General features: G+C 66.5%; 112 protein-coding genes, 1 tRNA gene, 2 rRNA genes and 2 pseudogenes (1 of these 117 cut by a window edge). 34 read left to right on the top strand and 83 right to left on the bottom strand.

The features are described 5' to 3' along the window. From Q8T13_01925 to Q8T13_01870, 12 genes are all read right to left on the bottom strand, one after another. Positions 1–444, bottom strand: the 5' portion of a protein-coding gene (locus Q8T13_01925) for a S8 family serine peptidase (GenBank protein MDP3716506.1). Its footprint begins 240 nt before the window's first position; only the first 444 of its 684 coding nucleotides appear in the window; it begins with the start codon at positions 442–444; its stop codon lies beyond the left edge, outside the window. Continuing rightward, positions 441–2,168 (bottom strand): ABC transporter ATP-binding protein, encoded by a 1,728-nt coding sequence (locus Q8T13_01920; GenBank protein MDP3716505.1) that lies wholly within the window; start codon positions 2,166–2,168, stop codon positions 441–443. The genes Q8T13_01925 and Q8T13_01920 overlap by 4 nt, the downstream gene beginning before the upstream one ends. A 3-nt stretch (positions 2,169–2,171) precedes the next feature. Then, positions 2,172–3,284 carry a hypothetical protein gene (locus Q8T13_01915; GenBank protein ID MDP3716504.1) on the bottom strand — a complete coding sequence of 371 codons (1,113 nt, stop codon included), beginning with the start codon at positions 3,282–3,284 and terminating at the stop codon, positions 2,172–2,174. A gap of 5 nt (positions 3,285–3,289) precedes the next feature. Further along, positions 3,290–3,646: a quinohemoprotein amine dehydrogenase subunit gamma gene (gene qhpC, locus Q8T13_01910; GenBank protein MDP3716503.1), complete on the bottom strand. Its 357-nt coding sequence runs from the start codon at positions 3,644–3,646 to the stop codon at positions 3,290–3,292. Beyond that, a complete protein-coding gene (gene peaB / locus Q8T13_01905) occupies positions 3,643–5,091 on the bottom strand; it encodes a quinohemoprotein amine dehydrogenase maturation protein (protein ID MDP3716502.1) in 1,449 nt (482 codons plus the stop codon). Before peaB ends, qhpC begins: the two co-directional genes overlap by 4 nt. Next, complete coding sequence (gene peaA, locus Q8T13_01900) at positions 5,088–6,776, bottom strand: quinohemoprotein amine dehydrogenase subunit alpha (GenBank protein ID MDP3716501.1); 1,689 nt, start codon at positions 6,774–6,776, stop codon at positions 5,088–5,090. The genes peaB and peaA overlap by 4 nt, the downstream gene beginning before the upstream one ends. Before the next feature lie 69 nt (positions 6,777–6,845). Next, the gene (locus tag Q8T13_01895; protein MDP3716500.1) at positions 6,846–8,246 is read right to left on the bottom strand and encodes an FAD-dependent monooxygenase; all 1,401 of its coding nucleotides are present in this window, start codon (positions 8,244–8,246) and stop codon (positions 6,846–6,848) included. After that, positions 8,227–8,409 (bottom strand): type II toxin-antitoxin system VapC family toxin, encoded by a 183-nt coding sequence (locus Q8T13_01890; GenBank protein ID MDP3716499.1) that lies wholly within the window; start codon positions 8,407–8,409, stop codon positions 8,227–8,229. Before Q8T13_01890 ends, Q8T13_01895 begins: the two co-directional genes overlap by 20 nt. Positions 8,410–8,609: 200 nt before the next feature. Further along, positions 8,610–8,858: an antitoxin VapB family protein gene (locus Q8T13_01885; protein MDP3716498.1), complete on the bottom strand. Its 249-nt coding sequence runs from the start codon at positions 8,856–8,858 to the stop codon at positions 8,610–8,612. A 55-nt stretch (positions 8,859–8,913) separates the two neighbouring features. Continuing rightward, positions 8,914–9,756: a TIGR02757 family protein gene (locus tag Q8T13_01880; GenBank protein MDP3716497.1), complete on the bottom strand. Its 843-nt coding sequence runs from the start codon at positions 9,754–9,756 to the stop codon at positions 8,914–8,916. A 5-nt stretch (positions 9,757–9,761) separates the two neighbouring features. After that, positions 9,762–10,388, bottom strand: a complete 627-nt coding sequence (locus Q8T13_01875; protein MDP3716496.1) for a phosphoribosyltransferase family protein — start codon at positions 10,386–10,388, stop codon at positions 9,762–9,764. Then, positions 10,385–11,689, bottom strand: a complete 1,305-nt coding sequence (locus tag Q8T13_01870; GenBank protein ID MDP3716495.1) for a dihydroorotase — start codon at positions 11,687–11,689, stop codon at positions 10,385–10,387. Before Q8T13_01870 ends, Q8T13_01875 begins: the two co-directional genes overlap by 4 nt. 125 nt (positions 11,690–11,814) lie before the next feature. On the opposite strand from Q8T13_01870, the gene Q8T13_01865 reads away from it, so the two are divergent. Next, positions 11,815–12,780, top strand: coding sequence for a RibD family protein (locus Q8T13_01865; protein MDP3716494.1), 966 nt, complete (start codon positions 11,815–11,817; stop codon positions 12,778–12,780). A gap of 3 nt (positions 12,781–12,783) precedes the next feature. On the opposite strand, the gene Q8T13_01860 is transcribed toward Q8T13_01865, so the two are convergent. From Q8T13_01860 to Q8T13_01840, 5 genes are all read right to left on the bottom strand, one after another. After that, complete coding sequence (locus Q8T13_01860) at positions 12,784–13,641, bottom strand: methyltransferase domain-containing protein (protein ID MDP3716493.1); 858 nt, start codon at positions 13,639–13,641, stop codon at positions 12,784–12,786. Next, complete coding sequence (locus Q8T13_01855; protein ID MDP3716492.1) at positions 13,638–14,546, bottom strand: class I SAM-dependent methyltransferase; 909 nt, start codon at positions 14,544–14,546, stop codon at positions 13,638–13,640. The genes Q8T13_01860 and Q8T13_01855 overlap by 4 nt, the downstream gene beginning before the upstream one ends. Beyond that, on the bottom strand, positions 14,539–15,594 hold the full coding sequence (locus tag Q8T13_01850) for a glycosyltransferase family 4 protein (protein MDP3716491.1): 1,056 nt from the start codon (positions 15,592–15,594) through the stop codon (positions 14,539–14,541). The genes Q8T13_01855 and Q8T13_01850 overlap by 8 nt, the downstream gene beginning before the upstream one ends. Positions 15,595–15,641: 47 nt before the next feature. Beyond that, positions 15,642–16,052, bottom strand: a complete 411-nt coding sequence (locus Q8T13_01845; protein MDP3716490.1) for a 6-carboxytetrahydropterin synthase — start codon at positions 16,050–16,052, stop codon at positions 15,642–15,644. A 163-nt stretch (positions 16,053–16,215) separates the two neighbouring features. Beyond that, positions 16,216–17,187, bottom strand: a complete 972-nt coding sequence (locus Q8T13_01840; GenBank protein ID MDP3716489.1) for a zinc-binding alcohol dehydrogenase — start codon at positions 17,185–17,187, stop codon at positions 16,216–16,218. 83 nt (positions 17,188–17,270) lie between these two features. On the opposite strand from Q8T13_01840, the gene Q8T13_01835 reads away from it, so the two are divergent. Beyond that, positions 17,271–17,927 (top strand): CDP-alcohol phosphatidyltransferase family protein, encoded by a 657-nt coding sequence (locus tag Q8T13_01835; GenBank protein MDP3716488.1) that lies wholly within the window; start codon positions 17,271–17,273, stop codon positions 17,925–17,927. A gap of 131 nt (positions 17,928–18,058) precedes the next feature. On the opposite strand, the gene Q8T13_01830 is transcribed toward Q8T13_01835, so the two are convergent. From Q8T13_01830 to Q8T13_01795, 8 genes and pseudogenes are all read right to left on the bottom strand, one after another. Beyond that, a complete protein-coding gene (locus tag Q8T13_01830; protein ID MDP3716487.1) occupies positions 18,059–19,621 on the bottom strand; it encodes a hypothetical protein in 1,563 nt (520 codons plus the stop codon). A gap of 3 nt (positions 19,622–19,624) precedes the next feature. Then, a pseudogene (ribA, locus tag Q8T13_01825) lies at positions 19,625–20,212 on the bottom strand (GTP cyclohydrolase II). A gap of 124 nt (positions 20,213–20,336) precedes the next feature. Further along, entirely contained in the window at positions 20,337–21,287 is a 951-nt protein-coding gene (locus Q8T13_01820) for an aspartate carbamoyltransferase catalytic subunit (protein MDP3716486.1), read from the bottom strand. Continuing rightward, the gene (gene pyrR, locus Q8T13_01815) at positions 21,287–21,823 is read right to left on the bottom strand and encodes a bifunctional pyr operon transcriptional regulator/uracil phosphoribosyltransferase PyrR (protein ID MDP3716485.1); all 537 of its coding nucleotides are present in this window, start codon (positions 21,821–21,823) and stop codon (positions 21,287–21,289) included. Before pyrR ends, Q8T13_01820 begins: the two co-directional genes overlap by 1 nt. A 104-nt stretch (positions 21,824–21,927) precedes the next feature. After that, entirely contained in the window at positions 21,928–23,346 is a 1,419-nt protein-coding gene (locus tag Q8T13_01810) for an amidase (protein ID MDP3716484.1), read from the bottom strand. Further along, positions 23,343–24,308 carry a magnesium/cobalt transporter CorA gene (corA, locus tag Q8T13_01805; protein ID MDP3716483.1) on the bottom strand — a complete coding sequence of 322 codons (966 nt, stop codon included), beginning with the start codon at positions 24,306–24,308 and terminating at the stop codon, positions 23,343–23,345. The genes Q8T13_01810 and corA overlap by 4 nt, the downstream gene beginning before the upstream one ends. 135 nt (positions 24,309–24,443) lie before the next feature. Next, complete coding sequence (locus Q8T13_01800; GenBank protein MDP3716482.1) at positions 24,444–26,201, bottom strand: alkaline phosphatase family protein; 1,758 nt, start codon at positions 26,199–26,201, stop codon at positions 24,444–24,446. A gap of 127 nt (positions 26,202–26,328) precedes the next feature. Beyond that, positions 26,329–26,688 carry a hypothetical protein gene (locus Q8T13_01795; GenBank protein ID MDP3716481.1) on the bottom strand — a complete coding sequence of 120 codons (360 nt, stop codon included), beginning with the start codon at positions 26,686–26,688 and terminating at the stop codon, positions 26,329–26,331. Between the two features lie 88 nt (positions 26,689–26,776). On the opposite strand from Q8T13_01795, the gene Q8T13_01790 reads away from it, so the two are divergent. The 9 genes and pseudogenes from Q8T13_01790 to pyrF all read left to right on the top strand — a co-directional run bounded on the left by Q8T13_01790 (position 26,777) and on the right by pyrF (position 33,365). Next, on the top strand, positions 26,777–27,232 hold the full coding sequence (locus Q8T13_01790) for a helix-turn-helix domain-containing protein (protein MDP3716480.1): 456 nt from the start codon (positions 26,777–26,779) through the stop codon (positions 27,230–27,232). Positions 27,233–27,308: 76 nt separating this feature from the next. Continuing rightward, positions 27,309–28,418: an NAD(P)H-dependent oxidoreductase gene (locus tag Q8T13_01785; GenBank protein MDP3716479.1), complete on the top strand. Its 1,110-nt coding sequence runs from the start codon at positions 27,309–27,311 to the stop codon at positions 28,416–28,418. A gap of 129 nt (positions 28,419–28,547) precedes the next feature. Continuing rightward, a pseudogene (locus Q8T13_01780) lies at positions 28,548–29,387 on the top strand (PhzF family phenazine biosynthesis isomerase). Positions 29,388–29,405: 18 nt separating this feature from the next. Continuing rightward, positions 29,406–29,846: a nuclear transport factor 2 family protein gene (locus tag Q8T13_01775; GenBank protein MDP3716478.1), complete on the top strand. Its 441-nt coding sequence runs from the start codon at positions 29,406–29,408 to the stop codon at positions 29,844–29,846. After that, a complete protein-coding gene (locus tag Q8T13_01770; GenBank protein ID MDP3716477.1) occupies positions 29,843–30,364 on the top strand; it encodes a MarR family transcriptional regulator in 522 nt (173 codons plus the stop codon). Before Q8T13_01775 ends, Q8T13_01770 begins: the two co-directional genes overlap by 4 nt. Position 30,365: 1 nt before the next feature. After that, positions 30,366–30,560 carry a 4-oxalocrotonate tautomerase family protein gene (locus tag Q8T13_01765; GenBank protein MDP3716476.1) on the top strand — a complete coding sequence of 65 codons (195 nt, stop codon included), beginning with the start codon at positions 30,366–30,368 and terminating at the stop codon, positions 30,558–30,560. 323 nt (positions 30,561–30,883) lie between these two features. Further along, positions 30,884–31,699, top strand: a complete 816-nt coding sequence (locus Q8T13_01760; protein ID MDP3716475.1) for a dihydroorotate dehydrogenase electron transfer subunit — start codon at positions 30,884–30,886, stop codon at positions 31,697–31,699. Then, a complete protein-coding gene (locus Q8T13_01755; GenBank protein MDP3716474.1) occupies positions 31,699–32,643 on the top strand; it encodes a dihydroorotate dehydrogenase in 945 nt (314 codons plus the stop codon). Before Q8T13_01760 ends, Q8T13_01755 begins: the two co-directional genes overlap by 1 nt. A 20-nt stretch (positions 32,644–32,663) precedes the next feature. Further along, positions 32,664–33,365, top strand: a complete 702-nt coding sequence (gene pyrF / locus Q8T13_01750; protein ID MDP3716473.1) for an orotidine-5'-phosphate decarboxylase — start codon at positions 32,664–32,666, stop codon at positions 33,363–33,365. 65 nt (positions 33,366–33,430) lie between these two features. On the opposite strand, the gene pal is transcribed toward pyrF, so the two are convergent. The 4 genes from pal to Q8T13_01730 form a co-directional block, all read right to left on the bottom strand. Next, the gene (gene pal, locus Q8T13_01745; protein ID MDP3716472.1) at positions 33,431–34,012 is read right to left on the bottom strand and encodes a peptidoglycan-associated lipoprotein Pal; all 582 of its coding nucleotides are present in this window, start codon (positions 34,010–34,012) and stop codon (positions 33,431–33,433) included. An 86-nt stretch (positions 34,013–34,098) separates the two neighbouring features. After that, entirely contained in the window at positions 34,099–36,411 is a 2,313-nt protein-coding gene (locus Q8T13_01740) for a DUF2723 domain-containing protein (GenBank protein MDP3716471.1), read from the bottom strand. Next, on the bottom strand, positions 36,408–37,274 hold the full coding sequence (larE, locus tag Q8T13_01735; protein MDP3716470.1) for an ATP-dependent sacrificial sulfur transferase LarE: 867 nt from the start codon (positions 37,272–37,274) through the stop codon (positions 36,408–36,410). Before larE ends, Q8T13_01740 begins: the two co-directional genes overlap by 4 nt. Further along, positions 37,228–37,476 carry a hypothetical protein gene (locus tag Q8T13_01730; GenBank protein MDP3716469.1) on the bottom strand — a complete coding sequence of 83 codons (249 nt, stop codon included), beginning with the start codon at positions 37,474–37,476 and terminating at the stop codon, positions 37,228–37,230. The genes larE and Q8T13_01730 overlap by 47 nt, the downstream gene beginning before the upstream one ends. Positions 37,477–37,576: 100 nt before the next feature. Here Q8T13_01730 and Q8T13_01725 point away from each other — a divergent pair, with 100 nt between their 5' ends. Further along, a complete protein-coding gene (locus Q8T13_01725) occupies positions 37,577–38,296 on the top strand; it encodes a TIGR02266 family protein (protein MDP3716468.1) in 720 nt (239 codons plus the stop codon). Between the two features lie 89 nt (positions 38,297–38,385). Here the strand turns inward: Q8T13_01725 and Q8T13_01720 are convergent, their stop codons facing one another. From Q8T13_01720 to Q8T13_01710, 3 genes are all read right to left on the bottom strand, one after another. After that, positions 38,386–40,326 (bottom strand): cation-translocating P-type ATPase, encoded by a 1,941-nt coding sequence (locus Q8T13_01720; protein MDP3716467.1) that lies wholly within the window; start codon positions 40,324–40,326, stop codon positions 38,386–38,388. Next, entirely contained in the window at positions 40,323–40,733 is a 411-nt protein-coding gene (locus tag Q8T13_01715; GenBank protein ID MDP3716466.1) for a metalloregulator ArsR/SmtB family transcription factor, read from the bottom strand. The genes Q8T13_01720 and Q8T13_01715 overlap by 4 nt, the downstream gene beginning before the upstream one ends. Positions 40,734–40,928: 195 nt before the next feature. After that, positions 40,929–43,427 (bottom strand): penicillin acylase family protein, encoded by a 2,499-nt coding sequence (locus tag Q8T13_01710; GenBank protein MDP3716465.1) that lies wholly within the window; start codon positions 43,425–43,427, stop codon positions 40,929–40,931. A 134-nt stretch (positions 43,428–43,561) separates the two neighbouring features. Between Q8T13_01710 and Q8T13_01705 the strand changes: the two genes are divergently transcribed. The 5 genes from Q8T13_01705 to dacB are packed head-to-tail and all read left to right on the top strand — an operon-like array spanning position 43,562 to position 49,890. Then, positions 43,562–44,575 carry an ABC transporter ATP-binding protein gene (locus Q8T13_01705; protein ID MDP3716464.1) on the top strand — a complete coding sequence of 338 codons (1,014 nt, stop codon included), beginning with the start codon at positions 43,562–43,564 and terminating at the stop codon, positions 44,573–44,575. Continuing rightward, positions 44,568–45,332 carry an ABC transporter permease subunit gene (locus Q8T13_01700; GenBank protein MDP3716463.1) on the top strand — a complete coding sequence of 255 codons (765 nt, stop codon included), beginning with the start codon at positions 44,568–44,570 and terminating at the stop codon, positions 45,330–45,332. The genes Q8T13_01705 and Q8T13_01700 overlap by 8 nt, the downstream gene beginning before the upstream one ends. Positions 45,333–45,334: 2 nt before the next feature. Beyond that, complete coding sequence (locus Q8T13_01695) at positions 45,335–46,951, top strand: Gldg family protein (protein ID MDP3716462.1); 1,617 nt, start codon at positions 45,335–45,337, stop codon at positions 46,949–46,951. Between the two features lie 6 nt (positions 46,952–46,957). Next, positions 46,958–48,358 (top strand): DUF4340 domain-containing protein, encoded by a 1,401-nt coding sequence (locus tag Q8T13_01690; GenBank protein MDP3716461.1) that lies wholly within the window; start codon positions 46,958–46,960, stop codon positions 48,356–48,358. Then, positions 48,355–49,890, top strand: a complete 1,536-nt coding sequence (dacB, locus tag Q8T13_01685; protein ID MDP3716460.1) for a D-alanyl-D-alanine carboxypeptidase/D-alanyl-D-alanine-endopeptidase — start codon at positions 48,355–48,357, stop codon at positions 49,888–49,890. The genes Q8T13_01690 and dacB overlap by 4 nt, the downstream gene beginning before the upstream one ends. A 65-nt stretch (positions 49,891–49,955) precedes the next feature. Here the strand turns inward: dacB and Q8T13_01680 are convergent, their stop codons facing one another. Genes Q8T13_01680 through Q8T13_01670 form a run of 3 tightly spaced genes read right to left on the bottom strand, consistent with a single transcriptional unit; the run spans position 49,956 to position 53,095 of the window. Beyond that, a complete protein-coding gene (locus tag Q8T13_01680) occupies positions 49,956–51,065 on the bottom strand; it encodes a putative sulfate exporter family transporter (protein MDP3716459.1) in 1,110 nt (369 codons plus the stop codon). Beyond that, positions 51,062–51,661, bottom strand: a complete 600-nt coding sequence (locus Q8T13_01675) for a High-affinity nickel transporter (protein ID MDP3716458.1) — start codon at positions 51,659–51,661, stop codon at positions 51,062–51,064. The genes Q8T13_01680 and Q8T13_01675 overlap by 4 nt, the downstream gene beginning before the upstream one ends. Positions 51,662–51,679: 18 nt before the next feature. Then, complete coding sequence (locus Q8T13_01670) at positions 51,680–53,095, bottom strand: aldehyde dehydrogenase family protein (GenBank protein ID MDP3716457.1); 1,416 nt, start codon at positions 53,093–53,095, stop codon at positions 51,680–51,682. A gap of 73 nt (positions 53,096–53,168) precedes the next feature. Here Q8T13_01670 and Q8T13_01665 point away from each other — a divergent pair, with 73 nt between their 5' ends. After that, entirely contained in the window at positions 53,169–53,936 is a 768-nt protein-coding gene (locus tag Q8T13_01665) for a 3-hydroxyacyl-CoA dehydrogenase (protein ID MDP3716456.1), read from the top strand. 41 nt (positions 53,937–53,977) lie between these two features. After that, positions 53,978–56,725 (top strand): protein kinase, encoded by a 2,748-nt coding sequence (locus Q8T13_01660; GenBank protein MDP3716455.1) that lies wholly within the window; start codon positions 53,978–53,980, stop codon positions 56,723–56,725. A gap of 56 nt (positions 56,726–56,781) precedes the next feature. Here Q8T13_01660 and Q8T13_01655 read toward each other — a convergent pair whose 3' ends face one another. From Q8T13_01655 to Q8T13_01645, 3 genes are all read right to left on the bottom strand, one after another. Further along, positions 56,782–56,985, bottom strand: a complete 204-nt coding sequence (locus Q8T13_01655) for a dodecin family protein (protein MDP3716454.1) — start codon at positions 56,983–56,985, stop codon at positions 56,782–56,784. A 94-nt stretch (positions 56,986–57,079) separates the two neighbouring features. Beyond that, positions 57,080–57,499 (bottom strand): thioesterase family protein, encoded by a 420-nt coding sequence (locus Q8T13_01650; protein ID MDP3716453.1) that lies wholly within the window; start codon positions 57,497–57,499, stop codon positions 57,080–57,082. Positions 57,500–57,504: 5 nt separating this feature from the next. After that, on the bottom strand, positions 57,505–59,028 hold the full coding sequence (locus Q8T13_01645; protein ID MDP3716452.1) for an aldehyde dehydrogenase family protein: 1,524 nt from the start codon (positions 59,026–59,028) through the stop codon (positions 57,505–57,507). A 49-nt stretch (positions 59,029–59,077) separates the two neighbouring features. Between Q8T13_01645 and Q8T13_01640 the strand changes: the two genes are divergently transcribed. After that, positions 59,078–59,575, top strand: a complete 498-nt coding sequence (locus tag Q8T13_01640; protein MDP3716451.1) for a lipocalin-like domain-containing protein — start codon at positions 59,078–59,080, stop codon at positions 59,573–59,575. 24 nt (positions 59,576–59,599) lie between these two features. Here Q8T13_01640 and Q8T13_01635 read toward each other — a convergent pair whose 3' ends face one another. From Q8T13_01635 to Q8T13_01610, 6 genes are all read right to left on the bottom strand, one after another. Then, a complete protein-coding gene (locus Q8T13_01635; GenBank protein ID MDP3716450.1) occupies positions 59,600–61,900 on the bottom strand; it encodes a S9 family peptidase in 2,301 nt (766 codons plus the stop codon). Between the two features lie 65 nt (positions 61,901–61,965). Next, positions 61,966–63,153 carry a DHHA1 domain-containing protein gene (locus tag Q8T13_01630; GenBank protein ID MDP3716449.1) on the bottom strand — a complete coding sequence of 396 codons (1,188 nt, stop codon included), beginning with the start codon at positions 63,151–63,153 and terminating at the stop codon, positions 61,966–61,968. Continuing rightward, on the bottom strand, positions 63,150–64,976 hold the full coding sequence (locus Q8T13_01625; GenBank protein ID MDP3716448.1) for an ATP-binding protein: 1,827 nt from the start codon (positions 64,974–64,976) through the stop codon (positions 63,150–63,152). Before Q8T13_01625 ends, Q8T13_01630 begins: the two co-directional genes overlap by 4 nt. 21 nt (positions 64,977–64,997) lie before the next feature. Then, positions 64,998–65,726: a 7-cyano-7-deazaguanine synthase QueC gene (queC, locus tag Q8T13_01620; protein MDP3716447.1), complete on the bottom strand. Its 729-nt coding sequence runs from the start codon at positions 65,724–65,726 to the stop codon at positions 64,998–65,000. Continuing rightward, positions 65,719–66,360, bottom strand: a complete 642-nt coding sequence (locus Q8T13_01615) for a radical SAM protein (protein MDP3716446.1) — start codon at positions 66,358–66,360, stop codon at positions 65,719–65,721. Before Q8T13_01615 ends, queC begins: the two co-directional genes overlap by 8 nt. Before the next feature lie 126 nt (positions 66,361–66,486). Then, positions 66,487–66,987 carry a transposase gene (locus Q8T13_01610; GenBank protein MDP3716445.1) on the bottom strand — a complete coding sequence of 167 codons (501 nt, stop codon included), beginning with the start codon at positions 66,985–66,987 and terminating at the stop codon, positions 66,487–66,489. A 79-nt stretch (positions 66,988–67,066) separates the two neighbouring features. On the opposite strand from Q8T13_01610, the gene Q8T13_01605 reads away from it, so the two are divergent. Continuing rightward, entirely contained in the window at positions 67,067–67,975 is a 909-nt protein-coding gene (locus Q8T13_01605; protein MDP3716444.1) for a DUF72 domain-containing protein, read from the top strand. On the opposite strand, the gene Q8T13_01600 is transcribed toward Q8T13_01605, so the two are convergent. The 30 genes from Q8T13_01600 to Q8T13_01455 form a co-directional block, all read right to left on the bottom strand. After that, on the bottom strand, positions 67,947–68,546 hold the full coding sequence (locus tag Q8T13_01600; protein ID MDP3716443.1) for a peptidylprolyl isomerase: 600 nt from the start codon (positions 68,544–68,546) through the stop codon (positions 67,947–67,949). The two genes, Q8T13_01605 and Q8T13_01600, sit on opposite strands and share 29 nt — an antisense overlap. 5 nt (positions 68,547–68,551) lie before the next feature. After that, positions 68,552–69,256, bottom strand: coding sequence for an endonuclease III (nth, locus tag Q8T13_01595; GenBank protein MDP3716442.1), 705 nt, complete (start codon positions 69,254–69,256; stop codon positions 68,552–68,554). Between the two features lie 30 nt (positions 69,257–69,286). Next, entirely contained in the window at positions 69,287–70,255 is a 969-nt protein-coding gene (locus Q8T13_01590; protein MDP3716441.1) for a D-glycerate dehydrogenase, read from the bottom strand. Between the two features lie 30 nt (positions 70,256–70,285). Then, on the bottom strand, positions 70,286–70,531 hold the full coding sequence (locus Q8T13_01585) for a hypothetical protein (GenBank protein MDP3716440.1): 246 nt from the start codon (positions 70,529–70,531) through the stop codon (positions 70,286–70,288). Beyond that, entirely contained in the window at positions 70,528–70,800 is a 273-nt protein-coding gene (locus Q8T13_01580) for a EutN/CcmL family microcompartment protein (protein MDP3716439.1), read from the bottom strand. Before Q8T13_01580 ends, Q8T13_01585 begins: the two co-directional genes overlap by 4 nt. After that, a complete protein-coding gene (locus Q8T13_01575) occupies positions 70,797–71,126 on the bottom strand; it encodes a EutN/CcmL family microcompartment protein (GenBank protein MDP3716438.1) in 330 nt (109 codons plus the stop codon). The genes Q8T13_01580 and Q8T13_01575 overlap by 4 nt, the downstream gene beginning before the upstream one ends. 4 nt (positions 71,127–71,130) lie before the next feature. Further along, complete coding sequence (locus tag Q8T13_01570; protein MDP3716437.1) at positions 71,131–71,400, bottom strand: EutN/CcmL family microcompartment protein; 270 nt, start codon at positions 71,398–71,400, stop codon at positions 71,131–71,133. A gap of 2 nt (positions 71,401–71,402) precedes the next feature. Further along, positions 71,403–71,693 carry an ethanolamine utilization microcompartment protein EutM gene (gene eutM / locus Q8T13_01565; GenBank protein MDP3716436.1) on the bottom strand — a complete coding sequence of 97 codons (291 nt, stop codon included), beginning with the start codon at positions 71,691–71,693 and terminating at the stop codon, positions 71,403–71,405. Positions 71,694–71,710: 17 nt separating this feature from the next. Then, entirely contained in the window at positions 71,711–72,556 is an 846-nt protein-coding gene (locus Q8T13_01560; protein ID MDP3716435.1) for a class II aldolase/adducin family protein, read from the bottom strand. Next, positions 72,553–72,816, bottom strand: a complete 264-nt coding sequence (locus Q8T13_01555; protein ID MDP3716434.1) for a hypothetical protein — start codon at positions 72,814–72,816, stop codon at positions 72,553–72,555. Before Q8T13_01555 ends, Q8T13_01560 begins: the two co-directional genes overlap by 4 nt. A 3-nt stretch (positions 72,817–72,819) precedes the next feature. Next, entirely contained in the window at positions 72,820–73,422 is a 603-nt protein-coding gene (locus tag Q8T13_01550; protein ID MDP3716433.1) for a tetratricopeptide repeat protein, read from the bottom strand. 11 nt (positions 73,423–73,433) lie between these two features. Continuing rightward, positions 73,434–74,189 (bottom strand): alpha/beta fold hydrolase, encoded by a 756-nt coding sequence (locus Q8T13_01545; protein ID MDP3716432.1) that lies wholly within the window; start codon positions 74,187–74,189, stop codon positions 73,434–73,436. Continuing rightward, positions 74,182–74,919 carry a pyridoxine 5'-phosphate synthase gene (locus Q8T13_01540; GenBank protein MDP3716431.1) on the bottom strand — a complete coding sequence of 246 codons (738 nt, stop codon included), beginning with the start codon at positions 74,917–74,919 and terminating at the stop codon, positions 74,182–74,184. Before Q8T13_01540 ends, Q8T13_01545 begins: the two co-directional genes overlap by 8 nt. After that, complete coding sequence (gene glmM / locus Q8T13_01535; GenBank protein MDP3716430.1) at positions 74,912–76,243, bottom strand: phosphoglucosamine mutase; 1,332 nt, start codon at positions 76,241–76,243, stop codon at positions 74,912–74,914. The genes Q8T13_01540 and glmM overlap by 8 nt, the downstream gene beginning before the upstream one ends. Next, positions 76,240–76,890, bottom strand: a complete 651-nt coding sequence (locus Q8T13_01530) for a CdaR family protein (protein ID MDP3716429.1) — start codon at positions 76,888–76,890, stop codon at positions 76,240–76,242. The genes glmM and Q8T13_01530 overlap by 4 nt, the downstream gene beginning before the upstream one ends. Further along, the gene (gene cdaA / locus Q8T13_01525; protein ID MDP3716428.1) at positions 76,890–77,705 is read right to left on the bottom strand and encodes a diadenylate cyclase CdaA; all 816 of its coding nucleotides are present in this window, start codon (positions 77,703–77,705) and stop codon (positions 76,890–76,892) included. The genes Q8T13_01530 and cdaA overlap by 1 nt, the downstream gene beginning before the upstream one ends. A 19-nt stretch (positions 77,706–77,724) precedes the next feature. Further along, on the bottom strand, positions 77,725–78,540 hold the full coding sequence (gene folP, locus Q8T13_01520) for a dihydropteroate synthase (GenBank protein ID MDP3716427.1): 816 nt from the start codon (positions 78,538–78,540) through the stop codon (positions 77,725–77,727). A 53-nt stretch (positions 78,541–78,593) separates the two neighbouring features. Beyond that, positions 78,594–80,504 carry an ATP-dependent zinc metalloprotease FtsH gene (gene ftsH, locus Q8T13_01515; protein MDP3716426.1) on the bottom strand — a complete coding sequence of 637 codons (1,911 nt, stop codon included), beginning with the start codon at positions 80,502–80,504 and terminating at the stop codon, positions 78,594–78,596. Between the two features lie 15 nt (positions 80,505–80,519). Further along, positions 80,520–82,025: a tRNA lysidine(34) synthetase TilS gene (tilS, locus tag Q8T13_01510; GenBank protein MDP3716425.1), complete on the bottom strand. Its 1,506-nt coding sequence runs from the start codon at positions 82,023–82,025 to the stop codon at positions 80,520–80,522. A gap of 18 nt (positions 82,026–82,043) precedes the next feature. Next, a tRNA-Met gene (locus tag Q8T13_01505) sits at positions 82,044–82,120 on the bottom strand. Between the two features lie 62 nt (positions 82,121–82,182). Further along, positions 82,183–83,127: a deoxyhypusine synthase family protein gene (locus Q8T13_01500; GenBank protein ID MDP3716424.1), complete on the bottom strand. Its 945-nt coding sequence runs from the start codon at positions 83,125–83,127 to the stop codon at positions 82,183–82,185. A gap of 67 nt (positions 83,128–83,194) precedes the next feature. Further along, the gene (queA, locus tag Q8T13_01495) at positions 83,195–84,244 is read right to left on the bottom strand and encodes a tRNA preQ1(34) S-adenosylmethionine ribosyltransferase-isomerase QueA (protein MDP3716423.1); all 1,050 of its coding nucleotides are present in this window, start codon (positions 84,242–84,244) and stop codon (positions 83,195–83,197) included. 115 nt (positions 84,245–84,359) lie between these two features. Then, positions 84,360–85,019, bottom strand: a complete 660-nt coding sequence (locus tag Q8T13_01490; protein ID MDP3716422.1) for a GNAT family protein — start codon at positions 85,017–85,019, stop codon at positions 84,360–84,362. Then, entirely contained in the window at positions 85,019–87,109 is a 2,091-nt protein-coding gene (locus tag Q8T13_01485; protein MDP3716421.1) for a S8 family serine peptidase, read from the bottom strand. The genes Q8T13_01490 and Q8T13_01485 overlap by 1 nt, the downstream gene beginning before the upstream one ends. A 248-nt stretch (positions 87,110–87,357) precedes the next feature. Beyond that, a complete protein-coding gene (locus Q8T13_01480) occupies positions 87,358–88,353 on the bottom strand; it encodes a beta-ketoacyl-ACP synthase III (GenBank protein MDP3716420.1) in 996 nt (331 codons plus the stop codon). Then, positions 88,350–89,348, bottom strand: a complete 999-nt coding sequence (ruvB, locus tag Q8T13_01475) for a Holliday junction branch migration DNA helicase RuvB (protein ID MDP3716419.1) — start codon at positions 89,346–89,348, stop codon at positions 88,350–88,352. Before ruvB ends, Q8T13_01480 begins: the two co-directional genes overlap by 4 nt. A gap of 7 nt (positions 89,349–89,355) precedes the next feature. Further along, a complete protein-coding gene (gene ruvA / locus Q8T13_01470; GenBank protein ID MDP3716418.1) occupies positions 89,356–89,949 on the bottom strand; it encodes a Holliday junction branch migration protein RuvA in 594 nt (197 codons plus the stop codon). Further along, positions 89,946–90,491 carry a crossover junction endodeoxyribonuclease RuvC gene (gene ruvC / locus Q8T13_01465; protein ID MDP3716417.1) on the bottom strand — a complete coding sequence of 182 codons (546 nt, stop codon included), beginning with the start codon at positions 90,489–90,491 and terminating at the stop codon, positions 89,946–89,948. The genes ruvA and ruvC overlap by 4 nt, the downstream gene beginning before the upstream one ends. Beyond that, positions 90,488–91,237: a YebC/PmpR family DNA-binding transcriptional regulator gene (locus Q8T13_01460; GenBank protein MDP3716416.1), complete on the bottom strand. Its 750-nt coding sequence runs from the start codon at positions 91,235–91,237 to the stop codon at positions 90,488–90,490. Before Q8T13_01460 ends, ruvC begins: the two co-directional genes overlap by 4 nt. 75 nt (positions 91,238–91,312) lie before the next feature. Continuing rightward, positions 91,313–92,080: a class I SAM-dependent methyltransferase gene (locus Q8T13_01455; protein MDP3716415.1), complete on the bottom strand. Its 768-nt coding sequence runs from the start codon at positions 92,078–92,080 to the stop codon at positions 91,313–91,315. A gap of 30 nt (positions 92,081–92,110) precedes the next feature. Between Q8T13_01455 and Q8T13_01450 the strand changes: the two genes are divergently transcribed. Then, positions 92,111–92,572 carry a thioesterase family protein gene (locus Q8T13_01450; protein ID MDP3716414.1) on the top strand — a complete coding sequence of 154 codons (462 nt, stop codon included), beginning with the start codon at positions 92,111–92,113 and terminating at the stop codon, positions 92,570–92,572. 167 nt (positions 92,573–92,739) lie between these two features. Further along, on the top strand, positions 92,740–94,491 hold the full coding sequence (locus tag Q8T13_01445) for a serine hydrolase domain-containing protein (GenBank protein ID MDP3716413.1): 1,752 nt from the start codon (positions 92,740–92,742) through the stop codon (positions 94,489–94,491). A 71-nt stretch (positions 94,492–94,562) separates the two neighbouring features. Here the strand turns inward: Q8T13_01445 and Q8T13_01440 are convergent, their stop codons facing one another. Then, on the bottom strand, positions 94,563–95,336 hold the full coding sequence (locus tag Q8T13_01440) for a bacterial transcriptional activator domain-containing protein (protein MDP3716412.1): 774 nt from the start codon (positions 95,334–95,336) through the stop codon (positions 94,563–94,565). Between the two features lie 76 nt (positions 95,337–95,412). Between Q8T13_01440 and Q8T13_01435 the strand changes: the two genes are divergently transcribed. Both Q8T13_01435 and Q8T13_01430 read left to right on the top strand, forming a co-directional pair. Further along, positions 95,413–95,562 carry a DUF1059 domain-containing protein gene (locus Q8T13_01435; protein ID MDP3716411.1) on the top strand — a complete coding sequence of 50 codons (150 nt, stop codon included), beginning with the start codon at positions 95,413–95,415 and terminating at the stop codon, positions 95,560–95,562. A gap of 41 nt (positions 95,563–95,603) precedes the next feature. Next, positions 95,604–96,005 carry a DsrE family protein gene (locus tag Q8T13_01430; protein ID MDP3716410.1) on the top strand — a complete coding sequence of 134 codons (402 nt, stop codon included), beginning with the start codon at positions 95,604–95,606 and terminating at the stop codon, positions 96,003–96,005. On the opposite strand, the gene Q8T13_01425 is transcribed toward Q8T13_01430, so the two are convergent. Continuing rightward, complete coding sequence (locus tag Q8T13_01425) at positions 96,002–96,124, bottom strand: hypothetical protein (protein ID MDP3716409.1); 123 nt, start codon at positions 96,122–96,124, stop codon at positions 96,002–96,004. The two genes, Q8T13_01430 and Q8T13_01425, sit on opposite strands and share 4 nt — an antisense overlap. A 29-nt stretch (positions 96,125–96,153) precedes the next feature. On the opposite strand from Q8T13_01425, the gene Q8T13_01420 reads away from it, so the two are divergent. After that, positions 96,154–96,936, top strand: a complete 783-nt coding sequence (locus Q8T13_01420; protein ID MDP3716408.1) for a class I SAM-dependent methyltransferase — start codon at positions 96,154–96,156, stop codon at positions 96,934–96,936. Continuing rightward, positions 96,933–97,268 (top strand): cupin domain-containing protein, encoded by a 336-nt coding sequence (locus tag Q8T13_01415; protein MDP3716407.1) that lies wholly within the window; start codon positions 96,933–96,935, stop codon positions 97,266–97,268. The genes Q8T13_01420 and Q8T13_01415 overlap by 4 nt, the downstream gene beginning before the upstream one ends. Here Q8T13_01415 and Q8T13_01410 read toward each other — a convergent pair. After that, positions 97,258–98,562, bottom strand: a complete 1,305-nt coding sequence (locus Q8T13_01410) for a class I SAM-dependent methyltransferase (protein ID MDP3716406.1) — start codon at positions 98,560–98,562, stop codon at positions 97,258–97,260. The two genes, Q8T13_01415 and Q8T13_01410, sit on opposite strands and share 11 nt — an antisense overlap. A 58-nt stretch (positions 98,563–98,620) precedes the next feature. Between Q8T13_01410 and Q8T13_01405 the strand changes: the two genes are divergently transcribed. Together Q8T13_01405 and Q8T13_01400 are read left to right on the top strand one after the other, a co-directional pair. Next, on the top strand, positions 98,621–99,547 hold the full coding sequence (locus tag Q8T13_01405) for a polyphosphate kinase 2 family protein (GenBank protein ID MDP3716405.1): 927 nt from the start codon (positions 98,621–98,623) through the stop codon (positions 99,545–99,547). After that, entirely contained in the window at positions 99,544–100,146 is a 603-nt protein-coding gene (locus Q8T13_01400; GenBank protein MDP3716404.1) for a DNA-3-methyladenine glycosylase I, read from the top strand. The genes Q8T13_01405 and Q8T13_01400 overlap by 4 nt, the downstream gene beginning before the upstream one ends. A gap of 14 nt (positions 100,147–100,160) precedes the next feature. Here the strand turns inward: Q8T13_01400 and Q8T13_01395 are convergent, their stop codons facing one another. Continuing rightward, a complete protein-coding gene (locus Q8T13_01395) occupies positions 100,161–101,042 on the bottom strand; it encodes a TraB/GumN family protein (protein MDP3716403.1) in 882 nt (293 codons plus the stop codon). 28 nt (positions 101,043–101,070) lie between these two features. On the opposite strand from Q8T13_01395, the gene Q8T13_01390 reads away from it, so the two are divergent. Further along, positions 101,071–102,168, top strand: coding sequence for a tRNA-dihydrouridine synthase family protein (locus Q8T13_01390; GenBank protein MDP3716402.1), 1,098 nt, complete (start codon positions 101,071–101,073; stop codon positions 102,166–102,168). Positions 102,169–102,259: 91 nt separating this feature from the next. Here Q8T13_01390 and Q8T13_01385 read toward each other — a convergent pair whose 3' ends face one another. Further along, complete coding sequence (locus Q8T13_01385) at positions 102,260–103,552, bottom strand: S41 family peptidase (GenBank protein MDP3716401.1); 1,293 nt, start codon at positions 103,550–103,552, stop codon at positions 102,260–102,262. Positions 103,553–103,565: 13 nt separating this feature from the next. Next, a complete protein-coding gene (locus tag Q8T13_01380) occupies positions 103,566–104,627 on the bottom strand; it encodes a histidine kinase (GenBank protein MDP3716400.1) in 1,062 nt (353 codons plus the stop codon). 95 nt (positions 104,628–104,722) lie between these two features. Here Q8T13_01380 and Q8T13_01375 point away from each other — a divergent pair, with 95 nt between their 5' ends. Continuing rightward, complete coding sequence (locus Q8T13_01375) at positions 104,723–105,694, top strand: polysaccharide deacetylase (protein ID MDP3716399.1); 972 nt, start codon at positions 104,723–104,725, stop codon at positions 105,692–105,694. Positions 105,695–105,701: 7 nt separating this feature from the next. Next, a complete protein-coding gene (locus Q8T13_01370; protein MDP3716398.1) occupies positions 105,702–106,661 on the top strand; it encodes an ATP-binding protein in 960 nt (319 codons plus the stop codon). Between the two features lie 44 nt (positions 106,662–106,705). On the opposite strand, the gene Q8T13_01365 is transcribed toward Q8T13_01370, so the two are convergent. Beyond that, positions 106,706–108,481: a M48 family metalloprotease gene (locus Q8T13_01365; GenBank protein MDP3716397.1), complete on the bottom strand. Its 1,776-nt coding sequence runs from the start codon at positions 108,479–108,481 to the stop codon at positions 106,706–106,708. A 100-nt stretch (positions 108,482–108,581) separates the two neighbouring features. On the opposite strand from Q8T13_01365, the gene Q8T13_01360 reads away from it, so the two are divergent. Together Q8T13_01360 and Q8T13_01355 are read left to right on the top strand one after the other, a co-directional pair. Further along, positions 108,582–109,223 carry a hypothetical protein gene (locus tag Q8T13_01360; GenBank protein ID MDP3716396.1) on the top strand — a complete coding sequence of 214 codons (642 nt, stop codon included), beginning with the start codon at positions 108,582–108,584 and terminating at the stop codon, positions 109,221–109,223. Between the two features lie 45 nt (positions 109,224–109,268). After that, the gene (locus Q8T13_01355) at positions 109,269–112,541 is read left to right on the top strand and encodes a hypothetical protein (GenBank protein MDP3716395.1); all 3,273 of its coding nucleotides are present in this window, start codon (positions 109,269–109,271) and stop codon (positions 112,539–112,541) included. A 102-nt stretch (positions 112,542–112,643) separates the two neighbouring features. On the opposite strand, the gene rrf is transcribed toward Q8T13_01355, so the two are convergent. Next, a 5S ribosomal RNA gene (rrf, locus tag Q8T13_01350) occupies positions 112,644–112,760 on the bottom strand. 250 nt (positions 112,761–113,010) lie between these two features. Beyond that, positions 113,011–113,989, bottom strand: a 23S ribosomal RNA gene (locus tag Q8T13_01345); the annotation flags it as partial.

Genomic DNA, 113,989 nt, shown 5'->3' with positions numbered 1-113,989 from the left:
GAGCGTCACGCTCCAGACGCCCGGCAAGCGCCCGGGCAGCCACGCCACACCGTCTTGCGGTCCCGCCGCGATGATGACCGCACCGGACTCGCGAAGGCGGCTGACCACCACAGCCAGCGCGCCCTCGTGTTGCGCATTGGTGGTGCCCAGGCTGAGGTTCACGACGTCGGCGCGTTGCTCAATCGCCCACTCGCCCGCGGCCACCAGCGCCGGCCCGGTCGCGGCCAACTCGCGATCGAACACTTTGGCGATCAGGATCTCAGCCGCCGGCGCCTTCTCGCGAACCACCGCGGCGACCGCCGTGCCGTGGCCCAGGCGATCGACGAAATCATCGTGAAGATCCCCGGATGAATCGATGCCGACCCCGCCACTGACACCCCCGACGTGAGGATGGGCCGCGTGCACGCCGCTGTCGATCAAGACGACCCTGACCGGCCGGGTCATGCGTCAATGCCCGCCGGGTGATCGATCTCGAACAGCCGCGCGAACACCCCGGATCGGCCGGCCAGCTCCTGCGGCCGGCCCTCGTCGACCACCCGGGCGCCCTCGAGCACGACCACGCGATCGGCGGCCATCGCCAGCTCGCGGCGATGCGTGATCAGCAGGGTGGTGCGGCCCTTCATCACCGCCTGGTAGCCATCGATGACCTGGCGCTGCGCGATCGCGTCAAGCGCCGCGGTTGGTTCGTCGAGGACCAGGACCGCCGGGTCGGCGAGAAACGCCCGCGCCAGCGCAATACGCTGCCGCTCGCCGGCCGACAGCGCGAGCCCGCGCTCGCCCACCAGCGTGGCAAACCCGCTCGGCAGCGCCGCGATGAACCGGGCAATGCCAGCTGCCTCGGCCGCCCGCATCACCTCGGCATCGGTCGCCGCGGGCCTGACGTAGCGGATGTTGTCGGCGACGCTGGCATGGAACAGCGTCGGCTCCTGCTCGACCAGGACGACGTGCCGGCGGAGGTCGTCGAGTTGCAAATCGCGCAGGTCGTGACCGTCGAGACGAACAACCCCGCTATCCGGATCCAGCAGTCGCGTCGCGAGGTACGCCAGGGTGCTCTTGCCGACACCACTGCCGCCGACCAGTGCCACGCACTCACCCGGCCGCGCCGTGAACGTCACCGCATCAAGGACGATTGACTGGCGATCGGTCCCGAGCGTCACGGCCTCGAACTGCACCTCGCCGCGGCACTGTGGCAGGGCCCGGGCGTCTTGCCGCTCTTGCACGTCCACCGGCGCATCGAGGATCTCGCGCACCCGGTTCCACGACACCTTGGCCGTGGTGAGGCTGGCGTAGAGCCCCATCAGGGCCTGCGCCGGCGCGAACACCCGCATCTGGTAGGCCAGAAACGCGCCCATCGTTCCCAGCGTCAACGTGCCGTCGATCACGCGCATGCCACCATAGAAGAACGCGACCGCGGAACCGATTGACAACACGGTGCCCGGCAGGCCGCCGGCAAAGTAGGTGACGCGCTGCATGCGCATCAGCGCGTCGATGAAGGCGCCGTTCAGGCCCCCGAAGCGGGCGCGCTCGCGAACCTGGGCGTTGGAGGCGACCACCAGCGACGTGGCCTGCAACGTCTCGATCAGGAAGCTGCCGATGTCGCTGCTGCGCTGTCGAAGGTCGGCGATGCGGCCTTCGAGCCGGCGACGGTAAAAGCCGAGGGCGATCAGGCTGATCGGCAGGGGCGCCAGCGCCATCAGCGACAGCCGCCAGTCGAGCCAAATCATCATCACCAGGCTGCCGGCCAGGAACAGCACGTTACCGACCCAGGCCAGCGCTGCCTCGGCCGCGACCCGCTGGATCTCGCTGATGTCATTGTTCAAGCGCGACACGATGTCGCCCAGCCGGGTGCGGGCGTAGAAGCGGGGCGACAGCCGCTGCAGATGCGCGTACATCGACAGCCGCATATCGAACAGGATCTCCGCCGACACGCGGGTGTAGCGCAGGCCGCTCACCACGTTCAACCCAAAGCCCACCACACCGAGCGCCGCGAACATCAGGACGATGCGGCGAAGGGCGACGGGGTCGCGGCCGATGAGCGCGTTGTCGATGAGATCCTTGGACAGGTACGGCATCGCCAGGGTGGCGGCCGTACTGATCAGGCTGATGACGAGAACCAGGACGAGGCGCCGCCAGTATGGAACGAGATAGGCGAACGCGCGTCGGTCCACGTGCTACTTCTTTGGCAGGATGAACAGGTTCGTCGTCTGGTCGGCGGTCATCGAAATGGTGCGCAGCAGCTGGTACGAGGTTGAGTCGTAAACGTCGATGGTCTCGCCGGCCTGGAAGACATAGAGCAGCCGGCCGTTCGACGACACGCGCATCGCCATGCGCGGCCGCCCTTCGAACGGCGTGCGGCTAATCAGCTTTCGCGCGGTCACATCGAAGGCCCAGAACTCGTAGCGGCCGATCTGCTGCATCAGTCCATAGCCGCGCTTGCGGTCGGGCGCCATGGCGAAGCCCACGCCTTCGGCGGGCCCGATCGGCGTGAAGTCGATGCTCTTGCCGACCAGGTTGACGCGACCGAGGCCCATGATGCGGCGGTTCTGCACCGGATCCTGGATGGTGAACAGGCCGGTGAAGAAGCCGGGGTCGTCGTTGAAGTCGTCGACCTGACCGAAGCTGATGCGGCCGAGGCCGGGCTCGAGCGGCCGGCTGAGCGCCCAGGTGTCGACCTCGGTGAAGTTCTGCGTCTCCAGGATCAGCACATCGTCGCCGAAGAAGTAGAGCAGCTTGCCGTCTGGCGAGAAGCGGATGTTGACGCCCTCGCGTTCCTCGCCCCGTGGCCACGGGATGGTGCGGGTGATCTTCTTCTCGGCGAGGTCGTAGAGCTGCAGCGAGATGTCGCCGATCTCCCAGCGGTCGATCTGCTTGGTGGCCGACCGCGTCAGCAGGATCAGGAACCGCTCGAGCGGGTCGACCTGCAGACCGCGAATGCGGACCTGCTTGTTGCCTTCGGTAAGGGTGAAGGTTGAGTCAGTGGTCCGCGTCGCAATATCGACCACTTCGATCTTCTCGAGCGTCGAGTCGAGCACGTAGAACTTGCGGCGCGACTGCGACAAGGTCAGCGAGCGGGGTATGCCGGTCGCGAGCTTGATCGCGCCGACCTGCCGGTCGGTCGCCTCGTCAAAGATGTGAATGGAGCCATCGTAGGCGCCGATGTAGAGCAAGTGGTCACCACCGGCAGCGATCGGCGCGCCGAGGCGAGCCGGCCGCTGCGCCGAGGTGGAGGTCGCGCCCACCGCGAGCGCCAGCGCAATTGCCACGAATACGAATCGCCGTCGCATCGCCATCACTTCTTCTCGTCCGGGAAGATCAAATCAATCTTGCGCCAGTCTTTTTGCGCGGCCGCACACTTCGCGGTCCAGTCGGGCGCGTGGTTCAACTGGTCGGGCACCTGCGCCGGCCAGAAGCAACCCATGTGGCAGTCGAACAGGTCGCGTTCGACCGGCTGGCACAACCCGGCGGTGCCGCCGTTGCGATCGGCTTCCCAGCCGGGTGAGAACACGAGCGAGCACCCGTTGGGAATGTGCGGCGGCTCGGGCTGCTGCGGCGGTCCCTGCTGCAACGCCACGACATCCTTGGCGGTGTCCCTGGTGACCTCTTCCATCCGCGTGGCCTTGCGATTGATCGCAGTCAGATGCTTCATGACACCTTCTCCGTTGGTGCGTCGTCAAACTGGGCCAGGAATTCTGGGTTGCGCGCCGCCAACTCGCCGTAGATTTCAAGGCAGGTGTGGGTCCAGCCGCGAATCCACTCGCAGTAGTGCAGGTTCGGCGATGCTGTTGAGCCGTAACGCGTGTTGGCTTCGTGGTAACAGCCGCCGGCGCAAATCGGGCGCGCCCAGCAGGTCTGGCAATCGGTCTTGTTGGCAACGTGGTGCGTGTCGAGAAACGCCTGCTGCTTCTCCCACGAGATGCCGTCGGTGACGGTGCCGAGGCCGTGGTCGTCGGAACCGGCGAAACGATGACACAAGGCCACGCGGCCGTCGGTCGACACGCCCATCAGGCCGATGCCGGCGCCGCACGGATACGCCTTGGCGTGGCCGTGATGAATCTCCTGCAGCGTCTCGCGCACGTTCGAAAAGCCGTGATGCCGGTTCCGCAGCGACGCCGCCAGGTAGTCGGCGGCCAGCGCGCGGAACTGCTCGAGCAGGTGGTCGAAGCCGCCGTCCGAAATGGCGTAGTCGCGGCCGGGCGCCGTGGTCACCGGCGCGAACCCGACTTCCCAGAATCCCAATTCCTCGGTCAGATGGTGATAGATGCGGCGGACGTCGAGCGTCTGCCGAGTCAGCGTGACCCGGGCGCCCACCGGCCGCGTGCGGTGCCGCTGCAGCAGCGCCTTGATCTTCGGCGCGGCCATCGCGTAGCTGCCCTGGCCGTTGTTGAAGACGCGGAACTTGTCCTGCATCTCTTCCGGGCCGTCGATTGAGATCGTGACGCCGACCCGCTCGTTGGCCAGGAACTCGATCACCTCCGGCTGCAGCAGCGTGGCGTTGGTGGTGAGGCTGAAGTCGATGTCCTTGCCGACTTCGGCAGCCCGCCGGCGGGCGTAGGCAATGGTCGCCTTGAGCACCGGGAAGTTCATCAGCGTTTCACCGCCGAAGAAGGTGATGTGCGCGTGCTTGTTCTCGCGCGACTCGCGCAACGCGAACTCGACGCTCTCGCGGGCGGTCTCTTCGCTCATGAACTTCGGTTGCTGGCCGTTGGCGGTGTCGACAATCTTGTCCTCGCCGTACTCGTAGCAGTAGGTGCAGGCCAGGTTGCACTGGTTGGTGACGTTCACCACCAGTGTCTGCAGCGGCACGGGGCGCAGCGGGACAATCTTCGGCTGTGGCTTATCCGGCTTGGCCCTCATCTCGCCGAGTGCGCGGACGCGCTGCAGTTCGGCAATCGTGTCGGTGACTTCGGCGGCGTCGAATCGATTCGACAGGTTGCGGGCCACATCGGCCACCGGCAGCGGGCCGCGCCCCAATTCCTGCAGGATCGCCTCGGAGCAATCGTCCAGCGCGAACACCGCCGCACTGGGCACGAGGTAGAGGTAGCGCCGGCCGGCCGCCTCGAACGAGTGGAACTCGCGCAGGCCGAGGGTCACGGGACACCCACTGTCGGGTCAAAGCGCATGTACAGCGGCACGGTGACCAGCAGGTGGGCCCTGGCGCGAATGCTGCCCGCCGGCTTTCCGCCACCGGCCTCGGCGGCGTAGGTCGCCACTACCCACACGTCGCCAATGTTGTTGCGGCTGCCCTTGCGTGCCGGGTTGGGACCATCGACGTTCGGCGTGAAGCGACCGGTCGCCGCATCCAGCGCACCCACGAACTTCACATCGTCATCGTCGTAGGTCGCCGCGAACTCTTCCATGCTCCAGGCGGCATCGACCATGCCGAGGCTCAGGTCGTCGGGCGTATCGGGCCGGCCGTCAGCGCCATTGTGGAAGGCCCACGCCTCGAACTGCGCCAGCATCTTCGGAAACGTGGTGCCGCCGACCCGCGCCATGGCCCAGTCGGGCTTGACCTTGATCGTGTCCACGCGATCGAACACCACGAGCGCCTTGGGCTTCGAGGCGCCGGCGACGAACAGGTCACGCGCGCCCAAGGCGGCGGTCGCCGCCACGTCGATGGCGGCGGTGGCCACGTCGGGAGTGACGCTGACGATCCGCGTGACGGTGAGGCCGGGGCCGAGATCGATATCCGCCGGGCGGAGCCCGGTTGGGAAGTTAGCGCCGTAAATCTTCAACTCCTGCCCAGTGGCGCCCTGCTTGAGCGCCGTGCGGTCGGTGCCGAGCACCCGCGGGTCGGCGTTGACCCGGTCGAGTCGCACGTCGAGTCCAACCTCGTCGTAGCCGCCCGTGAACCAGCGGCCCTCGAGCTGCCGCCAGTCGCGATCCACGAACATCACTTCCCGCATGGCCGAATCGGCGCCCGCGGCGGTGGTCGAGCGGCCGCGCCACTGGAAGCCGGTGTAGACCAGCGCGCGGCCAGTGCGCGTCACGGTTTCGCCAGTGCGGGCGACGCGGTAGGTCGTGGCGGTCGTGAACTCGTCGGGTGCCGCCGGATCGGCGCTGATCGTCACGCGGCCGAAGATGGCGCCTTTGCCGGCGTCCCAACCGCTCAGCGTCCAGGTGCCCTCGAGCCGGGCCGCGCGCATGGTGGCCGACCACGCCGTCCACTCGGGAGTCTTGAGCGGGAACGCACCAGAGAGATGGTCAACGGCCTTCTCCACCGGCTGCCGGAGGTCTGGCGGACGGCCATCGGCTGAGGGATCGCGTGGTGGCGGACCGTTGCGGCGGAACGCCTGGTTATCCACCAGGGGGTACCAGCCGCGGTGCATCGCCATCAGCAGGTTCCACTCGCCGCGGGTGCGCCGCTGCGAGATCACGCGGCCCATCGAGTGGCAGCGGATGCAGGTGGACTCGGTGTCGGCGCTGGCGGTGTACTTGAAGTCAATCAGCCGCCGTTCAGCTTCCCACGCGGCCGGCTTGGCCTCTTCGGGCGCCAGGCCGTGATTATTGGAGAGGTATTTGACCACCTGGCGCGCGGTGGCCGGATCGATGCTGAGGCCGTTCAGCGCCGCCATTCGCTGGATGGTCGACTGCCAGCCCTCGGGCGTGTTGCGCTGGAACGAGATGCGCGACATCTGGCCCTTGTCGTCGGGCCGGTGGCAGGTGCCGCACGCCTTCTGGACGGTGGCGTCCGTCACCGGGATGCCCTCCTCAGGCTTGGCCGTGGGCGCGGCCGCGGGCGGCTGCTGTGTGGCGGCCACACCCGCCAGCAACGTCACCAATAGAACCCCTACCACCGCGATGGCACGTGTCGCTCTCGTCACTTCGGGACCTCCGACAATTCGGCGTCATTGTGACACAAGCCAGCGCCGCGCAACCACGGTGGCAAGGGCAAACAGAAAGTCATGCAGGGGGACGTGGCCGTGCAACCGGCCGTACGCCTCGAACAGGTCGGGGACCTGCGCGCACTGCGGCGCCAGCTCCCTCAGCGCGATCACGTCAACGCCCCGCACGAATCGAATCGATTCGCTGCCGCTGACGATGTGTGGTTGGAGCACGATTTCGTGATTTCGAACGACCGGGCGCGGCTCGATGGCCGCGTCGCCGGGACGAAGGGCCAGGTTTGGCGCCGAGCGCAGCGCCTCGAGCGCCTCCCGCAGGACCAAGGCATCGGTGCCCGGCGCGTCGGGCGCGTCGGCGCGGTCGCGCCAGAACGCATCCGGGTGATTGGGCGCGGCCTCAGCCAGGAAGGCACGGCTCATCCGCGAATAGTGGCGCTCGATCTCCTGCTCGCGGCCGGAGAAGAAAGCCAGTGCGTACGGGCGCATGGCGGGCGTGCGCAGGCAGGTGTGCGCCACAACTGCCGCCAGCCAGCCCGACGCCAGCGCCTTCTTCACGCCTGCGGACGACAGGGGATCGATGAAGGAGCCGGCGTCGCCGGCCAGCAGCCAACCATCGCCCGCGTACTGCTCGGCGCGATACTCGGACGCGTCCCAGCCCTTCGGGCCGTCCACGCATTCAGCGGTGGCGGTCAGCCGCCGAAAGGTCACGGTCTTGTCGATCTCCGCGAGGTAAAGCTCGCGGGCCGAGGCGCCGCGGGCAAGCGCGGACCGTTGCGGATCGACCATCACCGCCACATGCCGAATGCCGGGCGACGTTGGCACCGACCAGGCCCATCCCGATTCGTAGGATTCGATCAGGGTATGCGTGTCGTCTGGCACGGGCCACGCCCCGGCGCGCTTCCATTCGGCCACCAGCGCCACCGTGCGCGGTCCGTCCGCATGGACGCGCACCCCTTTGGCGCGAGCCAGCAGGCCCGATCGACCAGTGGCGTCGATCAGGAACTGACCGGCCGCCGCCGCCAGGTCGGCCTCGACGACCAGCCGGCGTTCAACGGCCACGCCGGCGGCCCTCGCCTCCGCCAGCATCACGTCGTCCAGGCGCTGCAGTGGGACCTGCCATCCCAGGGAGCCGCCGGCAAATGGTTCGACGCGCGGCTGCGGCTGTCCCCACCAGACGGTATTGCCGGTGGAGCGGATGAAACCGGCGCGCCCGATCGCGTCGCGGATGCCCACGGCCTCGAACAGCTTGCCGGTGCTGGGGGGAACAGACACGGCCAGGCGAGCGTCGGGAGCCGGTCGCGTGATCAGGCGGACGGGATGGCCCCACTCCGAGAGGAGCTTCGCGGCAGCGGCACCCGCGGGACCGCCGCCGAGCACCACCACATGGTCAGTAACTTTCAACTTCAAGGCCCGGCACGCGCTTGAAGTGCTCGACGTTCCTGGTGACCACCGGCATCTCGTAGGCGAGGCCGGTGGCGGCGATCCAGAGTTCGCTCCGATCTATTGGGATGCGGTTGTCGCGCAAGTGACGGAATGCGCGGCCGTACTGCCAGCTGACTTCGGGGGTCACAGGCAACACATAATAGGGTGCCAGAAACGCCTCCCACCGAGCGCGGTCGCGCATGGAGATGCCTGAAGCGATCTCTCCCGCTACCACGAACGGCAGATAGAGCCGGGCGTCTTGGTTCGCCTCAAGGAACTCTAGCGCCCCTCCTGGCACCCCACGGCGATGAGTACGCTCAAGATCTCTTAGAAACGCGCTCTCAAGAATCAGCGCCCGGCCCATTTGTCCTCGGGCGGCGGATCGCGCTGAATAATCTCATCGATGCGGTCCAATTCCTCGTCACGGAGGTGCACCCGCCGCGAGCCCAACAAGTCGAGCAACGCCCGGCCGGTAATGGTATCTTCCGGCCAGGTGGCCCGCATCACCACCTCGCTGAACGACTCGTCGCGATAGCGGCGGGCGGCGCTCAGCCGGTTATATGCCTCTACTTTCAACGAAATCGTCTTGGTGGCCATATCTCAATATGCACATTACACAGATGGCAGGTCAATAGCCTGTTTCAACAGACACTTACGGCCGACAACAGCCCTTGAGTGGACACTGAGAATCGCGCTGTTTCTTGCCGAACCCGCACGCGTTCATCATCCCCAGGTGGCAGATCGAAAAGTCGAACTTCACCGGGTCGATGGGGTCGAGCGCACGTAGTGACTTGGTGATGTCGGTCGCCATTCGCCAGCCCGGGCTCTTGAGCTTCGTCAGCCGCAGGCACTGCCCGACGCGGATCACGTGCGTGTCGAGCGGCACGATCAACTGACTCGGCCGCACGCGCGTCCAGACGCCCAGATCGACTTGATCGCGGCGCACCATCCAGCGCAGGAAGAGATTGAGCCGCTTGCAGGCGCCGCCGGATGACGGGCGCGAGAAGAAGTAGGCGACACCGGGTTTCGGTTTCGCGCGGCCGTAGACCGCCTTCTGATCGAGCGCCAACGCCCGCGTCGAGAACGACTGCAGGCCCTCGCCGACGTCCACCGCGTCAGCCGGCAGGCCGGCGGCGAAGAAGCCCTCGATCGATCCGCCGTCTCGGATCATCTGGTGCATCACCCACACCAGCGCTGCCATGTCGATGCCCTTGGTCCAGCGATGCACCAGGTGATCGAACTTGCGGCGATCGCGGGCCGGCTCGAACGCGCGCACGAACGCGGCCGGCGACGGCCCCATCACCTGCAGCATGCCGTTGATCGAGTTGAGGACGCTTTGCACGCGCCCGAACGCGAGCGCCGCCGCGATAAACGCCACCACCTCGCGATCGTCGGGCCGCTCGTAGCGGTGCACGATCCAAATCGGATCGGTCACCACGCGATCCGCGTTGAACGTGAGGTAGAGCGTGTCCAGCGCCGAGCGGAGGTCGGCCAACGGCGTCAGAAGCTGGTGATCGGGACCCTGTCGGCGCACATCGGGCAGGACCCCGCCGCATAGTTGGGCGGCGCGGTGTATTCCACCAACGCCACGTTCGGCACGTCCACGGTGACGCACACCTCGCAGCGGTCGACGATCTGCATGGTCCCAATGACGATGCCGCCGGCAGCCGCGACCAGGTCCGCGCACTTGCGGAAGGTCGTCCCGGTGTTGCGCACGTCGTCCACGATCAACACGCGCTTGCCGTGCATGCTCGTCGCGTAGAACGGGCTGAGGACCGGGTCGCCTTCCTCATCGCCAAACGGCGCGAACGAGTACGGGGGATGCGTCATGGGCCGGCGGCCGTCGAGCAGGCCGGCCACCGTGTGGGCCAGCACCGCGCCGCCGGTCGCGGGGCCGGCAATCACCTCGGCCTCGGCGAAGTCCGCCGGCATGATGTCGATCAGATCCTGCGCGACGCGCCAGATCGTCGACGGCCACTGCAGCAGCTTGTGCGGATTCAGGTAGAGCTTGCCGTGAAAGCCGTTGCCGTAATCGAAGTGGCCCGCCATCACCACTTCGAAGCGGCGCATGTCGTCGAGCGCGCGCGCCCGGACACCGTCGTGACGGGCGTTTCCAGATGAAGTCATTGGAGTCCTGCCGCGGGGTTGGCGTAGACCGTGCGTCCGCCGACGATGGTGGCGGCCACGCCGCCCTTGAAGGCCCAGCCGTGGAACGGCGTGTTCTTCGACTTGCTGACCAGTTTGGTCTTGTCGACCGTCACGGGCAACTCCAGCGCCAGGATGGTGATGTCGGCCGGCGCTCCGGCCGACAAGGATCCGCCGGGCACGTTCAGGATCTTCGCCGGGTTCACCGACATCAGTTCGACCATGCGCGACAGCGTGATCAGGCCGGTGTGCACCAGTTTGTCGAGCGTGATCGACACCGCGGTTTCGAGACCGACAATGCCGAACGGCGCACGGTCGTACTCGACGTTCTTCTCGTCGTAATGATGCGGGGCGTGGTCGGTCGAAATCACGTCCACGGTGCCGTCGACGATACCGGCGAGCATGGCGTCGCGGTCGCGCGCCTCGCGCAGCGGCGGGTTCATCTTGGTGTTGGTGTCATACGCCACCGGCGCGGCCAGCAGGTCGTCGGTCAGCGTGAAGTGATGCGGGCACACCTCGCAGGTCACTTTCACGCCGCGGCTCTTGCCCTGGCGGACCGCCTCGATGGTGGTCCATGCGCTCATGTGCGCGATGTGGATGTGGCCGCCGGTCATTTCGGCCAGCAGGATGTCGCGCCCGGCGGTGATGGCCTCGGCGACGCCCGGAATGCCGCGCAGGCCGAGCGATGCCGCCACCGGGCCTTCGTGGGCGACGCCATCACCCTTCAGCGTTTGATCCTCGCAGTGCTCGATCACCGGCATGTTGAACATGCTGGTGTACTCGAGCGCCCGTCGCGCCAGCAGGGCCGTCGCCACCGGCAAACCGTCGTCGGTCACGGCGACACACCCGGCTTCCTTCAGCTCGGCGATATCCGCAAGCTCTTCGCCCTTCTGCCCGCGCGAGACGGCACCAATGGGATACACCCGCGCCAGGTTCGCTTCGGCTGCCTTCTGCAGGATCAGCTTGGTGACACCGGCGTTGTCGTTGACCGGCTTCGTGTTGGGCATGCAGGCGACCGCGGTGAAGCCACCGGCCACGGCCGAGGCCACGCCGGTCGCGACGGTTTCCTTGTGCTCCTGGCCGGGTTCGCGCAGGTGCACGTGCATGTCGATCAGGCCCGGACACACGACCAGCCCGGCCGGAATATTGATGACCTCGGCGCCGTCGGCCTTCAGGTTGGCACCGACCTCGGCAATACGATCGCCGTCGAGCAGCACATCGAAGATGCCATCGCGTCCGTTGGCCGGGTCGACGACGCGGCCGCCCTTGAGCAAGCGTTTCATAGGTGTGTGAGGAGCATGTGCGGCGTACGCCGCCCGGGTGACAGGAAAGTGGTCATGGACACCTCTTCTCGGGCTCGCGGGCCCGCGTTAAAGAGACGCTGGTGAGTATGGCATAGTGATGGGAGGTGTCGCCAGAAAGCATTTCGTCGCCATCGGCGTTAGCCGCCGACGCCACCTGGCCCCTGCTGCTCGCGGCCAGCGCCATGGCCGGCGACCTGGAGCGTGATGGGCGGGCACAGTCGTTCTCGCTGGACGGCACGAAGCTGCAACCGGTGACCGGTGATGCCGACCGTGCCGTGCTCGAGTGGCAGCCGGGCTCCGGTTGGCACTCGCGGCTGCCGGTCGACAGCCCTCTGGCAGACCTGCTCGATCTCTACCTCCCCATTTGCAGCGCAACGACTTCACGGCCGATGACCGTTGGACATCTTGGCCAGAGCCTCGACGGGTTCATCGCCACTCATTCCGGTGATTCGCAGTTCGTCACCGGCGGCGGCAACATCGTCCACCTGCATCGCATGCGGGCGTTGTGCGACGCGGTCGTGGTTGGTGCCGGCACGGTGGCCGCGGACGATCCGCAGCTGACGACCCGGCACGTGAGCGGGCCACACCCACTGCGCGTGATCTACGACCCGGGCCGGCGGCTCGCACCGACCTTCAAGCTCTTCACCGATGGCGCGGCCCCGACACTCTATGTCTGCGAACAATCACGGCTGGCGTCAGGCGAAACGCAGGTGGGCGATGCCACCGCCATCGGCGTTGCCGAAGGCCCGGGGGGCGTAGCGGAACTGCTGGCGCTGCTGCGGGCGCGCGGCTGCGGGCGCGTGTTCGTTGAAGGCGGTGGCGTCACGGTGTCGGCGTTTCTGGCAGCGGACTTGCTGGACCGCCTGCAACTCGCGATCGCGCCGGTGTTGATCGGCGACGGCCGGCCCGCCATTCGGCTGGCGCCGCAGGAGCGCCTGCGCGACTGCCTCCGCCCTGGCTATCGTGTGTTCCGGATGGGCGGCGACGTGCTGTTCGACTGCGAGCTGGATTCGCAGACCAACACCGATCACGCGGCCGACCGCGCTCCGGCCGTCACGCGAGTGATCTAGGCGTTACCTAGGCGCGCGAAACGTCACCATCTCGTACGCGATCCAGCCCTGCGCCAGGCATTCCTGCAAGGCGCTGCCACCATTCACGTAATCGAATCGGCCGGAGTTGATCGGCAGCAAGTTCAGCAACGGCAGCAGCGCGCTCAGCAGTCGGTCACGGGCGCGACCAAGTTCCAGGTAGGGCGACAGATCCACGGTCGAGTCGTGGCTAAAGCGGTGGGCTTGCGCCAGCGCCTGCAGTGCGTCGCGATCCAGCAGCGTGTTGACATGCCAGCCGCGGCAGAAACGCTCGATGGCGCGGGCCGCGCGCGGATCCGTGGTGGGACGGAGAAAGTCGTCGCAGATCACAAGCACTCCACCAGGTCTCAACAGCCGCCGGCACTGCGCGAAGAAGCGATCGGGCTCGGGGCCGTGCACAAACGACTCAATCGCATACGCGAGATCCGCTGTGCCGACCTCCGGGAGGTCGTTGTAGTCGCCGACCAGACATGCCACCCGATCCGAGAGGCCGGCTTCACGGATGCGGGCGTGAGCGATTCGGGCCTGCACCGGGCTGAGCGTGATGCCGGTGACCCGTACTGGCAGGCGCTCGGCCAGGTAGCACGCACTTCCAGCAACGCCGCACCCGAGGTCGACGATGTGGAGCGGGTGTCCAGCGGGCGCAGCCAGGGATTGCGCGATCTCCGCGATCCGATCCTCAACGTAGTGAAACGCCTGGGCACGGTGGCTGACCCCTGGCCCCCACACGGCGCGATGGATGGCGCCGCCACCCTGGCCGCGGGACACAAAGGTGGCTGAGTGACGATCGTAGTAATCGCGGACTTGCGCTGGGTCGAATCGGGGTGCCGGTGGCGCGGTCATGGTGTCGCCGGCCAGGCGGCGAGATCGTGATGGCGAACGGTGATGCGTGATCGTCCGGCATCAATGTGTGCGAGCCGGCGATCTCGCCAACCGGTGATCCAGCTGGGACCGGTGGAGGCAACCCCTTCTTGGGGTTGCCTAACGAGCGCCAACTCGCTGGCGGCACTCGCCCAATCGTTGATCAGGTAGCGCTGCATGTCGGCGTGCGCGGGTCCGATGTTCCAGTCGGCGGGCTCGATGTGAACCTGGTAGCCAACGTCGATGAAGCAGCGTTCGGCGCAGGCCACCGCGTCTGGGCCGGCGGCGATGCCACCAAGACCCTTGTCGGTGTGTTGGTGCTGATTCAGCAGCTCCCGAATGAGCTCGTCTTCGGGCTCCGCCGGCGAACACGATGATTCGCCGTTATAGGTGAGGGCAAACAGCACGGCGGCGCCCGCGTCCCGGCACCGCGCGGCGAGCGACTGGAGCCACGACTCGGACACGAGATCCAGCAGCGCCGATGCCGTCACCAGCTGCCGACCCGCGAACAGTCCGGGGTCGTCCAGCACCCGAAGGTCGCGCTGCCGTGTTTCGATCTCGCAGTCCAGCGTCTCGTGACGCACGTGTAGTCCCGTCGCCGTTGCGCGGCATTCGTAGCCGCGCGACGCGGCCCAGGACGCGGTGCGATTGGTCACCAGGGCGAGCAAGTCCGGGCTCCGGTCTACAACCAGCCAATGCTGGTGACCCGGCAGGCGATCGGCCAGGTAACGAACGTTGGATCCGGTGCCGGTGCCGAGATCCAGAACGTTGTAGGGCGCCCCTTCCTGGGGCGCCGCGTCGACAACCCGTTGGACGAGCCGCGACGACCGCGCTTCCCAATCGGCCGCCTCGCGCAGCTTCAGCCAGTCGCCAAGAGTTTCAGACATGGGAATTGAGTTTCTGAAGAGCAGCGTCCATCCGGGCGGCTGCCACCTCCCACACTGGCAGGCGATCGCGAACCTCGCGCGCGCCGGCTGCCATCCGGGCGCGAAGATCCGCGTCGCCGATGACGCGCGACAGCGCTTCCGCAAGTGGCGCCACCTCACCCGGTGGCACCACCACGCCGGCGTCGGCGCCAACGAGATCGGGAATCGCTCCCGTCGTCGTACTCACCACTGGCAGTCCGCGCGCCAGCGCCTCGGCCACGGCCATGCCGTAGGTCTCGCGGCGCGTGGCCAGGACGAACACATCGGCAGAGTCATAGCAGGTCACGAGTGCTTCGGCATCCAGCTCTCCGGCGAGCGTCACCCGATCGTCGAGTCCAAGCTGCCACACGAGGCTGCGAACGCGGTCAACGGTCGCGTGATCACGCGTCAGGCTTCCGGCGCACGTGAGGCGCCACGCTCGATTCGGCACGGCTGCCAGCGCCTCGAACAGCACATCATGTCCTTTCCCGGCGTTGACCGTCGCCACGCACAGCAGGTGCACGCGAGCGCCGTCAGAGCCCTTGGCCTGCGGTGCCGGGTCAGTGCCGGGTTCGACCACAACCACGCGATCGCGCGGCAGTGCATAGGGTTCGAGCAGGCCAAGAGTGGCCGCACCGGTGACGACAATCAGCGCCGACGCGGCGAGGGCACGCTGCTCCGCGACCGCCAGCCGATCGCGGGTTTCGGCATCGATGCTTACGTCAGCGGCAAGCGGCAGGTGGACGAGTGCGACGATGCGCAAGCGCGCGGCCTCGCGTTCGATGACCTCTGGGAGGGCACTGAGTGCGAGGCCATCCATCACCACCAGCGCGGCGTCTGGCAGCGCCGCCAGGGCCGCGGCCGCGCCTGTCACCGCCTCCGCCGAGGGCTGCGGAAAGTCGCCCGCAAGTTCCACGACCGTGATGTCCCAGCCACGCCGGCGCAAGCCATCGACCATGCGCCGGTCGTAGATCGAGCCGCCGGTCCTGGCGGCAATCGACCCGGGCACGACAAACACTGCTGATTTCATCAGGTCTTATTCTGAATCTGCGGCTGTGTTTGAATCTGCGGCTGTGATCAGTCTGCGGCGCCGACGCGGCCTTCGTACGCGGCCGATGCCACGTGCGATTCCTGCAGTGTCACGCGCAAGCTTTCCACCGCGCCGGCGCCGGGACCCAAATCACCGCGGTGGATCGCCGCCACCATCCGGTCGAACACGGTTCGTGCGATGAACTCAGTGGTGGTGTTCTTGCCCTTGAATTCCGGCACCTCGTCCAGGTTGCGGAAGTTCAGGTCGGCCAGCGCCTTCTTCAGCGCCTCGCCGGCGCGGCCAATATCGACGACGATCCCGTCGGCGTCGAGATCGGGGCGGCGGAACTCGGCGTCGACCACATAGGTCGCACCGTGCAGGCGCTGGGCGGGACCGAACACCTCGCCCCTGAAGCTGTGCGCGATCATGATGTGGTCGCGCACCGTTACGTAGTACATCGAGTGTTCCTTCCGTTGTCTTGGTGAATGATTGCGGGGTATCTCACAAATGCCTCGCACTGAAGCACCGAATCACTGAAGTGCCGACAATCTTTGTGGCCAAACGAGGTTCCGTGGTTCTGTGTTTCCGTGGTTCTGTGTGACGCATGGCAGAGAACACGGGCTAATACCGGATGCGATGGCACAACACATCGCCTGAAGATTGCGCCAGGCCGGCCATCACCTCCGGCAGCGTCTCGAACGGACTCTCGCCGGTGATCAGCGCATCGAGCGCCGGATCGCGAAGCATGCCTAGCGCCAGCTGCATCCGGCGGCGATGGTCCCACCTTGCGCGCTGCGCCGGGGCAATGCGACCCACCTGCGACGAGGCGATGGTCAGGCGCTTCGAGTGAAACGCGCCGCCGAGCGGCACGGTCACGGCTTGATCGCCGAACCAGCTCATCTCGACAATGGTCGCCTCGAGCGCGGCCAGGGTCAGCGCCAGCTCGAGTCCTGATGGCGACCCGCTGGCGTGGATGACGACATCGGCCTCGCCGGCGGCCGTCTCTGGCGTGGCGAACGGCACGCCCAACGCGCGCGCCACCGCCGCGCGTTGCGGGTTGGTGTCTACCAGCTCAACGACACATTCGGGGAGGCGGCTGGCCAGCCACGCGGTGAGCATGCCGACGGTGCCGGCGCCGATCACGGTGATGCGATCGCCGACGTGCGGCCGGGCGTCCCAAATACCGTTGAGAGCCGTCTCGAGGTTCGCGGCCAGCACCGCCCGGGCCGGAGGTACGTCATCAGGAATGACAGCCACGGCCGTGGCGGACACCACGAAGCGAGTCTGGTGCGGATGCAGCACGAACACATGGCGGCCCACCAGGTCTGCGGAACCCTGTTCGACGATGCCGGTCAGGGAGTAGCCGTACTTCACCGGCGCGGGAAATTCGCCCACCTGGAACGGCGCCCGCATGCGGGTCCACTCGGTCTGCGGAACGCGGCCGTTGAAAACCAGCGCCTCGGTGCCGCGGCTGATGCCGCTGTAGAGCGCGCGCACCACGACCTCGTCGCCCCCGGGGGTACGCAGTTCTTCAGTCCTGATCTCACCGCGCCCGGGCTCAACCACCCAAAACGCCCTGGATTCTGTATTCATTGCACTTTGCAATCCGACTCCCGGTTCCCGACTCCCGACTCCCGGCCCGGGTCTTCCATTCTCTCCCAGATACAATGCCGTCCTTGCCTCTTCGCACCCAGGTCCTGCTCGCGAGCGGTGTCGGCGCATTCGCCCTGGCCGTTGCCTCGCCCGCAGCGGCATCGGTATTCGCCGTCATGATGGCGGTGGCGGCGACCACGGTCGGTGCCCATCATCCGTTTGCGCGATTCGGGCCGGCCAACTACGTCACGATGCTCCGCGCGGCGGTGGTATCGCGAGCGGCGACCCTGCTCCTGGAGCCAACGAGCCACGAAGTCGCGTGGTTCGTGGTGGGGGCAACCGCCTGCCTGGCCGCCCTTGATGGTCTCGACGGCTGGCTCGCGCGGCGAACCGGCCTGGCCAGCATGTTCGGTGCCCGGTTCGACGTCGAGGTCGATGCCCTGCTGATCCTGGTGCTGTCGCTGTTCGTGTGGCGGTACGACAAGGCCGGGGTGTGGGTGCTGGCCTGCGGGTTGATGCGCTACGCGTTCGTCGCGGCCGGGTGGGTACTGCCGTGGATGAACAATCCGCTCAAACCAACACTTCGAGGCAAGAGCGTCGCCGTTGCGCAGTTCGCCGGCCTGGGCCTGGCGCTTGCCCCGGTGGTTCCGGCGCCGGCCAGTGCGGTCGTCGCGGCGGTCACATTGGCAACGCTCGTATGGTCGTTTGCCATCGATGTGAGGCGGTTGTCGAGGGGGTGACAGAAATCAGCCACAGAGAACACAGAGTCAAATACTTCAAAAGGCGTGTCCGCCAGTTCGAAGCCTGATCGCATTTAAAGAGGTTGGCTCTGTGTCGTCTGCGCCCTCTGTGGCAAGTTCGTGGACAAGCATCATTCCCGCACGCTGAAAGCTTCCAGCAACGCTGGGACCAGCGCGTGCATCTCGCCAGCCCCGGGCCGAACGGGTGCGAGGCCGTCGTGGAAGCCGCTCGCGCGCAGGCGGCGCAGCAACTCGGGACGACTGGCAATGACATGCACCGGCACGTCGCGCACCGCGGTGCGGCCGCTCACCGCCGCTGGAGGCTGGTGGTCGCCAATCACGATCAGCACCAGGTTCTCGCCGGCATGCGCGCGGATGTAGCCGGCCAGCGTGTCGTAGCCGTAGGCGATGGCGCGCAGGTAGCTCGGCGCCAGATCGGTAAGGTCAGGCGCGGGAGCGGCCGTCACGTCCTCGGGACGATAGCCGTCCTTCTGCAGCGCGCGTGACCACTCGGGCAAGAACGGCGGTACCGGGCCAAACGGCGCGTGCGAGGTGCTGGTGGGAAACACCGCGAACAGCGGCGCCCGCGACGCAGCACTGCGTTCGAGCGCATCGAGCCTGGCCAGCGCAAACTGATCGGGAATGCCCCACCAGCCAAACTCGGGGCCCTCGTACGCCAGCAAGTCACGACCGTAGATCACGTCGAAGCCGTAGAACGCGCCTTCGGGCCACGGCTGGCGCATGCCCGGCATCAACGCCACGGTCCGGTAGCCGCCGCGGCTGAATGCTCTCACGATGGTGTCGCGGGATGATGCCATCAGCGAGGTGTACTCGTACTGATCGGTCACCTTCACGCCGGTGAGCAGGCTGAGATGTGCCAGCCACGACGAAGCGCCAAAGGTCGGCGATTCCACATAGGCCGAGATCAACTCGCGCCCGGCGTCGCCCACGGCGGCTTCGAGATTGCGCCGGCTCCCCGCCAGCACTTCAGCGAACTCCGGATTGTCGAACGTGACCGCGCCGTACGATTCGAGAAACACCAGCACGACATCGGCGCCGTCCAGGTCGCGCAAGTCAGCCGTGCCGAAGTCCGGGCTGTCGCCCAGCACCGGCGAGGCGCCGCCGGTTGCGGTCATGGCGACAACGTATCGCGCCTGGCGCAGGTAGGCACCGGTCGCGGGCTCGGCAAACGCCGGCTGCGCGAACGACGTGACCTGCTGCAGCGTGAACAATGCAATCACGAGTGACGCAGCGGACCCGAGCAGGAGACGCGCGCGGCGATGCTGCACTGCGGCGGCCAGATGCCGAAGGGCAAGCCGGGCGAGCAGGAACACGGCGGCGATGACGAGCACCAGGCCGGCCGCCGCCGCCACGATTTGCCACGCCGGCACCGCGCGCGCCAGCATGGCGGTGACGTTGCCCAGGTGACGGGAATCCCAATAGAGGTTGAAGTCGCGGCCGTACAGACCCGGGGCCGTCACATCGAGGTAATGACCTGCGACCAGCAGCACCCACAGCACCGGCAGCACCCGCCGGGCCAGACGCTCGGCCCGTTGGTGCGCGACGGCCAGCAGCAGTACGCACACGGCGAGCTCCACCGACAACGCATTCTCCCAACGAATTTTCGGGGTGGGCCACACGTTGCCGAACGTGAGCGACGCGTTCAGCAGCAGCAGGGCGGCGGCGGCGAACACCGGCTACACCGACGAGAGCAGGTGACCGAGCTTGTCTTTCTTGGTCTTCAGGTAGCGTTCGTTCGCGGCGTTGGCCAGGATCTCGATCGGCAGGCGCTCGCTCACCGACAGGCCCTCGCCGGTGATGCCGGCCAGCTTGCGCGGGTTGTTGCTCATCAGCCGGGTCGAGCGCACGCCGAGGTCCTGCAGCATGCGAATGGCCGCGCGGTAGTCGCGCAGGTCGGCCGGGAAGCCGAGGCGGGCGTTGGCTTCAACCGTGTCGCAGCCGGCCTCCTGCAGGGCGTAGGCGCGAATCTTGTTCGCCAGGCCAATGCCGCGGCCTTCCTGGTTGAGATACAGCAGCACGCCGCGGCCCTCGTCCGAGATCCGCTGGAGCGCCGCGTGCAACTGCTCGCCGCAGTCGCACCGCGCCGAGTGGAAGATGTCGCCGGTCAGGCACGAGGAATGGACGCGGGCCAGCACGTTCTCGCCGTCGCCCAACTCGCCGCGCACCATGGCGACGTGCGTGCCACCGCCCAGCCCGTTCTCGAAGACGTGGATCGTGAACTCACCAAACTCGGTCGGCAACTGTGCGGTTGCGACGCGGCGAACGGGAGCCAAATGCCGTACAGCGTGGAGCAGGGTGCCCACGCGCGAGCGAAACCACCGGATCATGACTGCAACCAGACTACGACAGAAGCCAAGTCACCATCGTACGGGTGGGACGAAGGGTGTGTCAATCGGCCCGGGCCGCCTCGGCTTCGCCGCCCCCGGCCAGCAGGTAGAGCACCGCCATGCGCACGGCGACCCCATTGGCGACCTGGTCGAGGATTACGGACGAGGCGCCATCGGCAACTTCTGAGGCGATTTCCACCCCGCGGTTGATGGGCCCGGGATGCATGATGATGACGTCGGTCTTGGCCCGCGCCACCCGGGCTTCGGTCATGCCGAAGGTCCGGAAATACTCGCGCTGCGACGGGAAATAGGCGCCCTGCATGCGCTCGAGCTGGATGCGCAGCATCATGATCACGTCGGCGCCCTCGACGGCCTCGTCCACGCGCGTCGTCACCGTCACGCCCATCTGCGCGAGCCCCGGCGGAATCAGCGTCGCCGGCGCACACACCCAGACATCCGCGCCGAGCTTCGTCAGCAACAGCACGTTCGACCGCAGCACGCGGCTGTGCAGCAAGTCGCCCACGATTGCGATCTTGAGGCCGGCCAGTTTACCCTTGCGCTCGCGAATCGTGAACGCGTCGAGCAACGCCTGGGTCGGGTGCTCGTGCATGCCGTCGCCGGCATTGACGATGGCGGCCTTGCAGATGCGCGAGAGCAGGTGGCAGGCGCCGGAAGAGGCGTGACGCAGCACGATCATGCTCGGCGCCATCGCCTCGAGGTTCATCGCGGTGTCGACCAGCGTCTCGCCCTTCACCACGCTGGATGAGGCAATCGCCACGTTGAGTGTGTCCGCGCTCAGCCGCTTCTCGGCAATCTCGAACGAGGTCCGCGTGCGCGTGCTTGGCTCGAAGAACAGGTTGATGACGGTGCGGCCGCGCAGCGTCGGCACCTTCTTGATGGTGCGCTGCCCCACTTCCTTCATGGCCTCGGTCGTGTCGAGAATCAGGACGATCTCTTCGGGGCTCAGGTCGGCGATGCCAAGCAAGTGCTTCTGCTTGAGGGCGGTCAGCATCACGCCTTCCCTTCGAGCAACACTTCGTCCACGCCGTCGAGCTCGCGCAAGTGGACCTGCACGCTCTCGGTGCGGGAGGTCGGCACATTCTTGCCGACGTAGTCGGCCTTGATCGGCAGCTCGCGGTGGCCGCGATCGACCAGCACCACCAGCTGGATCGACTTGGGCCGGCCAAAATCCGTCAGCGCGTCGAGCGCGGCGCGCGTGGTCCGGCCCGTATAGAGCACGTCGTCCACGAGCACGATGGTGCGGCCATCGATGGAGAAAGGAATCTCGGTCTTGCGGACCATTGGCGCGAGGCCGACCGAGGCGCCCATCAGGTCGTCACGATAGAGGGTGATGTCGAGGGCGCCGACCGCGATTTCTTCCGTGGTGATCTGGAGGATGTCGTGGGCGATTCGATGGGCGATCGGCACGCCACGGCTGCGCACGCCCACGAGGGCGATGTTCGCCAGGCCGCGATTGTGCTCGATAATTTCGTGGGCGATGCGAGTGAGCGCGCGCGAGATGCGCTCCGCATCCATGACAACCGGCATAGTCACCTCTTTGCGAACTCGCAGGTCCGCGTTTAAAGAGAGCGGAGTCGCCTCCGCAGGTTGACTGGAACTATATCACCATGCGCCTGGCTGCGGGCCGAGCGCTACGCCCCGTCGGGCCGGCGGCGGCCCACTCCGGTCGCTTGCTCAAAAGCGTGCCCTAACCGCAACACGCCAAGGTCGTCACGATGCCGGCCGACAATCTGGATCCCCACCGGCAGGCCCTCGGGCGTAAACCCCGCCGGCACCGAGATCGCCGGGCGGCACGTGGTCGAGATCCAATACGCGGACTTCATCCACGCCACGTAGTTGTCCATCGCGACGCCCTCGATCGACTTCGGCCAATCGAGGTGCGCGTCGAACGGCGGTACCTGGTTGACCGCGCACACGAGGAACGGGTACTTCTCCTGGAACACGCGCATCCGCTCCAGCAACGCGCCGTGCTTGATGATCGCCTGCGCGACGTCGGCGCCGCTCAACTTGGCACCGGCCTCGATATCCCAAATCGCCTCGGGCTTCATCACCGCGCGGTGCTCTGCCAGCAGCGCACCGTTGGTGTTCCAGTTCGCCCACGACCGCAAGGTCAGGAAGATCTCGTCCACGTCACTGAAATCCGGCGTCGCTTCTTCGACGATGCAGCCGAGGTCCTCGAAGGTGCTGCGTTGTGATTCGAGCACGGCGCGCACGCGCCGGTCGAGAGGCAGCCCGCCCAGGTCCGGCGACCACGCCACCCGCACGCCCCTCCAATCGCGATCGAGCGGCGGCGTGAAGTCCTGCAGGTTCGACGGATACGACTGGGGATCGCGGCCGTCCTCGCCGGCGATCACGCTCAGCATGAACGCGGCGTCGGCCACCGACCGCGCCATCGGCCCCTTGACCGACACGCCGACCAGGGGCAGCGCCGCCGGGGCGACCGGCACCAGGCCGACGGTCGGCCGAAGCGCGACGATGTTGTTGAAGTTGGCCGGGTTGCGGAGCGAGCCGCCCAGGTCGCTGCCGTCGGCGAGTGGCAGCATGCCGGCCGCGAGCGCCGCGCCCGCCCCGCCGGACGAGCCGCCAGCGCTCTTGGTACGGTCGTACGGATTGTAAGTAGTGCCGTAGACCTTGTTGTAGGTATGCGAGCCCATGCCGAATTCGGGCACGTTGGTCTTGCCGATCGGAATGGTGCCGGCGCGACGCAGCCGCTCGACGATCACCGAGTCTTCAGACGGCATCACGTCCTTGAAAATCGGCGATCCCTTCGTGAACGGGAAGCCGACTACCGATTCAAGATCCTTGAACGCGATCGGAAGACCATGGAGGGCGCCGACGGCCTGGCCCGACGCCAGCTCGCGATCGGCCCGGTCGGCCAGCGCCAGGCACGAGTCCTCGTCGAGGCTGGCGACAATCGCGTTGAGCGACGGGTTGAAGCGCCTGATCTGGCCGAGAAAGGCCGACATCACCTCGCGCGCCGAGACCTGGCGCGACCTAATCAAGCCGGCGAGCTCGCGCGCGCTTGTGAAACAGAGCGCGTCGCCGGTCACATCCAACCAGCCTTCTTGAAGCGATACACCAGGTAGACGTCGATCAGCACCATCGCCGCGACCGCCGCCGGGTAGCCGTAGGCCCACTGCAACTCCGGCATGTTGGCGAAGTTCATTCCGTAGACACCCGCGACCATGGTCGGCACCGCGACGAGGGCCGCATAGGCGGCCAGTCGCTTGGTGACCTCACTCTCCTGCAGCGCGATCAGCGACAGGTTGACGGAGATGGCGGTGGTGACCATGTCGCGCAGGCTGTCGATCGACTGCTTGAGGCGCATCAGGTGGTCGTAGACGTCTCGGAAATACTCCTGGAGCCCGTTGCAAATCGGCGGCACGCGGCCGCCGTGCAGCTTGGCCGCCACTTCGAGCAGCGGCACGGTCGCGTGGTCCAGCGTCAACAGCTTGCGCTTGAGCGAGTACAGCTCTTCGATCTGGGCGCGGGTCGTCTGGCCGGCGAAGATGCGCTGCTCGATCCCCTCGATCTCCTCGCTCAAGGCATCGAGCACCGGAAAGTAGCGGTCGACGACCGTGTCCATCAACGCATAGAGCACGTAGGCGGGGCCGTGTTGCAGCAACTCGGGTTCCAGTTCGCAGCGGCGCCGCACCTCGGCGAATCCGACCTGTGCGTCGCTGCGCACCGAAATGATGTACTGCGGTCCAACGAAGATGGCGACCTCGCCGGTCAGCAGCTCGTCGCCGGCCGGCTCGACCAGGTGCAAGACGACAAACAGCGAGGAGCCATACTCCTCGACCTTCGGGCGCTGGTGGCCCTTCTGCGCGTCTTCGATCGCCAGCTCGTGAAGGTCAAATTCGTCTTGAAGCGACGCCAGCTCACCCGGTTGAGGATCCTTGAGCGCCACCCACACGAAGCAATCGGCCCGGTCCAGATGCGTGCGGACTTCGCCGAGCGAGATGTCGGCGAGCTTCTGACCACGATGGTAGGCAACACAGTTGACGAGCATGGTCTGCGATCAGGCCGGGGCCGCTGCATGATCGCCCGAACATGGACAGCGGCGCAATCAAGATCCCGCCAAAGACAGGAGATCAAGAGTTCAGGAGCATCTTTTGGTTGAACTCTTGAACTCCTGATCTCCTGTTCAACGTCCGTAGGTCGGGATGTAGGTGACCGGCTTGTCGCTCGTGAAGTCCGGCGTGAACAGATCGATGCGCGCAAAGCCTTCCATGTCGCGCCCGACCGGCAGGCCCAGGAAATACAGCAGCGTCGGCGCGAGGTCGACGACCGAGGCACGGGGCGGCCGGCCCGCGGCGATCGGCTGGCCGAAGGCCAGCACGAACCCATCGGGAGCGCGTTCGTGCGTGCCGCTAATGCGGGGATTGCCGAGAATCATCTCCAGCACCCGCTTGCTGGGGGTCAGCGGCTCCATCCCGAATGCCGACACCACTAGCAACAGACCATCGGGGCCGAGGCGATCCAGTTCCCGGCCCACCAGCGTGTCCATGAAGCCGTAGTACTGATCCAGCACGCGCCCGAAACGTTGCCGCTCGTCTTCCGAGACATCGCCGAACGCAGAAGGGTCGGCATAGCGCAGGAAGAAGTGGCCGACGGCATCGATGCCGGGGAAGCGCGCCGCCAGGAAGCGTGGCGCCGAGCCTCTCAGCGCGGTCAGCAACTGGAGGTGCACACGGTCGCCGACCACCGGCGTCGGATCGCGCCGCGCGTCGTAGTCGTTCACGGGTTGCGGCGCACCCATGTTCGCGACGAGCGCGACCGGATCAGGTTCGGCGGGCGTCTGCAACGCCACCCGCACGTCCGCCAGCAACTCCGGCGGCCACACCGCCGAGGCGCCCTCGAACGCCATCTCGGTTTCCGACAGGCGGTGGAAGGACTCGCTCACGACGAAGCCGTCAACCTGGGGCGCCGGCTGCGTGAGCGGCCAGCCGATCACGCCGACCCGCACGCCGTGGTCGCTCAGGATGCTCCAGATCGGCCGTGCCGTCAGGTCACTTGCGGTGAGCGGCTCGGCCGCCAGGAATCCAAAGCTCACCAGCGCCTGCGCGAAGCAATAGTCCGGCAACAACTGGATGGGCGGGCCACCGAAGACTCGATAGACCTCCGCCGATCGCACGCCGTTGTACATCGGGTAGCGGCCGGTGGCGATCGCGCTCCACACCGGCTCGGCCTGGGTCGGCCTGAGCGTGGCCAGGTGCAGCACCGCGCCCTGGTCGAAGATCCGGCCGATATTCGGCAACCGCCCGGCGGCGACCGCCGGCGAGATCATGTCGAGGGTGGCGCCATCGAACATCAGCAGCGTGACGTTGGCCTGCGCCCGCGATGCCTCGGGCTGGGCAACCGCGGTGGTGGGCCGCGCCGGCAGCGGCGTTGGGCGGGCCGGACCGCGCGCGACAATCGGCAGGACCACCGACAGCAGCATGGTCACCGACAGCAGCGCGGCGCTGGTGCGCCCGCCACGCCGCCCCAGGTGCGCGAGCGCAATCCCGAGGAAGACGACGCCGGCCGCCGAGACGATGCCGGCGCCGATGCCCATGCGGTTGGCGGTAATCGGATCGAGCACGGGGCCGAAGCTGCGCAGGTTCATCCACATCAAGGCGGCGCCCGTGCCGGCGGCCATCGTGCAGAGCCACGACAGCAGGCGCACGCTCAGCCACCCCGGCGACAGCACTTCAACCGCCAGGATCTGGCGCAGCACAATCAGCGCGTAGAACGCCACCGTCAGGTTGGCGCCATAGGCGACGCCCAGCACCAGCGCCAGCGGCAACAACGTGCCAGGAACGAGTGAGACCGAAGGATTGAGCTGCAGGACGAGCGCGGTAAGGTACCCGGAGGCCACGCCACCGGCGATCACCGAGTTCGACAGCATCCGCAGGTAGCGCATGTGGGCGGGTCACGAACATTGTACCCGGCTTGCGATGCTCGATTGAGGCGCCGGGCTTGGCCAGTCGCCGGTGGCGCCGATCGCCACTGTCGGTGCTGCGTGAAGGAACGAGCAAGGTCGAGCTTGATCAGGATCGATCTGCGCTACCGGCCGGCACGGAACAACTCGCGCTCGTCGGGAGGAACTGTTCGAAGAGGTCGTCAGCAACGTCGCGGGCGCGCCCCGGCGCCGTAATCGTGAGCCGAACGGCGTTGTTTCTGTCGGTGATGTCGAAGGAGAGGAACGCGCAACATTCCTGTTCCTTGCGCACCATTTCATGAACACGGCCGGCGACTTCCGGCGCGTAGTCCAACTCGAGCGTCAGGTCGTCTCGCCGATGGCTGCGCAAGCCCTCGCGCGCCAGATCCGCGATCCATGCGATGCGCTCCGGATAGCTTTCGCCCTCGAGCGTGCAGGCGATTGGTGGCTCGGTTTGGTTCTCTATCAACGTGAATCCCTTGGTTTTCGATTCCTCATATGGCAGTGTAGACCCTCAAGTAACTTGAGGGTCAAGGGCGATGATTCAAGGGATTTCCATGGGTGACTTGAGAATCGGCGACTTGGCGGAACGGACGGGTACGTCCGTGCCGACGATCCGGTACTACGAAGCGATTGGGTTGCTGCGGCGCGCTGCACGTCAGGCGAGCGGCCAGCGCGTATATCGGCGCGAAGACGTTGATCGGCTGACGTTCATCCGGCGTTGCCGCGACTTCGATTTCTCGATCGAGCAAGTCCGAACGCTGGTGTCGATCACCCAGGACCCAAATCGTTCGTGCATGGCGGCGCGCGACATGGCGGCGGAGCATCTGACGGCAGTTCGCGCCAAGATGCGCGAGTTGAAGGCGTTGGAGCGCAGCCTGATCTCATTTGTCGATTCCTGCGATGCGTCGTGTGCGGGCGGCCCCGGTCCGGACTGCATCATCCTCGAGGATCTCGCGAAGGCGCGTGGGGGCAACGGTCGCGCGGCCCGCGCAGATCGGTCGACCCAGTGACGCTTAACCGCCGCGTGGCAGGTTCGGGAGGAGGGGAGTGTTACGTCCAGTCCGACCGGCTGATACAGTGTCGGCCATGGCTGATCAGTGGAGTGACCTGGGGCCGGCGGAGTCGCTCAGCCGGAAGGCGTTGCAGCAAATCGTGGTCGGCCGCACGCGAGTGGCGCTGTCATTTGTGGACGGCCAATTCGGAGCGGTGTCCGGCGTGTGCAACCACGCGGGCGGGCCGTTAGGCGACGGCCGTCTGGAGGGCGAGTACGTCACCTGCCCCTGGCATGGCTGGAAATTCCACTGCCGCACGGGGCAGGGAGAGCCGGGATTCGAGTCCGATCGGGTGCCGCGCCATGACGTCGAGGTTCGCGACGGTCATGTGTGGGTGAATCTGACCCCGTCGACCGGCCGGCACAAGGCGCCGCACGAACCACATCCGCTGGCTCGCCCGGTGGAACGTAGTCCCGGGCCCGTCCGGGTCGTCGGGATCTCCACCACCAACATGAATGAAGCGCTGCCCCGCGTGTCTACGTCTGACCTGCTGCTGCGAACGGCCATGGCGCACGCGGAGAATCTGGGGCTTGAGTCTCGATTGATCCGGCTGAGCACCCTGAAGTTCCGCTCGTGTGAGGGGTATTACTCGATCTCGGCCCACGCCTGCACCTGGCCCTGTTCGATCACGCAGATGGACGAATCGGACCAGATGGATCAGGTCTACGAAGCCATCGTGCACTGGGCCGATGTCATCGTCATTGCGACACCGATCCGGTGGGGTTCGGCCAGTGCGCTTTATTACAAGATGGTGGAACGCCTCAATTGCGTCCAGAATCAAATCACGATCCGCAATCGCGAGCTGATCAAGAACAAGGTGGCGGCCATGATCATCACCGGCGGGCAGGACAACGTGCAGGCGGTGGCGGGTCAACTGCTTGGGTTCTTTGCCGAGATCGGCTGTACGTTCCGGCCCTTTCCCTACATCGCCCATTCTCGCGGCTGGACGGCGGAAGACATGGAGCGCAATGTCGCCGAGGTGTCGGGCAGCAAGGATTTGCACGACGCTGCCCGTGCCCTCACCGAACGGGCGATCCATGCGGCCCAGCACCTGATTGCCGCGACCAGTCACGATCCACTCAGCCGTGGCGGCCGCAAGGCGCATCGTCTCAGCCCGTCGCACAAGCCGCACGAGCCTGGCTGATCGGACGCCGATCGCGGGTCGTCGACTTAGCCCTTCCGCCCCGCCTGCGCACAAGGCATGTGTCTCCACGTAAAGTATCTTGACATCAAGATAAATACCGGTCAGGCTGGCAGACGGAAGGGGCATGACATGACGATGACTTTGCCGATCCTCGGGCGCCTGGCGGCATTCACCCGGGACCCAAAGGGCGGCAACCCGGCCGGAGTCTGGCTCGGCCACGTGCTGCCGGAGCCGCGGGAGATGCAGCGCATCGCCGCGGACGTGGGGTACTCCGAGACGGCCTTCCTCGCGCGCACCGCCGACGCCACCTACCGCGTCCGCTACTACAGCCCGGAAGCCGAAGTGTCCTTCTGCGGGCATGCCACCGTCGCTGCCGGAGTCTTCCTCGGCGAGCTGAACGGCGAGGGCTCGTACCGCTTCGATACCACCATTGGGCAGGTATCGGTCCGCGTGGACGAAAGTAACGATGGCTTTCGCGCGTCGCTGACGTCGGTGATTCCAAAACAAGCGGCGCCGCCGCTCGCGTTGCTCGAGGGGGCTCTCGCGGCCCTCGGCTGGTCCGCCGCCGACCTCGATGGCGCCATTCCCCCACGGCTCGCATGGGCAGGCGCGTGGCACCTGGTCCTGGCCGTCGCCAAGCCGTCCCGGCTGCAGGAGCTGTCCTATGACTTCGCGGCGCTAAAAGCCCTCATGCTGGAAGCTGGCCTCACCACGCTGCAGCTAATCTGGCGTGAGGACGAAGGCACCTTCCACGCCCGCAATCCCTTTCCCGTGGGCGGCGTGGTGGAGGATCCGGCCACCGGAGCCGCGGCCGCCGCTCTCGGCGGTTACTTGCGGGACGCGGGGCTTGTGGCGGCACCCCGCAGCATGGTCATTCACCAGGGCCACGCCATGGGCCGCCCGAGTCGGATCGAGGTGCAAGTTCCGGTCTCGGGTGGGATCACCGTCACAGGTACGGCGGCGTGGCTGGAATCGCCACTGCGACCCGTGGCCGCACACGAGGCGGCGGAGCACCTGGCGCGGGCCTTCCTGGCGCGGGTGTGGAGCGTGCCAGCGGACCTCGCGGCAATCGACGAGCTCATGACCGAGGATTACGTGCTCACCTCTGCCGGCACCGAGGTGCGGGGACGGAGCGCGTTCGCGGCGTGGGTCGGTGCGTTCCATGAGAAGCTGCCCGGCGCCACCAACGAGGTGGTCGAGGTGTTTTCCGATCGAGCGGGGACTCGGGTCGTGGCCCGCTGGATCTGCCGGGGGCAGAGCGGCGGCATCTTCGGTCTCCCCGCAGACGGCCGACCGGTGTCGTTCAGCGGCATTGCACTCTGGCACGTCCGGGACGGACGACTCGCCGAAGGCTGGGTGGAGCGAAGCGCGCTCGAGGCCGTCCGGGCGCATCGCGGCGTGGATCTCGTGGTGGATGGGTCGCGATGAGCCGGGACTTCGCCGATCACCTCGTGGCGCAGTGGGCCGAGGCCCGGCCGGACCTGGATCCCGACCCGATGGCCCTGGTCGTCCGCATCATGCGGCTGGCGGCAATCCTTGAGGAGCGGCTCACCGCCGTCCTGCGGGATCACGACCTCACGATCTGGGAATTCGACGTGCTGGCGACGCTTCGCCGCAACGGCGCCGAGGGCCTCTCTCCGAAGCGCTTGCTGCACGAGCTCCTGCTCTCGTCGGGTGCCATGACCAACCGGATCGACCGTCTGGAAGATGCTGGACTCGTGAAGAGAACCCCGGACCCTGACGATCGGCGCGGCACCATCATTCGGCTGACGCCGGCCGGCGTGCGGCGGATCGATCCCGCGGTGCGCGACCGCTTCGAGGACGCGCGTCAGGTGGTCGGGATGCTCGGACGCGGCGAAGCCCGCGTGGTGCGCGCCACGCTGCGCAAGCTCGCTCTCGAACTGCAACCGTCAACGCGGCAGTCGCAAACCACCCCGGGAGAATGACATGCCTTATGTGAACGTCAAGATCACGCGCGATGGAGTCACGCGGGAGCAGAAAGCACGAGTGGTCGCCCAGATCACAACCACGCTGGTGGAGGTGCTCGGCAAGCGTCCCGAACACATCCACATCGTCATCGACGAGGTGGACCCTGAGAACTGGGGGTTCGCGGGGCGGCTCACCTCGTCTGGCGAAAAATGACAGTCTGGGAGAGGAGTGGTTGCCGAGCGCGGTGCCCTGAAGTGCCGCCAGACCGGGCACGGGCCACGAATGCGCGTCGGATCGCTTGCCTGTCAATGGCACGCTTCGCTATCTACGAGTTGCGGGGGCCGCCGCTGGCATCGGTCGTGGAAACGGCAATCGGGCGCACGATGACGGGGCGCACATTCTGCGAAGGGCGAGCCCGCGAGGCGTCTCGCCCCGCAGGCGGGGATTCAGGTCGCGCATGTGGAAACCGATGGGGCGTCCGACCACTCACGGGCGACGGATCGCGGACACTGTACCCGGCTTGCTATACTCGCTTGATGCCGCCGATCGACGTCGCCGCGACCGTGATCGCCAACGCGCGATTGTCGAGTGACTACTCCGTCCTGAGCCTGGCCGCGCCGGAAGTGGGCGCCCGCACCCTGCCGGGCCAGTTCGTGATGGTCAAGCCCGCCGGCGTCACCGACCCGCTGCTGCGCCGGCCGTTCTCGGTGTTCGAAGTGCTGCGCGATGCCCGGGGTACCATCACCGGCGTCAGCATCCTCAACAAGCGCGCCGGCCGCAGCACGCGCCGGCTCTACGACCTCGAAGCGGGCGATGTCGTGTCGTGCCTCGGACCGCTCGGGCAGCCGTTCAGGCCGGTATCGTCCCCCGTCAAGGCCTGGATGGTCGCCGGCGGCGTGGGCCTGGCGCCGTTTGCGACCCTCGCGGAGTCGCTGGCCGCGAGCAAGACCGACACCACGCTGTTCTACGGCGCGCGCACGGGTGAAGAGCTCTTCTACCTGGACTTCTTCGAGCGACTGGGCGCGACCCTAGTGCTCACCACCGAAAACGGCGCTCGCGGCACCAAGGGCCGCGTCACCCTGCCGCTCGAGGAATCGCTGAAAGCGCTTGGCACCGGCGACTCGGCGATGGTTTATGCCTGCGGCCCTGAACCGATGCTCGCGGCCGTGGCCAAGCTGGCGGCGCGTTACCACCAGCCGTCGCAGGTCTCGGTCGAGCGCGTGATGGGATGCGGCCTGGGCGGTTGCTACAGCTGCGTCATCCCCGTGAAGCACGGCAACGAAGAATCAAACCTCGTGCGCTCGTGCATTAGCGGCCCCGTCTTCGACGGCGCCGAATTGGTATGGGACTGATGACGACCCCCGATCTTTCGGTCTCCATCGGCGCGCTGACGCTGCCAAACCCGCTGATCGCCGCGAGCGGCTGCTTCGGCTACGGCCTCGAGTACGACCAGGTGGTCGACCTGTCGCTGCTTGGCGGCGTGGTCTCGAAGGGCCTCTTCATGAAAGAGCGCCAGGGTCATCCGCCACCGCGCATCGTCGAGACGCCGGCCGGGATGATCAACGCCATTGGCCTGCAAGGCATCGGCGTGCACCGGTTCGTCAAGGAGAAGCTGCCGCTGCTGCGCGAGCGCGGCGCCCGGACCTTCGTCAACGTGTGCGGCACCACGCTGGATGAGTACGTCGAGGTCTGCAAGGTGTTGTCGGATGCGGAAGGGGTGGCGGCCATCGAGCTGAACATCTCGTGCCCCAACATCAAGGAAGGCGGCATCCAGTTCGGGTGCAGCCTGCACGGCACCTTCGATGTGGTCAGCGCGGTGCGCAAGGCGACCACGCTGCCGGTGATTCCGAAACTGACGCCCAACGTGACCGACGTGGCGTCGTTTGCCAAGGCCGCGGAAGACGCCGGCGCCGACGCCGTGTCGCTGGTCAACACCTTCCTGGCGATGGCGATCGACGTCGAAACGCGGCGCCCGAAGATCTCCAATGTGCTGGGCGGGCTGAGTGGCCCGGCCATCCGGCCGATCGCGGTTCGCATGGTGTGGGAGTGCTACCAGCTGGTGAAGATCCCGGTCATTGGCATGGGCGGAATCACCGACGCCCGCGATGCGCTGGAGTTCATGCTGGCCGGCGCCACGGCGGTGCAAATCGGCACGCAGAATTTCGTCGATCCGTTCATCTGGACCAAGGTGCTCGACGGCCTCCAGGACTACATGGCGCGCCACCAGGTCGCCCGGCTGAGCGACCTGGTCGGCGCCTTTGACCCGACGCCCCCCTCTGTGGGGACACACCTTTAGGTGTGTCCGGACATTCCCTCATGAACCCGATTCTGGTCGCCCTCGATGTCGACTCGGCCGCCAAGGCCATGGCGCTGGCCGACGCCCTGCGCGGCGCGGTCGGCGGCTACAAGATCGGCAAGCAGTTGTTCACGGCTGAAGGTCCGGCGATGGTCCACGAACTGACCAGCCGCGGCGATCGCGTGTTCCTCGACCTCAAGTTCCACGACATTCCCAACACCGTTGCCGGCGCGGTCCAGGCGGCGGTGGCGACGGGCGCCTGGATGGTCAACGTGCATGCCTCGGGCGGCAGCGCGATGATGAAAGCGGCTGCTGACGCGGCGACGAAAGCCGCCGCAGCGCTCGGCCGGCCGCGGCCGCTCGTGATCGGCGTGACGGTGCTCACCAGCATGACGGCGGAGGCGCTGGCGGAAGTCGGCGTGACGCGCCCGGTGCTCGACCAGGTGGTGCACCTGGCGAAGCTCGCGAAGCAAAGCGGACTCGACGGCGTGGTCGCGTCGCCGCAGGAGACCGCCGCGATCCGCGCGGCGTGCGGTCCCGATTTCCAGATTGTGACGCCGGGGATCCGGCCGGTGGAGCAACAGGGCAAGGACGATCAGGCGAGAACGCTGACGCCGGCGGAGGCCATGCAGGCGGGATCGACGTACCTGGTAATTGGGCGCCCCATTACTGGAGCGCCCAATCCTCGCGAAGCGGCCGAGCAGATGGCCGCGTCGCTGTAGCTTCCGTAGGGGCGCACTTCAGTACGCCGCCACCGGTCGGGCTAAAGCCCGACCCTACGGGCTAGTTATTTCGCCGTGATGATGAAGTGGCCGCGGCGGTTCTGCTGCCAGCACGCTTCATTCGAGTCCGTGCAGAAGGGCGTTTCCTTGCCCTTGCTGACAATCATCACGCGGTCGGCCGGCACACCCAACTCCACGAGATAGGCTTTCACGGCCGACGCGCGGCGCTCGCCGAGGCCGAGGTTGTACTCCGCGGTGCCGCGCTCGTCGCAGTGGCCTTCCACGCTGATCCGCGTGTTGGTCCAGCGCTTGAGCCAGTCGGCGTTGGTCGCCAGCGCCGCCCGGCCCTCGACACGAATGGTCGAGGAGTCGAGGTCGAAGTAGGCGTCGGCCAGGGGCCGTTCAGAGTTCAGCTGCTCCAAGCTCTTCTGTGCGAACAGCTCGTCTTCGGTCAGCGGCCGCGGGGCCGGGGCCGCCGGGGGCGGGGGTGGGGCGGGCGGGGGCGGCGGAGCAGCAGGAGCCGCCGCCGGTGGTGGCGGTGCGGGTGCGGGTGCCGGAGCCTTCTTGCCGCAGGCTGCTAAACCCAGGCCCAACACCACGCAGATAGTGGCGACACTTGCCGTTCGTCGAACCAAACTGATCGTCATTCGATCTCCCTAGATCTGCTAGTTCTGTTGGGGTAACAGAATTGTCTGAGCGCAGATTAACGGCTGCCTTCTGCCGGTGTCAACGATTAGCGGATACGAATGGAAAGGATGCGCAATCCCAGGCGCCGATTGTCAGCCCCCCCGCCACGCTCGGCCGGCACGAAGGTCCGGTCGGTCTCGATGGTCAGCACGCCGCCAGACGCCGCCAGCACCGCGCCGGGAACGGTGAACTCCCACGTCTGGGTCCCGGCCAGTGACGTCTTCGTAACCTCTTGATCGCCGGCCAGGATCCGCGCGTTCGCGGGTGCATCGAAGTGCCGCAACGGCGACTCGACCTCCAGCGCGACCCGGACGTCCTCGGCCCCGCCGGCGATACGCAGCGTCGCCCGCGCGCTGGTCCATCGCCACACGCCGAGGGTGGTGTTGTACTCCGCTTCGTTCCAGCCGTCACCGTAGCCCCACATCAGCGCGCCGGTGTCCTGCAGGTCGAACTGTTCGATCGCGGTCTGGATGACGGGCGTGCCCGCGCCGGAGGTGGAGTGAATCGCCAGCTCGGCAAAGGAACCCTGTCCGAGCAGCCGTCCCGCGGGAACGTCGAAGACGTGCAGGAAGAAGCCCGGAGGCGCATCCCACTGCTGCAGCGTGACCCCGTCGAGGGCCATGGTGAAGCGTGCCGCAGGGTCACCGGGAGCGCCGAGGTTACGGCCGCCGACCATCACGGCAGTCGCACCGGCACGACGCCGCACCCGCGCGACAATGGGGCCCAGGTGTGGGCCACGACCCATCAAGCCGGCCATGCCAGACGTCTCGGGCGTCAGCGACCACCCTTCTTCAGCAAACCAGCCGGGCGGCGGCAGGCGATACCAGCGCACTGCCGACGGCCGCATACCGCCAAATGCCGGGCGGGCGACCAGCGGCCAGCGAAACTCGGTGGACGCGTTCAGGCTGGCGGGATCGATCAAGGCGAGATCGCTGCGCACGGGGTCGGCCAGGAACCACACCGGCTCGGTGCGGCCCTCGCGCCAGAACTTTGCCAGCTCGAGCCACTCGAGCCGCGGCGGCGACGGCAACACCGTGGCAAACGGCACGACCTCGGCTTCGAGTGGACGCTTGAAGGTCTGGTGCATGGCGAGCGCGACTGGCGCACCCGGCGGCGCCTCGGCGGTCATGGCCGCGAGCACCCGTACGGTTGGGCTGGGTTCGGCGCCATAGGCCGCCAGCACCGGGCTGGCAATCACCACCGACCCAATCGAGATGGCGATCGCGGCGACCGCCACGGCGCGCTCAGCCGCCAGGGCGGCACCGCGCATGGCGAGGAAGGCGATGGCCGGAACGATCGGCAGCGCGTAGCGGACGAAGGAGGTGTCCTGGAATGCCAGGTGAAACACCAGGTAGGGCGCGCTCATGGCCAAGACCGCGACCAGGGTGCGCCGGTCGCGCAGCAACAGGTGCACCACTCCGGCCGCAGCGAGCACCATCACGATGGTGCCCAGCACCACCGAATCCCATGGGTCGAGAAACGTGCGCATCAGCGCAAACGCCGCCGTCCTCGCCGACAGGTTCGTGTACAACATCTCGCCGCCGGCAAAGTCTTCGCCGGCCTGCGTCCCGAGCGCAGCCAGGTACGGGCCCAGTCCTCCACTCACGACCAGCAGCGGGATACCCCAGGCCAGGCCGCCGACGATGAACATGATGCCGCCGCCGATCATCGCGCCCGCGACGCCGCGGCCGACGCGGTCGAACAGCACCACCATCAGCAGCGGCAGCGTGAACCACACGGTTTGCGAGCGCATGCCGATGCTGAGCGCCGCCAGAAACGACCCGATCACGATCATCCGGCCCGACGCCGCCGTCATGGCAGGCGACAGTCGCCGATCGCCGTCGGGACCGGGCGACTGCCGCCACCACGCGAGCAAGAGGCAAGCCTGGGCCGCCAGGGCAAAAGCCAGGCCCGGCAGGTCGCTCATCGGGCGCGCGGCGAGGTACCAGAACAATGGACACGATACGGTGACCGCGGTGGCCGCCAGCGCTTCGATACTGAGCGGGCTCCAGGGCGTCGTCGCGGCGGGCTTGCGCGAGGCCAGGCTCGCGAACACACCGTAGAGCCCGGCGATGGCCGCAAGGCCCGCAAGCACCGACAGCACCGCCAGTGCGCGCGCTTCCACCGTCGCCGCGGGTGCGCCGCTCATCACAGTGCCAGTGATGGCCGTCATCACCTTGCCCATCGCGATGTACAGGGGGTAGCCAGGCGGGTGCGGACGGTGCTCGGCCACATTGAAGTCGCGCACGCCGAGCGCGAAGTTCACCGAGTCGATGTCTTCGAGCGAGTTGGCGAGAAACGGGACGTGGGCCAGCGCGAAGACCAGCGCGAGCGCAGCGAGCGCCCGCCGCGGGGTCACGATACCGGGCGCAGGCGCAGCGCCTCGTTCAAGCTGCCCAGCCGGTAGCCCTGGAGGTCGAGGCTCACATACTGATAGCCGAGTGCCTTGAGGCCGGCGACGAGCTGGGCGTTGACCGCCGGCTCCAGGGCGCGCGGCATTTCGGAGCGGGCGACCTCGAGGCGGGCCACCTGGTCGTGGTGGCGCACGCGGAAGATGCGGAACCCGAGATCGCGCACGACTTGCTCGGCCTGCTCAATCTGCCGCAGCGCGGCGTCGGTGACTTCGCTGCCGTAGGGAATGCGCGACGACAGGCATGCCGAGGCCGGCTCGTCCCAGCTGTCGAGACCGGCGGCGCGCGACAACTCGCGAATGTTGTCCTTGGTGAGGTCGGCCTCATCCAGAGGACTGCGGACGTGGTGTTCGCGGGCGGCCTGTCGGCCGGGCCGATAGTCGCCACGGTCGTCGGCGTTGTTGCCGTCGACGATCACGGCCAGGCCGCGCGCGCGCGCCACGGCGCTCAGCTGGGAGTAAAGCTCGTCCTTGCAGAAGTAGCAGCGGTTCGCCGGGTTGGCTCGGTACTCGGGCCGGTCCAGTTCGGCGGTGTGAATCACCTCGTGGGCAAGGTTGAAATCGCGCGCGATCGCCAGGGCGAGTTGCCGATGGCTATCGGGATAGCTCGGGCTGTCGGCGGTCACCGCCAGGGCCTTTGGCCCCAGCGCCTGCGAGGCGGCGATGGCGAGGTAGGCGCTGTCGACGCCGCCGCTGAAGGCGACCAGGACTGAGTCGTAGCCGGCCAGGATCTCGCGCAGGCGCGCCGCCTTGCCGGCGACTTCGCTACTCGTCGTCGTCCTTGTCTTCGTCTTCGTCCTCGTCGTCGGCATCCTCTTCTTCGCCGTCCTTCTCTTCTTCTTCGTCTTCTTCTTCGTCGAGATCGTCGTCATCGGCGAGCTCGAATTCGAGCGGAGAATCGCTGGCGACCCGCAGGAACGACCCGCATTCCGAGCAGGTGAGCTCGTCGCCAATGTCAACGTCGAACTCATCAACATCAATTGGCGAATCGCACTCGGGACAAATCGCGGACATGCTCGGCGCTCCTTGGCGGCGTTTGGTGGCGGACGGTCCAGCAAATTATAGCGAGAACCTGATACAGTCTGCAACGAATTGGCCTCGCGCCGAGCGCGATATGACGGTTTCCACTTCACCACGCAAGACCGTGCTCGTCGCCGCCGACACGCCGTTTGTGCGCGATCGGTTCAAGGCCGCACTGGCTGCCTCCGGCCACCGCGCCGTGGTGGTGAAGAGCGTTGCCCAATTGCTGGCGCGGGTGCATGCCGACCTCGATGAGCTTGACCTGATGGTCCTCGACCTGCGCATGCCGCACGCGTCGGGGGCCGAACTGGTGCGGCGCATTCGAAAGCTCGATCAGGGCCGCCTGCCGATCCTGGTGTTCAGCGGGTCGGTGACGAGCGCCGAGGAGATCCGCGAACTGGCAGGCCTGGGCGTGGGCGGCTACCTCAACGAGTACAGCGCGGTCGAACACATCCTGCCGTCGATCGCGCCGCACTTGTTTCCCGACAACTTCAACCGGCGCGGCGGTCCGCGGGTGGTGATGGGAATTCCGGTGTCCTATCGCGCCGGCGGCACGATCGCGGCGGCCTTGTCGCTCAATTTGAGCCGCGGCGGCATCGCGATTCGCACCTCCGGTCCGCTACCGCGCGAGACCGAGCTCAAGCTGCGATTCGCGCTCCCGGGCTCGAAGCGGGAGATGGAAGCCGAGGCGGTGGTGTGCTGGAGCGACCAGCGCGCCGGCATGGGCATCCGCTTCACCAGCGTGAAGCCCGCCGACCAGGTCGCCATCGACGAGTTCGTCAACGCGCACTTCTTCCGGTCCGTGAAGACGTGATCCAGGCGGGAGTCGGGAATCGGGAACCGGGAGTCGAAATGCTGGAGCGATTGGTTTCCCGACCGACTCCCGACTCCCGACTCCCGGCGTTATTTGAACCGCCGCAGGCGCACCGCGTTGGCAACCACCAGCGCCGACGCACCGGTGTCGGCCAGCACGGCCATCCACAGCGTGGCGACGCCGGCCACGGCGAGGGCCAGGAAGATCGCCTTGAGCGCGACCGACAGCGCGACGTTGACCCGGATGTTGACGAGGGTGGCGCGGCTCAGGCGAATGGCGTAACGCAACTTCGACAAGTCGTCGCTCATCAGGGCGATGTCGGCGGCTTCGATTGCCACGGCGCTACCCATCGCCGCCATCGCAATCCCGACATCGGCCGCGGCCAGGGCCGGCGCGTCGTTGACGCCGTCGCCGATCATGGCGATGGCACCCGTCTCGCGGCGCAGCGACTGGACCGCCGTGACCTTGTCCTGCGGTAATTGCTGCGACAGCACGGTCGCGATGTTGAGGTCGCGGGCGAGGGCGCGCGCGGGTTCGTGGTGGTCGCCGGTGATCATCGCGACCCGAATGCCCTCGTGCCGGCTGAGCTCGTCCACGATTCGCGGTGCATCGGCCTTCGGCCGATCGCGCAGTCCGAGCACGCCAATCGCCAGCCCATCGCGAGACACGAGCACCGGCGACAGGCCGGCGGCGGCGACCGCGGCGGCGGTCTCTTCAAGCGCGGGCGTCATCCAGCCGCGCTCGGCAAACAGCCGCGGCGTGCCGCAGACGATGGCCGAACCCGCGACCGTGCCTTCGACGCCCAGTCCGGGCAGCGCGCGGACCTGCGACGGCGGCTCGAGCGCCCAGCCGGCCGCCACCGCATGCGCGACGATGGCCGCGGCGATCGGATGCTCGGATTGCGATTCGACGGCGGCGGCGTAGCGGATGAGATCATCAGGCGGCGTACCGGCCAGCGGGATCACCCGGTCGAGGCTGAACGTGCCGGTCGTGAGCGTGCCGGTCTTGTCGAAGGCGACCACGCGCACGCCGGCCAGGCGTTCGAGGTGAACGCCGCCCTTGACGAGCACGCCGTGGCTGGCCGCACCCGCCAGCGCCGACACCACCGACACCGGCGTGGAAATGACGAGCGCGCACGGACAGGCCACCACCAGCAGGACGAGGGCGCGATACAGCCACACGTCGAACGGCTGTCCCGCAAGCAGCACCGGCAGCGCGGCGAGCAGCACGGCGAGCACCACGACCGCCGGCGTGTACCACGCCGCGAAACGGTCGATGAACTGTTGCACCGGCGCGCGTTGCGCTTGCGCGGTCTCGACGAGACGGACGATGCGGGCGAGCGTGGTGTCGGCACGGCGGCGCGTGACCGCAACAGTCAGCGCGCCGTGGCCGTTGACGGTGCCGGCGAAGACCTCGTCGCCCTCGGCCTTCTCGACGGGGAGGGATTCGCCGGTGATGGGCGCCTGGTTCACGTCGGACCGGCCGCTTTCGACGAGCCCGTCGAGGGCGAACTTGTCACCGGGCCGCACGATCATCAGCGCGCCGATTGGCACGGCGTCGATCGCGACCCGGCGTTCGCCGGTCTGATCGCGGATCAGGACGTCGGCGGGAGCGGAGTCGAGCAGCCGGCCGATGGCCTTGCGGGCACGATCAAGGCTTTGGGCCTCGAGCCACTGGGCGGCCGCAAACAGCGACACCACCATCGCCGCCTCCTCGAACTCGCCGATCGCCATCGCCCCGGCGACAGCGATCACCATCAACGCGTTGATGTCGAGCGAGCCGCGACCGAGCGACTGGATGGCGCGTTGCGCCGGGAAAATGCTGCCGGTCAGGGCCGCAACGACGAAGAGGGCATTGACCCACGCCGGAAAAACGGCGAAGAAACCGAGGGCGCAGGCGACGAGCACGAGGGCCGCCGCGATCGCGGTGACCCAGCCGCGGATGCGCGCGCCGGTCGGCGCCGGCGCCTCGTCGTCGCAGTGCGAGCAGCCAATCGCGTGGGCCTGCGGCGCGGTGGTGGCGGTGCTCACCGGCGTCGTCCCTCTGCACCCTTGGCACCTTTGGCACCTTTGGCACCTTGATCTTCTTCGACGTGCTGAAGCGTCTGCCTGAAGATCGCCATGATGTGCTGGTCGTCGAGCGAGTAGAAGACGACCCGGCCGTTGCGGCGCGGGCGGACGAGGCGCAGGCCGCGCAGCAGGCGCAGTTGGTGCGAGACCGCGGACTGGCTCAGCTTGAGGACCGCGGCCAGGTCGCACACGCAAAGTTCGCCGTGCGAGAGCGCGTCGAGAATCCGCACGCGGGTCGGATCGCCAAGCGCGCTGAACGTGTCGGCCAGCGCCTGGACCGGGCCGGGCGCGGTCAGCGCCGCCCGAATCGCGCGCACGCGCGCCAGGTCGATTTGGACGAGATCGCAGACGTCGTCATGTCTGAACATATGAACAGTTGCTCATACATTACCGCCAACCACGCCCGCCGTCAATTCGGGGTCTGACCCCCATTTTCACCAAACAGTGGATTGGGGTCAGACGTCCAATCGTCGTCGGCCGCGAAAATGGCCGAAAAACCTGAATTGGGGCCACAGCGGCTTCAATATGACTGTCCCCAATCCACTGTTTGGTGAAAATGGGGGTCAGACCCCTGGCAGCAGCAGCAAGCGGTGGCGGGAGGCGGATTGGACCGCGGCGCGCGAGAAGGGCTGTAAACGGTAGCCGCCATCGCGCCAGATTTCGTTCTGGTCGAAGTAATGAGGGCTGAGGGGGTGGCCCGACTGCCCCGCCGGCAGCGACACGCGCGACTCGTCCCATTGCCCGGCGTGCAGAATCTGCCGCCACGACGGATACTCCCAAGCCGCAAAGGGCCGGCGGCGATTCCAGCTGATCCGCATGACCGTCGTGCCGTCGCCGGCGACCGGCACCGGGCCGCGGTTGAACAGCCACGCCAGGGGAAACGCCGCCCCGCCGAGCGGATGCTCGAAGCGCGCTGCATGCACCCGGTCCCAGGCGCGGCCGGCGCCACCGCCGTACTCGGCCTGGAGCCGCTCCTCCGCATCGCGCGCCGCCAGCAGCATGATCTCGTCGCGCGTCTCGCGCCGATCGACGGTCGTGATGTCGTCGAACCAGCGCGACTGCCGGTCGCCCAGCACCACGTGCAGGCCGGCAAAGCGCTCGGCGCCGGCCCACTCGTAGAACGCCATGAACAGCGGCTCGTCCATCTCGTCCATGAACGTCCGGCGCCACATCGCGTCCTCGAACGCCTCGTACAGCGACACCACCGGCCGCGCGTCAACCACGCGGTCCCACTGCGCCAGCAGGTCGAGTACGGCCACTGCGGAGGCGTCGGCGCCGCGCGCGCGCCCGGCAGTCAGTGCGCCCTCGAGGCCGGCGAGCACGGCATCGGCCGCCAGGCTGCGGCGGTCGTTCTGCAGCGCGAGCATCGCATCCAGGTCGACGGTCTCGGGCTTCGACAACTGCTCGACCAGGCGCGTAGCCCGGAACGGCGCTGCCCAGTCTCTCGTGATCAGACCCGGGAACTTGCGATCGACCTCGTTGTTCGCCGAGGCGATGAATCCAGCCGGCGGATTGATCACACGCGGCAGCGCGGCCGCCGCCACCGTGCCGGTCCAGGCACCGGCGCCACTGCCCCCATCAATCGGGACGCTGCCGTCGCCGCTGGCACGCACCGGTAAACGGCCCGACATCGCGTAGCCGATGTTGCCGTCCACGTCGACATAGACGATGTTGGATGACGGCAGCGCGAACGACTCGACCGCGGCCGTGAACGACGCCCAGTCCGTGGCCCGATTGAGCGCCTCGAACGACACCGCGAGATCGCCGCCGGCGTCCCAACGAATCGAGTACGCACCGCGTTCCTCCGCCGGCCGGCTCTCGGGCGACAGCCACGACGGTGGCGCATCCCACTCGAGGCCGACGTCGGCGAAGATGGGACCGTTTCTGGTCTTCCACACTTCAAACGGGAACGGCCGCGAGTGGCCGCGAATGGGAATGTCGGCCGGCGTCACCTCAATCGGTAGCCACTCGCCGCGATGGAACGCCCGCTTCTGCCCCACCTGGATCCGCTCCCGGAACAGGTCCTGCACGTCGGCGCCGGTATTGGTGATGCCCCACCCCACGCGCGCGTTGTGCCCAAGCACGACGAACGGCACGCCCGGCACGGTGACGCCCGTGACATCAAGTCCCGCCGCCACGAGATGAAGCTCATACCACACCGAGGGAAACTCGATCGCCAGATGCGGGTCGTTCGCGAGAATCGCGCGCCCGCTCGTGGTTCGGCGTCCCGCGACCACCCAGTTGTTGCTGTTGCCGCGCTTGACGCCGGGCCTCAGCCACTCCAGGCCCGCCGGCCAGGCGGGGGTTTCCCGACGAGGCGACGGAGTCGCCAAGCCCGACGAGACCCGCAGGGTCAAGCCCGAGGAGGCCGCGCCAGCGGCCGACCCCACAGGGCCGGCGGCGGGACCAGACTCGCCGAGAATCGCCGGCGAGTCTGCAGGATAACGGCCAGCCAGCTCCCGCGCCGCCGTCTCGCCAAGCTTCGCAGCCATGGCTCCCCTGACGAGTTCCGCCTGGTGGTTCTCGGCCAGCCGCCACGCCAGCAATCGGCCAACGGCCAGCGAATCCTCGGGTGTCCACGGCGCGGGCGTGATTCCCAAGACCTGGAACTCAATCGGCCGCTGGCGGCCGGTCAACGTAGATACAATCGCGTTCACGCCTGCGGCATACCGCTCGAGCGCGGTTCGCACCGCCGGGGTCGCGCGCGACCACTCCTCGGCAGCGGCCTGCCGCAAGCCGAGGGTCAGGAAGCGCTGGTCGATCGTCAGCGTCGCCTCCCCCATCACTTCCGAGAGCCGGCCGCGCGTGACGCGGCGGTACAGCTCCATCTGCCACAGCCGATCGCGCGCATGCAGCGCTCCCGCCGCAAACCACGCATCCTCGACATCGCGGGCATAGGCCGTGGGCACGCCGTAGCCGTCGATCAACACCTCGACCGGGGCGCCAAGACCAGGAAGGGCCAGTTGGCCGTCCAAAGCGGGAAGGGAGGCGCGCGCCCACCACCAACCGGAGCCGGCAGCGACCAGTAAAAGAACGACCGTTGCGAACAGTATTCGCTTCACGTGGTTCCTGAATGCGATATCCCGTCTGAGGCGACTTGCCGCGCTCAGGCGGTTCGAATAGGATGGGGGGCTGGACGCACTTAATCCGCGTCCGGTCTAGAGCTTACACTGTTTTCAACCATCGGAGACCTCTCGTGATCGAGGTTCAGCATCTATCGAAACGCTACGGTGCATTTACGGCCGTGGACGACGTGAGTTTCCGCGCGGAGTCGGGAGAAATCCTCGGGTTCCTGGGGCCGAACGGCGCGGGCAAGACCACCACCATGCGCATCATCACGGGCTACATGCCGGCCAGCGAAGGCACGGCGACCGTGGCGGGGCATGACGTCTTCACGCAGCCGATCGAGGCCAAGCGCAAGACCGGCTACCTGCCCGAGACCCCGCCCCTCTATCCGGACATGACCGTCCGCGAGTACCTGACCTTCGTCGCCAAGATCAAGGGCGTGCGCAAGGACATCAAGGGCCGCGTGGACGAGGTGATGAAGCGGACCTGGGTCGCCGACATGGCCGACCGGCACTGCGCGAAGCTCTCCAAGGGCTACAAACAGCGCGTCGGCCTGGCCCAGGCGCTGATCCATAAACCCGAGGTACTGGTGCTCGACGAGCCGACCGCGGGCCTCGACCCCAAGCAGATCATCGAAACGCGGCAGCTCATTCGCGAGCTGGCCGGCAACCACACCATTGTGCTGAGCACCCACATCCTCCCCGAGGTGTCGCAGACCTGCCAGAAGGTCGTGATCATCAACAAGGGCAAGGTCGTGGCCATCGACACGCCGGATGCGCTCACCGAACGGCTGCGCGGCGCCATCACCATGTATGTGCAGGCACAGGGCCCGGTCGACGACATGCAGCGCGCGCTGCAAAGCGTCGCCGGCGTGGCCCGCGTGCATGTCGCCGACCAGAAAGACGACACGGGCATCTTCGAAGTGGACACTGACAAGGGCGCCGATGTCCGGCGCGAACTCGCCACGGCCATCGTCCGCGGCGGTTGGGGTTTGCTCGAGCTGCGGCCGGTACGGGTCAGCCTCGAGGAGATCTTCCTGAGCCTGACCACCGAGGAAGTGGCCACCGGCGAGTCAACTGCGGCAGGCGACCTGTCCGCCGAAGCCTCGGCGAAGGCGGAAGGCGAGGAGGTGGCCGGTGCGTAACATCGCCGCGATCGCCCAGCGCGAGCTGAATGCCTACTTCTCGTCACCGATTGGCTACGTGCTGATCGGCTTCTTCGCCCTGCTGTTCGGGTGGTTTTTCTACGTGCCGCTGGCGTTCTTCGAGCAGCAGAGCATGCAGGCGGGCATGAATCCCGGCCAGGCGCTGAACATCAACCAGATGCTGGTCGGCCCGGCGTTCATGAACACCACGGTGATCATGCTGCTGGTGTTCCCGCTAATCACCATGCGCACCTACTCCGAGGAGAAGCGCTCGGGCACCATCGAGCTGCTGCTGACCTCGCCGCTGACCGACGTCGAGATCATTCTCGGCAAGTTCCTCGGGGCGATGGCGCTCTACACCGCCATGCTCTCGATCACGCTGATCCACATGGCGATCCTGTTCATCTTCGGCGATCCCGAATGGAAGCCGATTGCCACCGGCTACCTTGGCCTGTTGCTGATGGGCGGCTGCTTCCTGTCGCTCGGCCTGTTCATCTCGAGCCTCACCAAGAACCAGATCGTCGCCGCCATGGCGACCTTCGCGGTGTTCCTGATGCTGTGGGTGCTCAACTGGATCAGCTCCTTCGTCGGCCCGACCACGCAGGCGGTGCTGGCGCACCTGTCGATCACGGAACACTTCGATGACTTCGCCAAGGGCATCATCGACACCAAGCACGTGATCTACTACCTGAGCTTCATCGCGTTCGGCCTGTTCCTCACCATGAAGTCGGTCGACAGCGAAAGGTGGCGAGGCTAATCATGGCGAACAAGATTTTCGGAATCATCGGCTGGATTGGCACGGTCCTGGTGTTCGCGGCCGTCGCCGCGCGCCTCTACACCCCGCCCTGGGGCTGGTGGAGCGATCACTACGCCACCTACATGGCGTGGGCAGGCCTGGTGGCGGTGCTGATCTACATGGCCGGCCAGTGGCGCGACGTCGCCACCTTCTACAAGGGCCGCGGCGCCCAGTACGGCACCATGTCGATCGTCAGCATCCTGGTGTTCCTCGGCATTCTCGTCGCCGTGAACTACCTGGGCGTCCGGCAGAACAAGCGCTGGGACTTCACCGCCAACCAGGTCTACAGCCTGTCGGACCAGACCATCAAGGTACTGCAGACGCTCGACGCGCCGGTCACGTTCGTGGTCTTCGATCGCCAAACCAGTTTCGACGCGTTCCGCGATCGGCTGGACCAGTTCACGTACCACTCGACCAACGTCAAGACCGAGTACGTCGACCCGGACCGCGAACCGACCCGGGCGAAGGAGGCGGCGATCCAGTCGTACGGGACCATCCTGATCCAGTACAAGGACCGCACCGAGCGCGTGACCAGTTCCGACGAGCAGGCCATCACCAACGCGTTGATCAAGGCGGTGACCGGCGCCACGCGAAAGGTGTACTTCACCCAGGGTCACGGCGAGAAGGACATTGCCGCCACCGATCGCACCGGGCTCAGCACCATCGTCCAGTCGCTGGCGAGCGACAACTACGGCGTCGAATCGCTGGTGCTGGTGCAGCAGAAGACCGTGCCGGCCGACGCCACCGTCGTGGTGATTCCCGGCCCGACCACGGACTTCTTCCAGCCGGAGATCGACGCGCTCAATACCTACGTCAACGCCGGCGGCAAGGTGCTGGTGATGCTCGATCCGGAAGCGAAGTCCGGCGCGAACACGCATCCGCTGCTGACGCAGTTCCTGGCCGACTGGGGCATCCGCGCTGGCAACGACGTGGTGCTCGATGCGAGCGGCATGGGCCAGATGCTCGGCACCGACGCGTCGGTGCCGGTCGCGGCGCAGTACCCGCCCCACGCGATCAGTGAGGGCTTCCGCCTGCTCACCGCCTACCCGATGGCGCGGTCGATGACGCCGATCGAAGGCGGCGCGAATGGCCGCACCGCGCAGCCGCTGGTCAACACGAGCGCCCAGAGCTGGGCCGAAGCCGATCTCGCCTCGCTGTCGGGCGCCGGCGGCGCGCAGGTTGCCTTCGACGAGGGCAAGGGCGACCGGATGGGACCGATCACGCTCGGTGCGGCCGTCTCGGCGCCGGCCACTGCAGCACCGGCAGCGCCCGCTGGTAACGGCACCCCGGCCGCACCCGACGCCGAGCGCAAGCCGGAATCGCGGGTCGTCGGCATCGGCGACTCCGACTTCGCCGCCAACTTCGGCCTCGGCATCCAGGGCAATCGCGACTTCTTCATGAACGCGGTGAACTGGCTGGCGCAGTCGGAGAACCTGATTGCGATTCGTCCGCGCGAACCCGCCGACCGCCGCCTCACGCTGACGGCCGATCAGCAACAGCGCATCATGCTGCTGTGCCTGTTCGTCATCCCCGGCATCGTGTTCGCATCGGGCGTTTACACGTGGTGGCGGAGAAGGTAACGAGCCATGCGCGGCATCACCTCCACTCTGATCCTGATCGTCGTCCTGGCCGGGTTGGGCGGCTACATCTACTTCGTGGATTCGAAGCGGCCCGCGCCCGGCTTCGATGGCGGGCCGGCGAAGGAAAAGGTCTACACGCTCGCGGTTGATGCCGTGGACGAGGTCAAGCTGACCTACCAGGGCGAGACCAGCCTGCTGCGCAAGAGCGAGGCCGGCTGGAAGATGATCGAGCCGGTCGAGACCGACGCCGACCCGGCCGAGGCGGCGAGCCTTGGAATGGCGCTCGCCAATCTCGAACGCGTACGCGTCGTCGAAGAGAACGCCACCGACCTGGTGAAGTACAACCTGGCGACGCCGCCAATTGCGGTCGAGTTCAAGGCCGGCAGCCAGACTGGCTCGCTGGCGCTTGGCGACATGAACGCCACCGGGGGCGAGATGTACGCCATGAAGAACGGCGACCAGACGGTGTTCCTGGTGTCGTCGTTCCAGGAAACCAGCTTCAACCGCACCCCGTTCGACCTGCGCGACAAGAAGATCCTGAAGTTCGACCGCGAGAAGGCCGATGCGGTGACGCTGGTCCGCGACGGCCGGACCATGACGCTGGCACGCGACGGCAGCGACTGGAAGGTCAGCGGGCCGGTGCCATCGCGCAGCGATTACAGCGCCATCGAGGGGTTGCTCACGCGGCTGGCGAGCGCCAACATGTCGAAGCTGGTCGACAGCGAGGGCACGGAGCTGGCGAAGTACGGGCTCGACCGGCCGGTGATGACCATTGCGGTGGGCGCCGGCAGCGCCAAGGCCATCCTCGAAGTGGGCAAGACCGAAAACGGCGACACCTACGCGCGCGACCGGTCCCGGCCGCTGGTGTTCACCGTCGACACGACGCTGCAGGGCGATTTCACCAAGCCCTTTGACGACTACCGCAAGAAGGAGCTGTTCGAGCTGCGTGCCTTCCATGTGGACCGGCTGCGCGCGGTGCTCGATGCGCCGGGCGGCCCCAAGACCTACGAATTGGAGAAGGTGAAGGCCACGGACCCGGCCGGCACCGATTCCTGGAAGGTGACCCGCGTCGGCGGCGCCTCGCACACCGCCGACTCCGCGGCCATGGACGATCTGCTGGCCAAGCTCGTGGCGATCAAGGCGGAATCGTTCGTCGAGGCCAGGACCAGGACCGGGCTCGACCGGCCGGCGCTGGTCGTCAGCGCCAGCTTCGACGAAGGCAAGTTCGAACGCGTGCGCTTCGGCCGTGTCGGCGAAGAGTCGTTCGCCGCGCGCGAGGGTGAAGCCGTGGTCGCCAAGGTCGATCTGGCCTCGATGGCCGCGGCGATGCAGGCGTTCGACGTGGTCACGATCCCGCCCGAGCCGCCGGCCGCCCCGGCCACCGACAAGCCGGGCGAGAAGCAGTGACCAAACGGGGCGGGCATAAGGCCGCGGCCGTCGCGGCCGCGCTCCTGCTCGCCACGGCCTGCGCCAGCCGGCAAACGGCCGGGGCGCAGGCGCCGACGCTCGCCGAGGCCCTCGCCCACCCCGACCATCACGAACAACTCCGCCGCGATCTGCGGGCGATCTTCTCGGCGCGCAGTGTGGACCACGGCTTGTGGTCGGTGGCCGTCCACTCGCTCAAGCGCGGCGAGACGCTGTACAGCTCCAACTCGTTCCGCCTCCAGGTGCCCGCTTCAACCCAAAAGTTGCTGACCACCGCCGTGGCGGCCGAGCGCCTTGGCTGGGACTACCGCTACACCACCCAGCTCTATGCCACCGGCCCGGTAACGGACGGACGGCTCGAAGGCGACTTGGTGGTCGTCAGCAACGGCGATCCCACCATCAACCCGCGGCATCCCGATCGCGCGGCGGCGTTTGACGACTGGGCGAGACGACTCGCCGCGGGCGGCGTGCGCGTGATCACCGGTCACCTGATCGGCGACGACAACGCGTTTGCCGAGCCTGGCTGGGGTTTAGGCTGGGCGTGGGACGACCTCGCGCTCGGCTACGGTGCGCCCGTCAGCGCGCTGCAGTACAACGAGAACCAGGTGGAACTCAGCGTCGGCCCTGGCATGGCGGCCGGCAGCCTCGCCATCATCACCGTGTCGCCGCCAGGCAGCGGGCTGACCCTCGACCGCGACGTGGTCACGGCGGCCGCAGGCGAGCCGAGCCGCCTCTCCCTCGAGCGCGACCCGGGCAGCTCCGTGTTGAAGGTACGAGGGCAGGTCGCCCTGGGCGCCGCCCCGCTGGCGGCGACCGCGGCCGTGCCCAATCCCACGGTGTTCTATTTGAACGCAGTGCGCGAAGCCCTGCTCCGGCACGGCATCGTGGTCGCCGGCGACATTGCCGACATCGACGCGGTTGCCATTCCGCCCGACATGGCCAAGGCCACGCTGCTGCTCGAGGACCGCTCGGCAGCACTGTTCGAAATCGTCGACACCATCAACAAGTGGAGCCGTAACCTCTACGCCGAGACCCTGTTGCGATCGCTGTCGCCGCCGGGCGTCCCTGCCACCACCGAAGCGGGATTGCAGATCCTGGCCGAGACCCTGGGCCGGTGGGGCGTGTCGCCCGACTATTACCTGGCGCGCGACGGCTCGGGCCTGTCGCGTTACGACTACCTGACCCCCGACGCGCTGATCGGCGTGCTGACCTACATGTGGCTCAACCCCGAACTCGCCGAGAACTTCCGCTCGTCGCTGCCGGTTTCGGGCGTGAGCGGCGGCCTGGCGCAGCGGCTGAAGGGGACCGTCGGCGAGGCGCGCGTCTGGGCCAAGACCGGCTCCATGTCCCAGGTGCGGTCGCTCGCCGGCTACGTCGTCACTGAAGAAGGCGAGCCGCTGGTGTTCGCGTTCATGGTCAACGGCTTCCGGGTCCCGGCGCGCGAGATCGATGCGGCGATGGACCAGGCCCTGCTGAGGCTGGTGGTTTTCAAGCACCCCAGCCTGCTGCCGTAACAGGGGAGCAAGAGATCAAGAGATGAACACTTAAAAGACTTGCTCGTGAACTCTTGATCTCCTGTTCATAGATGCACGAAACGACCGAAGAGCACGGCCATCAGCATCCCGACCGACCCGACCGCAACCGCACCGGCCAGGCCGACGGCAAACGGCTTCATGCCTACGCCCTTGAACACCGCGAAGTTGGTGTTCAGCCCGACCGCAGCCATCGCCGTGCCCAGCAAAATCTGAGACGCCCAGTAATCGCCCAGCTGTTTCGTGATCGAGGCCCACGACGCGGCGTCCCAGATCCCGAAGGCTGCGCCATTTGAACCCAGTGTGGCATCCCCGGCCGAGCGCACCACCGCCATCGCCACGAAACCGATGACAAAGCCAGGAATCAGCGCCGTCCACCTGGTCTTCTTCGGCACGCCACCAACGGCCGCCTGCGAGTCGCGAATGTGCATCCACGTCAGCAACGGAATGACCGCGGCCAGGAAGATGTTGCGAGTCAGCTTCGTCACCGTCGCTACTCGCAGCACCACATCATCTTCGTAAACCTGCTTGTAGGTCAGCGCCGCGCCAACGACCTGCGACGTGTCGTGAATGGCGGTACCCAGGAACAAGCCAATCGTCTCGGACGAGGTGAGGAAGTAGTGCGCGAGGTAGGGATAGGCGAGCATCCCGAACAGGCCGAAGGCGACGACGTTGGCCACGGCGTAGGCCACTTCGCGCTCGTCGGCCTCGATGGCCGGGGCGACCGAGACGATGGCCGTGACGCCGCAAATGCTGGTGCCGGCGGCGATCAGGGTGCCCAGGCGCGGCGGCAAGCCCAGCTTCTTATTGAACCAGGTCACGAACAACAGCCCGGTGGCGATCGCCGCAAGCACGACCGGCAGGCCGGCAATGCCCAGCTTGACGACATCGAACAGGCTCAGGCGAATGCCCACCAGCACGATGCCGGCGCGAAGAATGGCGGTGGTGGCGAACTTCAGGCCCGGCGCCAGTGACGCCGGCAGCGGCAGCGTGTTGCGCAGCAGCAAGCCCAGGACGATCGCGACCGGGACGCCAGAGACCGGACTGCTGCCCGTCAGCCCCTGCGCGGCCAGAATCGCCTGGCCAATCTGATCGGCGAGCCAGAAGCCCGTGAGCATCACGACAAATGCCGCCAGGACGCCCGGCACGAGCTTCATTGCCTGACCAACCAGACCCCGCCAACGACCAGTGCGACCGCGGAGGCTGCGTAGAGCACCCCGCCGTAGCTTCGCGAACGGCGATCCAGTCGCGACGACAGCAGGCCGACGGCGGTCGAGAACGCCGTCATGCCGGCGATGGCGCCCAGGCCGAACCCCGCGAGATACAGCATCGAGGCCGTGCGTGATGGAAAGGCGAGGGCAGGCAACACGCCGAACAGATGGGAGCTGCCGGCCAGACCGTGAATGGTCCCCATGGCGAACGAAGCGCCACCGTGAGTGTGTCCGCCACCGTGTGGTTGGCGATGCCGCTGGTAGGCCCGCCACACGCCCCAGGTGCCGAGCGCGATCAGCGTCGCGCCGACGACGCGCTCGCTGTAGGCCGAGATGGCTTCGAGCGGCAGTTGCTCTTTGAGCAAGAGCAGCAGCGACGCGACCAGCACCACGCCCGCCGTGTGGCCAAAGCCCCACTGCAGGCCAGTCAGCCACTGACGCCGCTTGCGGTCCGACGCCAGTGGCGCCACGGCGGCGAGGTGATCGGGGCCCGACACGACGTGCAGCAGGCCGGCGGCAACTCCCGCGAGAAAGGCAAACATGTCAGGGCCGTGGCGAGATTAACGCTGAATGGATTTCAGCTGGAAGAACTCTTCCAGCGCCAGCGGCCCAATCTCGCGGCCGATGCCCGACTTCTTGTAGCCGCCAAACGGCGCCAGCACGTTGAAGCGGCCGCCGTTGATATCCACCTGACCGGTGCGCAGCTGTTTCGCGACGCCGAGCGCGCGCTCAGGCGTGCCCGCCCACACCCCGCCCGCGAGGCCATACGGCGAGTCGTTGGCCATGGCCACGGCATCCGTTTCGGTGTCGTACGGAATGATCACCAGCACCGGCCCGAAGATCTCTTCTTGCGCGATCGCCATCTTGTTGTCGACGTTGGCGAAGATGGTCGGCTCCACGTAGAAGCCCTTCGCAGGCTCCGCCGGGCGACCGCCGCCGGCGACCAGCGTCGCGCCTTCCTTCTTGCCCTGCTCGATGAAGCCCAGCACACTGTCGCGCTGCCCGGCCGAGGCCAGCGGGCCTAGCCGCGTGTTCTTGTCGAACGGATCGCCCAGCGTCAGCTTCGCCAGCTGCGCCTTCGCCAGTTCCACCGCCTCGTCGTGACGGGCGCGCGGCACCAGCATGCGCGTCCAGGCCGAGCACGTCTGCCCCGAGTTCTGCATGCAGTTGTTCACGCCGGCCGCGATCGCCTTGTCAAACGGCGCATCGTCCAGGACCACGAACGCCGACTTTCCGCCGAGCTCGAGGCACACCTTCTTGATGCCGTCGCCGGCCACCGCGGCAATGCGGCGGCCCGCCTGCAGCGAGCCCGTGAAGCTCACCATATCCACGTCGGGATGCGCGACGATGGCTTCGCCGACGACGCGGCCGGAGCCGGCGACGATGTTCAGCACGCCGGCGGGCAGGCCGATCTCGTGGGCGGCTTCCGCCAGCATAAAGGCGCTGACCGGCGCCATCTCCGCGGGCTTCAGCACCACGGTGCAACCGGCGGCAAGAGCCGGGGCGATTTTGCAAACGGTCTGGTGCAGCGGGTAATTCCACGGCGTGATGCAGCCGACGACGCCGATCGGTTCCTTGATGATGAGGGAGTTGCCCAGTTCCTCTTCGAGCTTCGCCTCGCGGATGAACCTGGCGTTCATCCCGATCATCATGATCGGGAACTCGACCTGCACCTTGGTGGCGTAGCCGAGCGAGGTGCCGACCTCGTGCGCAATGGCTTCCGCCAGTTGCGGCACGCGCGTCTTCATCGCGGCGGCGAGCTTTTCGAGCCACTGGGCGCGCTCTTCCACCGGCACGCGGCTCCACGCCGCGAACCCGCGCCGCGCGGCCTTGACGGCCTGGTCCACGTCCTCCGCGGTGCCACGGGGCACGCGGGCGACTTCCGCTTCAGTGGCCGATGAAATGACGGCCACGGTGTCGGTGCTGCCCGAGGCCTGCCAGGCGCCGTCGTAATAGTGCTGGTCGTAGGAGGTCATGAATCTTTCAATTCTACGCTAGGCTTGTGGAGGCAACCCCTTCTTTGGGGTTGCCTGTGTCAGAGGAGCATTCATGAATCTTTCTGGAAAGACCTTCATTGTTACCGGCGGGGCCTCGGGCCTGGGCCGCGCGTCCGCCGAGGCGATTCTCGCCGGCGGCGGCAACGCCGTCCTTCTTGATGTGAACGCCGAAACCGGCGCGGCCGCCGAACAGGCGCTGGGCGCCAAGGCCCGTTTCGCGCCGGCCGACGTGACCAGCGAAGAGCAGGTCAAGGCGGTGGTTGAGCTCGCGGTCTCGGCCTTCGGCGGGCTCCACGGCGTGGTCAACGCGGCCGGCATTGGCCCGGCGGCCAAGGTGCTGGGCCGCAACGGCCCGCACGCGCTCGACCTGTTCGAGAGGACGCTGCGCGTCAACGCGGTCGGCACGTTCAACGTGATCCGCCTGGCCGCTGCGGTGATCTCGCAGAACACCCCCGCCGAGAACGGCGAACGCGGCGTGATCGTCAACACCGCGTCGATTGCCGCCTACGACGGCCAGATCGGCCAGCCGGCCTATGCCGCGTCGAAGGGCGCCATCGTCAGCATGACGCTGCCGATCGCCCGCGAGTTCGCGCAGTTGGGCATTCGCGTTGTCACCATCGCACCCGGCATTTTTGACACGCCACTGCTGGCGTCGCTGCCGGAAGCCGCGCGCGTCTCACTCGGCCAGCAGGTGCCGTTCCCCTCGCGCCTGGGTCGACCCGCCGAGTACGGCGCACTGGTGCGCCACATCATCGAGAACGAGATGCTGAACGGTGAAGTGATTCGCCTGGATGGCTCGTTGCGGATGGCGCCGAAATAGCGCACACGGCGCGCAACCGCGCCGTATAATTGCGCCACCAATTGACCCTCGTCCCTGGCACGCGCCTCGGCCCGTATGAGGTCACCGCGGCGATCGGCGCCGGCGGAATGGGTGAAGTGTATCGAGCGACCGACACCAACTTGAAGCGTCCGGTAGCGATCAAGGTACTGCCCGCCTCGGTGGCCGGCGAGCATGACCGGCTGGCGCGCTTCCAGCGTGAAGCCGAAGTGCTCGCGGCCCTTAACCACCCTCACATCGCGGCGATTTACGGACTCGAGAAGACCGCCAGCGTTACGGCGCTGGTCATGGAGTTCATCGACGGAGAAGACTTGTCGGAGCGCATCGGGCGCGGTGCGATTCCGATCGATGACGCGATGCCAATCGCGAGGCAGATCGCGGAGGCGCTGGAGGCCGCGCACGAACAGGGCATCATCCATCGCGATCTCAAGCCGGCCAACATCAAGGTGCGGCCAGATGGATCCGTGAAGGTTCTCGATTTCGGGCTCGCCAAAGCCGCGGAGCAGGGGTTGGCGATCGACCAGCGCCCGGGCGGCGACAGCATCACGACTCCCGCCATGACCATGCACGGGATGATTCTGGGTACCGCGGCATACATGGCGCCCGAGCAGGCGAAGGGCAAGCCGGTTGATCGGCGGGCCGACGTGTGGGCGTTTGGTGCTGTGCTCTACGAAATGCTATCCGGGCGGCGGGCATTCACGGGCGAGGATGCCACTGACACGATCGTTGCGGTGGTCAGCAAAGAGCCTGACTGGTCACTGCTGCCCGTAGATACTCCGCCGACGATCCGCAAGCTGCTGCGCCGTTGTCTCGAAAAAGACCGCAAGCGGCGACTCGATTCGGCGGGCGCTGCGCGGATGGAGATCGAGGAGGTGTTAGCGGGTTCGCCCATCGGCGAAGGTGGCAGCACGTCGGCGACACCTCCCCCACGAAGGGCCTTCTCGCGGGGGTTGGCTTGGGCGGCAGCCGCCTTGAGTGTTGCACTCGCCATCGCCGTGTGGGCACCGTGGCGAACCGACGTGCCGGCCAGCCCTGACTTGACTCTGACGCCGTTGTCGTTCGAGCAAGGCGGCCAGACCGCTGCGGTGTGGTCGCCTGACGGGAAGGCTGTGGCGTTCGCCGCGCGCCAGTTGGACACGGACCCGTATCAGGTGTACGTGCGCTACTTGGACTCACCGGTGGCGACCCGGCTCACCCAACTAGCCGAGGGGGTGACCGGGATCGTCCAATGGACTACGACCAGCCAAATCGTCTTTCAGTTAGGGACGGCGACAGGGCTACTCTGGTCGGTCTCACCGGTGGGCGGTGATCCCGAGCCCTGGGCAGGCGGCTCGTCCGGTGACCAGGCGCTGACGTTGCTGAGCGAGGCACCTGCGGTTGCACGCGATGGTTCGGTTGAGGCCAGACTCCTCGTTTCCTCGGCGGGCGCGCTTCCCGGCACCGTCGACCAAGTCGCTGGCCTCTGGATTGAGTCCCCGCCGGGCTCGCCGCGGAGGCCCTATACGCCGGCCCCATTTGCTTCTCGCCTGATCGGCAATACGCCGACTGTGCAGTTTTCACCGGACGGCCGGCAGATCCTCCTCATGCAAAACGCCGGCGAGGGCGAAGTAGCGTGGCTGATGCCGTACCCGCCGAGTGAGGCCAACCCACCGCGGCGAATCCTCCAGGGCTTGTCGCGCTTCAGCACCACGCCAAAGTTTTCGTGGATGCCGGACAACCGCCACATCGTATTGTCGGGCTCACCAACCGAGGCACCGCCACAGCTCTACCTGGCGGACACGGTGTCAGGGACGTTGAAGAAATTCTCCAGCGGCACCAGGCCCCAGGTGTCGCCCGTTGTCTCACCGGACGGCAGCAAGCTGGCGTTCCTGGAATCCGAAACCGACTTCGACATCATCTCAGTGGATCTGGCCACGGCCGTGGTCACATCCGTCATGGCGACCCAGCGGGCGGAGTCGATGCCGGCATGGGCGGCGCGAGCATCGACGCTGGTCTACATAACGAGTCGCAATGGCGCGCAGGAGATCTGGCTTCGGACGCCAGGCCAAGCGGACCGTCCGTTGGTGACGCCCCGCGACTTCCCTCCGGACACCACGCGGGGATTCCGTGCTCCCGTGCTGTCTCCTGATGGCACCCGCGTCATCTACCGGCGGTCGGCTCGTGGGGGAGGCGACTACCTGTGGATCTCGGCGGTGGCGGGCGGCCCGCCGCTCGGCTTAGTTAAGGACCCGACCACGGTAGACTTCGGCGGCTCGTGGTCACCTGACGGGAACTGGTTCGTCTACAGTTCGAACGTCGAGGGCTCGCTGCTGCTGAAGAAGCTGAGAACCGCCGGGCAGTCAGAACCCGAAGTCTTGAAGGCAGACGTTAGGCCCCTTGGGACCTGGGTGCCACTCTGGTCTCCTTCCGGGGAGTGGGTGCTGTACGACGACGGCGGCGCCACGCTGATTTCTCCGGACGGTTCGACAACGCGCCGGCTCTCGACGTCCAGAGCCGTGGCCTATGCCTTCTCCGCCGACGGGCAAACGATCTACGGAATCCGCCCGGGCGCGTCGAGCCGCGACCGGATCGACCTGTTCTCGATCGGTGTCACGACCGGAATCGAAACAACGATCGGCTCGCTCGCGCGTGAGCACCTGCCCGCCAACCCTCACTTGCCAACCCTGCGTCTGTCGTTGACACCCGACGGCCGGAGCATCACCTACAGCGTGGCCAGGCGCACCGCCAACCTGTGGCTGATGGATGGGTTGGCTTCAATACCATTGCGATAAGCCTTTGGCTCCCGAAAGGTGCCATCGGGTGACGCCCGGCGCACCGCGGCGCGTCCCTACTCGTCGAGTACGAAGGTGACCATCATGTTCACCTGATACTCGGTAATCCGGCCGTTGTCGCAGCGCACGTGCTGCTCCTTGATCCACGCCCCGCGGATATTGCGCAGCGTTTTCGAGGCCCGGGTTAATCCTTGCTGGATCGCGTCTTCGAAGCTCTTCGTTGAGGTGGAGCTGAGCTCGGATACCTTGGCAACTGACATGGAGCCTCCCTGCTGACTGGCGATGGTTGATACCGGCGTCGCCGTTGGCGACCAAGTACGAGAGTAGGCCGCTACCGCCGAACAAGCAAGGTCATCAGTGGGGCGGAATCTGCGACGAGAGCTTCGACTGGACGTCGTCCGGCAACGCTGCCGACCGGCGTGCCGTCGTGTCGAAACACACTTCCACGGTCTTCTGCGTGGCGCAGTGCGTCATCGAATCGCTCTCGTAAAGCCGCATCTCGTAGTTGAAGCTCTTGCTGCCGACCCTGGTGAACGCGCCGGTGACGAGGATCAGCTGCCCCGCCCGCAACTCGTGGTGGAAGTCGATCGTCAGCGTGGCCACGACGCTGCCCAGCCCGCGCGCGTGCAAGTCTGCCAGCGACACGCCGGCCCTCGCCAGCATGTGCCAGCCGGCATCGTCGAAACATGCCGCGTAGTGTCTGACGTTCATGTGGCCGTAGACGTCGCACTGCGCCGGCATCACGACGCTGCGCTGGAGTTCGTGCCAGGTCATTGGCCTCAGTCCCCGAACGTAATGCCCTGGGCCAGCGGCAGCGCCGTGGACCAGTTCACGGTGTTGGTCTGCCGGCGCATGTAGGCTTTCCACGCGTCGGAACCCGACTCGCGGCCGCCACCGGTTTCTTTCTCACCACCGAACGCGCCGCCAATCTCCGCGCCCGAAGTGCCGATGTTGACGTTGGCAATGCCACAGTCAGAGCCGCGTGGTGACAGAAACTCCTCGGCCCGGCGCATGCTCTCGGTAAAGACGGCGCTCGACAGGCCCTGGGGCACGCCGTTGTGCAGCGCCAACGCGTCCTCGAAACGCTCGTACTCGAGCAGGTACAAGATCGGCGCAAACGTCTCCTGCTGGACGATGGCGGATTGCCCGGGCATGCGGATGATGGCGGGCTCCACGAATTGCGGCCCAATGTCGGGGCGCCGGCTGCCGCCGCACACCAGCGTGCCGCCCTCCGCCAGCGCCTGGGCGATCGCCGTCTCCATGTCGGTGACCGCTTTCGCCGTGACCAGCGGCCCCATCAACGTGCCGGCCTCGAGCGGGTCGCCGATGCGAACCTGCGCGTAGGCCTTCAGCAGGCGTTCGGTCAACGCGGGCAGGATCGCCTTGTGCGCGATGATGCGCCGCGTGGACGTGCAGCGCTGGCCGGCGGTGCCGACCGCGCCGAACAGTATCGCGCGCACGGCCATGTCGAGGTTGGCGTCTTCCGCGACGATGATCGCGTTGTTGCCGCCCAGTTCGAGAATGGTGCGGCCAAAGCGGCCGGCCACTGTTGCCGCGACGTGACGACCGATCGCGGTGGAGCCGGTAAACGACACCAGCGGCAGGCGCGGGTCATTCAGCATGGCCTCGCCGACCGTGCGGCCTGAACCGGCGGCCAGCGTGAAGATGCCCGCGAGACCGTGATCGCCCATCACGCGATTGGCGATGTGCTGCACCGCCACGGCCGTCAGCGGCGCCGGCTCGGCCGGCTTCCAGATCACGGTGTCGCCGCAGACAGCGGCAATCGCCGCGTTCCACGACCACACCGCCACGGGAAAGTTGAAGGCCGAGATCACGCCGACCGGTCCGAGCGGGTGCCACTGCTCCATCATGCGGTGACCCGGCCGCTCCGACGCGATGGTCAGCCCATAGAGCTGGCGCGACAGGCCGGTCGCGAACTCGCAGATGTCGATCATCTCCTGTACTTCGCCGTGGCCTTCGGCGCGGATCTTTCCCATCTCGAGCGAGACGAGGTCGCCCAGCGGTTCCTTCAGCTCGCGCAACGCCTCGCCGAGGTCGCGCACCACCTCGCCCCGCTTGGGCGCCGGCACTTCGCGCCAGGCGCGGAACGCCTCGGTGGCGGCGGCGGCGACGCGGTCGTACGCGCCGGTGCTGCACAGCATGACCGCGGCAATGGCGTCGCCGGTCGCGGGGTTGAACGAGGTCAGTTTGTGGCCGTCGGGCTCGGGGAGCCAGCCGTCTGGACCGGTGCAGGCCCCCGGGTTGAGGGGCTCGATCTGGAGTTGCTTGAGCAGGGATTGCATCTAAGAACGATACCAGACGGGCAGCGGCGGCGTGATAGTGTCACCGGCCATGAGAATCCACCTGCTGAATCGTGTGTTACTCGCCGTGTGCCTGGTGGCCGGTGCCGGCGCCGTCTCCGCGGAGCAGCCCGGCGGGGTCGCAACGCAGTTTACCGGCCACTGGCGCCTGGTGGGGTTCGACAACTTCGACGAAAAGGGCGCGGCGCGGCCCAGTCCCTTCGTCGGCGGCCGCATCCTGTACGACGCCCACGGCAACATGTCGGCGCAGCTGACGCACGCGGCGAGAAAGCCGCTCAGCACGCCCTCAACCGAGGCCGAGCGCGCCGCCGCCTACTCGGGCTACGTGGCGTACTTCGGGCGCTATACCCTGGACGAGTCGCAGCGCTCGGTCACGCACCATGTCGAGGGCTCGACCAACCCGAACTGGCCCGACACCACGCTGGTGCGCTATTACGCGTTTTCCGCCGACGGTAATCGCCTGATGCTGTCGGTCAAGAACGCCGCGGGACGCGTCACCGGCACGCTCACCTGGGAGCGGCTGCGCTAGCCGGCGACGCCGCGTCCGCCGAAGTCAGCGCAGCCCGCCGGCCTCGCTCGACACCTTCGGGCGCGCCGCTTCGTCTTCGAGCGTCTTCAGCACGTCGCGCCACGAGAACTTCTGGCCCATCCCCCGCACGTAGTGGTCCATCCACGCCATCTCGCTGACCGACTTCACCAGCTGGTTGCGCGGGTCGGGAATGCCGTGGGTGTCACCGGGATACATGTAGAGCTCAGTGGTCACGCCAAGCTGCTTCAGCGCCATGTGCAGCTCAACCGACTGCGGACTCGGCACCCGCGGATCGCCCTCGACCACGTGAATCATCGTCGGCGTCTTCGCGTTCTTGATGTACTTGAGCGGCGACTGGTTCCAGTACGCGTCGAAGTCGTCATAGGGCAGCTTGTCGCCCAGGTAGTACTGGCGGTTGCGCTGCACGTCGCTCTGCGCGTACATCGAGATCCAGTTCATGGTCCCGGCGCCGGTGCTGATCGCCTTGAAGCGATCGGTGTGGGTCAGGATCCAGTTGGACCAGTGGCCGCCGGCGCTCCAGCCGAGCGCGCCCATGCGCCCGGGGTCGGCAATGCCCTGCGCGATCAGGTGATCCACGCCCGCCATGATGTCGTCGTAGCCGGGCGCCATGTAGTTGCCGACAATACCGGTCTTCAGCTTGATGCCGTAGTTGGTGGACCCGCGATAATTCGGCCGCAGCACCACGTAGCCGGCGCCGGAGTAGACCTGCGAGCCGTAGCCGCCGTTGAACGACAGGATGTCGGCCGAGGCCGGGCCGCCGTGAATGGCGACGATCAGCGGATAGCGCTGACCGGCCCGGTAGCCCACCGGCTTCACGAGCACGCCACCCACCATGGTGCCGTCCTTCGACTTCCAGGTGATCTCTTCCTGCTGGCCGAGCGCGAAACCGCGAACCTGGGGGTTCGGGTCGGTGAGCTGCCGCCAGGTCGAGCGCGTGCTGGCGTCGGCCACCGCATCCACCGTGAAGACGGTCGGCGGGGTCGTGCCATCGGCATAGTTGATGAGCAGCACGCCGGAGTCGGGATCCTGCTCGATTCCGACACTGGCCTTCTCTTCGGTCAGCGGCCGCACGGTGTTGCGCCGCACGTCGAGCGCGACGATCTGGTTGGTGGCGCGGATCCCTTCGTTGAAGTAGATCGTGCTGCCGTCCTGCGCCCAGAAGCCGACCGACACGTCGCCATCGAACGTCTCGCCGAGCTTGCGGAACGGCTTGCCGCGCTCCGCGACGGCGCGGACGTAGACCCGGCCGTTGCTCATGCCGTAGGTCTGCAGGTCGTCCGGACCAGAGAACGCCACTGACTGGCTGTCGGGCGAGAAGCTGAGGGGGCTCTCGCCGATCTCGGCATTCTGGGTGAGACGCTCGATGTGACCGGTCGCCGCCTCGAGCAGGTACAAGTCCGCGTAGATGTTCTCGGACGTGATGCCGCGCTTGTAGCGATCCGGAGACAGTCCGCGGAAACCCACCCACTTCCCATCCGCCGAGATCGTGACATCGTCGGCGGAATAGGCGCCGCCTTCCGTCAGCTGCTTGGTGGTGTTCGGGCCGAGCTCGAGGGCCCACAGGCTCGACACCGGCGTTTCGGGATTGCGGATGTTGACCGTGAACTTCAGGTCGCGCCGCTTCTTCTCGTCCGGATCAATCCGGTCCGGCGTCACGAAATAGATCCGCCCGCCATCGGGCGCCCACTGCCAGCTGCTGATGCCGGTCGGGTGCTTGGTGATCGGTTCGGCCGCTGCCGTTTCGACCTCGGCGATTGGCAGCCGATAGAGCTGTTCCTCGCCGGACTTTCCGGTGCGATACACCAGCCAGCGGCCGTCGCGGCTGAGCGCGAAATCAGAGACGCCTTCCTTCGCGTCGGAAAGGCGCCGGGATTCGCCGCCGTCGGGCCGCATCAGGTACAGCTGGTTGCGCGAGGCGGCACTCTCGGGCGCCTCTCTGTCCGACAGGAACAGGAAGAACCGGCCGTCGCGCGACCACGCCGGCCGCGTCTCGTTCTTGTCCTTGGTGAAGGTCAGTTGCTTAGTCGACGGCAGTCCCTGCTTCGTCGAGACCAGGTAAAGGTCGGTCTGCCGTTTCGCCTCCTTCCAGTCGGGCGTCGACAGCGTGTAGAGCAGCCATTGCCCGTCCGGGCTCGGGGTCAAGGCGCCGACCTGGCGCAGGTGCTGCATGTCCAGGAACGTCATCGGCCGCGACGCGGCCTGTTGGCCGTGCACCGACGGGCCTGCCAGGCTCCCCCACGACGACACGAGGATCAGGACGACAACGGCGACCGCGCGGCGCGCGATCGGAAGCGACACGTGCATGACAAACCTCCGGATTGGTGCGGCACCCGTTTCGAATAGAGTGCGCCGCGATTATACCGTCGGCCTCAGTCCAGCAGCCGGCGCGCCGCGGCCACCAGCTCGACGGCCGATCCCGTCAGTCCGCCGCCTTGTGCCAGGTCAGGCTTGCCGCCACCTTTGCCGCCAAATTGCGCGACCAGGGCCTTGAGCAGGGCGCCGGCGTCGGCGTTCGCGGCGCTGCCGCGCGCGATGACGACCAGCGACGGGGTTGTCGCCGAGAACAGCACCACCACCGCATTCGGCCGTGCCGCGGCCGCCGCCACCGCGATCGCCTTCAGGCCGTGCGCGTCCCAGCCTTCGAGGGTCTCGATCAGCACCAGTCGACTGCCCACGGGCGCCGCCTTCTCGAGCAGCGCCTCGGCTTCGTGAACCGCCAGCTTCTCCTGGAAGCCGCGCAGCGCTCGCTGCTGGGCTTTGCTCTCGCCCTGCATCCGCTCGACGGCAGCAGCCATCTCCTCTGGAGCCACCGAGAGGAACTTCTGCGTGGCCGCCAGCGAAGCGCGCCACAGCCGGAAGCGGTTGAGCGCGCGGCCGCCGCACAGGAACTCCACGCGCGAGCCGCCGCGGAACTTCTCCCAACCGCCGACGGCAATCACGCCAATGCCGCCGGTGCGGGCCACATGGGTGCCGCCGCACGCCGACAGATCGAAGCCTTCGACGTCGATCAGCCGCAGCGGGCCAGTGCGAATCGACTCCTTTCGCAGTGGCAGTGCCGCCGCCTCCTCGGGCGTGGCAAAGCGGATCGCGACCGGCCGGTCCTCCCAGACAATACGGTTGGCCTGGTCCTCGGCCTCCGCGACTTCGACTGCGGTGACCTCACGGGCCAGGTCGATCGTCGCCGCGGTGGTGCCCATGTGGAAGCTCTCGGTGCGCACGCCGAACAGGCGATCGAATGCCGCCGACAGCACGTGCTGGCCGGTGTGCTGCTGCATGTGATCGAAACGCCTGTGCCAATCGATGGCGCCCTGCACCACTTCGCCCACCGCCAACGCCGCGGAGGTCACATGGGCGATGGTGCCGTCTTCGCGATCGATGACATCGCTGACCGCAGCGCCACCAAGGGTGCCGGTGTCGAACGGCTGGCCGCCGGAGGTGGGATAGAACGCCGTCTGATCGAGTGTCACGTGCGCCCGTCCGTCGATGGTATCGACGGCGACCACCGTGGCGTCGAACTCGGCGCAGTACGGCTCGGTGTAGTAAAGCCGGTTCGTCATGTCGCAGTGGCCTCGTCCGCCGGGACAATCGGCAGCTCGAAGAAGAACACGGCGCCGCCGGCCGCGGCGCGTCGGTAGCCGATGCGACCGCCGTGGGAACGGATGATGTCGTAGCTGACCGACAAGCCGAGGCCCGTGCCTTCGCCTACCGGCTTGGTGGTGTAGAACGGCTGGAAGAGCTTGGCCTCGTCTGCCGCCGGCACACCCGGGCCCGAGTCTTCGACCTCGATCCAGGCCCAGCCGTCGCGATCGCCCGTGCGAATCACGACCTGCCGCTGGCCTGTGCCGCCGTGGACAACCGCCTGCTCGGCGTTGATCGCGAAGTTGAGCAGCACCTGCTGCAACTCGGTGAAGATCGCCATCACCAACGCAGCCGACTTCTCGTCAACCTCGATGCGGATGTTGAGCTCGGCGAGCTTGCGATGCCGCAGTTCCATCACCGACGCGACCACGTCGCGCAGCCTCACCGGAGTCGGCTCGGACATCTGCCGGCCAAACCGAGACAGGTTGCGGATGATGGCACTGGCCCGGGTGCTCTCCTTCTGAATCAGCGTGAGGTCGGCGCGCGCCGCCTCCGGCATGTCTTTCTGCATCTGCAGCAGCTCGGAGAAGCCGAGAATGGCCTGGAGTGGATTGTTCAGTTCGTGGGCGACACCCGACACCAGCACACCGATGGCGGCGAGGCGTTCCTGCCGGATCACCTGCTGCTGCAACGACTGCACCTCTTCGCGCATCCGGCGCTCGTCGTCGACCTGGGCCGCGATCGACTCGCGCGCAGTTTGCAGGTTGGTGATCATGCTGCCCACCGTCTGTTGCAGGTGCTCCATCTCGGCGGTGGGCATCGGCTTCGGCGCCAAGGGCGACAGGTCGCCGCGGCTGACACGCCTGGCCGTCTCGTCAAGATGGTCGAAGGCCTTGAGCCAGCGACGGCCGAAAGCGAAGGCCACCCCAAAGATGATGATCGTCGAGACAATGGAGATGGCGAAGTTGCGCCAATAGATCGGCGCCGTCCGCGCCCGGGCCAGGCTGGTGGGAATGCCGACGCTGGCCAGCCACGGCCCGCGCTCGACGACGGCATTGCCGAACACGCGATCGACACCATCAAGGCCCGTGCGAATCACCGTCGTCGGCACATCCCCCGGCTCACGGGCCTCGCCGCGGGCCTCGATCGGGCGCCCGACGTAGGTCGCCGAGTCGAGACTGCGCGCCACGACCACGCTGTTCTGGTCGGTCAGCGTGACCACCGATCCCTCCGGCAGGGGAATGGATTTCAGGACCTGCTCGAGCGCCTCGAGGTGCACCGACAGGCCAATGACGCCGACCAACTGGTTGTCGAGCGACGTGATCGGGTAGGCGAGCACGATCGCATGGGCCGAATCTCCGGGCCCGCCCAGCATAGGGCTGACCTGGGTCTGGCCGGTCTCGGCCACCGACTTGAGCCACGCCGGATCGATCGAGCCCTCGACCTGCGCGTCCGGCGGCCGCGCCCAGGCCAGCACCTGTCCCTGGGTGTCGGCCATCAGCGCGTTGTTGAGCACCTGGTCGCGCACGCCAACCAGCGGCAGCAGCACGTCCGAAGTGGCGCGCGGATCGAGCGCGCGCATGCTCGGGTGGCGTGAGGCGGTCACCGCCACCGCATCGGCCGCCTCGAGGTTCCGGTTCACGTAGACCACCACCGTCGCCGCCATGGTCGAGGTCTCGGCCGCCAGTTGCCGGACGTGTTCGCCGTAGGTGAGGTACGCGCCATAGGCAATGGCGGAGTAAACCACCACGGTGAGAAGGAAGATGACGGTGAAGATCTGGCGTCGGAGCGGCTGGGCCACGATGGTTACCGGCGCATGGTATCAGCGCGCGGCGTCCAAAAGCGGATCGACTGCACAGGCTTCTGCAAAGCCGGCGGCGCGGAGCCGGCAGCTGTCGCAGTGCCCGCAGGGGCCACCCGACGAGAGCGGGTCGTAACAGCTGTGGGTCAGGCCATAGTCGAGGCCGAGCGACAATCCCAGCCGGATGATCTCGGCCTTCGAGAGGCTGATGAGCGGCGTGTGAATGGTGAGGCCGCCGCCCTCGACCCCGGCCCTGGTCGCGAGCCGGGCCAGGTGTTCGAAGGCCTGGATGAACTCGGGCCGGCAGTCGGGATAGCCGGAGTAATCAAGGGCGTTGACGCCGATCACGATGTCGGCGGCGCCGAGGACCTCGGCCCAGCCAAGCGCCATGGACAGGAAGATCGTGTTGCGCGCGGGCACGTAGGTGTTCGGGATGACGTGGGGATCGATCGGCTGATCCTTGGGCACGTCGATCGCCGAGGAGGTCAGCGACGAGCCACCGATGGGCGACAAGTCGAGGGCGAGTTCCAGGTGACGCTCAACGCCGAGCGACGCGGCCACGGCCCGCGCCGCCGCCAGTTCCTGGACGTGCCGCTGGCCGTAGTTGATGCTGAGCGCATTCAGGGCGAAGCCATCACGCTTCGCGACGGCCGCGGCTGTATAGGAGTCGAGCCCGCCGCTCAGCAGGACAACGGCTCGTCTGACTCCCGACTCCCGACTCCCGGTTCCCGACAGGTTCTGGTCAGACACCGCGGGTCTCGGGGCTCCAGATGTACTTGTGCATCTGCAACTGGACTCGGACCTCGAGACGGTCGGCAATCACCCACTCGGCCAGCTGCTTGCCGGCCAACTCGGCGTGCACCGGCGAGAACAGGACGGCGGCGACCCGCTCGGTCAGCTTTTCCCGGTGCACGATCTCGCGCGCGAACTCGTAATCGGCGCGGTCGGCAATCACGAACTTCACCTCGTCGGAGGGCTTGAGCAGTGCCAGGTTCGACCAGTCGTTCCTCGCTGCCTCGCCCGACCCGGGGCATTTCACGTCCATGATCCGGACGACTCCGTCGGGCACCTGGGCAATGCTGCGATGGCCGCCGGTTTCGACCAGCACCGTCTTGCCGGCCTCGAGCAGGCGCTGCATCAACGGGTAGACGTCTGGCTGCAGCAACGGCTCGCCGCCGGTCACTTCCACGACCGGGCAGCCGCGCGCCTCGACGTCGGCGACCACCTCGTCCACGCTCATCTTGCGGCCCTCGTGAAAGGCGTAGGGGGTGTCGCACCAGCGGCAGCGCAGGTCGCACGCCGTCAGGCGCACGAACACGCACGGCCGGCCGGCATGGGTCGACTCGCCCTGGATGGAGTGGAATATCTCGTTGATCGTCAGCATGGAGCCATCCGGGACGAGCCCGGAACTTTCTATTTTAGCCTCTCGCGGGTGGGGGCAACCCCTTCTTTGGGGTTGCCCCTCGACTCGTGCACCGTTTAGGTGGAGGCAACCCCTTCCTGGGGTTGCCTATTGCCACAAGGGCTTCCAATCCTGCGCCGCAGCCAGAATGTCCTGAATGCTGTACGCGCTCGACCCACTGAGTGGGTAGTCAGTCGCATCATGGACGAGACCAGCTCTTACCGGATTCATTAAGACATATCGGGCCACGCCGAGTACGCTCTCGCCTTCTCGCAGGACGTGATCGTAATAGCCGCTCTGCCACAGCCGAGTGCCCTTGGCCACCCGCCATGCATAGGCCGTCCGCGTGTTCCAACTTAGAATGAGGCTCTTGAGATCAGCGGCATCGCTCTGCCCCTGCAGCACCAAGTGAACGTGATCGGGCATGAGCGAGTACGCAATTACAGAGAACGCCCTGGCGCTTGCGTGACGCAGTAACTGCGTGGCCGCCCAGGCGCCGAGTTCCAGATCCGCGAAGGCGGGTTGACGGTGGTCGGTGCAAATCGTCAGGAAATACGTATGGAGTCCGATGTAATCGAACTCAGTGAAGCGGCCAGGACGATTCGGCATGCTGGTGATGACTGCAAGCGACTGGCCACGAGGCAACCCCAAAGAAGGGGTTGCCTCCACCGCTCCACTTAGTGAACCCATGACTTTACGGATCGGGACATCAGGCTGGAACTACCCTGCGGGGCACGGGACGTGGAACGGGATCTTCTATCCCTTCCCGGAAGATCGCCAGCGAGGCTTCGACGAACTGGTGTTCTATGCCGAGCGCTTCAATGTGGTCGAGGTCAACAGCACGTTCTACGGGCAACCGCGGGCGAGCGTCTCGCTCGGCTGGGCGCGGCGGACGCCGGCCGGCTTCGAGTTCACCGTGAAGCTCTACCAGAAGTTCACGCACCCGGGCATGACGAGCGACCTGACGCCGATCTCGGCCACCGATGTCGATGCCTTCAAGGGCGGCATCGATCCGCTCGCCGCGGCCGGCAAACTGGGACCGATCCTGGCGCAGTTTCCGTCCAGCTTTCACCACACGCCGGAGGCGGTCGCGTACCTCGACTGGCTGCTCCGCGCGTTCGCGAACTACTCGATCGCAGTCGAACTGCGCCATGCGTCGTGGAGCAATGCAGCGGCCGAGACGCGCGCGGTGCTCGGCGCCGGCCACGCCGCGTGGGTGCAGATCGACGAACCGAAGTTCAACTCGTCGATCCGCCAGGACTTGTCGGTGGATGAGGGCGACGTCTTTTACCTGCGTCTCCACGGCCGCAACGCCGGGAAGTGGTGGGACCACGAGCAGGCTGAAGATCGCTACAACTACTACTACTCGGCGAAAGAACTGGAACCGATTGCCGCCCGGGTGAAGCTGGCAGGCCAGGCCGCGAAGAAGGCGTACCTGCTGCTGAACAACCACTTCTCGGCGCAGGCTGTGGCCAATGCCACGACGCTCAAGAAGATGCTGGACGAGCCCGTGACGGCGCCGATGCCGGCCGAGCTCGTCGAGCGGTTTCCCGATCTCGCAGGCGTCGCTACTTTGCCCCGCGCACGGTTACTCTGACAATGCGATCGGTCACGGCAATCTTCGACACCACGTCCATGCCGGAGATGACCTTGCCGAACACGGTGTAGTCGGCATTCAGCCGGTGTTGATCGGCCAGCGTCACGTAGAACTGGCTGTCGGCCTTGGCCGCATCACCGGCGTGGGCCATCGCCACCGCGCCGCGCACGTGAGTGCGGGTCTTCGAGATTTCCGCCACGCCGACCGTCGTGCCGCTGCCGCCGTTGCCCCACGCGGCCTGCTTGGTCATGTCGCGCGTCTGCGGATCGCCCATCTGGATCACGAAGCCCGGCACCACGCGATGCACGCGCTGACCGTTGTAGAAGCGCTTGTTGATCAGGCCGAGAATGTGCGCCACGGTCTTGGGCGCCTCATTCGGATAGGTCTCGAACTCGAACGTGCCCTTCTCGGTTTCGACGACCACCACCGGACCGGCGCCTGGCGAGGTCTGTCCCGGCTTGGCCGCGGCCGCCGGGGCCTTGGCAGCGGGCTTGGCCGGCGCCGTCTGCGCCGACGCCACGCCGCCTGCCAACACACTTACGAGAACGAACGTCAGGATCCGAACGGTCATTGCGATCACTCCTTCACGAGATTCTTGGATGTGCCCACGCGCCCGACACCGACGCGCCGGCAGTCAGCGATGATGGCGCAATCGCCACACCGAGGATACACCGGCCGGCAAACGTTCTGGCCCCAGGTGACAAGGTAGAGGTTGATGACCGGCCACCAGCGCCGCTCGATGACGCGGTAGAGCGCCTGCTCCGTCTCCTCGGGATTGCGGGTCTGGACCCAGCCCAACCGATTCGAGATCCGGTGCACGTGGATGTCGACGCAGATGTTGGCCTGGCTCTCGAAGGCCAGGATCATCACCAGGTTGGCGGTCTTGCGGCCCACGCCCGGTAGCGTCACCATCTCGTCGAGCGTGCCCGGAACCTTGCCGCCAAACCTCGCGACCAGCGCCTGGCTCGCCTCTTTCACGAACGCGGCCTTGTTCCGGTAGAAGCCGACCGGGTAGATCAGCTTCTCGATCTGCTTCTCTGTCAGCGCGGCGACCCTGGCGGCCGTCGGCGCCCTCTTGAACAGCCGGGTCGATGCCGCCAGCGTGGTCTCGTCCTTGGTCCGCGCCGAGAGCAGGGTCGCGATCAGAATCTGGAACGGGTCGGTCTTCTGGCCCCCGGAGATCTTCTCGATGGCGGGCAACTCCATGCCATCGATCCTCTTGGCGATGGTCCGCATGACGCGCTCGACCGCCGAGTGGAAGACACCGGGTTCCTTTTTCATCCGAATCCGAGAAAAAGGAACCCGGTGTCCTTACACCGGCGTCAGGGCCGGTTGCCCGGTGAGCACCGCGATCGCATTCGACACCGCGAGATCGGCCATGCCCGTGCGCGTCTCGGTCGTCGCGCTCGCCAGGTGCGGGATCAGCAGCACGTTCTCGAGCGTCATCAGGCCCGGATGAATCTCTGGCTCTTTCTCGTAAACGTCGAGGGCCGCGCCCGCGATCAGCCGTTCCTTGAGCGCCCACGCCAGCGCGCCTTCGTCAACCACGGGACCTCGCGACGTGTTGATCAAGTACGCCGACCGCTTCATCTTGGTCAGCGCCTGCTGATCGATCAGGTGCCTGGTCTCGGGCGTCATCGGGCAATGCAACGACACAATGTCGGAGGTCGCCAGCAGGCGATCAAGCGGCAGGTGGGTGGCGCCCGGAAGACCGGCCGGCGTGCGGGCGGCATAGGCCACCGACATGCCGAACGCCGGCGCCTTCTCGGCCACCGCGCGGCCAATGCGGCCAAGGCCGACCAGGCCCAGTTGCTTGCCGCGCAGTTCCATGCCCAGCATGTAGTCGAGCGCCCAGCCACCCCACGCGCCCGCCCGGACGACCCGCTCGCCTTCACCCAGCCGGCGCGTCACCGCCAGGACCAGCGCCCACGTGAAGTCGGCGCAGGCATTGGTCAGCACGTCGGGCGTGTTGGTCACCGCCACCCCTCGAGCGCGGCAGGCGGGGACGTCAATGTTGTTGTAGCCCACCGCCACGTTGGCGACAATCTTCAACTGCGGCCCGGCGGCATCGAGCACACCGGCGTCGATGGTGTCGGTGAGCAGGCAGACGAGCGCGTGCTTGCCGGCGATGCGCTGCAACAGCTCTTCCCTCGAGATCGCCGTGTTGCCGGTATAAAGATCAACTTCGCAAGCTTGCTCGAGCCTGCCGATGACAGACGAGGGAAGTCGTCGGGTAACAAGTACAGATGGCGGCACAGACACAAACCCCTCTAGGCACATCAGGCACCCTAGGCACCTTAGGCACCCTATTTAGTGCCCGTGACATTGACAGTAGCCACAGTGGTTGCACGTCACCGCCGGCTCGACGATGCACATGGTGTCGTCGGCGGCGCGCGGCAGCGCGTAGCGGCTGAAGCTGATTGAGAGAAGCGGCGGCTGCGGGGCGGCATCAGTCCGGCTAAAGCCGGACTCCACCTTGGGTTGCGCTATCGACGACGAACCCAGATGTTTCTGGATGGCCACTCGCACGAGCGAACGAATCTCGTCGTCTGTCATTCGACGAACTCCAGCTGATCGACGATCCCGATAATTGCTGCGTCAACGGGCGCGAGTTTCTTGCCGAGCGCCTCGCCGGCGGCGCGGCCTTCGAGCACGACCAGGACGCGCTCGCTCACGCCGGCGCCGACCGAGTCGATGGCCAGCAACGTCGCGCCGATCGCCACGCCCTGCGGCGTTTCCGGCTGCACCAGCAGCAGCTTGGCGCCCTCGAACTGGGGGCGCTTGTGACTCGAGACGACCGTGCCAACCACCCGCCCAATGATCATCTGTGTTTAATCGGTGTCAATCTGTGGCTGGCAACAGTGTCAATCTGTGGCTGGTCAACAGTGTAGATCTGTGGCCGATCGACAATCCCGACAATGCCGGCATCTGCGGCCATCTCGGTAGGGTGAAACGGAAAGCTCGCCTCTTTGCCGCGGACGAAAAACACCGTCTCGCCAACCCCGGCGCCAACCGAGTCGACTGCCACCAGCGGACGCCCGACATTCTTGCCGTCGGCCGAGATCGGTTGCAGGAGAAGGAGCGGGGCGCCGCCGAAGCCGGGGTCCTTGCGCGTGGCGACGACGTCCCCGATTACGCGGGCAAGCTGCATGGCGTTACTCGGCGACGTCGACCGCGTCGACGATGCCGACGACCGCGGCATCCACCGGCACGTCTTTCATGCCCGCCGCCAGTCGCGCGGAACTGCCGCTGACAATCAGGACCGTCTCCCCCACGCCGGCGTCCACGGTGTCGATGGCGACGAGGTAGTTACCCTCGGCCTTGCCCTTGGGATCCACGGCGCGGGCCAGCAACAGCTTGCTGCTGACCAGGCGCGGATCCTTCCGGGTCGCGACCACGGTGCCGACGATACGGGCGAGGAGCATGACTAGCTCTTCGCGTTGGCTTTGCCGATGGGCAGGACGTCTTCGAGATTGGCGTGCGGACGCGGAATCACGTGCACCGAGACCAGCTCGCCGACCCGGCGCGCGGCGGCCGCGCCCGCGTCGGTGGCAGCCTTCACGGCCGCGACGTCGCCGCGGACGACCGCGGTCACGTAGCCGGCGCCAATCTTCTCCCAGCCGACCAGCGTCACCTTGGCAGCCTTCACCATGGCGTCGGCCGCTTCGATCATCGCGACCAGGCCCTTGGTTTCGATCATGCCGAGCGCTTCACCCATTTACTGCCTCCAGAACCCTATTTAAGCTGCCTGACCGCATCCTCAATCAAGGCGGTCAGCTCGCGGTATGTTAGCCGAATTTCCCCGTCCGTGCCGGTTGGCGGCGGCGGCAAATTGTGGAGCACCAGCCGCTCAGCCGACTCCGGCGCCTGCACCACCTGGCAATCCAGCTGCCCGCCCGTCGTTGGGTTGGACTCGTCCGTGCAAATCGGCGCGGGCGAGGCAATGCCGTACATGCCACGCAGGCCCTGCAGCCGGTCCACTTCACCCCGGGACAGCACGTTCTCGCGGCCTAACGTCCGCGCCACCAGGCTGATCTTGGCGAAGTGCTCGATGGTCTCCATGCGGTAGTACGCCGACATGACGTCGCCGGCCAGCGCCAGCGCGCCGTGACTGGCCAGCAGCATGCCGTCGTGGGCCTTGACGTACTTGCGAACCGCTGCCGGCAGCTCTTCGGTCGATGGCGTCGCGTACTCCGCCAGGGGGATGCTGCCAAGCGTCGTGATGACTTCCGCCAGCACGGCGCGATCGAGCGCAATGCCGGCCACCGCGAACCCGGTCGCCGTGGGCGGGTGCGCGTGGACCACGGCGCGGGCATCGGGGCGGTTGCGATACACCTCGAGGTGCATCTTCAGCTCCGACGAGGGCTCGCGCTCGCCGGCAATGCGCTTGCCGTCGAGATCGGTGATCACCATCATGTCGGGGGTCATGAACCCCTTCGACACGCTCTTGGGCGTGGTGATCAAGCGCCGGTCGTCGAGGCGGACGCTGATGTTGCCGTCGTTCGAGGCCACAAAGCCGCGCTCCCAGAGACGGCGGCCCACCTCGACGATGTCGGCGCGGGCCTGTTCTTCGGCGTTCATCGGACCGCGTGCTCGCTACGACATTTCTCGCTGCAGAAGTAAACGGCGGCGCCGCTGCTCGTGCCGCTAATCGCCTTGCCGGGCACCACGTAGGTGCCGCACCCCGGGCAGGGCTGCATCTTCACCGGCGACGGGGCGCTGTTGGCCCGCGCGCCGCCGGGCGGTGGAATGGTGGCGCCCCGCACCACGCCCTCGACGAATCGCCAGAACAGCCTGGCGAATACCGCGAACAGGACGAGGAGCAGGATGAAGCGAAACACAGGTTATTTCCCCGCGGTTCCGGGGGCGGTGTTCCGGACGCCCTCGAGCCCCTTCTTGGCGGCCTGCCCTTCGGGCGAATCGGGTGACAGCGCCACCACTTCCTCCCAGGCCTTGGCGGCGCCCGGCAGGTCGTTCTTGCCGAACGCGCGAACGATGCCCACGTTCAGCAGCGTCTTGGTGTGCCGGGGATCGGCCGCGAGCGACTTCTCGAACTGCGCCAGGGCGCGGTCGGGCTGGTTCGTGTAGTAGTAGGCCACGCCGAGGTCGGTCGACACGTTCGGGTTGGCCGGATCCAAGGCGAACGCCTGCTCGTACCAGCCAATCGCCTGTGGGTACTGCTCGGAGTCGAAGAACAGGTTGCCGAGTTGCACGCGCGACTCGACGTTCTTGGGATCTCCCTCCGCGACCGTTTGCAGGGCCTGCACGCGCGACTGGTCGAGCGGCGGCGGGGCCTGGGCCGGCGCGCCGGCGGTCGCCGGCGCCGCCTGCGCTGCGGGAGCGGCGGCACGCACCGAGCCGGCCGCATTCTGGGTGCCGAGCACCCATCCGATGATCAAGCCGAACAGTGATCCGGCAACGCCGAAGACGATTGCATCCGCTCTCATGTGGGGAACCCTCAGGATAACAACGAGCGGCGCAGCCAGTCCACCAGGGCGCGCCCGACCTCCGGGTCGCGCTCCAGGAGGGCCGTGCCGTGCGCGGCCGTGGTCGAAATAACTTGTTCACGCGGACCGGCGGTGTCGGCCGCAAAATCCCGCAGCGTCCGCAACGCCAGCGGATCCTCGGCGCTGGCCGCCAGCCACAGGGTCCGGGCACCCAGCCGCCTGACCAGGCCGACGTCGGTGCGCAGGCCGCGGTAGTCGAGCGAGGGTGACAGCAGCGCAATGGTCCGGACCGCCGGCAGCTCAACCGCGGCGAGCAACGACAGGCTGGCGCCGAGCGAGGCGCCGACGAGTGCCACCGCTCCCGGCCGAACGCCCGGGCGAGCGGCCAGCCACGCGGTCGCGGCGCGGACATCCTGGACCATCTCGGCCAGGGACTGCGACGACCCCGACGAGCCGCCATGGCCGCGCAGGTCGAACGTGAGCGCCGTGATGCCGGCGTCCTGGAGCCGGTCTGGCAGTCCGCCCCAGTCGGCCTTGGTGCGCGTGAGCATGTGCACCAGAACCACGGCGGGCGCCGGGCGCGACGAGGCTTCGTAGAACTCGCCGGCGAGGCTGGTGCCGTCGAGGGACGGAAAGGTGACGGCGCGCCCGGACGCCTCGGCGTAGCTCGTCAGGCACAGGATGGCGACCGCGATCGTGATGGTCCGGCTAACCACCTTCGCCAAGGCTACGGCGGTCAAGAAGCCCGACGCCACATTCTCAGCCATCGAGCGCCGCCAGGTACTCTTTCACCACGCGGCCGAGGCCCACGAAAATGGCGCGGCTGACGAGCGCGTGGCCGATTGACACCTCGTCCAGGTGCGGCAGGGTGCGAAACAGCGTGAGGTTCTTCAGGTCCAGGTCGTGGCCGGCATTGACGCCCACCCCCAGCTCGAACGCCAGCGTTGATGCGGCCACGTACTGCGCGAAGCTCTGCTCGGCCGCGGCCGGTCCGCGCTCGAAGGCGCGGGCAAACGGCTCGGTGTAGAGCTCGACGCGGTCGGCGCCCATCGCCGCCGCCCAGGAAATCGCGGCCGGCTCGGGATCGACAAACAGGCTGACGCGCACGCCGGCGGCCTTCATGCCGTTGATCACGCCGGCCAGTGCGGCCTGCGGCGTATCGGCGGGCCATCCGGCCTGGCTCGTGATCTCGCCGGGGAACACCGGCACGAGCGTGCACTGATCGGGCTTCACCGCGAGCACCAGGTCGATCAGGTCCTGGCGCGGGTCGCCTTCGATGTTGAACTCGACGCGGCCCTTGAGCGAAGCCAGCTCACCGGCGATGTCGTGGACGTCGGCGGTGGTGATGTGCCGCGCGTCGGCACGCGGATGCACGGTGATGCCCGGTGCGCCGGCATCGACGCACGTCCGCACCGCCTCGATCACCGACGGCAGGTGGCCGCCGCGCGAGTTGCGCACGGTCGCCACCTTGTTCACGTTCACCGACAGCTTAGGCAAGTTGCTCCTTCACGACCGTGGCAATCTCGTCGGCCCAGCCCCGAATCTCGGCCTGATCCTTGCCCTCGAGCATGATCCGCAGCAGCGGTTCGGTGCCCGAGTAGCGAATCAGCAGGCGTCCGTGGCCGGCCAGTCCGTGCTCGACGCGCGCGATGGTGGCGGCAATCGCCGGCACCTGCGTGTAGTCGGACCGCTGCTTCAGGCGCACGTTGACGAGCACTTGCGGGTAGGTCACCAGCTCGCCCGCCAGGTCGGCCAGCTCGCGGCCCGATTGCGCCATGATGCGCAGCACGTTCAGCGCGGTCGCCAGGCCATCGCCGGTGAACAGGTGATCCGCGAAGATGATATGGCCCGACTGTTCGCCGCCGAGCGCGCAGCCGCGCTTCACCATCTCTTCCATCACGTACTTGTCGCCAACCGCCGTGCGCACCAGGGTGACGCCGCGAGCGCGCAACGCCACCTCGAGGCCGAGATTGCTCATGACGGTGGCGACCACCGTGTCGCCCGGCAGGCGGCCTTCGCGCTTCAGGTGCAACGCCGCCATCAGCAACACCGCGTCGCCGTCAACCACCGAGCCTGACGCGTCGACAAACAACGCGCGATCGCCGTCACCGTCGAAGGCAATGCCCATGCGGGCGCCCCGGCTCACCACCTCGCGGGCGAGGCCGGCCAGGTGGGTCGACCCGCAATCGAGGTTGATATTGCGGCCATCCGGCGTCACGCCAATCGGCTGCACGTCGAAGCCGAGCGACGACAGGAACGCCGGTGCCATGGTGGCGGTCGCGCCATTGGCGCAGTCGACGATGATCGGCGAACCCGCCAGCGGCCCGGCATCGTCCAGAATCAACGCCAGGTGCTCCAGGTAGTGACCCGACAAGTCCTGCCGGTCGATCACACCGGGCGCGGCGGCGACCTGCCACGACGGGTCGGCCACCAGCATCTCGACCGAGGCCTCGAGCTTCTCGGTGAGCTTGACGCCGGATCCGCCGAACACCTTGATGCCGTTGTCTTCGTACGGGTTGTGCGAGGCCGAGATCACCAGGCCGGCATCAAACCCCTCAGTTCGCGCCAGGTAGGCAATCGCCGGTGTGGGCAGCACGCCGGCGCTAACCACGGTGGCGCCGCCGCTGGTCAGTCCGCGCGCCAGCTCCTGCTCGATCCACTCGCCCGACTCGCGCGTGTCGCGGCCAATCACAAAGCGATGGGGCGATGCCCCGTCCATCAACGAGCGCACCAGCGCCTCACCCACCCGCGCCACCGTCGCGGGCTCGAGCGGCGCGACGCCGGCCTTGCCCCGAATGCCATCCGTGCCAAACAGTTTCATGGTCGCCTTGGAGAAATCGTCACCGTCACCACCGCGGTCGTGGGTGTGACCAGACGCAGACTGGCGTCCTGTACGCCAATGGTCACGACCTCGCGAATCGACCGCGTCTCGCCGTTCACGGACACCGGTTCGGTCACCACCGCGTCCAGCCGCTTCAACGCGCTTTCGGGGCCTGCCACTTCAACCGTGGCCGGATCGCTCGTGACCGAGGTCACCTCGAATCCTGGGCCCGGCCGGCCCTCGATGTCCGGTTCCACCGGAACCGTCCTGACCCCCGACGCCTCGAACTCCATCGTCACGGTCGACGGCCCGACCTGCACGACGTCGATGCCGTACGGCACCGTGACCTGCGACGGCGTCAGGTGAAACAGGCGGCGGCCCGGGCGCGCGGTGCGCAGGTCGAGCACCGCGGCCAGATCGCCCGCACCCATGCGGCTGAGCGTGCCAGAGGACCCGCGCAAGCGCACTTCAACCGTGTCGGGCAGGTTGCCCACCAGTTCGAGCCCGTTGGGCAGGTTCTGGAACTCGACCGGCGCCCGCAGCACCCGTTCGACGACACGCTCGCCGGCAATGACGAGCCACAGCATCGCGGCGATGCACGTCGACAGGAACTTGAGCCCGAGGTTGCGGAAGGGATGGTAGGCCATCAGCTCAGTGAATACCCCGCCGGACGTGGCTTGGCACCGGCCGGCCGCAAGGTGACCAGCGCCTTCAGCCGTTGCCGCAGCCGATCGGCATCGAGGTCGTGCTCCAGATCGCCGTCCTCCACCAACGAGATGCGGCCCGTCTCTTCCGACACCACGATCGCCACGGCGTCGTTCTCCTCGGTGATGCCAATCGCCGCGCGATGGCGCGAACCAAACTCGCGGTTCAGGCGCGGATTGATGGTGAGCGGCAGGAAGCAGGCCGCCGCCGCCGCGCGATCCCTCTGCACGATCACCGCGCCGTCATGCAGCGGTGAGGTCGGCTGGAAGATGCTGACCAGCAGATCGTAGGTCAGTTTGGCGTCCAGCGGAATGCCGCTTTCGATGTAGTTGCGCAGGCCGATTGCCCGCTCGATCACGATAATGGCACCGGTCTTTTTCGCCGACAGGCTGCTGGCGGCCACCACCAGCTCTTCGATGGTGTCATCGTCGCTGACCTTGCGGTTGAGGCGGCGAAACAGGCGGCCCCGGCCAAGATGAACGAGCGCGCGGCGGATGTCGGCCTGAAGCAGCACGATGGCCGCAAATACCACGTAGCCGACCACGTTGCGGATTAGCCAGTTGACGGTTTCGAGCTGGAAGCCGCGGGAGATATAGAACAACCCGACGATGAAGGCGATACCCACGGCCATCTGCACGGCGCGCGTGCCGCGGATCAGCTTGAGCAGCTCGTAAATCAAGATCGAGACGATCAGGATGTCGAGCACGTCCCACCAGGTGACTGGCGGCCGCTGCAGCAGTTCGGTCAGGAAGGACACGCCCTGCTAGTTTAGTGCGTCAGGCCCCCGAAGCGTCCCGAATGGCGTCGGCGACGCGGACGACGTGGACCATCTCCGCCACCCGGTGGACCCGCACGATGTGGGCGCCCCCGAGAATGGCGGCGGTCACGGCGGCGGCCGTCGGCCAGTCGCGCTGTGAGGGGTCCAGCGGGCCGGTTGACGCGGCCATGAACGACTTGCGCGAGGGCCCGACCAGCACGGGGAAGCCCAGGTCGGCCAGCCGCTCGAGGCCGGCCAGCACCGCCAGGCTTTGCGCAGCGTGCTTGGCGAAGCCGAGGCCTGGGTCGATCAAGATGCTCTCGTCGGCAATGCCGGCGGCCCGGGCGCGGACGACGGCCTGCCGCAGGTCGGCGGCCACCTCAGCCACCACGTCGGCATAAGCCGCGTGCGCGTACATGTCCTGTGGGCGCCCGCGCGTGTGCATCAGCACAATCGGCGCGCCCTGCGCGGCCGTGAGCGGACCCAGGCGCGGGTCGTAATGCAGCCCGCTGATGTCGTTCACGATCGACGCGCCTTCGCCAAGGGCGAACTGGGCGACCTCGCTCTTGTAGGTGTCGATCGAAATGGGCACGCGGACCCGCGACGCCATGGCCTCGAGCACCGGACGGACGCGCGCCAGTTCGTCGGCGGTGCCCACCGGCGTGGCGCCGGGGCGTGTCGATTCAGCGCCGATGTCGATGATGTCGGCGCCAGCCGCTTCCATGGCGGCGGCGAGGTCGGCGGCGTGCCGGGGGTCGAGGGCCAGGCCCCCGTCGGAGAAGGAATCGGGCGTGACGTTGATCACGCCCATCACCAAAGTGCGCGGGCCGAGCACCAAAGGTGCCCGGCCCGGCAGAGGAACCGAAAACGACCGACGCGGCGCCGCGATCACTCTTGGGTGAGCGGCTTCTGAATCGGCTGCATGGGCGGCACGAGCGACGGCCGATCCTTCTCGCGGGCCGGGGCCGCATCGGCGGCTGACGGAATCTCGGCGGCCGGCACTTCGTCGAGCGGATGGCCGTTGACGATCCGGCGCACCTGGTCGGCGTCGAGGACCTCGCGGACGAGCAGGGCATCGGCAATGGCCGTCAGCTTCTGCTTGTGCTCGGTCAGCAGCGCCGTGCAGCGCTTGTACTGGTTGCCGACAATCTGCTGGACCTCGCCGTCAATCCTGACCGCGGTGTCTTCGCTGTAGTCGCTGTGCTGCGCAATCTCGCGGCCGAGGAAGATCTGCTCTTCCTTCTTGCCGAAGGTCAGCGGGCCCATCGACTCGCTCATGCCCCACTCGCACACCATGCGGCGGGCCAGGTCGGTGGCGCGCTCGAGGTCGTTGCCGGCGCCGGTGGTGATGTTGCCGGTGGTGATCTCCTCGGCGATGCGGCCGCCGAGCAGGATGCCGATCTGGTCGACCAGGTAGTTCTTCGAGTAGTTGTGCTTCTCGTCGGTCGGCAGCGACATGGTCAAGCCGAGCGCCATGCCACGCGGCACAATCGTCACCTTGTGCAGCGGGTCGGCGTGCGGCAGCAGGACGCCGAGCAGCGCGTGTCCGGCCTCGTGGATCGCGGTGACCTTCTTCTCGTCCTCGGTGACGATCATCGAGCGCCGTTCGGCACCCATCATCACCTTGTCCTTGGCGTACTCGAAGTGGTACATCGAGACCAGCTTCTTGCCGTCACGGGCGGCGTTGAGGGCCGCTTCGTTCACGAGGTTGGCGAGGTCGGCGCCGGTGAAGCCGACGGTGCCGCGCGCCAGGATCTTGATGTCGACATCGTCCGACATCGGGATCTTGCGGGTGTGGACGGCGAGAATGCCCTCGCGGCCGCGCACGTCGGGACGGTTGACGATCACGCGGCGATCGAAGCGGCCGGGCCGCAGCAGCGCCGGGTCCAGCACGTCGGGCCGATTAGTGGCCGCCATCAGGATGACGCCTTCGTTCGACTCGAAGCCGTCCATCTCGACCAGCAGCTGGTTGAGGGTCTGTTCGCGTTCGTCGTGGCCGCCGCCGAGGCCGGCGCCGCGGTGACGGCCGACCGCGTCAATCTCGTCGATGAAGATGATGCAGGGCGCGTTCTTCTTGCCCTGCTCGAACAGGTCGCGCACGCGCGAGGCGCCGACGCCGACGAACATCTCGACGAAGTCGGAGCCGCTGATCGAGAAGAACGGCACGTTGGCCTCGCCCGCCACGGCGCGCGCGAGCAGGGTCTTGCCGGTGCCCGGCGGGCCCATCAGCAACACGCCTTTCGGAATGCGGCCGCCGAGCTTCTGGAACTTCTGCGGCTCCTTGAGGAACTCGATGATCTCCTGGAGCTCGCTCTTGGCTTCTTCCGCCCCGGCGACATCGCGGAACGTCACCTTCTTCTGCGCGGACGAGGACAGCTTCGCCTTGCTCTTGCCGAACGACAGCGCCTTGTTGCCGCCGCTCTGCACCTGGCGCATGAAGAAAATCCAGAAACCGATCAACAGCAGGATCGGCGCCCACGACAGCAGCAGCGCGGCCCACGGCGAGGCCGTCGGTTCCTTCGCCTCGACGATCACTTTCTTGTCGATCAACCGGTTGACGAGGCCTTCGTACTGGAACGGGATGTAGGTGCGGAACGGTTCCTTGGCCTGCGTCAGACCGGTCAACTCGTTGCCCGTGATCTTGACGCGCGCCACCTGGCCCGAGTCCACCAACGAGACAAACTCGCTGAAACTGAACTCCGACTCGGGACGCTGGAAGCGCGACGAGAAGTTCCAGACCAGGGCGACCAGCACGATCATCGCCACCCAGAAAACGACGCTCTTTACTGTCGTGTTCAACACTACCTCCAGGCGCTACTGGCGCCTCAGGGTCAAGACTACCACGGTCGTCGTGAGCGGGGTCACCTGGAAGGGCGCTGCCAACACCTGCCCCGCCACCCACACAATCCGGCCCGCTTCGTCAGTCACAATCGGTTCCCGGTCACGGTCGTCCCGTGGAATTTTCCGGTCCACGAACACGTCCTGAACCTTCTTGCGGCCGGGGGCTCCTAATGGATGCAGACGATCCCCAGGCCGGCGTGGCCGGACAATAAAACCGCGGCCGACGGTGCCGGCATCCACCATTACCTGTCCCGCTTCGATCGAAGCCTCGTGCCGCGGAACAGGACCGCTGGCGCTCAGCGTCCAGCGCCCGTGCGGCGCGTCAACTGCCCCGGGGATGTCGAGCTGGAGTTCGAACGGTTCGGTGCGCGGCATGGTCCGGCTGAAGCCGGACACCACATCAAGCACCTCAGGCACCTCAGGCACCTTAGGCATCCGCCGCCGCTCGCCTGACGCGTCGCGAGCTTCGGCGGGACAAGCCCTACTTACTAAGACAACATTCGCGCCGAAACGTTCCATGTCGAGGCCGGCGAGGCTGGCGCCGGCACCGCCGGCAGCCGCCTCGCAAAGCATCTCAGCCTCTTCCAAGCCATACGAGCGCGACGGGTTCGCGGTTTCGAGCGCCCGCAGCGCGACTCGCCGCGCCAGCGCGAGCGGCAGCTGAGCCAACCCTGCACCATCAACCGTTACCTTCATGGCACCAGCCTCACCTGCCCGACCCGCCCGACCCGCCTCGATTCTGACGAGCCGGGCCGCGGCGTCGTTGGCAAGGCCATCGAGAAACGCGGCGTCGGTCCGCAGAATGCCGGCCGCACGCGCCAGCGCCATCTCGGCCTGCGCGTTCACAGCCCGCAGTTCTGGCAGCACGTTATGGCGGATCCGGTTGCGCGGAATGGCACAGTCGGCGTTGGTCACGTCCTCGCGCCACGATTCGCCGGCGGCGTCGAGATACGCGCGCAGCTCGGCGCGCGACACCTCGAGCAGTGGACGCACCAGGTGGTCGCGGCGCGGCGCCATGCCCGAGAGGCCCGTGGCTCCTGCGCCGCGCACCAGGCGCAGCAGCACGGTCTCGGCCTGGTCGTCGCGGGTGTGCGCGGTCGCGACGCACGCGGCGCCCTCGCTCACCACGACCTCTGCATAGAACCGTTGCCGAGCATCGCGACCGGCGACTTCAAGCGAGACCCCCGCCTGGCGAGCCAACGCCGGCACATCGGCATCGCCGACGAGCGCCGGCACCCCGGCACGAGCCGCCAGGTCGCGGCAAAACAGCGCGTCGGCATCGGCCTCGGCGCCGCGAATGTGATGATGGAGGTGCGCGAGCCCGGCCAGGCGGCACGCGCCGGCCGCCGCGAGTTGCTGAAGCAGGACGAACAACCCGACGGAATCGGACCCGCCCGACACGGCGGCGATCACGCGCGTTTCGGCCGACCACAGCAAGTGCTGCGCGGCATAACGGCGAACGCGCTCGTCGAGGCGCATTGGGACTTTCTGAACTCGTGGTGCCGGAGGGCAGACTCGAACTGCCGACCCCGCGCTTATGAGACGCGTGCTCTAACCGGCTGAGCTACTCCGGCACGAATCTTTGATGGTACTTCAGGCCCGCCAAACCCGGCAAGGTCTTGCTGCGCTACGACTCTTAAGCGCCCTCGATCAGGGCCGCCGCCAGCAACGGCAGCATGATTTCGTGATGCCCGGTCAGTGAGTAACCCTTGCCGATGCCGGCCGTCGGCCGTGACACCACGTTGGTCAAGGCCCGGTAATGCCGCAGGAAATCCAGGTTCACCGTCGTCAGGCCCGCGAGCGATCGGCCGTCGTTGCGGGCAATCGCGACCGCCTTGAGGAACACTTCGGGCAACACGACCGCGGAACCGCAATTCAGGAAGACGCCGCCCTCGAGCCGGGCGACGCTCGAGGCGAAGTACTTGAAATCGCGGAGGCTGGCCTCGCCGATGGCCGCGCCCGACGCCCGCGGGTGCATATGGATGATGTCGGTGCCAATCGCGACGTGCGCGGTGAGGGGAATGCCGAGGCGGTGCGCGTTCGCGGCAATGCTGATCTGCGCAAAGGGCGCCCGCTGGCCCGCGAGAAAGGCGCCGACCGATTGCCCCAGCCCGAGGCCCCTGGCCACGCCGTCGACGATCGCCTGGTTCAGCTGTGTGCCGGTCTCCTCGGCCATGCCGAACGTGCCGGCACCGAGCGTGGCGTCCACGTCTTCGGAGGTCGCGCCCGACAGCGCAATCTCGAAGTCGTGAATGATGCCGGCGCCGTTGGTGGCGATCGCCGAGACGAACCCTCGCTCCATCAGGTCCACGATCACCGGCGACAAGCCGGTCTTCAGCACGTGTGCGCCGAGACCCCAGATGATGGCGCGGTCACCCTGCCGTGCCGCGAGCAGCGCCTGCACCACCGCCTTGAAGTCGGCCGACGCCAGCAGTGACGGCAGGGTCTTCAACAGGCCGTCGACACCACTCCCCTTCTGGTAAGGCGTCGCAAACTGCGCCAGCGTCACCTTGCTCGCGCGCGTGCGCAGCGGATACGTCTTGACGCCTGTCAGGTCGAACTCTTCGTATGGCAGCTTCATTCAATGGATCCCGACGGGACGCGTCCGCCCGACCAGCACTGCCCTCCCGACGGGTAGTGACCTCCCGTCAAAGAACGAGCATCGCATCGCCGTAACTATAGAACCGATAACGCTCCTGGACGGCAGTTTCGTACGCCGCCAGCACGTGTTCCCTTCCGGCCAGCGCCGCCACCAGCATGATCAACGAGGAACGCGGGAGGTGGAAGTTGGTCACCAGGCCCGACACCAGGCGGAACCGGTGCCCAGGGTGAATGAACAACGCGGTCTCGCCGCGCCCGGGCTGGACCGCGCCAGCGGCATCGATGGCCAGCGACTCGACCGTCCGCGTCGAGGTCGTGCCGACGGTGACAATGCGCCGGCCCTCGCGCCTGGCCGCCGTCAGCGCCTCCGCCGTCGCCGCGGACACCTCGTAGTGCTCCGCCTCCATCTCGTGATCCTCGACGCGCTCGACGCGGATCGGCTGAAACGTGCCGTACCCGACATGCAGGGTGACGGCCGCGCGCAGGATGCCGCGTGCCTGCAGTTCGTCCAGCAGAGCGGGCGTGAAGTGCAGGCCGGCCGTCGGCGCCGCAATCGAACCGCGGTCGCGGGCAAACACGGTCTGGTAGCGATCGCGGTCGAACGGCGCGTCGCTGCGCTTGATGTACGGCGGCAGCGGGATGTGCCCGATGGCGTCAATGGCGTCCTGCACGCTCGATCCATCACCGGTCGACAGGCGGACGGTGCGCCGGCCATGAAAGTGCATGCCGACGACCTCGGCGGTAAGGCGGCAATCGCCGGCGGCAAAGACCATGCGGGCGCCCTCACGCAGCCGCTGGCCCGGATGGACCAGCGCCACCCACTCGTCGTCAACGCCGGTCGGCCGCACCAGGAAGCACTCGGCCGCACCGCCACCAGGCAGGCGCTGGCCGATCAGGCGGGCCGGGAACACGCGGGTATCGTTCACCACCAGCAGGTCGCCGGCGCGCAGCAAGCCGGGCAAGTCGGCGAACCGGTGATGGCCAATGCGGCCGCTGACGCGGTCGAGCGCCAGCAGCCGCGAGCCGCCGCGTTCGGCCGGCGGGTCCTGCGCGATCAACCCCTCGGGAAGGTCGAAATCGAAATCAGCAACGTCCACGGTATTTCTTCGCGCCCTCGACAAGAGTCATTTCTTAGTGACCTTCGTGTACGAAAAAATGGCCCGAACACCCCCTGGAGGCGTCCGGGCCTTAACGTATTACGAGAGTCGTGTCCTAGTGAACCATTACCTGCAGCAGGTCCAGGCGCTGCAAGCGCCAGTCCTCGGCAAGAATCGACCACAGCACCTGGTCGTGATACTGGCCGTTGCGCAGGAACGAGCGGCGCAGCACGCCTTCCTGCACGGCGCCAATCTTGCGCAAGGCGCCGTTGCCACGGCCGTTGGCCACCGCCGCGCGCGCTTCGAGGCGCTGCGACCCGACCACGTCGACCGCGAAGTCCACCACCAGGCGCGCGCCCTCGGCGAACACGCCGGTGCCCCAGAACGACGACCCCATGGCGAAGCCCCATTCGCAGGAGGCAAACCCGGGTTCGAGCGAGCGTAGCTGGAAGAGGCCGACGGCGTGGCTCATACCCTGCGGCACGATGCCGAAGCAAATGTAGCTGCCGGTCAGCCGTTCGCGGTGCGTCCAGGCGATGAAGCGTTCGAAACCGTCGACCGTGGTCGGCGGCGGCGAGATGAAGCGCGCCACTTCCTCGGTGGTGAGCATCGCCAGCAGCGACGGCGCATCGTCGATTTGCAGTTCGCGCAGCGTGAAGTTCGAGCCGGCCAGCACGGGCAGGCCCGAACGCCAGTCGGTGGTGGTGACCGTGGCGGTTGCCGACGGCGCGTCGACCGCGCGATCGAGTTCCGGCTGGTAAGGCATCTTCTCCATTACTTGCCTCCCTTTCCGGTCGTCAGCACGACATTGCCCCAGACAATGTTGTCGTTGCCCCAAACGATATTGTCATTAGAGTTGCCCCACACGATGTTGTCATCGAAGAGGTTTCCCCAGACGATGTTGCCGTCGTCGAAGTTACCCCAGACAATATTCTGTTCGTCGAAGTTGCCCCACACGATGTTGCCGTCGTCGGCGGCCTTGACTCCGACGAGGTTGTCGCCCCAGACGATGTTCTTCGCCCAGACGAGCTTGTTGCCCCAGACGATGTTGTTGCCCCAGACGATGTTGTGGCCCCACACGATGTTGTGGCCAATCGTCAGGCCATTGCCCCAAACGATGTTGTTACCCCAGACGATGTTGTTGCCCCAGACGATGTTGAGGCCCCAAATCGGCAGGTTGTAGAAGACCGTGTTGCCCCAGACGATGTTATTGCCCCAGACGATGTTGCCGGCCCAGGCGTAGGTGACGCCGGCGATCTGAGTTGCCTGAATGAGCTGCGATCGCTTAGCCGGTCCCCACCACTTTGCCTGGCTGTTGGTATCGAGCGGGTCAAGCGTGGGAACTTTCGTCTTGATCGCGCCAACCAGGGCCAAGGCGCCCGCGGCGTTCACCTCGCCGGTGCCCTGACGGAGGGGGCTGTAGAGCGCGCCGCGGTCGTTCCTGAGCGGAATTGCGGTGTACTGCAGCAGGCCCTTGGCCAGGTTCGGTGTGAGATCAGCACGCTGCTGCTTGAGCAGGGCCACCACACCGGTGGCTACGGCTGTCGACATGCTGGTGCCAGACAGGTGGATGAACTGCTTGGTCCCGGACGGCGCCGTGACGAATAACTCCGGACGCGTCAGTTTGAGATTCTCGAGAGTACTGCCAGCCGCCACCTCCGAGGCCAGGTAGTGGCCAGGGGCCACGACATCGGGCTTGGCGAAGCCGTCGTACCACGTCGGGCCGCTCGAGCTGTAGTCAGCGATGCGGTTGTCGTCAAGCGTCAGGGTGCCCTTGTGATCCACCGCGCCGACCGTGATCGCCGAGGGCGCATTGCCTGGCGAGGTAATGCCTCCGTATCCCAGCTTTCCTTTCGGGTCTGCACCGAAGTTGCCGGCGGAGACCACGACGATGAGGCCGGCCCTGGACGCCGCCTCGACGGCCTGAACCAGAGGGTCGTAGAAGGCAGGCGCGTAGACGGGGTGACCGAGCGCCAGGTTGATGATGTCGATGCTCAGGCGTGACTTATGTTTGACGGCGAACTCGATGGCCTCAATGACATCCGTCGTAAAGCCCATGCCTTGGTAGCCCAGGACCCTGAGCGAGACGAAGTCCACACCCGGTGCGACGCCCTGATACTCGGCGTCGTCTGGCAGCTTCTGGTTGCCACCGATGAGGCCGGCCAGGTGTGTGCCGTGCCCGTATTCGTCCAAATCGGGCTCGGTGCTCCCGGTGAAGTCCCGGACTTCCGTGATGCGGCCGGCAAACAAGGCCGGGTCGATGCCGGAGTCGATCAGCGCCACCGTGACGCCGTTACCGCCCGCGCCGGCAGACGGCAAGCCGAGGGTGCCGAGCATCGTGCTCGTGGCGGACGTGGTTGGCGCCTGCTCCTGATTCTTCGTCGCGCGACTACGTTTGAAGTCGCCATTGTCGAGTGAAGTGACCTCGCCGTCGATGGAACAGGAACGTACGGCCGGGCTCTCTTCGCAGACCGCGGTGAGGTCGGCAGCTGACAGCGTTACCGTAACCGCATCAATAATCCCAAGCTCGGCCTCGATGCGAACGCCGCGCTTCGCGAGCAACTCACGTACTCGTGCTTCGCCACCGATCTCGGCCATCACGATGACTCTCTGCGACTGGCCCCGCACCTTGCCGTCGCGAAGCGCCAGATCGAGCTTGTCCTGTGGAGCCGACGCTGACCCGGCAGCGCCTAACAGCGCCGCCAAGGCGGTCGTCACAACCAAGCGAGATCGCATTCTGAACATCATGGTCATCTCAACAACCAGCCGGTCGGGCCAAACACTTCGGCCGAACAGTAGCTGAATCTCGCAGAGTCTAGCACCCGAAACGACAGAGAGAACAAGTAGTTGCTGTCGTGAGTGCAACAGTGACTATGTCCCGTAATAGCTCGATTTCGCCAGACTGGTGTCGCCTTCTGAACTGTTAGTAGCTCTCAAATTTACACTTAGCAAATAGTGTCTGTTCTTGAGACACAGTTCTTATTTCCCGAAACAGAACATTTCACATAAGCGTATAGTTCGCTTATATTTATGGCTAGACTGCAGGCTATTACAGCAGTCAATGTCCCGTTTGGGCACAAGCAACGGTTTGCAAGAATAATTGGGTCGAAGCCTCAAAGACCCCAGCGAACCAGCAGCGAACCCACGGTAAACCCGGCCCCGACCGATGTCAGCATGATCAGGTTGCCCTTCTTCAGCCGTCCGCTTTCAACGGCGTCGTTGAGCGCCAGTGGGATCGTGGCGGCGGTGGTGTTGCCGAAGCGATCGATGTTGATCACGACCTTCTCTTCAGGCATCCCGATGCGTTCGGCCGCCGACATGATGATCCGCTTGTTCGCCTGGTGAGATACGAACAGGTCAAGGTCATCTCCGGTGAGATTGTTGCGCTTGAGCAGCCGTTCGCAGATCTCGCCGGTGTTGCGCACGGCGAACTTGAACACGGTCTGGCCGTCCTGTTTCACGTAGTGCAGGCGTTGATCGACCGTCTCGTGCGAAGCCGGCCTGCGGCTGCCGCCGGCCGGCATGCACAGCGCGGCGCCGCCGCTGCCATCGATCATGTGCTCGAAGTCGAGGATGCCGATATTGGGATCCGACGACGGCGCCAGCACGACGGCGCCGGCGCCGTCGCCGAACAGCACGCAGGTCGCCCGGTCGGTGTAGTCAATGATGCTCGTCATGACGTCGGCGCCAATCACGAGCGCGTTCTTGACGTTGCCCGCGGCGACCAGTTGGCTGCCCACCGTCAGCGCGTAGGTAAACGCCGAGCACGCCGCCGACAGGTCAAAGCCCCACGCGTGAGACGCGCCGATCTTGTGCTGGACCAGGCACGCCGTGCTCGGAAACAACATGTCGGGCGTCACCGTGCCGACGATGATCAGGTCGATGTCATCCGGCGTCAGGCCCGCCCGCCGGATCGCCTCCTTGGCGGCCTCGGCGGCCAGGTCGCTCGTCGCCACGCCCGGATCGACGATGTGGCGCTGGCGAATACCCGTGCGCTGCATGATCCACTCGTCGGTCGTGTCGACCAGCTTCTCGAGATCGGCGTTGGTCAACAGGCGTGGCGGCACGTAGGTGGCCAGGCTCTTGATCTCTACTCGGCGGACGTTCAAAACAACCCCCTCCCGGGCATGGTGCGCCCGAAATACTCATAGGCGCGGGCCGTCGCAATGCGGCCACGCGGCGTGCGTTCCAGGAAGCCGATCTGGATCAGATACGGCTCGTACATGTCTTCGATCGCGTCGGCCTCTTCGCTGAGCGCCGCGGCCAGGCTGCCCAGACCCACCGGGCCGCCATTGAACTTGTCGATGATCGTCACCACCAGCCGGCGATCGCTCTCGTCGAACCCGTACTGATCCACATCAAGCAGGGCCATGGCGGCACGTGCCACCGCCACGGTGATGCGGCCATCTGCCCGGACCTGCGCGTAGTCGCGGACCCGGCGCAACAGGCGGTTCACCACCCGTGGCGTACCGCGCGATCGCCCCGCGATCTCCTTCGCCGCCGCCTCGTCCATCGGCACGTCGAGAATCCGCGCCGAGCGGCGAACGATCTCTTCGATGTCGCGCGCATCGTAGAAATCCAGCCGGTGCACGATCCCGAAACGCGCGCGCAGCGGCGAGGTCAGCAGCCCGGCCCGCGTCGTCGCGCCAATCAGCGTGAACGGCTCGACCGGCACCTTCACCGAACGGGCGCCGGGGCCCTGCCCAATGACGATGTCGAGCTCGAAATCTTCCATGGCCGGATAGAGGATCTCCTCGATCGCGGGCGACATGCGGTGAATCTCGTCGATGAACAGGACTTCGCGCGGCTGCAGGTTCGACAGGATGCCGGCGAGATCGCCCGGCTTCTCGATCACCGGTCCCGAGGTGGTGCGGATCGGCACGCCCAGCTCGTTGGCGATCACGTACGCCAGGGTCGTCTTCCCCAGCCCCGGCGGGCCGTAGAGCAGCGCGTGGTCGAGATGCTCGCCGCGCTGTTTTGCCGCGGTGATCGACACGTGGAGCTGCTCCCGGATGCGGTCCTGGCCGATGTATTCGTCCAGGCGCCGCGGGCGCAGGCCCGCTTCATCCTGCGCGTCTTCGGCCACCCGCGAGGGCGTTGTCAGGCGCTCGTCAGGCACGGGAGAGATCCCTTAGCGCCGCACGCAGTACATCCTCGAAACGCTGGTCGCCGGTGGCGCTCACGAGCTTGTCGAGTGACTTGTCGATGGCCTGCCGATGGTAGCCGAGATTGGTCAGCGCCGACACCAGGTCGTCGCGCAGGGTGTCGCCGGGCGACGGCGTCGCGTCGCTCGCGACCATGGCCTTCGGCAGGCGATCGCGCAGCTCCACGCACATGCGCTCCGCCGTCTTCTTGCCGACGCCGGGAATGCCGGTGAGCCGCGCCAGGTCGTTGCGCTGGATGGCACCCACCAGGTCTCGGGTCTCGATGCCTGACAGCACCGACAGCGCCAGCTTCGGGCCGATGCCACTGACGGCAATCAACCGTTCGAACATCGACAGCTCGAGGACGGTCGCGAAGCCATAGAGCGCGAGCTGGTCCTCCCGCACGTGGGTGTGGATGCGCAACGCGATCTCGCTGCCCGGATCGCCGGCGGTATAAAAGGTGGACAGCGGGACTTGCACGTCATACCCAACCCCGGCCACATCGACGATCAACCGATTGGGATGCTTCTCGAACACTTGCCCGCGCAGTAACGCGATCATGGCGCTGCCGGCTTGTAATGGCGCCAGCTGGTCTCGGCCTTGCTGCCCCTGGCCGGCGCGCCCTTGGGCGTGCCCTTGCCGCCGTGCACGTGGCAAATCGCCACCGCCAGCGCATCGGCCGCATCGTGTGGCGTCGGGACCGCATCAAGACCGAGCAACAGCTTCACCATCTGCCCGACCTGGGCCTTCTCCGCACGGCCGTAGCCAACGACCGAGCGTTTGATCTCTGCCGGGGTGTACTCGACCACGGTGACACCGGCCTCGGTGGCGGCCAGCATGGCCACGCCGCGCGCATGGCCCAGCTTCAGCGCGCTGCGCGCGTTCACCGCGTGAAAAATGCTTTCGATGACGACGAAGTCGGGACGCTGCGCGGCGATATGGGCGGAAAGCTCGCGATAGATGATCGAGAGCTGCTCGGGAAAGGTGGCGGCAGCCCCGGCGCGGACCGCTCCGCACAGCACCAGCTGGTGGCGCCGGCCGTCGCTGTCCACGCAGCCGTAGCCCGTGCACTGCGAGCCGGGGTCGATGCCAAACACTCTCACGCCAGCGAGGCCTCGATCTCCTTTTCCTCGATGTCGAAGTTCGACCACACCTGCTTGACGTCTTCGTGATCGTCGAGCGCATCCATCAACCGGATCATCTGGTTGGCGGGCCCGCCCGTGAGCTTCACGTAGTTCGCCGGCAGCATGGCCACCTGCGCGCTGGCCGGCTCGACGCCCGAACCCTTGATCGCGTCGCGAACCGCTTCGAACGCCGCCGGTTCGCTCAGCACTTCCCAGTTGTCGCCCTCATCCGACATGTCGTCGGCGCCGGCTTCGAGCGCAATGCCCAACAGCTTCTCCTCGTCGGCCTTGGCCTTTTCGACGACGATCAGGCCCTTCTTCGAGAACATCCAGGCGACCGAGTTGGTGGCGCCGAGGTTGCCGGCATGCTTCTCGAGCATGTGCCGCAGTTCGCCGACGGTGCGGTTCTTGTTGTCGGTGAGCGTTTCGATGATCAACGCCGAGCCGCCGGGGCCGTAGGCCTCGTAGGTGATCTCGTCGTAGATCACGCCGGGCAACTCGCCGGTGCCCCGCAGAATCGCCTTCTTGATGTTGTCGGCGGGCATGTTCACCTCTTTGGCCGCCGCAATAATCGTGCGCAGCCGCGGGTTCATGCCGGGGTCGCCGCCACCGCTGCGGGCCGCGACGGTCAGTTCCTTGATCAGGCGCGTGAAGATCTTGCCGCGCTTGGCGTCGGCGGCGCCCTTCTTGTGCTTAATCGTGTGCCACTTGGAATGGCCGGACATGCAGTAACTCCTGAATGCCGATGCCTGTGGAGGCAACCCTTCAGGGTTGCCTGCGGCACGGCGGAAATGGCTATGTTACCCCCGCCGGGCCAGGATGATCCAGACTTCGGCGCGAAGGTCCCAGGGACCGCCCTGGTAATCGCCAAGCAGCGCCGACACCTCCAGGCCCGCCTTTTCGAGCCGCCTCACCATTTGCGGCACGGTCAGGGTGCGGAAGGCGAGCCCAAACTTCTTTCGCACCGCCCCTTTCCCCCGGCCCTCGACGAACTCCTGCTCGAAGCGGGTGATCTGCCTGGCCCGGTCCTGCACCACCGACTCCACCAGCGTAATCGGCTTGCCATTCGGACCACGTTTGCCGCGCATGCTGATGCGCTTGGTGTATTCGTCCCACGCCGGCAGGTCGGCCACCAGCTCCAGGCCAAACGTGCCCTTGCGGGTCAGGACGCGAGACACCGCGGCCAGCGTCCTGGTGAGGTCGCGCTCGGCCAGCAGCGACTGCAGGATGCCGTACGGCGCCATCACGAGCGGGAAGGTCTTGTCGGGGAACGGCAGGTACCGGATGTCGCCGCGGACCAGGTGAACCTGCGCCTGCAGCCGGGCGCGCTTCACCCGCTTGCGGGCGCGGTCGAGCATGGGCTCGGAGCGGTCAATGCCGACCACGGTGGCGCCCGCGCGGGCCACCGGCAACGCCACCCGACCGGTGCCACAACCAAGTTCCAGCACCGGGCCTTTCGTGGCCGAAGCCATGCGCCTCCAGAAGGCAATGTCGCGACGGCCCACCGTCTGGGCGTTCTCCCAGTCGTAATACGCGGCGTACTCGTCCCAGCCGTGCCAACCTTCCATGCGGATAGCTAAGAGTTTACAGTTAACGCCATGTCGAGCTTCTTTCAGATTCGCAAGAAGGTGCATTGGTCCGACACCGACGCCGCGGGCGTGGTGTGGTTCCCGAACTTCCTCCGCTGGTTCGAGGATGCCGAGGAGGAGCTGTTCGCGTCACTGGGCCGCTCGCGGCAGTCACTGCTCGACTCGCATCAGTTCGGCATGCCCCGAGTGGAAGTGCACTCGAAATTCCGCGCCCCGGCCAGGGCCGGTCAGATCGTGCGGGTTGGCATCAGCACCACGGTCGAGCACGCGCGGCGCCTGCATCACGCCTTCGAGATCCGCGACGACGCCACCGCGCAGTTGCTGGCAGAGGGGTTTGTCCGCGTCGCCTGCGTGGATTCCTCCACCTGGTCTCCTCGCGACCTCCCCGACGACGTGCTGAGACTGATCTCGGGCCTGCCGGACCTGGCCGAACGCCAGGCCCGTGGCGCCGTCGATCTGCCATGGACGTAAGAAATCTGAACAGGAGATCAGGAGGTCAGGAGTACTTGAGCAAATTGCTCCTGAACTCTTGGCCTCCTGTTCTGTTTCTGATCGCGCTTGCAACCTCATCGACTGTGCTGGTCGGGCAATCGCCCGCCGATCCCTGGCCAAGAAGCGTCGAGGAATTTCGGGCGGCGGTGCAGAAGGTGCTGGACGAGACCGGCATCCCGGGCGCGGCCGTCGCCCTGGTGCGCCAGCCGGGTGTCGAGTGGGCCGGTGGCGTAGGCCTGGCCGATCGCGATCGGAGGACGCCGGTCACCGCCGACACGCATTTCCGCGCCGGCTCCATCAGCAAGACCTTTGTCGCGATGGCGCTGGTGCAGCTGTCGGAAGACGGCGACGTCGACCTCGATACGCCGATCGTGGAGATCGCCTCGGAGGTGCCGTTCGACAATCCGTGGGAAGCGGGCAGTCCGGTGCGCGTCATTCACCTGCTGCAGCACACCGCGGGGTTCGACGACATGCGCTTCAACGAGATCTACAACCTCGAAGACGCCCCCGATCTCCCGCTGCTCGAGGCGCTGCACCGCAATCCGCGGTCGCGCGATGTGCGGTGGCGGCCGGGCACGCGCGTGGCGTACTCCAATCCCGGGTTCGGCGTCGCCGGGTTCCTGATCGAGAAGATCACCGGCGAGCCGTACGAAGACTTCATCGCCCGGCGGACCTTCGAGCCGATTGGCATGACGACCAGCAGCTTCCGCCTGACTCGCGAGGACGAAGCCCTGCTGGCTAAGGGCTACCGCGACCGGACCGGACCGCCCGTCGACTACCTGCCCATCTACCTGCGGCCGGCCGGCAACCTGCACACGTCAGCGGCCGAACTCGGACAGTTCGTCCAGTTGCTGCTCAACTGGGGCGAGACCGAAGAACAGCTGGTCATCGATCCGGAATACCTGAGCAACATGGAACACCCGCGCACGTCGCTGGCGTCGGACGCGGGCCTGCACACCGGCTATGGTTCGGCGTTCGCGGCGTCCACCATCGAGGGCTTCCCAATGCTCGGCCACGGCGGCGGCATCGACGGCTTCCAGTCGCTCTTCGCGTACTCGACGTCACGCGACGTGGGCTTCGTCGTGCTCCTCAACTCCACGCACACCACGCAGGCCATGCAACGCATCTCTCAACTCGCGGTCCGTTACTTGAAAGCCGATGTCGAGCCACCAGCGAAACCCCGGGCCATCGTGCCTGCCGACGTCTTGAAGGGGTACGAGGGCTACTACCATCCGGCCAACCCACGAAACCAGGCCGCGGCGTTCCTCGAGTGGCTGGCGACCGGAACCACCGTGACGGCCACGGCCGAGGGCCTGCAACTCGACCCGGTGTTCGGCAACCCGGCGGACCTGATTCCGGTATCCACGAACTTGTTCAGGAGTGACGCCGATGCCGGCGCGACCCGGGTGTTCACCACCGATGATCTCGGCACGATGGTGCTCACCGGCGGCTTTCTCTATGCGGAGCGGCGTCCGCGTTGGCAGGTGGAGCTCATCCGCTGGCCGGTGCTGCTGGCCTTCGTCCTGGCGTTCACGCCGCTTGCCCTGCTCATTCCGTGGGCCGTTCATGCGCCGCGCGCCGCGCCCGAGGGCTTCTGGTGGATGAAGAGCACGCTCTTGATGGTCAGTGCCGGCGTGCTGCTGATCCTCCTCGGCATCATGAATGTGTCCGACCGCAGCCTCGGCACCCAAAACCTCTGGACCGCCGCGATCTTCGTGGGTTCCATCCTGCTGCCGGCGACCGCCATCATGTCGCTGCTCTTTACCCTCGACGCCTGGCGGCGCGGCGCGGGCCCCTGGCTGCGCGCCTACGCCCTCACCGTGTCAGTGTGCGCGCTCGTGTTGAGCGCCTACCTCTCGTCCTGGGGCCTGCTGGCCTTCCGGTCGTGGGCATATTGATTTGGGTGCCTAAGGTGCCTAAGGTGCCTAGGGTGCCTAAGTGCCTAAAGTGCCTGGGGTGCTTACTGTCCCTAACGAGCCTGAGTGGCACGCAGAATCTCGAGGTACACGGCCTCGGTCTGGGGCGACGGGCTCACGCCCAGTTCGTCACGTAACAGCTCGCGACAACGCGCGAACACACGCAAGGCTTCAGCGCGGTCGCCCGTCGCCGCATGGGCTTTCATCAAGAGCTGGTAGGCCGTCTCGCGAAACGGCTCGAGTTCGACCATCTCGCCGGCGTACTGCACCGACAGCAGCGGGTCGCCGATCTGCGGACTGACGGTGGCGAGGCACTGCAGGCCCCGGACCAGGGTGGCACGCTGCACAGACCGGCGCGCTTCGATCCACGGCGCCTCGGCATCGGCAAGAAAGGATCGCCGCCCGATAGTGACCGCGACGTTCGCCTGGCTCCACGCCGAGGCCATGTCACCGCGCCGCAGCGCGCCCTCGGCCTCGTCGAGTGCGTTCGCCGCCACTTCCAGGTCGACCCATGCGTGCGCCGGCAAGCTCAGCGCGACGGTGCCCGAGGCGGCCACGATGCTGGCTTGGTCTGGCGAAAAACCAGCCGTCTTGAGAACGCCCCGCAGCTTGCTGATAATCGCGTCGAGCGCGGTGTCCCCTTGCCCGGCGTCGCTGTCGGACCAGATCGCCCCGGCCAGGTCGGCCCGCTGGATCGTGCGATGGCGATGCGCCACCAGAAAGGCGAAGGCAATGCGGCCCTGGCGGCCGGGAAACGACCGCTCGGGCACCAGGCAGTCGCCGTGTTCAATCGCGATCGAGCCCGTGAGATAGATGCGCGGCGTCACCAAGCTTTTTCCAAGGTTGCCGAAATGTTGCGGCAAGGGATGCGGCGTATCTTACCTGTCGAAGGGAGCTGACCACATGAACAAGGTTATTAACTGCCCGTGCGGGTTCGTCCTGAAGGGCGCGTCAGACGACGAAGTCATCGCGAAGGCGCAGGCACACGCGAAGCAAGTCCACCAGATGGACTTGAGCCGCGAGCAGGCGCTGGCCATGGCCAAACCGGCATGAAACCCCTGATGCTCGCCCTCACCCTCGGCCTGATTCCCGGAATGGCGCCTGCGGGTACTGGCAGTGACCAGCCCGCGGCGAAGGCCCGGATCCTCGTTCACGTGACGCATGGGCCCGAAAGCGCCACGCGGGCCGCCCTCGCCTTCCTGGTCGCCCGGACCGCCCTTGAAGAAGGGCACGCCGTGTCGGTCTTTCTTGCCGGCGACGCCGTCCAGCTCCTGCGCGATGCCACGCTCGACGGCCTCACCGGTATTGGTACCGGCCGGCTCCGCGAACACTTCGACGCCATCGTCAAAGGCGGCGGGAAATTCTACCTGTCGGGCATGTCGAGCACGGCCCGCGGGTTGACCGCCGCCGACCTGCATGGCAAGCCAGCGCAGTTTGCGCCGCCGGCGGTGCTGCTCAAGCTTTCGCTCGAGCACGACCGCATGTTCACCTACTAGGTTCGGGATGCCGCCGGTTTCCAGTAGGCCTCGATCGTGGCCCACGCGACGCGCCGGACCTCCTCATCCTCGCTGCGCGTGCGCTCGACGACCGACAACCGTGTAGCCGGAAACGACATCGCCAACTCGCAAGGCTACACTAGGAGGCGTGACGGAGTGGAATGCGGCGGCGTATCACAAGGTGTCGGGCCCCCAGACCAGTTGGGGACAGAAGGTGCTGTCGCGCCTGTCGGTGAACGGCGACGAGCGCGCGATCGACGCCGGCTGCGGCAGCGGCCGGCTGACCGGTGAATTGCTGGCGAGGCTGCCGCACGGCCGCCTCATCGCCATCGACCGATCGTGGAACATGTTGATGACCGCCCGCGCCAACCTGCGGCCCGCCTTCGGCCCGCGGGTCGGCTTCGTGCAGGTGGCGTTGCCCGATCTGCCGTTCGCGAACTGGGCTGACCTCGTCTTCAGCACCGCCACCTTTCACTGGGTCAAGGATCACCAGGCGCTGTTCAACAACATCCTGACCACGCTGCGCCCTGGTGGACGGCTGATGGCACAGTGTGGGGGCGGTCCCAACCTGGTTCGCGCGCATGCGCTGGCTCAACAACTGATGTCCGCCGAGCCGTTTGCGCCGTACTTCTCGGACTGGCCGGGGCCGTGGGAGTTCGCCAACGCCGAGACCACGGCCGAGCGCCTGACGCGCGCCGGTTTCGACACCGTCGTGACCAGCATCGAAGCAGCGCCGACCACGCTCGCCACCGAGGCCGACTACCGCGAGTTCGTCACCACCGTGATCTACCATGCGCATCTCGAGCGATTGCCGAATCCCTCGCTCAAGCAGGCGTTCATCGATCGCGTCACCGAGCTGTCGGCACGCCAAGACCCGCCGTTCACCCTCGACTACTGGCGCCTGAACATCTCGGCGCGGAGGCCGCAGTGACACACCCTTCGGTGATTCGGCCGGCCGACCACGCCGGGTACGCCCACGGCAAGATGGGCAAGACGACCCTCTTCGAGTCGGCGAGGCTGCTGGTCGGGTTGAACGCCTTCGAGCCGGGCCAGGAGCACAAGCTGCACGCGCACGCGGGACAGGACAAGGTCTATCACGTGCTCGAAGGCCAAGGCGTGTTCCTGCTCGAGGCGCAGGAGCTGCCGATGGTCGCGGGCGATCTGCTGGTGGCGCCCGAAGGTGTGCCACACGGGGTGAGAAACACCGGCGAGTCGCGGTTGCTGGTGCTCGCCATTCTCGCACCCGCGCCCGTTAGAACGTAAGCGGTATCACGAGGTCGAGTGATCCCTGGTCGCGGAACCAGAAGTACATCTCCTTGACCAGGCCCACGTGCAGAAGCAGTCCGCCCGGATCGGCATCTGGCGCGACCAGGGACAGTTCGACTCGAGTCAGTTCACCAGGGCGCACGTTCGCCGATAGTTCAAACCGCAACGCCTCTCCGGTCAGGTTGCGGCCGTCACGTGTCACGAACGACGCGCCAATGCGCACGCAGTGGCTCTTTGAGCCGGTGAACCACGTGGCGTCGCCAGTGTTGCGGATCGTGATCGGCAGCGTAAACGGTTGGCCTGGCGTGATTGGCGGAACCAAACCATCGACCGCAATGCCAGCGGCATAGCGATACGGTTCCCGCACGGTGGCCACTTCGTCGCCGGTCACCGCGACCCGCGCGGGATCGGGTCCGGGGGGCTTCATCAGGAACAATGCGACGGACGTATAGATGGTGTTGAAGTTGCGCAGCACGACGTGCGGCGACACGAACGTGTCCATCGGCAGCGCGAGCGGACGGCCCGCGTACTCGGATTCAATCCGGAGGTCGGGCGTCCCATCGAGCGTGAAGCCGGCTTCGCCGACCAGCGCGAACAATGTCGGTGCCGGGAAATACTGGGCGCCCCGGCCCAGTCGATTGAGCACCACTTCCGTCGTCACCACGGCGACCCCGCCGGGCTTGAGCACCCGAAACATCTCCTGGAGCGCCCGGCGCTTGTCCTGGAGCCGCCCGAAGTGCTCGATCGAGGACAGGCAGAACACGAAATCGCAGGTGCCGGCCTCGGCATCGAGCGCCAGGCCATCCATGCGCCTCACCTCGAGATGGTCCTCGCGGTACTTGAACGGCGCGTACTTGGCCGGGTGCGCCAGGACGTCGGCATCGCTTTCGCCGCCAATCCAGGTGCCCTCGTAGAGATCGGTGGCAATGACGCGGGCAATCCGGTTGGCGAGGAAGTACATCAATTCCTCGTGACCGCACCCGATGCCGAGCGCCGTCGCCGCCGGCGCGAGCCGGCGCAAGCGCCGCAGGCCGTACAGGGCCTGGTTGAACTCCCACACTTTGCGGTGAAACACCTGCGGGTCGTCTGCAAAGCCGAGGTCGGCATAGCTCCGCCGCCACAGTGGGTTGGCCGCGTCGCCAACCCGGCACACCTTGTTCAGCGGAACATCGGCAGGATCGAACGACCCTGCCGGAAGCGGAGGCACCAGGTAGCGGTCGAAGGGCTGCAGCACCGATCGATAGAACCGATCGCCCCAGAAGGTCCGGATGACGAGGTCTTTCAGCGACACGTGGGCTCCGCATTATGCCATCCTCGCGCCGCGGCCGACCTGCATTACCATTCACAGCGTGAAGACCCCCGCGTATCACGACATCGCAGCCCGTTACCGCGTCACCAGCGGCGCTCGGTTCCGGCTGGCCAGCGTCCAACCCAACGACGCCTGGGGCGCCTCGTTCAAGGACACGGCCGACGAACTGATCTCCGACAGCGTCAGGCGCCTGTCTGACCTGCAGGAGCGCCTGTACGCGCAAGACCGCTGGTCGGTCCTGCTGATCTTCCAGGCCATGGATGCGGCCGGCAAGGACGGAACAATCAAGCACGTGATGTCGGGCGTCAACCCGCAGGGCTGCGAAGTACACTCCTTCAAATCGCCCTCCAGCGAAGAGCTGGACCACGACTTCCTGTGGCGCAACTCGCGCGTGTTGCCGCGCCGCGGCCACATCGGCATCTTCAACCGGTCGTACTACGAAGAAACCCTGGTGGTGCGGGTGCACCAGAACATCCTGGCGCGGCAACAGCTGCCGCCGAAGCTCGTCACCCGGAACATCTGGCGGGAACGCTACGAAGACATCAACGCCTACGAGCGCTACCTGTCGCGCCAGGGCGTGGTGATCCGCAAGTTCTTCCTGCACGTCTCGAAAGAAGAACAGCGGCTGCGGTTCCTGGACCGGCTTGAAGAAGCCGACAAGCACTGGAAGTTCTCGCTGGCCGACGTCAGCGAACGTGCCCACTTCGCCAAGTACATGCACGCTTACGAAGACACCATTCGCCACACCTCAACGCCATGGGCGCCGTGGCACGTCATTCCGGCCGACCGCAAGTGGTTCACGCGCCTCGCCGTCGCCGCCACCATCGTCGATACCATCGAGACGCTGGATCCCCGATTCCCGTCGGCCGACCCCAAGGTGAAGGCCGAACTCCTCAAGGTAAAGGCGGCGCTCGAGGCCGAAGTGAAGGTTGTGAAGGCCAAGGCGGCCAAGGCCCGCAGGAAATGAAACGCTGCTCGTGGCCAGGCGAAGACCCGCTCTACGTCCGGTACCACGACGATGAGTGGGGCCGGCCGGTGATCGACGACACGCGGCTGTTCGAGAAGATTTGCCTCGAGGGCTTCCAGGCGGGCCTCAGCTGGATCACCATTCTCCGCAAGCGCGAGCACTTCCGGACGGCCTTCAGCGGATTCGATCCTGCCCAGGTCGCGCGGTTTACCGCACGGGACGTCCAGCGCCTGCTGAAGAACGACGGCATCGTTCGTCATCGCGGCAAGATCGAGTCGACTATCAACAACGCGAAGCGGGCCCTGGCGCTGATCGAGGAGAAGGGGTCGCTGGCGGCGTACTTCTGGTCGTGGGAGCCGGCCGCCACCGACCGCCCGCGCAAGATGACGCGCGAGGCGCTGATGAAGATGACGACATCGCCGCAGTCAATCGCGATGTCGAAGGACCTGAAGAAGCGGGGCTGGTCGTTCGTGGGTCCGACCACCAGCTATGCGTTCATGCAGGCAATGGGCCTGGTGAACGATCACCTGCACGACTGCGGCGTGCGCGGCGAGGTCGAGCAGGCGCGTGCCCGAGTGAACCGCCCCACGGCACCTTAGGCACCTTAGGCACCCTACTGCTGCGTGACTTTATAGCCCTTGGCCAGCAGCAAAGTCGGCAGCCCATCCGGGCCCACCAGGTGGGCGGCGCCGACGACGATGAAGCAGCCGGCGTCTTGCTGGAGGCACGTCTCGACGTGCGGCACCCAGTTGTGGTTGCGCTCGACCAGCAGCCGGTCGTAGAGCTCGCGCGAACCTTCGAACGAAACCAGCAACGACGCCTCCAGCGCCTTCACGTCGCCGGCGGCCCATTGCTGCGCCAGCTCCCTGACATTACCGACCTGCGTGTCGAGCTCCTTCATGCTGGAAATCAGCATGTCCTCCTGCAATCTCGGCGAGAGCTGATCGAAGCGATCAAGCTGGTAGGACAGCGTTTCGAGCGCCTGCCGTTTCAGGCCGGCCTCCTTCGCACGGTCGAAAAAGTGCTTGTCGACGCCGAGCTCGGCCTTGAAGCCGGCGGCCTGCAGCGTCGGCCCCATCAGCGTGATGGCGACCAGCCACGGCTTCATGCGCTGCAGCGCCATCATCGGCAAGCCCGCCTTCTCGGCGCGCTTCGACACCTCGGCGAAGGTTGACGGCGCGACGATCTGGTCGAGCGTGCGGCCATCGCTCAGCATGGCCTTGCTGAGCGCGCTCATCATCTGCGCCGGGTCGTTCAGCTCGTCGAGGTCCAGCTCCTCGACCAGCGTCCGCGAGGCCGCGAACGCCTTGTTGATGTCGGCGCTCAGCGGATAGAACTCGGGCGTCAGCACGTGCAACGAGCCAAGCAGGTAGGCCACCGACGCCCCCGGGCCTTCGACCTTCCACAGGAAGTGCTTCCTGGCGTCCTGCGCGGTGGCCACGCCACTGGCGAGGGCAGCCGCCACCACCGCCGCGAGAATTGTCCTCAGCACCATCCCCATGCCAAAGGCTAACATGGTGCGGATGGACCTTCGTGAAGTGCTGACCGGGGCGGTGGTGATGGCGCCCATGACCAAGGGGTCCAACCTGCCGTACCGCCGGCTGTGTGTCGAAATGGGCGCGCGGGTCACCATCAGCGAGATGACCGTGGCGCGGCGACTCAAGCAGCGCAAGAAGGGCGAGTTCGCGCTGATTCGCAAGTTCGAGGGCGAGCCGTTCTTCGGCGTGCAGCTGGCCGGCACCAATCCAGAGGAGCTTGGCTGGGCGGCAGCGCTCGTCGAGGCACGCGGCGCCGACCTGGTGGATCTCAACTGCGGTTGCCCGATTGATCACTTCACCCACAAGGGTATTGGCGCGGCGCTCGGCCGCCAGCCCGCCCGCATCCGCCGCATCGTCGAAGCCATGAAGAAGGCGGTGACGAAGATCCCGGTGACGGTAAAGTTGCGCCTCGGCTGGAACGACGAGATGCGCAACGTCGTGGACCAGGCAAAGGCCGCGGTGGACGGCGGCGCCGACGCGCTGTTCGTGCACGGCCGCACGCGCAATGCCCGCTACCGCTTCGCCGCCGACTGGGATGCGATTGGCACGGTGGTGGCCGCGGTCTCAGTGCCGGTGGTGGGTAATGGCGACGTGCTGTTTCCCGGCGACATCACCGAGGCCAAGGCCCGCTCGGGTTGCGTGGGCGTGATGAGCGCGCGGGGCGTGCTGATCAAGCCGTGGCTGTTTCGTGAGATCGGCGAGGGCTACCTCGACCTGTCTGGCGAGGACCGCGTGGCCATCTATCGACGCTACGTGGCTCTGGCGAAGGAGCACTGGGGCGCGGATGCCTACGGGCTCGAGCGCGTGACGCAGTTCACGCGCTGGCACGCCGACTTCTGGCATCGCTATCTCCGGCGCCGGCCCGATGGCACCTTCCCGGGCCTGCAGACACGCGAACAGGACCTGAACCTGCGCACACCACTCGAAGCATTGCTCGCGCGTGCCGACGGCGCCGCCCACGATTACCTGACCGATTGCCTGGTTCACGAGCGCCAGATCGATCCGGCGCAGGCGCCAGAGGCGGTGGTGGTGGAGTCGCGCGGACGCGACCGCGATCCCGAGCTGGTCGAAACGGAGGGTTAAGAGGTCAACAGGAGATCAAGAGATCAGGGGCTCAAGGAATTCTTGAATACGTCTTCCTGATCTCTTTACCTCTTGTTAGATATTTCGACACCTACCAGGCGTTGAGCAGCGATTGCCAGGCCGAAACCCGTGGGCGATCGTCGGCCACCCGTAACCTGCGGCTTTCGGCCTGGGCGCGCGGCGAGCAGGCACCGGTTCGGAGGTAGGTCAACGCTTCGGCAAACGAACTTTCGGCCACGTCGCCGAGCTGGTGGGTGCTGTCATCAGCGGCGGCACAGGTCGGCGCAATGCCACTGAAGAAGTCGCCTTCGTTGAGGGCGTTCTTGATCGAGAACGACACCGGCGCCAGCACCTTTTCGCAGAATGTGAATCCGTACTGGCCGACCGGCTTGCCGAACGTCGTATCGCCAATCACGGCGACCGGCATATACGGGCGCAGGGAGTTGACCACCAGCTCGCTGGCCGATGCCGACGACCGCGTCGTAATCACCACCAGCTGCGACAGGTTCAGCGCGTGCTCAGGATTGGTGAAGCGCGTCGTCTTGTCGTAGGTGGGTCCCACGCGGTCGTTGTGCACGTAGTTCAGCAGGACCTGGCCGCTGGTGCGCACACCGCCGATCAGGCTGGCGAGGTGCACGGCAATGTCGACCAGGCCGCCACCGTTGTAGCGAAGGTCCAGCACCAGTTCGGTCGCGCCTGCCGCCTTCAGGGCCGCGAAGGCGTCGTTCAGCGCCGCCTCGGATGGCCTCACGAAATTGCGGAAGAACAGGTAGCCAACGCGGCGCCCATCCACTTCGACGACGCGCGTGAGCGAGACCGTGGGAATGGTCACCAGCCGCTTGACCATCTGCGCCGTGCGGACGTCGCCGTTCGGCTTTTCGAACACGATCGTCGAGGCCACGCCAATCTCGGACGCGCCAAAGGCGCCGCCGATGGTGCCGGCCGCGTTCATCGCAGCCACCGACTGTCCGTTGATCTGGGTGATGCGGTCGCCGCGCTCCAGAGTGGCCTCGAGCGCCGGGCTGTCGTCGAACACCTGCAGGATCAGGAGGCTGGTGCTCGTGGTCTTCGTGGACATGCCAAAGCCGATGAACTGGCTGTCGCTGTAGAACGCGTCGTTGGCGGCCGCAGACGTGATGTAGCTGTAGGTGTTGTCGATCGGCCGGTAGCGAACCGCCTCGAGATATGCCTCGGGCGAGGTGAACGACGTGGGGCTGACGTTCGCCGGGAGTTGCGGATACCAGTAGTAGAAGGAGTTCAGGACATCACGGACGTACAGGTTCTGCGACGCCACCGAGCAGTTGCTCGGGCCACCTTGCGCCGACGCCGTCCAGGGACAGAGCAGCGAGCAGACGACCGCGAGAGAGGACACAATCCGCTGCATTTGATTACCTTGCCTACCCATTCTGCAATGTCTGCGCCGGATCTGCCAAGAGCGGAAGTGTCACGATAAACCGCCCGCCCGAGTCGGCCCACCTCGCCGCGACGCCCGTGGTGAGGCGGAATCGCTGCGCCAGGTTCTCCAGGCCGACACCGGTCGAGGACACGCCGGTCGGCCGGGGCCGTTTCTCGTGCGACACCGTCAGCCGGTCCCCTTCGAGGCGGACCTCGATCTGCAACGGGTTATCGGCTGAGCACTCGTTGTGCTTCACTGCATTTTCGAGCAATTCCGGTAACACGACCGGCGGCAACTGCCATCGATGGACGGCCTGCGCATCGACGTGAACGCTTACGGTGAGCCCATCCGCATAGCGAATGGTGACGAGCGCCAGGAACTGGTCGAGCAACGCCAGCTCATCAGCCAGGGAAACCAGCCGCTTCGGCCCGGTCCGCAATAGGTAGCGGTAACTGCCGGCCAGCGCGCCGACAAACGCTGAGGCGCGTGGATTGCGCTGCTCGACGAGGTGGCTGAGCGCGTTGAGGTTGTTGAACAGCGTGTGCGGGTTCACCTCGCTCCTGAGCGCGAGCAACTCCGCTTCGACGTTCAGCCGCTGCAGGCGGTCGTTGCGCAGGCGGTCGCTCTCCCACTCGCGCACCAGGAACAACGTTTCGTAGACGTGCGTGATGAAGATGACCGCGGCCACGATCGCGAGCACGGCCATGCCGACCGAGCGCCAGTCGGCGCGCGGGTCGTGGCTGACCGCGGCCCAGCCCCACAACGACAGCACCGTGAACGGAATGGTGAACAGGCAGATCAGGCCGACCAACAGCCGCACGCGGTGCCACGGCCGCGTCAACCAGGCGGTCCGATCCTGGAACCGCAGGTACAACTTGAGATTCGCTTCCCACGTAACGAAGGCGACCGCCATGAACCAGAAATAGGCCCCGACGAGTCCGGCAGCGGTATGGGCCGAGTGGTCGATCATCCCGGCCAGGTTGGGGACGGCAATGCCGACGAGCGGTGTGACCACCAGCCGGGCAATGCGGTCTTCAACACCAGAGGGACTGCCGGGTGACATCAAAGCAGGATAGCGGACGCATTGCCCGCAACCTGTCCCAGGGGCGAGTTATCAGGACTTTGCTGGGACGAACGGTGACCGGGTAGACTGCCGCCATGAATCGACTGCCCCTGGCGGCGCTCGTGATCCTGGCAGCATGCTCACCGGCGCCGGCTACCGCTCCGGCCGCACCGCCAGACCCGCTGCCGGGCACCCGGCTTTCGATCGATCAGCTCAAGAGCCAGATGTTCCACGTCAGTGCCGGCAAGCGGCTCAAGCCGGCGTGGCCCAATGGCGCGCGGGTCGCGGTCGGCCTGTCGTTCGACGTGGATAATGCGACCGCCGCGCTCTCGACGGGAAACCTTGACTACGAAATTCTGTCGCGAGGTGAGTACGGCGCGGTCGACGGCCTGCCGCGAATCCTGCGAATGCTCGATCGCCAGCAGGTGCCGGCCTCGTTCTTTATTCCCGCCGCCAGCGCGGTCCTGCACCCGGCGATGATCACGCAGATCCAGTCTCTGACGGTGGGCCACGAGATTGGCGTGCACGGATGGATTCACGAGCGCCTGCCGTTGCTGAATAACGAGCAGGAAGAGCAGCGCCTGCTCGATCTGTCGATTGAAACGCTGACCAGGATGACCGGCAAACGGCCGGTCGGTTACCGCGCGCCGTCGTGGAAGTTCAGCCGCTGGACCATGGGCCAGGTCAAGGCCGCCGGTTTCCTGTATGACAGCAGCCTCATGGCGAGCGACGATGCGTACGAAATCCTGCTGGACGGGGCGCCGACCGGCATCGTCGAGTTACCGATCGAGCGCATCCTGGACGATGCGCCGTACTTCGGCAGCAATGCCGACGGCTCGAACCCTTCAATTGGTGATGTCTACGAGGTGTTCCAGTCGGAGTTCGATGTCGCCTACGATGAGGGCGGCTTGTACCTCCTGACCCTGCACCCGCATATGATTGGCCATCGGTCGCGAACCGCCATGCTCGAGAAACTCGTCCAATACATCAAGGGCAAGCCCGGCGTGTGGTTTGCGACCCACGAGCAGATTGCCAACCACGTCAAGCCGCTGATCGCGGCGAAGTGAGGCACGGATGATCGCGAACGAAAGTGCCAGGCTCAAGGCCCTGCACGCGTATCACATTCTCGACACCGACCCGGAGCAGGTGTTCGATGACCTCACGTTGCTGGCCTCGCAGGTGTGCGGCACGCCGATCGCGCTGATTACGCTCGTCGACGAGAACCGGCAATGGTTCAAGTCGAAAGTCGGCATCGACGTGCAGGAGACCGCGCGCAGCATTTCGTTCTGCTCCCACGCGATCGAACAACCCGGCCTGTTCGAGGTGCCGGACACCCTCACCGACCGTCGCTTCCGCGACAACCCCATGGTGGTGAACGAACCGCACATCCGTTTTTACGCCGGCGCGCCGTTGCTGACGCGTGACGGCGATCCGCTTGGCACGATCTGCGTGGTCGACAGCCTGCCTCGCACGCTGACCGAGGGGCAGCGGGCGGCGCTCAATGCGCTGCGCCGTCAGGCCGAAGCCCAGCTGGAGCTGCGCCGCAAGCTCGACGAGCTGCGGCTCGCGATCGACGGCCTCGAGAAACTCGGCGGACTGCTGCCCTATTGCTCCACGTGTGCGCTGAACATCACCATCCCGGCCGATCCCGCGGCGATGACCACCGTTGGGGACGGCGTCACCGAGCTGCTGCACAACAAGGGCTGGCCTGAAGAAGAAGTGATGAAGGTGGAGTTGGCGCTGCAAGAGGGCCTGGCGAATGCGATTCGCCACGGCTGCAAGAACGATCCGACCAAGCAGGTGCAATGCTCGGTCACGTTCGACTCCGCCGGCGAGGTGGTGATCGTGATTCGCGATCCCGGCCCTGGCTTCAAGGTGGCGGATGTGCCCAATCCTCTCGAGGGTGCCAACGTCCTGAAGTCGAGCGGCCGCGGCGTGTTCCTGATCAACGAGTTGATGGATACGGTGGAGTTCTCGGACGAGGGCCGGCGGGTGATGATGCGGAAGCGGGTCGAGGCCGAAACGGAGAAATAGCGCGGACTAATCCCCACCTATCCCGCGGAGATTTCCCCGCAGCGCTACCGGCCAGTGAAGCTCAGCGAGTTGGCAATCGCTTCGGCCTCGGTCAGGAATCGGTTGTAGTGCGACTCCGGTCCGAAATAGCTCACCACCGCGAACCAGCCGGGAAATTCCACGACCGCCGAGACGTGGCGCACCGGGACGATCCGCCCCTGTTCGTCTTCAACGCCATACGCGGCGGCAATCCGCAGCACCGGCTGGCCCCCTGGCGTGCGGTCTGGCACAGGGGCTTCAACCCGGGCCCGTGGCCGCTCCTTGAGGTTGGCTGCGACCCGTCCCGCCATGTCGGCGAGCGCCAGTCCCTTGAGCCCGGACGTCGGTGCCACCTGCAGTTCCACGGTGACTTGGTACGCGTCGGTGCCCTCGGCACCCTCGAACACCGTGGTGCCCGACTCGGTGGGCCGGGCGGTCCAGTCTTCGGGCATGGTGCCCTCGAATGGCGCATTCGTCAGCGACCAGGAGCGAACCCGGCTCGCGGCGGCCGGCGGCTTGACCGGCGGCGCCATCGGCCGCATCAGGCCCGTGGCGTCCGGCGGCGGCGGGAGCGCCTTGAGGCGGGCCTTCATGCGCGTGAACTCCGGCGAATTGGTGCGGGTCGCGCGGGGCGGCAACAGCGCCGCATACTCGGTGACGGCGTGGATGCGGTCGATCGAGAACGGATGCGTCTGCATCATCAAGTCCCACGAGCTGCGTGACGAGGGCGACATGGACTCGAATTTCTGGAAGAGTTGGGTGATTCCGGCGGGATTCCAGCCGGCGTCAAAGGCAATGTGAACGCCCAGCCGGTCGGCCTGCTCCTCCTGTTCCCGGCTGAAGCGGAGCTGACCGAGCGGGTTGCCGCCCTCGAGCAGCCCCGCCATGAATCGCGACCACCCGCTGTTTGACTCGCGATATTTCTGAAGCTGTTGCTGATCCTGCGCCGCGCGCGTCTGCATCTTGGCCGCGTGATGGGCGACCGAATGGCCAATCTCATGGGCGAGCACGCCGGCCAGCGCCGCCTCGTCCTCGGCTGCCTCGAGAATGCCCCGGAACACGAAGATGAAGCCGGGCGTCGTCACGGCGTTCACCGTGGCACTGTCGAGGACGAAGAGCTCGTAGTTGGTGGGGAAATATTTGGCCCGTTTCACCAGCGCCTGGGACAGGTTCGCCACGTAGTCGCTGACCGTCTTGTCGGCAACCAGGGGCAGCCCGCTCGCGGCAATCTCCTTCGCGGCGCCAAGCCCCCATTCCAGTTCCTGCTGCGGCGTGGCCAGGTTTGGCGCGCCGCCCGCCGGGTTCTCGGCAATCTCGTAGTGCGCCGCAAACAACTCCTGGGCTGACCGCAGCAACGCCGCCGCCTCCTGGCCCTCTGCCGGCGGCAGAGTCATCCGCGCGTATCGCATCCAGATCTTCACCGCTTCCCGGTAGTTCTGGGCCTCTTCGTACGAGGCGGCCATTCCCACCAGCGCACGGGTATTGGTCGGGTCTTTCTTGTAGATACGCTCGTAGCGCTTGCGCGCATCGTCGGGGCGATGCAGTTTCAGATAATTGAAGGCCGCGGCGAATACGTAGTCGAGATTCTTGTCGTCGGTCTTCTTCTCGGCGTTGCGGAACTCCTTTTCCGCCTCCTTATGGGCGCCTTGCTCGAAGAAGACCAGGCCCCGGTCGTAGGCGGTCCGGGCCTCGGCCGCCTCCCGCTCCTGTTTCGACAGCTTGACTTGCGCGGCGGCGCCAACCGGCGCCAGCAGGGCTCCGATCAGCAGCAAGATGGCGGCGCGGGTGATCAGGGTAGCCATGGGGGTCCCCTTCCTGCCTGATGCTGAGCAAGCGGCGTGCCCACGGATCGTGGCACCGGCCTTGCTTCCTTGACCATCGAAGATCCTCGAGAGGTGACCTATGCGGGTGTCCCTCCATGCCGCGCTGGCGGCGGTTGTCGTGGTCGTCGTCCTGGCCCGGCCGGGCTTTGGCCAGGCCGCGGCGCCCAAGCCAATCCTCAATCACGAACAGGGCTTCTCGTTGTCCGTGCCGGCAGGCTGGAGCGCGGCGGCGGCGGCCGGCGCGGCGGCGGCCATGGCCCGGACAGACAACGCGCAGGTGAAGGCGACCGTCATGGTCACCCGGGAATCGGCGCCGACGGACGTGACCGAGACGTTGGCCAAGGCGCTGGCGGCCATCGGCACGGCCAAGGGCCAGACCCTGGTCTCGAGTTCGTTCGACGTCTACCTCGATCGCGCGGCGTTGTTCGCCGTTTTCGAGGATGCGACCACGCGGTACCGCATGGTGCTCGTGCCGCGTGAGTACGAAGAGCGCAGCCAGGTGTACTACCGCTTCACGGTAGCGGCGCCGAAGGCGGCGTTCGCCAAGCTGGCGACGGCATTCGACCGGGTGTTCACCGGCTTCGCGATTCTCGACCACGCCGCCGCCACGAAAGCCGTCGCCGGCGGAGCGGCACCCACCGCCGCACCGGTGCCAACCGGCTTCGATCGCAACGCCGCGATCGAACGGCTGCTGTCACCGCTCAAGCGGCCCGGCGGATAGCCGCGAGGGGACACTGTGCGACGGTTTCCCATCCTCAGCCTTCTCATGGCACTCGCCCTGTCGGTGGCGGGCGCGCCAGTCCGCGGTCAGTCCAGGAGTGACTTCATCAAAGAGGGTGATTTCGCCAACCAGTTGCTGGTTGCGCTCGAAAGCGGCAACAAGGCCGAGGCCCAGCGGCTCATGACCGGCGACACCGCGCAGATGGCCTTCGACGTCATCAAGGACCTGCCGGACCCCAAGAGCAAGTCCGCCCGCACGGCCTATGACGTCCGCAAGGACATGGCTGAGCGCGTGATGAAGGAGACCGCGCGGAAAGTCGCCGCCGACCCAAACTTGAAGGGCCGTCTCATCTCGATCGAACTGGGTGGCACCGCAGGGAAGGAGGGTGTGGGCTTCACGCCCGGCACCGCGGATCTCGACTTCCAGTTGCGGGGCACCGACGCTGAAGCCTCGCAGGCCGCGGCCGACATCGCCAAGAAGGTCATGGCGGACCTCGGCATTCCGATGACGGAGAAAGGCAACCTGTTCAAGATCAACCCATTCCCCGCCAACCTGGACGAGTCGCCGGTGATCCGGGATACGGAGAAAAGGAAGGGCCTCAACGCCAATCAGGCCGAGCGGATCGGGCAGGGCGAGGCGCGCCACGCCAACCCGGAGGCCTCGAAGGGCGACGCCATCGACGCCGTGCGCGAGGACTACTACCGGCGCGGCGTGGCGTACGAGGTGGACCCGGAAACCGGCGAACTGCGCGCCAATCCGGTCACGGGCGAACTGCGCACGACGCCGGTCGACGAACTCTACGACAAGCGTGGCTGGCCGGCGCCCAAGGTCACCGAGGCCAGTGCGTTCGGCGTGGTGGTCAACGAGCGGGAGCTGTTTGGAACACTCCGGGACACGTCCGACGCCAAGCGGGTGGTACGCGCCGCCGATGCCATCGAGCTGGCCGACCGATCGGCACTGACCCCGGACGAACGTGCCGCCGTTGAGCTGTCGCGGCGCATCTACCAGACGCGCGACCTCGAAAGGGCCGTCCAGAGCCTCCCGAAGAACCACCAGGCGAGAGCCACGTATGACCGCATGCTGAAGGAAGGCCGGCCGCGAGACATCGCGCTGAACACGGCGCTGCAGCAGCAGGACGAGGTCGTGAGGAACATCTTCAACAAGGGGATGGTGACCACGCTCGACGCGAAGCTCGCCGACATCGAGCGCACGAAAGCGATGAGCGACAGCGCGCTGCTGGACGAGCACAACCGCCGGTTTCGGCAGGGTGACACGAATGCGCAGACGTGGCTGGATCAGTACCGCACGGCCTCGGTCGAGCAGAAGACCGACATGCTGAAGGCGGCGCGCGAGAACCTGATGGAACAGAAGCGGCTCGGCCTGCTGGACAGCTTCCGGTTCCTGCCGGCCGAGACGCGGGCGCGGCTCGTGAATGATCCGAGATTCGCCGGCAACGCCCTCGTCACCAACGCGTCGGCGCTCGCGGAGGTGATGAACAATGCACACGACGCGATGGTCCGGGCGCGCCAGGCCCTGAACAGCGCGCTCGACCAGGCGCTGCCGCCGGCGGCGAAGAAGACCGGCCTCGAGCCCTCGGCCGAGTACCACCCCGGCTACGCCGGCGGCGGGCTCATCCGCGCCGGCGACCGCCTGCTGATCGCCGTCGCCCTCAGCGGTGCCCTCGACGGCATCGTCACCGAGACCATGAAGGCGTATGACCGGGGCGGCAACTTGGCGGCGGCGCAAGTGTTCGTGCAACGCACGGCCGCCACGGCGTCTGACGTGGCCGTGGGGATGGTCTATCAGTACCTGGTCGAGACGATCGGACTCGCGGCCGAGGCGCGGGGCCTGCTTTGGCGCGGGGTCACGGCCGGCGCCAATGCGGCGATGACGATCGCCGCACTCGTGGAAGTGTCAAAGGTGGTGGGCAACGCCATCTGGCGTTCGGCGCAGGATCCGTTCCTGCGGAGCCAACTCGACCCCACGGCCAACGTGTCGTTCTACCAGACGATGCAGGCGCGGCCAATCACGCTGTGGGCGGATGTGCAGCGTTATGCGCAGCGCAATCGTGGTCCGCTTAGGGCCCGCGGTGTGGACCCCAACGATTCGAAGGCGGCGCTTCGCGAGATGATCCGGGACTTCTTCCGCGACAGCGGTGCGCGGGCCGCCGACATGACAGGCTTCGAGGACCGCATGTTCGAGGCGCTCGATGCGCAGGCGACACAGAGCCGCGAATTCCTGGCGGGTCTTCGTGAAGCAGGCATCGAGAGCGAGCGCGCCGCGGTGGCGAAGCGGGTCGAGGCCGAGGCCAAGGCGCGGGCGGAGGCGGCCGCGCGCAAGGCAAAGGAGCAGCTCGACGAGCGGCGTGAGCGGCAGGCCGCCGCCAGGGAGAAGGCGGCAAAAGAGGAGGCCGCCCGTGAACGCGCGGCCCGAGCCGCGGCGGCGGCGAAGCAGGCGGAAGAGCAGTCGGCCGAACCGGACCCAGCCACGCGGAGTGCCGAGGAGCGCTGGCAGACACTGCAACGCGAGAAGCAGGCCGAGGACGAGGCGGTCCGCCGGCAGCAGGCCGAGCTGGCGCGGCAGCAGGACGCCGCTCGCCGGCGACTCGAAGAGGAGAACCGGCGCAACGTCGAGGAGACGCGGCGGCTGGAAGAAATGCTGCTTCAGAAACAGATGGAGGAAGTGGAACTGCTCAGCGAGGCGACGATCGACATCAACGTGCCGGCGACGATGCAGCCGGGGGCGCAGGCCGCGATTGGTGTGGCGGTGCGGGCGCCGGGGTTGAGGCTCTCGGGCCGACGGGTTGCCATTCGCGCCACCCCTGGCCATACCGATGACGGATCAATCCCGCTTGATGCCGGCGGAAGAGGGCGGACCAACTACGTCGCGCCCGCCGACTACAACGGCTACGTGCGCGTGACCGTCCAGATCGAGGGAGGGATGCAGGTATCGCGGACCTTCCTCGTCGGCAAGCCGGTCGCCGAGGCGCCGCCGGAACAGAAGATCGAGAACCCAGAAGAGGTGACACTGCCAGAAACAAAGGAACCGGCACCACCACCGCCGGCGCCGCCTCAGGCCGCGTCAGGTCCGTGCGCCATGCACACGCTGGCCAAGCTCAAGGAGTATGTGATTTGGTTGCGCGCGGCACGAAAAGGACTTCGACCCGACGGGGCACCGTTGGAGGGACTGGATGCCGTATTCGGCGAGACACTTTGGACCGTGCCCATCGGGGAGAAGTGCATGGCTGGCTGCGCTGCGATCAACGGACCAACGGAACCTAGTGATGCGGCGTTGCAGGCCTGCATCGATGGAAAGTAGGCCAGGCGTACAAAGAAAAAGCCCAAGTCATTTGGACTTGGGCTGAGAGCTCTATGCGGCGTGAGCCGCCGTCCGCCCGGAGGGCGGACTAGAGTAATTAATCCCCGGCAGCGACCTACTCTCCCACCCACCTGCGCGGGCAGTACCATCGGCGGTAGCAGGCTTAACTTCCGTGTTCGGAATGGGAACGGGTGTGACCCTGCTCCTATGGCCACCGGGAAACTTGGTGCCTGGGGTCTCGTTCAGCGGGCGCGGCATGCGAGCCGCGGATCACGCTAATCAAGTCATCCCAGAGCATATTGTGACTTGATGAATCAATCGTTCGATCGCTACCTAGAATTTCTAAGCAATTCGATCAATCGAGACATCAAGCTGTCCGCCGAAGCCGCGTGAGCGGCGAAGGCGGACGAATATTCTGCAATCGATAGCTTTTTTTGACCACACATTCACAATCAAAAGAAGTGAATAAATGGTCAAGCCTCACGGCTGATTAGTATCGGTTAGCTGAACGTATCGCTACGCTTCCACACCCGACCTATCGACCAAGTGGTCTACTTGGAGCCTTCAGGGACTTGCGTCCAGGGAAATCTCATCTTGAGGTGGGTTTCACGCTTAGATGCATTCAGCGTTTCTCCCTTCCGGACTTAGCTACCCAACGATGCCACTGGCGTGACAATTGGTACACTAGCGGTCCGTCCAACCCGGTCCTCTCGTACTAAGGTCAGATCCTCTCAAATTTCCTGCGCCCACCATAGATAGAGACCGAACTGTCTCGCGACGTTCTAAACCCAGCTCACGTACCGCTTTAACCGGCGAACAGCCGGACCCTTGGAACCTGCTACAGCTCCAGGATGCGATGAGCCGACATCGAGGTGCCAAACCTGGGCGTCGATGTGAACTCTTGGCCCAGATCAGCCTGTTATCCCCGGCGTACCTTTTATCCGTTGAGCGATGGCCCTTCCATGCGGGACCACCGGATCACTAAGACCTGCTTTCGCATCTGCTCGACTTGTAGGTCTCGCAGTTAAGCTCGCTTATGCCTTTGCACTCTATGGCTGATTTCCAAACAGCCTGAGCGAACCTTCGTGCGCCTCCGTTACAGTTTAGGAGGCGACCGCCCCAGTCAAACTACCCGCCTAGCAGTGTCCTGAACCCAGATAATGGGTTTCAGTTAGAACGTCGAAGGCGTAAGGGTGGTATCTCACTGGTGACTCCCCCAAGCCCGAGAGCCTGGGATCAAAGTCTCCCACCTATGCTGCGCATACGTCGTCAACATTCACTACTAAGGTGCAGTAAAGGTGCACGGGGTCTTTTCGTCTTATGGCGGGCAACCGGCGTCTTCACCGGTACCACAAATTCGCAGCGTTCATCGTTGAGACAGCGGTCAAATCGTTACGCCATTCGTGCAGGTCGGAACTTACCCGACAAGGAATTTCGCTACCTTAGGA

The sequence above is a fragment of the Acidobacteriota bacterium genome (assembly GCA_030697165.1).
GTDB lineage: Bacteria > Acidobacteriota > Vicinamibacteria > Vicinamibacterales > UBA2999 > 12-FULL-67-14b.
The sequence above is the reverse complement of the archived record's forward strand: the minus strand, read 5'-3'. Positions and strand labels throughout refer to the sequence as shown.

Coding starts and splice junctions, on each gene's coding strand:
- Q8T13_01800 (MDP3716482.1), bottom strand. CDS start 26,201: ATGCGCTACCTGCGGATGCTGTCGAACTCGGTGATCGCCGGTGGCGTG.
- Q8T13_01870 (MDP3716495.1), bottom strand. CDS start 11,689: ATGAAACGCTTGCTCAAGGGCGGCCGCGTCGTCGACCCGGCCAACGGA.
- Q8T13_01680 (MDP3716459.1), bottom strand. CDS start 51,065: ATGAAGCTCGTGCCGGGCGTCCTGGCGGCATTTGTCGTGATGCTCACG.
- Q8T13_01850 (MDP3716491.1), bottom strand. CDS start 15,594: ATGAAATCAGCAGTGTTTGTCGTGCCCGGGTCGATTGCCGCCAGGACC.
- Q8T13_01375 (MDP3716399.1), top strand. CDS start 104,723: ATGAATCGACTGCCCCTGGCGGCGCTCGTGATCCTGGCAGCATGCTCA.
- Q8T13_01725 (MDP3716468.1), top strand. CDS start 37,577: ATGACGGTTTCCACTTCACCACGCAAGACCGTGCTCGTCGCCGCCGAC.
- Q8T13_01675 (MDP3716458.1), bottom strand. CDS start 51,661: ATGTTTGCCTTTCTCGCGGGAGTTGCCGCCGGCCTGCTGCACGTCGTG.
- ruvA (MDP3716418.1), bottom strand. CDS start 89,949: ATGATCGCGTTACTGCGCGGGCAAGTGTTCGAGAAGCATCCCAATCGG.
- Q8T13_01665 (MDP3716456.1), top strand. CDS start 53,169: ATGAATCTTTCTGGAAAGACCTTCATTGTTACCGGCGGGGCCTCGGGC.
- Q8T13_01380 (MDP3716400.1), bottom strand. CDS start 104,627: ATGTCACCCGGCAGTCCCTCTGGTGTTGAAGACCGCATTGCCCGGCTG.
- Q8T13_01855 (MDP3716492.1), bottom strand. CDS start 14,546: ATGTCTGAAACTCTTGGCGACTGGCTGAAGCTGCGCGAGGCGGCCGAT.
- Q8T13_01670 (MDP3716457.1), bottom strand. CDS start 53,095: ATGACCTCCTACGACCAGCACTATTACGACGGCGCCTGGCAGGCCTCG.
- glmM (MDP3716430.1), bottom strand. CDS start 76,243: ATGAAACTGTTTGGCACGGATGGCATTCGGGGCAAGGCCGGCGTCGCG.
- Q8T13_01635 (MDP3716450.1), bottom strand. CDS start 61,900: ATGCACGTGTCGCTTCCGATCGCGCGCCGCGCGGTCGCCGTTGTCGTC.
- Q8T13_01875 (MDP3716496.1), bottom strand. CDS start 10,388: ATGACTTCATCTGGAAACGCCCGTCACGACGGTGTCCGGGCGCGCGCG.
- Q8T13_01385 (MDP3716401.1), bottom strand. CDS start 103,552: ATGCAGCGGATTGTGTCCTCTCTCGCGGTCGTCTGCTCGCTGCTCTGT.
- Q8T13_01570 (MDP3716437.1), bottom strand. CDS start 71,400: ATGCTCCTCGCCCGTATCGTCGGCACCGTGGTCGCGACCCGGAAGGAT.
- larE (MDP3716470.1), bottom strand. CDS start 37,274: ATGCCGACGACGAGGACGAAGACGAAGACAAGGACGACGACGAGTAGC.
- Q8T13_01885 (MDP3716498.1), bottom strand. CDS start 8,858: ATGGCCACCAAGACGATTTCGTTGAAAGTAGAGGCATATAACCGGCTG.
- Q8T13_01530 (MDP3716429.1), bottom strand. CDS start 76,890: ATGGCCTACCATCCCTTCCGCAACCTCGGGCTCAAGTTCCTGTCGACG.
- Q8T13_01450 (MDP3716414.1), top strand. CDS start 92,111: ATGTCGAGCTTCTTTCAGATTCGCAAGAAGGTGCATTGGTCCGACACC.
- Q8T13_01765 (MDP3716476.1), top strand. CDS start 30,366: ATGCCTTATGTGAACGTCAAGATCACGCGCGATGGAGTCACGCGGGAG.
- Q8T13_01400 (MDP3716404.1), top strand. CDS start 99,544: ATGAAACGCTGCTCGTGGCCAGGCGAAGACCCGCTCTACGTCCGGTAC.
- Q8T13_01560 (MDP3716435.1), bottom strand. CDS start 72,556: ATGAACGCCGAAGAACAGGCCCGCGCCGACATCGTCGAGGTGGGCCGC.
- Q8T13_01545 (MDP3716432.1), bottom strand. CDS start 74,189: ATGGCTGAGAATGTGGCGTCGGGCTTCTTGACCGCCGTAGCCTTGGCG.
- Q8T13_01355 (MDP3716395.1), top strand. CDS start 109,269: ATGGCACTCGCCCTGTCGGTGGCGGGCGCGCCAGTCCGCGGTCAGTCC.
- Q8T13_01425 (MDP3716409.1), bottom strand. CDS start 96,124: ATGTCGTTTCCGGCTACACGGTTGTCGGTCGTCGAGCGCACGCGCAGC.
- Q8T13_01600 (MDP3716443.1), bottom strand. CDS start 68,546: ATGACCGTTCGGATCCTGACGTTCGTTCTCGTAAGTGTGTTGGCAGGC.
- Q8T13_01575 (MDP3716438.1), bottom strand. CDS start 71,126: ATGCAGCTTGCCCGCGTAATCGGGGACGTCGTCGCCACGCGCAAGGAC.
- Q8T13_01630 (MDP3716449.1), bottom strand. CDS start 63,153: ATGACGAACCGGCTTTACTACACCGAGCCGTACTGCGCCGAGTTCGAC.
- Q8T13_01820 (MDP3716486.1), bottom strand. CDS start 21,287: ATGCTGACCGCCCTCAAGCAGAAGCACTTGCTTGGCATCGCCGACCTG.
- Q8T13_01460 (MDP3716416.1), bottom strand. CDS start 91,237: ATGTCCGGCCATTCCAAGTGGCACACGATTAAGCACAAGAAGGGCGCC.
- Q8T13_01640 (MDP3716451.1), top strand. CDS start 59,078: ATGAGAATCCACCTGCTGAATCGTGTGTTACTCGCCGTGTGCCTGGTG.
- Q8T13_01605 (MDP3716444.1), top strand. CDS start 67,067: ATGACTTTACGGATCGGGACATCAGGCTGGAACTACCCTGCGGGGCAC.
- corA (MDP3716483.1), bottom strand. CDS start 24,308: ATGCTCGTCAACTGTGTTGCCTACCATCGTGGTCAGAAGCTCGCCGAC.
- Q8T13_01500 (MDP3716424.1), bottom strand. CDS start 83,127: ATGAAGCTGCCATACGAAGAGTTCGACCTGACAGGCGTCAAGACGTAT.
- tilS (MDP3716425.1), bottom strand. CDS start 82,025: ATGCGCCTCGACGAGCGCGTTCGCCGTTATGCCGCGCAGCACTTGCTG.
- Q8T13_01455 (MDP3716415.1), bottom strand. CDS start 92,080: ATGGAAGGTTGGCACGGCTGGGACGAGTACGCCGCGTATTACGACTGG.
- pyrR (MDP3716485.1), bottom strand. CDS start 21,823: ATGCCGGTTGTCATGGATGCGGAGCGCATCTCGCGCGCGCTCACTCGC.
- Q8T13_01755 (MDP3716474.1), top strand. CDS start 31,699: ATGACGACCCCCGATCTTTCGGTCTCCATCGGCGCGCTGACGCTGCCA.
- Q8T13_01580 (MDP3716439.1), bottom strand. CDS start 70,800: ATGATCATTGGGCGGGTGGTTGGCACGGTCGTCTCGAGTCACAAGCGC.
- Q8T13_01760 (MDP3716475.1), top strand. CDS start 30,884: ATGCCGCCGATCGACGTCGCCGCGACCGTGATCGCCAACGCGCGATTG.
- qhpC (MDP3716503.1), bottom strand. CDS start 3,646: ATGAAGCATCTGACTGCGATCAATCGCAAGGCCACGCGGATGGAAGAG.
- Q8T13_01790 (MDP3716480.1), top strand. CDS start 26,777: ATGGGTGACTTGAGAATCGGCGACTTGGCGGAACGGACGGGTACGTCC.
- Q8T13_01490 (MDP3716422.1), bottom strand. CDS start 85,019: ATGGAGAAGATGCCTTACCAGCCGGAACTCGATCGCGCGGTCGACGCG.
- Q8T13_01610 (MDP3716445.1), bottom strand. CDS start 66,987: ATGCCGAATCGTCCTGGCCGCTTCACTGAGTTCGATTACATCGGACTC.
- Q8T13_01370 (MDP3716398.1), top strand. CDS start 105,702: ATGATCGCGAACGAAAGTGCCAGGCTCAAGGCCCTGCACGCGTATCAC.
- Q8T13_01915 (MDP3716504.1), bottom strand. CDS start 3,284: ATGCGACGGCGATTCGTATTCGTGGCAATTGCGCTGGCGCTCGCGGTG.
- Q8T13_01715 (MDP3716466.1), bottom strand. CDS start 40,733: ATGTTCAGACATGACGACGTCTGCGATCTCGTCCAAATCGACCTGGCG.
- Q8T13_01655 (MDP3716454.1), bottom strand. CDS start 56,985: ATGTCAGTTGCCAAGGTATCCGAGCTCAGCTCCACCTCAACGAAGAGC.
- Q8T13_01365 (MDP3716397.1), bottom strand. CDS start 108,481: ATGGCTACCCTGATCACCCGCGCCGCCATCTTGCTGCTGATCGGAGCC.
- Q8T13_01785 (MDP3716479.1), top strand. CDS start 27,309: ATGGCTGATCAGTGGAGTGACCTGGGGCCGGCGGAGTCGCTCAGCCGG.
- pal (MDP3716472.1), bottom strand. CDS start 34,012: ATGACGATCAGTTTGGTTCGACGAACGGCAAGTGTCGCCACTATCTGC.
- Q8T13_01650 (MDP3716453.1), bottom strand. CDS start 57,499: ATGACCTGGCACGAACTCCAGCGCAGCGTCGTGATGCCGGCGCAGTGC.
- Q8T13_01845 (MDP3716490.1), bottom strand. CDS start 16,052: ATGTACTACGTAACGGTGCGCGACCACATCATGATCGCGCACAGCTTC.
- Q8T13_01585 (MDP3716440.1), bottom strand. CDS start 70,531: ATGACAGACGACGAGATTCGTTCGCTCGTGCGAGTGGCCATCCAGAAA.
- Q8T13_01360 (MDP3716396.1), top strand. CDS start 108,582: ATGCGGGTGTCCCTCCATGCCGCGCTGGCGGCGGTTGTCGTGGTCGTC.
- Q8T13_01615 (MDP3716446.1), bottom strand. CDS start 66,360: ATGCTGACGATCAACGAGATATTCCACTCCATCCAGGGCGAGTCGACC.
- Q8T13_01770 (MDP3716477.1), top strand. CDS start 29,843: ATGAGCCGGGACTTCGCCGATCACCTCGTGGCGCAGTGGGCCGAGGCC.
- pyrF (MDP3716473.1), top strand. CDS start 32,664: ATGAACCCGATTCTGGTCGCCCTCGATGTCGACTCGGCCGCCAAGGCC.
- Q8T13_01550 (MDP3716433.1), bottom strand. CDS start 73,422: ATGAGAGCGGATGCAATCGTCTTCGGCGTTGCCGGATCACTGTTCGGC.
- Q8T13_01395 (MDP3716403.1), bottom strand. CDS start 101,042: ATGGTGCTGAGGACAATTCTCGCGGCGGTGGTGGCGGCTGCCCTCGCC.
- Q8T13_01840 (MDP3716489.1), bottom strand. CDS start 17,187: ATGAATACAGAATCCAGGGCGTTTTGGGTGGTTGAGCCCGGGCGCGGT.
- Q8T13_01695 (MDP3716462.1), top strand. CDS start 45,335: ATGGCGAACAAGATTTTCGGAATCATCGGCTGGATTGGCACGGTCCTG.
- Q8T13_01590 (MDP3716441.1), bottom strand. CDS start 70,255: ATGTGCCTAGAGGGGTTTGTGTCTGTGCCGCCATCTGTACTTGTTACC.
- Q8T13_01435 (MDP3716411.1), top strand. CDS start 95,413: ATGAACAAGGTTATTAACTGCCCGTGCGGGTTCGTCCTGAAGGGCGCG.
- nth (MDP3716442.1), bottom strand. CDS start 69,256: ATGAAAAAGGAACCCGGTGTCTTCCACTCGGCGGTCGAGCGCGTCATG.
- Q8T13_01860 (MDP3716493.1), bottom strand. CDS start 13,641: ATGACCGCGCCACCGGCACCCCGATTCGACCCAGCGCAAGTCCGCGAT.
- eutM (MDP3716436.1), bottom strand. CDS start 71,693: ATGGGTGAAGCGCTCGGCATGATCGAAACCAAGGGCCTGGTCGCGATG.
- Q8T13_01690 (MDP3716461.1), top strand. CDS start 46,958: ATGCGCGGCATCACCTCCACTCTGATCCTGATCGTCGTCCTGGCCGGG.
- Q8T13_01430 (MDP3716410.1), top strand. CDS start 95,604: ATGGCGCCTGCGGGTACTGGCAGTGACCAGCCCGCGGCGAAGGCCCGG.
- Q8T13_01730 (MDP3716469.1), bottom strand. CDS start 37,476: ATGTCCGCGATTTGTCCCGAGTGCGATTCGCCAATTGATGTTGATGAG.
- Q8T13_01390 (MDP3716402.1), top strand. CDS start 101,071: ATGGACCTTCGTGAAGTGCTGACCGGGGCGGTGGTGATGGCGCCCATG.
- Q8T13_01645 (MDP3716452.1), bottom strand. CDS start 59,028: ATGCAATCCCTGCTCAAGCAACTCCAGATCGAGCCCCTCAACCCGGGG.